This is a genomic window from Streptomyces sp. PTL18, assembly GCF_059510295.1.
The window spans coordinates 1-113398 of sequence record NZ_JCAJZO010000002.1 but is presented as its reverse complement, the minus strand read 5'-3'; the positions used below and the strand labels follow the sequence as shown (position 1 = coordinate 113398).

At 70.3% G+C, this 113398-nt stretch carries 102 protein-coding genes, 1 tRNA gene, 1 other RNA gene and 6 pseudogenes (1 of these 110 cut by a window edge); 67 read left to right on the top strand and 43 right to left on the bottom strand.

Annotated elements, in window-relative coordinates; all coding sequences use genetic code 11:
- On the bottom strand, positions 1–399 hold the beginning of the coding sequence (gene aceE, locus AC5WS8_RS04940) for a pyruvate dehydrogenase (acetyl-transferring), homodimeric type (RefSeq protein WP_496102038.1). The gene continues 2349 nt to the left of window position 1, outside the view; the window shows 399 of its 2748 coding nt (coding positions 1–399); the start codon lies at positions 397–399; its stop codon lies beyond the left edge, outside the window.
- 425 nt (positions 400–824) lie between these two features.
- Between aceE and AC5WS8_RS04935 the strand changes: the two genes are divergently transcribed.
- From AC5WS8_RS04935 to AC5WS8_RS04910, 6 genes are all read left to right on the top strand, one after another.
- Complete coding sequence (locus AC5WS8_RS04935) at positions 825–1262, top strand: DUF3052 domain-containing protein (protein ID WP_181139047.1); 438 nt, start codon at positions 825–827, stop codon at positions 1260–1262.
- A gap of 239 nt (positions 1263–1501) precedes the next feature.
- Complete coding sequence (locus tag AC5WS8_RS04930; protein ID WP_496102037.1) at positions 1502–1960, top strand: peroxiredoxin; 459 nt, start codon at positions 1502–1504, stop codon at positions 1958–1960.
- Between the two features lie 156 nt (positions 1961–2116).
- Positions 2117–2692 (top strand): TerD family protein, encoded by a 576-nt coding sequence (locus AC5WS8_RS04925; RefSeq protein ID WP_388572957.1) that lies wholly within the window; start codon positions 2117–2119, stop codon positions 2690–2692.
- Positions 2693–2968: 276 nt separating this feature from the next.
- Positions 2969–3544 carry a TerD family protein gene (locus tag AC5WS8_RS04920; RefSeq protein WP_496102036.1) on the top strand — a complete coding sequence of 192 codons (576 nt, stop codon included), beginning with the start codon at positions 2969–2971 and terminating at the stop codon, positions 3542–3544.
- 174 nt (positions 3545–3718) lie between these two features.
- Positions 3719–4867, top strand: coding sequence for a DUF475 domain-containing protein (locus tag AC5WS8_RS04915; RefSeq protein ID WP_496102035.1), 1149 nt, complete (start codon positions 3719–3721; stop codon positions 4865–4867).
- Positions 4868–4975: 108 nt separating this feature from the next.
- Entirely contained in the window at positions 4976–5707 is a 732-nt protein-coding gene (locus tag AC5WS8_RS04910) for a TerD family protein (RefSeq protein ID WP_496102034.1), read from the top strand.
- A gap of 33 nt (positions 5708–5740) precedes the next feature.
- Here the strand turns inward: AC5WS8_RS04910 and AC5WS8_RS04905 are convergent, their stop codons facing one another.
- Positions 5741–6583, bottom strand: coding sequence for a TerD family protein (locus AC5WS8_RS04905; protein WP_496102033.1), 843 nt, complete (start codon positions 6581–6583; stop codon positions 5741–5743).
- A 188-nt stretch (positions 6584–6771) separates the two neighbouring features.
- On the opposite strand from AC5WS8_RS04905, the gene AC5WS8_RS04900 reads away from it, so the two are divergent.
- The 4 genes from AC5WS8_RS04900 (at position 6772) to AC5WS8_RS04885 (ending at position 11930) form a co-directional block, all read left to right on the top strand.
- A complete protein-coding gene (locus AC5WS8_RS04900) occupies positions 6772–7938 on the top strand; it encodes an HpcH/HpaI aldolase/citrate lyase family protein (RefSeq protein ID WP_496102032.1) in 1167 nt (388 codons plus the stop codon).
- A 5-nt stretch (positions 7939–7943) separates the two neighbouring features.
- Complete coding sequence (locus AC5WS8_RS04895; RefSeq protein WP_496102031.1) at positions 7944–10391, top strand: phosphoribosyltransferase; 2448 nt, start codon at positions 7944–7946, stop codon at positions 10389–10391.
- The gene (locus AC5WS8_RS04890; RefSeq protein WP_496102030.1) at positions 10388–11200 is read left to right on the top strand and encodes an HAD family hydrolase; all 813 of its coding nucleotides are present in this window, start codon (positions 10388–10390) and stop codon (positions 11198–11200) included. The genes AC5WS8_RS04895 and AC5WS8_RS04890 overlap by 4 nt, the downstream gene beginning before the upstream one ends.
- A gap of 70 nt (positions 11201–11270) precedes the next feature.
- On the top strand, positions 11271–11930 hold the full coding sequence (locus tag AC5WS8_RS04885; RefSeq protein ID WP_496102029.1) for an O-methyltransferase: 660 nt from the start codon (positions 11271–11273) through the stop codon (positions 11928–11930).
- Positions 11931–11966: 36 nt separating this feature from the next.
- Here the strand turns inward: AC5WS8_RS04885 and AC5WS8_RS04880 are convergent, their stop codons facing one another.
- Positions 11967–12191: an FmdB family zinc ribbon protein gene (locus AC5WS8_RS04880; RefSeq protein ID WP_496102028.1), complete on the bottom strand. Its 225-nt coding sequence runs from the start codon at positions 12189–12191 to the stop codon at positions 11967–11969.
- Between the two features lie 769 nt (positions 12192–12960).
- Here AC5WS8_RS04880 and AC5WS8_RS04875 point away from each other — a divergent pair.
- The 3 genes from AC5WS8_RS04875 to AC5WS8_RS04865 all read left to right on the top strand — a co-directional run bounded on the left by AC5WS8_RS04875 (position 12961) and on the right by AC5WS8_RS04865 (position 17735).
- Complete coding sequence (locus AC5WS8_RS04875; RefSeq protein WP_496102411.1) at positions 12961–15090, top strand: transglycosylase domain-containing protein; 2130 nt, start codon at positions 12961–12963, stop codon at positions 15088–15090.
- Positions 15091–15143: 53 nt separating this feature from the next.
- On the top strand, positions 15144–16442 hold the full coding sequence (locus AC5WS8_RS04870) for a polysaccharide deacetylase family protein (protein ID WP_496102027.1): 1299 nt from the start codon (positions 15144–15146) through the stop codon (positions 16440–16442).
- 153 nt (positions 16443–16595) lie between these two features.
- On the top strand, positions 16596–17735 hold the full coding sequence (locus AC5WS8_RS04865; RefSeq protein ID WP_496102410.1) for an amidase domain-containing protein: 1140 nt from the start codon (positions 16596–16598) through the stop codon (positions 17733–17735).
- Between the two features lie 28 nt (positions 17736–17763).
- Here AC5WS8_RS04865 and AC5WS8_RS04860 read toward each other — a convergent pair whose 3' ends face one another.
- Positions 17764–19152: a hypothetical protein gene (locus AC5WS8_RS04860; protein ID WP_496102026.1), complete on the bottom strand. Its 1389-nt coding sequence runs from the start codon at positions 19150–19152 to the stop codon at positions 17764–17766.
- A gap of 64 nt (positions 19153–19216) precedes the next feature.
- Positions 19217–19993, bottom strand: a complete 777-nt coding sequence (locus AC5WS8_RS04855) for a DUF4097 family beta strand repeat-containing protein (protein ID WP_496102025.1) — start codon at positions 19991–19993, stop codon at positions 19217–19219.
- 191 nt (positions 19994–20184) lie between these two features.
- On the opposite strand from AC5WS8_RS04855, the gene AC5WS8_RS04850 reads away from it, so the two are divergent.
- Positions 20185–20256: transfer RNA gene (locus AC5WS8_RS04850), tRNA-Val, on the top strand.
- Positions 20257–20337: 81 nt separating this feature from the next.
- On the opposite strand, the gene AC5WS8_RS04845 is transcribed toward AC5WS8_RS04850, so the two are convergent.
- Entirely contained in the window at positions 20338–22644 is a 2307-nt protein-coding gene (locus AC5WS8_RS04845) for a transglycosylase domain-containing protein (protein ID WP_496102024.1), read from the bottom strand.
- A gap of 738 nt (positions 22645–23382) precedes the next feature.
- Positions 23383–23877, bottom strand: a complete 495-nt coding sequence (locus tag AC5WS8_RS04840) for a DUF1877 family protein (RefSeq protein ID WP_496102023.1) — start codon at positions 23875–23877, stop codon at positions 23383–23385.
- A gap of 599 nt (positions 23878–24476) precedes the next feature.
- Here AC5WS8_RS04840 and AC5WS8_RS04835 point away from each other — a divergent pair.
- Positions 24477–25109 carry an RNA polymerase sigma factor gene (locus tag AC5WS8_RS04835; RefSeq protein ID WP_496102022.1) on the top strand — a complete coding sequence of 211 codons (633 nt, stop codon included), beginning with the start codon at positions 24477–24479 and terminating at the stop codon, positions 25107–25109.
- Between the two features lie 87 nt (positions 25110–25196).
- Positions 25197–26039 (top strand): hypothetical protein, encoded by an 843-nt coding sequence (locus AC5WS8_RS04830; protein ID WP_496102021.1) that lies wholly within the window; start codon positions 25197–25199, stop codon positions 26037–26039.
- A 209-nt stretch (positions 26040–26248) separates the two neighbouring features.
- Here the strand turns inward: AC5WS8_RS04830 and AC5WS8_RS04825 are convergent.
- Both AC5WS8_RS04825 and AC5WS8_RS04820 read right to left on the bottom strand, forming a co-directional pair.
- Positions 26249–26413: pseudogene (locus tag AC5WS8_RS04825) on the bottom strand (oxidoreductase); the annotation flags it as partial.
- A gap of 40 nt (positions 26414–26453) precedes the next feature.
- Positions 26454–26822, bottom strand: a complete 369-nt coding sequence (locus AC5WS8_RS04820) for a DUF8825 domain-containing protein (RefSeq protein WP_496102020.1) — start codon at positions 26820–26822, stop codon at positions 26454–26456.
- 183 nt (positions 26823–27005) lie between these two features.
- Here AC5WS8_RS04820 and AC5WS8_RS04815 point away from each other — a divergent pair, with 183 nt between their 5' ends.
- The 3 genes from AC5WS8_RS04815 (at position 27006) to AC5WS8_RS04805 (ending at position 28404) form a co-directional block, all read left to right on the top strand.
- Positions 27006–27455: a MarR family transcriptional regulator gene (locus tag AC5WS8_RS04815; RefSeq protein WP_496102019.1), complete on the top strand. Its 450-nt coding sequence runs from the start codon at positions 27006–27008 to the stop codon at positions 27453–27455.
- Positions 27456–27522: 67 nt separating this feature from the next.
- Complete coding sequence (locus tag AC5WS8_RS04810; protein ID WP_496102018.1) at positions 27523–28110, top strand: hydrolase; 588 nt, start codon at positions 27523–27525, stop codon at positions 28108–28110.
- 57 nt (positions 28111–28167) lie between these two features.
- Positions 28168–28404 carry a DUF2277 domain-containing protein gene (locus AC5WS8_RS04805; protein ID WP_496102017.1) on the top strand — a complete coding sequence of 79 codons (237 nt, stop codon included), beginning with the start codon at positions 28168–28170 and terminating at the stop codon, positions 28402–28404.
- A 25-nt stretch (positions 28405–28429) separates the two neighbouring features.
- On the opposite strand, the gene AC5WS8_RS04800 is transcribed toward AC5WS8_RS04805, so the two are convergent.
- Positions 28430–29029, bottom strand: coding sequence for a DedA family protein (locus tag AC5WS8_RS04800; RefSeq protein ID WP_496102016.1), 600 nt, complete (start codon positions 29027–29029; stop codon positions 28430–28432).
- Between the two features lie 482 nt (positions 29030–29511).
- Here AC5WS8_RS04800 and AC5WS8_RS04795 point away from each other — a divergent pair, with 482 nt between their 5' ends.
- Together AC5WS8_RS04795 and AC5WS8_RS04790 are read left to right on the top strand one after the other, a co-directional pair.
- Entirely contained in the window at positions 29512–30093 is a 582-nt protein-coding gene (locus AC5WS8_RS04795) for a TMEM165/GDT1 family protein (protein ID WP_496102015.1), read from the top strand.
- A 205-nt stretch (positions 30094–30298) separates the two neighbouring features.
- A complete protein-coding gene (locus AC5WS8_RS04790) occupies positions 30299–30958 on the top strand; it encodes an HAD-IA family hydrolase (RefSeq protein ID WP_496102014.1) in 660 nt (219 codons plus the stop codon).
- A gap of 116 nt (positions 30959–31074) precedes the next feature.
- Here the strand turns inward: AC5WS8_RS04790 and AC5WS8_RS04785 are convergent, their stop codons facing one another.
- Entirely contained in the window at positions 31075–32112 is a 1038-nt protein-coding gene (locus tag AC5WS8_RS04785) for a peptidoglycan-binding domain-containing protein (protein ID WP_496102013.1), read from the bottom strand.
- Between the two features lie 206 nt (positions 32113–32318).
- Between AC5WS8_RS04785 and AC5WS8_RS04780 the strand changes: the two genes are divergently transcribed.
- Positions 32319–34454 (top strand): DHA2 family efflux MFS transporter permease subunit, encoded by a 2136-nt coding sequence (locus tag AC5WS8_RS04780; protein ID WP_496102012.1) that lies wholly within the window; start codon positions 32319–32321, stop codon positions 34452–34454.
- 48 nt (positions 34455–34502) lie between these two features.
- On the opposite strand, the gene AC5WS8_RS04775 is transcribed toward AC5WS8_RS04780, so the two are convergent.
- Positions 34503–34643 carry a hypothetical protein gene (locus AC5WS8_RS04775; RefSeq protein WP_496102011.1) on the bottom strand — a complete coding sequence of 47 codons (141 nt, stop codon included), beginning with the start codon at positions 34641–34643 and terminating at the stop codon, positions 34503–34505.
- Between the two features lie 165 nt (positions 34644–34808).
- Between AC5WS8_RS04775 and AC5WS8_RS04770 the strand changes: the two genes are divergently transcribed.
- Both AC5WS8_RS04770 and AC5WS8_RS04765 read left to right on the top strand, forming a co-directional pair.
- On the top strand, positions 34809–35480 hold the full coding sequence (locus AC5WS8_RS04770) for a hypothetical protein (protein ID WP_496102010.1): 672 nt from the start codon (positions 34809–34811) through the stop codon (positions 35478–35480).
- Positions 35481–35485: 5 nt separating this feature from the next.
- Positions 35486–36067, top strand: coding sequence for a hypothetical protein (locus AC5WS8_RS04765; protein ID WP_496102009.1), 582 nt, complete (start codon positions 35486–35488; stop codon positions 36065–36067).
- Positions 36068–36227: 160 nt separating this feature from the next.
- Here the strand turns inward: AC5WS8_RS04765 and AC5WS8_RS04760 are convergent, their stop codons facing one another.
- Positions 36228–36647 (bottom strand): DnaJ family domain-containing protein, encoded by a 420-nt coding sequence (locus tag AC5WS8_RS04760; protein ID WP_496102008.1) that lies wholly within the window; start codon positions 36645–36647, stop codon positions 36228–36230.
- 134 nt (positions 36648–36781) lie between these two features.
- Between AC5WS8_RS04760 and AC5WS8_RS04755 the strand changes: the two genes are divergently transcribed.
- Complete coding sequence (locus tag AC5WS8_RS04755) at positions 36782–37177, top strand: hypothetical protein (RefSeq protein WP_496102007.1); 396 nt, start codon at positions 36782–36784, stop codon at positions 37175–37177.
- A gap of 12 nt (positions 37178–37189) precedes the next feature.
- Here the strand turns inward: AC5WS8_RS04755 and AC5WS8_RS04750 are convergent, their stop codons facing one another.
- Together AC5WS8_RS04750 and AC5WS8_RS04745 are read right to left on the bottom strand one after the other, a co-directional pair.
- Positions 37190–37864: an O-methyltransferase gene (locus AC5WS8_RS04750; protein ID WP_496102006.1), complete on the bottom strand. Its 675-nt coding sequence runs from the start codon at positions 37862–37864 to the stop codon at positions 37190–37192.
- A gap of 153 nt (positions 37865–38017) precedes the next feature.
- A pseudogene (locus tag AC5WS8_RS04745) lies at positions 38018–38956 on the bottom strand (MFS transporter); the annotation flags it as partial.
- 210 nt (positions 38957–39166) lie between these two features.
- On the opposite strand from AC5WS8_RS04745, the gene AC5WS8_RS04740 reads away from it, so the two are divergent.
- The 3 genes from AC5WS8_RS04740 (at position 39167) to AC5WS8_RS04730 (ending at position 41354) form a co-directional block, all read left to right on the top strand.
- Positions 39167–40060 (top strand): glycerophosphodiester phosphodiesterase, encoded by an 894-nt coding sequence (locus tag AC5WS8_RS04740; protein WP_496102005.1) that lies wholly within the window; start codon positions 39167–39169, stop codon positions 40058–40060.
- 647 nt (positions 40061–40707) lie between these two features.
- Positions 40708–41157 (top strand): hypothetical protein, encoded by a 450-nt coding sequence (locus AC5WS8_RS04735; protein WP_496102004.1) that lies wholly within the window; start codon positions 40708–40710, stop codon positions 41155–41157.
- Between the two features lie 44 nt (positions 41158–41201).
- Entirely contained in the window at positions 41202–41354 is a 153-nt protein-coding gene (locus AC5WS8_RS04730) for a DUF397 domain-containing protein (RefSeq protein ID WP_496102003.1), read from the top strand.
- Here AC5WS8_RS04730 and AC5WS8_RS04725 read toward each other — a convergent pair.
- The gene (locus AC5WS8_RS04725; RefSeq protein ID WP_496102002.1) at positions 41338–42507 is read right to left on the bottom strand and encodes a steroid 3-ketoacyl-CoA thiolase; all 1170 of its coding nucleotides are present in this window, start codon (positions 42505–42507) and stop codon (positions 41338–41340) included. The genes AC5WS8_RS04730 and AC5WS8_RS04725 overlap by 17 nt on opposite strands.
- A 264-nt stretch (positions 42508–42771) precedes the next feature.
- On the opposite strand from AC5WS8_RS04725, the gene AC5WS8_RS04720 reads away from it, so the two are divergent.
- A complete protein-coding gene (locus AC5WS8_RS04720; protein WP_496102001.1) occupies positions 42772–44007 on the top strand; it encodes a cytochrome P450 in 1236 nt (411 codons plus the stop codon).
- Between the two features lie 222 nt (positions 44008–44229).
- Here AC5WS8_RS04720 and AC5WS8_RS04715 read toward each other — a convergent pair whose 3' ends face one another.
- From AC5WS8_RS04715 to AC5WS8_RS04705, 3 genes are all read right to left on the bottom strand, one after another.
- Positions 44230–44658: an aggregation-promoting factor C-terminal-like domain-containing protein gene (locus tag AC5WS8_RS04715; RefSeq protein WP_496102000.1), complete on the bottom strand. Its 429-nt coding sequence runs from the start codon at positions 44656–44658 to the stop codon at positions 44230–44232.
- A gap of 473 nt (positions 44659–45131) precedes the next feature.
- Positions 45132–46160 carry a Strvi_7410 family MBL fold metallo-hydrolase gene (locus AC5WS8_RS04710; protein ID WP_496102409.1) on the bottom strand — a complete coding sequence of 343 codons (1029 nt, stop codon included), beginning with the start codon at positions 46158–46160 and terminating at the stop codon, positions 45132–45134.
- Between the two features lie 118 nt (positions 46161–46278).
- The gene (locus AC5WS8_RS04705) at positions 46279–46974 is read right to left on the bottom strand and encodes a glycerophosphodiester phosphodiesterase (protein ID WP_496101999.1); all 696 of its coding nucleotides are present in this window, start codon (positions 46972–46974) and stop codon (positions 46279–46281) included.
- A gap of 308 nt (positions 46975–47282) precedes the next feature.
- Between AC5WS8_RS04705 and AC5WS8_RS04700 the strand changes: the two genes are divergently transcribed.
- The gene (locus AC5WS8_RS04700; protein ID WP_496101998.1) at positions 47283–48743 is read left to right on the top strand and encodes an aldehyde dehydrogenase; all 1461 of its coding nucleotides are present in this window, start codon (positions 47283–47285) and stop codon (positions 48741–48743) included.
- 4 nt (positions 48744–48747) lie between these two features.
- A complete protein-coding gene (locus AC5WS8_RS04695) occupies positions 48748–48981 on the top strand; it encodes a ferredoxin (RefSeq protein ID WP_496101997.1) in 234 nt (77 codons plus the stop codon).
- A gap of 277 nt (positions 48982–49258) precedes the next feature.
- On the opposite strand, the gene AC5WS8_RS04690 is transcribed toward AC5WS8_RS04695, so the two are convergent.
- Positions 49259–49903, bottom strand: coding sequence for a TetR family transcriptional regulator (locus tag AC5WS8_RS04690; protein ID WP_496102408.1), 645 nt, complete (start codon positions 49901–49903; stop codon positions 49259–49261).
- Positions 49904–50131: 228 nt separating this feature from the next.
- On the opposite strand from AC5WS8_RS04690, the gene AC5WS8_RS04685 reads away from it, so the two are divergent.
- The 3 genes from AC5WS8_RS04685 to AC5WS8_RS04675 are packed head-to-tail and all read left to right on the top strand — an operon-like array spanning position 50132 to position 53366.
- Positions 50132–51562: a glycosyltransferase family 4 protein gene (locus AC5WS8_RS04685; RefSeq protein WP_496101996.1), complete on the top strand. Its 1431-nt coding sequence runs from the start codon at positions 50132–50134 to the stop codon at positions 51560–51562.
- Positions 51556–52299 (top strand): class I SAM-dependent methyltransferase, encoded by a 744-nt coding sequence (locus AC5WS8_RS04680; RefSeq protein WP_496101995.1) that lies wholly within the window; start codon positions 51556–51558, stop codon positions 52297–52299. The genes AC5WS8_RS04685 and AC5WS8_RS04680 overlap by 7 nt, the downstream gene beginning before the upstream one ends.
- Positions 52296–53366 (top strand): prenyltransferase/squalene oxidase repeat-containing protein, encoded by a 1071-nt coding sequence (locus AC5WS8_RS04675; RefSeq protein WP_496101994.1) that lies wholly within the window; start codon positions 52296–52298, stop codon positions 53364–53366. The genes AC5WS8_RS04680 and AC5WS8_RS04675 overlap by 4 nt, the downstream gene beginning before the upstream one ends.
- 336 nt (positions 53367–53702) lie before the next feature.
- Here the strand turns inward: AC5WS8_RS04675 and AC5WS8_RS04670 are convergent, their stop codons facing one another.
- Positions 53703–53996 carry a hypothetical protein gene (locus AC5WS8_RS04670; RefSeq protein ID WP_496101993.1) on the bottom strand — a complete coding sequence of 98 codons (294 nt, stop codon included), beginning with the start codon at positions 53994–53996 and terminating at the stop codon, positions 53703–53705.
- A 159-nt stretch (positions 53997–54155) separates the two neighbouring features.
- On the opposite strand from AC5WS8_RS04670, the gene AC5WS8_RS04665 reads away from it, so the two are divergent.
- Complete coding sequence (locus AC5WS8_RS04665; protein ID WP_496101992.1) at positions 54156–54740, top strand: hypothetical protein; 585 nt, start codon at positions 54156–54158, stop codon at positions 54738–54740.
- 44 nt (positions 54741–54784) lie between these two features.
- Here AC5WS8_RS04665 and AC5WS8_RS04660 read toward each other — a convergent pair whose 3' ends face one another.
- The 5 genes from AC5WS8_RS04660 to AC5WS8_RS04640 form a co-directional block, all read right to left on the bottom strand.
- The gene (locus tag AC5WS8_RS04660; protein ID WP_496101991.1) at positions 54785–55795 is read right to left on the bottom strand and encodes an LLM class F420-dependent oxidoreductase; all 1011 of its coding nucleotides are present in this window, start codon (positions 55793–55795) and stop codon (positions 54785–54787) included.
- 120 nt (positions 55796–55915) lie between these two features.
- A complete protein-coding gene (locus AC5WS8_RS04655; RefSeq protein WP_496101990.1) occupies positions 55916–56746 on the bottom strand; it encodes a hypothetical protein in 831 nt (276 codons plus the stop codon).
- 157 nt (positions 56747–56903) lie between these two features.
- Entirely contained in the window at positions 56904–57860 is a 957-nt protein-coding gene (locus AC5WS8_RS04650; RefSeq protein WP_496101989.1) for an N-acetylmuramoyl-L-alanine amidase, read from the bottom strand.
- Between the two features lie 170 nt (positions 57861–58030).
- Complete coding sequence (locus tag AC5WS8_RS04645; protein WP_496101988.1) at positions 58031–58693, bottom strand: class I SAM-dependent methyltransferase; 663 nt, start codon at positions 58691–58693, stop codon at positions 58031–58033.
- Between the two features lie 103 nt (positions 58694–58796).
- Entirely contained in the window at positions 58797–60545 is a 1749-nt protein-coding gene (locus tag AC5WS8_RS04640; protein WP_496101987.1) for an MFS transporter, read from the bottom strand.
- A 265-nt stretch (positions 60546–60810) separates the two neighbouring features.
- Between AC5WS8_RS04640 and AC5WS8_RS04635 the strand changes: the two are divergent.
- Positions 60811–61946 (top strand): annotated as a pseudogene (locus AC5WS8_RS04635) (MFS transporter).
- A 5-nt stretch (positions 61947–61951) separates the two neighbouring features.
- Here the strand turns inward: AC5WS8_RS04635 and AC5WS8_RS04630 are convergent.
- Complete coding sequence (locus tag AC5WS8_RS04630) at positions 61952–62584, bottom strand: response regulator (RefSeq protein WP_496102407.1); 633 nt, start codon at positions 62582–62584, stop codon at positions 61952–61954.
- A gap of 305 nt (positions 62585–62889) precedes the next feature.
- Here AC5WS8_RS04630 and AC5WS8_RS04625 point away from each other — a divergent pair, with 305 nt between their 5' ends.
- A complete protein-coding gene (locus tag AC5WS8_RS04625; protein WP_496101986.1) occupies positions 62890–64479 on the top strand; it encodes an alpha-L-arabinofuranosidase B in 1590 nt (529 codons plus the stop codon).
- Here the strand turns inward: AC5WS8_RS04625 and AC5WS8_RS04620 are convergent.
- From AC5WS8_RS04620 to AC5WS8_RS04610, 3 genes are all read right to left on the bottom strand, one after another.
- The gene (locus tag AC5WS8_RS04620) at positions 64457–65041 is read right to left on the bottom strand and encodes a sensor histidine kinase (protein ID WP_496102406.1); all 585 of its coding nucleotides are present in this window, start codon (positions 65039–65041) and stop codon (positions 64457–64459) included. The two genes, AC5WS8_RS04625 and AC5WS8_RS04620, sit on opposite strands and share 23 nt — an antisense overlap.
- Before the next feature lie 718 nt (positions 65042–65759).
- A complete protein-coding gene (locus tag AC5WS8_RS04615; protein WP_496101985.1) occupies positions 65760–66476 on the bottom strand; it encodes an ABC transporter permease in 717 nt (238 codons plus the stop codon).
- Positions 66476–67387, bottom strand: a complete 912-nt coding sequence (locus tag AC5WS8_RS04610; protein ID WP_496101984.1) for an ABC transporter ATP-binding protein — start codon at positions 67385–67387, stop codon at positions 66476–66478. The genes AC5WS8_RS04615 and AC5WS8_RS04610 overlap by 1 nt, the downstream gene beginning before the upstream one ends.
- Positions 67388–67644: 257 nt before the next feature.
- On the opposite strand from AC5WS8_RS04610, the gene AC5WS8_RS04605 reads away from it, so the two are divergent.
- From AC5WS8_RS04605 to AC5WS8_RS04595, 3 genes are all read left to right on the top strand, one after another.
- Positions 67645–68544 (top strand): MaoC/PaaZ C-terminal domain-containing protein, encoded by a 900-nt coding sequence (locus tag AC5WS8_RS04605; protein ID WP_496101983.1) that lies wholly within the window; start codon positions 67645–67647, stop codon positions 68542–68544.
- A gap of 46 nt (positions 68545–68590) precedes the next feature.
- Positions 68591–69667 (top strand): Zn-dependent alcohol dehydrogenase, encoded by a 1077-nt coding sequence (locus AC5WS8_RS04600; RefSeq protein ID WP_496101982.1) that lies wholly within the window; start codon positions 68591–68593, stop codon positions 69665–69667.
- 67 nt (positions 69668–69734) lie between these two features.
- A complete protein-coding gene (locus AC5WS8_RS04595; RefSeq protein WP_496101981.1) occupies positions 69735–70676 on the top strand; it encodes a 3-oxoacyl-ACP reductase in 942 nt (313 codons plus the stop codon).
- Between the two features lie 132 nt (positions 70677–70808).
- On the opposite strand, the gene AC5WS8_RS04590 is transcribed toward AC5WS8_RS04595, so the two are convergent.
- Positions 70809–70973 (bottom strand): hypothetical protein, encoded by a 165-nt coding sequence (locus tag AC5WS8_RS04590; RefSeq protein ID WP_496101980.1) that lies wholly within the window; start codon positions 70971–70973, stop codon positions 70809–70811.
- A 50-nt stretch (positions 70974–71023) separates the two neighbouring features.
- Positions 71024–72337 carry a hypothetical protein gene (locus AC5WS8_RS04585; RefSeq protein ID WP_496101979.1) on the bottom strand — a complete coding sequence of 438 codons (1314 nt, stop codon included), beginning with the start codon at positions 72335–72337 and terminating at the stop codon, positions 71024–71026.
- A 266-nt stretch (positions 72338–72603) separates the two neighbouring features.
- On the opposite strand from AC5WS8_RS04585, the gene AC5WS8_RS04580 reads away from it, so the two are divergent.
- The 3 genes from AC5WS8_RS04580 (at position 72604) to AC5WS8_RS04570 (ending at position 75415) form a co-directional block, all read left to right on the top strand.
- Entirely contained in the window at positions 72604–73455 is an 852-nt protein-coding gene (locus AC5WS8_RS04580; RefSeq protein ID WP_496101978.1) for a Nif3-like dinuclear metal center hexameric protein, read from the top strand.
- 13 nt (positions 73456–73468) lie between these two features.
- Positions 73469–74212: a zinc ribbon domain-containing protein gene (locus tag AC5WS8_RS04575; protein ID WP_496102405.1), complete on the top strand. Its 744-nt coding sequence runs from the start codon at positions 73469–73471 to the stop codon at positions 74210–74212.
- Between the two features lie 78 nt (positions 74213–74290).
- Positions 74291–75415 (top strand): bifunctional RNase H/acid phosphatase, encoded by a 1125-nt coding sequence (locus AC5WS8_RS04570; protein WP_496102404.1) that lies wholly within the window; start codon positions 74291–74293, stop codon positions 75413–75415.
- A 116-nt stretch (positions 75416–75531) separates the two neighbouring features.
- Here the strand turns inward: AC5WS8_RS04570 and AC5WS8_RS04565 are convergent.
- Positions 75532–75681: pseudogene (locus AC5WS8_RS04565) on the bottom strand (keto-deoxy-phosphogluconate aldolase); the annotation flags it as partial.
- 96 nt (positions 75682–75777) lie between these two features.
- Positions 75778–76578, bottom strand: coding sequence for a peroxide stress protein YaaA (gene yaaA / locus AC5WS8_RS04560; protein WP_496101977.1), 801 nt, complete (start codon positions 76576–76578; stop codon positions 75778–75780).
- 93 nt (positions 76579–76671) lie between these two features.
- Between yaaA and AC5WS8_RS04555 the strand changes: the two are divergent.
- From AC5WS8_RS04555 to gltX, 10 genes and pseudogenes are all read left to right on the top strand, one after another.
- Positions 76672–76827, top strand: a pseudogene (locus AC5WS8_RS04555) (hypothetical protein); the annotation flags it as partial.
- A gap of 284 nt (positions 76828–77111) precedes the next feature.
- An RNA gene (gene rnpB / locus AC5WS8_RS04550) (RNase P RNA component class A) lies at positions 77112–77517 on the top strand.
- A 286-nt stretch (positions 77518–77803) separates the two neighbouring features.
- Positions 77804–77980, top strand: a complete 177-nt coding sequence (locus tag AC5WS8_RS04545; protein WP_450470374.1) for a hypothetical protein — start codon at positions 77804–77806, stop codon at positions 77978–77980.
- Positions 77981–78846: 866 nt separating this feature from the next.
- Positions 78847–80358 (top strand): TIGR02677 family protein, encoded by a 1512-nt coding sequence (locus AC5WS8_RS04540; protein WP_496101976.1) that lies wholly within the window; start codon positions 78847–78849, stop codon positions 80356–80358.
- Complete coding sequence (locus AC5WS8_RS04535; protein WP_496101975.1) at positions 80358–81794, top strand: DUF2398 family protein; 1437 nt, start codon at positions 80358–80360, stop codon at positions 81792–81794. The genes AC5WS8_RS04540 and AC5WS8_RS04535 overlap by 1 nt, the downstream gene beginning before the upstream one ends.
- On the top strand, positions 81794–86104 hold the full coding sequence (locus AC5WS8_RS04530; protein WP_496101974.1) for a TIGR02680 family protein: 4311 nt from the start codon (positions 81794–81796) through the stop codon (positions 86102–86104). Before AC5WS8_RS04535 ends, AC5WS8_RS04530 begins: the two co-directional genes overlap by 1 nt.
- Positions 86101–87369 carry a TIGR02679 family protein gene (locus tag AC5WS8_RS04525; RefSeq protein ID WP_496101973.1) on the top strand — a complete coding sequence of 423 codons (1269 nt, stop codon included), beginning with the start codon at positions 86101–86103 and terminating at the stop codon, positions 87367–87369. The genes AC5WS8_RS04530 and AC5WS8_RS04525 overlap by 4 nt, the downstream gene beginning before the upstream one ends.
- Before the next feature lie 321 nt (positions 87370–87690).
- Positions 87691–88251: an ATP-binding protein gene (locus AC5WS8_RS04520; RefSeq protein WP_496101972.1), complete on the top strand. Its 561-nt coding sequence runs from the start codon at positions 87691–87693 to the stop codon at positions 88249–88251.
- Positions 88252–88455: 204 nt separating this feature from the next.
- Positions 88456–89172 (top strand): hypothetical protein, encoded by a 717-nt coding sequence (locus AC5WS8_RS04515; protein WP_496101971.1) that lies wholly within the window; start codon positions 88456–88458, stop codon positions 89170–89172.
- 99 nt (positions 89173–89271) lie between these two features.
- The gene (gene gltX, locus AC5WS8_RS04510; protein ID WP_496102403.1) at positions 89272–90639 is read left to right on the top strand and encodes a glutamate--tRNA ligase; all 1368 of its coding nucleotides are present in this window, start codon (positions 89272–89274) and stop codon (positions 90637–90639) included.
- Between the two features lie 11 nt (positions 90640–90650).
- On the opposite strand, the gene AC5WS8_RS04505 is transcribed toward gltX, so the two are convergent.
- From AC5WS8_RS04505 to AC5WS8_RS04470, 8 genes are read right to left on the bottom strand one after another with little or no spacing between them, the layout of a single operon-like run.
- Positions 90651–91643, bottom strand: coding sequence for a glycosyltransferase (locus tag AC5WS8_RS04505; RefSeq protein ID WP_496101970.1), 993 nt, complete (start codon positions 91641–91643; stop codon positions 90651–90653).
- Positions 91640–92245 (bottom strand): HD domain-containing protein, encoded by a 606-nt coding sequence (locus AC5WS8_RS04500; RefSeq protein WP_496101969.1) that lies wholly within the window; start codon positions 92243–92245, stop codon positions 91640–91642. Before AC5WS8_RS04500 ends, AC5WS8_RS04505 begins: the two co-directional genes overlap by 4 nt.
- Positions 92242–93969: a carbamoyltransferase C-terminal domain-containing protein gene (locus AC5WS8_RS04495; protein ID WP_496101968.1), complete on the bottom strand. Its 1728-nt coding sequence runs from the start codon at positions 93967–93969 to the stop codon at positions 92242–92244. The genes AC5WS8_RS04500 and AC5WS8_RS04495 overlap by 4 nt, the downstream gene beginning before the upstream one ends.
- Before the next feature lie 23 nt (positions 93970–93992).
- The gene (locus AC5WS8_RS04490) at positions 93993–94805 is read right to left on the bottom strand and encodes a radical SAM protein (protein ID WP_496101967.1); all 813 of its coding nucleotides are present in this window, start codon (positions 94803–94805) and stop codon (positions 93993–93995) included.
- Positions 94806–94820: 15 nt separating this feature from the next.
- Positions 94821–95921: a hypothetical protein gene (locus AC5WS8_RS04485; protein ID WP_496101966.1), complete on the bottom strand. Its 1101-nt coding sequence runs from the start codon at positions 95919–95921 to the stop codon at positions 94821–94823.
- Complete coding sequence (locus AC5WS8_RS04480; RefSeq protein WP_496101965.1) at positions 95918–97039, bottom strand: radical SAM protein; 1122 nt, start codon at positions 97037–97039, stop codon at positions 95918–95920. The genes AC5WS8_RS04485 and AC5WS8_RS04480 overlap by 4 nt, the downstream gene beginning before the upstream one ends.
- Positions 97036–98019 (bottom strand): D-2-hydroxyacid dehydrogenase, encoded by a 984-nt coding sequence (locus tag AC5WS8_RS04475; protein WP_496101964.1) that lies wholly within the window; start codon positions 98017–98019, stop codon positions 97036–97038. Before AC5WS8_RS04475 ends, AC5WS8_RS04480 begins: the two co-directional genes overlap by 4 nt.
- The gene (locus AC5WS8_RS04470) at positions 98016–98939 is read right to left on the bottom strand and encodes a glycosyltransferase family 4 protein (protein WP_496101963.1); all 924 of its coding nucleotides are present in this window, start codon (positions 98937–98939) and stop codon (positions 98016–98018) included. Before AC5WS8_RS04470 ends, AC5WS8_RS04475 begins: the two co-directional genes overlap by 4 nt.
- Before the next feature lie 850 nt (positions 98940–99789).
- Here AC5WS8_RS04470 and AC5WS8_RS04465 point away from each other — a divergent pair.
- The 14 genes from AC5WS8_RS04465 to AC5WS8_RS04400 all read left to right on the top strand — a co-directional run bounded on the left by AC5WS8_RS04465 (position 99790) and on the right by AC5WS8_RS04400 (position 112236).
- A complete protein-coding gene (locus AC5WS8_RS04465; protein WP_496101962.1) occupies positions 99790–100080 on the top strand; it encodes a helix-turn-helix domain-containing protein in 291 nt (96 codons plus the stop codon).
- Positions 100081–100091: 11 nt separating this feature from the next.
- Positions 100092–100784, top strand: coding sequence for a hypothetical protein (locus tag AC5WS8_RS04460; protein WP_311699075.1), 693 nt, complete (start codon positions 100092–100094; stop codon positions 100782–100784).
- Positions 100781–101083 (top strand): hypothetical protein, encoded by a 303-nt coding sequence (locus AC5WS8_RS04455; RefSeq protein WP_496101961.1) that lies wholly within the window; start codon positions 100781–100783, stop codon positions 101081–101083. Before AC5WS8_RS04460 ends, AC5WS8_RS04455 begins: the two co-directional genes overlap by 4 nt.
- A 465-nt stretch (positions 101084–101548) precedes the next feature.
- On the top strand, positions 101549–102190 hold the full coding sequence (locus AC5WS8_RS04450) for a DUF6886 family protein (RefSeq protein ID WP_496101960.1): 642 nt from the start codon (positions 101549–101551) through the stop codon (positions 102188–102190).
- A gap of 1 nt (position 102191) precedes the next feature.
- Positions 102192–102791 (top strand): hypothetical protein, encoded by a 600-nt coding sequence (locus AC5WS8_RS04445; RefSeq protein WP_496101959.1) that lies wholly within the window; start codon positions 102192–102194, stop codon positions 102789–102791.
- A gap of 542 nt (positions 102792–103333) precedes the next feature.
- The gene (locus AC5WS8_RS04440) at positions 103334–104572 is read left to right on the top strand and encodes a helix-turn-helix domain-containing protein (protein WP_496101958.1); all 1239 of its coding nucleotides are present in this window, start codon (positions 103334–103336) and stop codon (positions 104570–104572) included.
- Between the two features lie 549 nt (positions 104573–105121).
- A complete protein-coding gene (locus AC5WS8_RS04435; protein ID WP_263233533.1) occupies positions 105122–105316 on the top strand; it encodes a hypothetical protein in 195 nt (64 codons plus the stop codon).
- A gap of 210 nt (positions 105317–105526) precedes the next feature.
- Entirely contained in the window at positions 105527–106531 is a 1005-nt protein-coding gene (locus tag AC5WS8_RS04430) for a hypothetical protein (protein ID WP_496101957.1), read from the top strand.
- Between the two features lie 79 nt (positions 106532–106610).
- Positions 106611–108143: an amino acid permease gene (locus tag AC5WS8_RS04425; RefSeq protein ID WP_263233535.1), complete on the top strand. Its 1533-nt coding sequence runs from the start codon at positions 106611–106613 to the stop codon at positions 108141–108143.
- Complete coding sequence (locus AC5WS8_RS04420; protein ID WP_263233536.1) at positions 108143–109567, top strand: glutamine synthetase family protein; 1425 nt, start codon at positions 108143–108145, stop codon at positions 109565–109567. Before AC5WS8_RS04425 ends, AC5WS8_RS04420 begins: the two co-directional genes overlap by 1 nt.
- 34 nt (positions 109568–109601) lie before the next feature.
- A complete protein-coding gene (locus AC5WS8_RS04415; protein WP_496101956.1) occupies positions 109602–110102 on the top strand; it encodes a LuxR C-terminal-related transcriptional regulator in 501 nt (166 codons plus the stop codon).
- Positions 110103–110238: 136 nt separating this feature from the next.
- The gene (locus AC5WS8_RS04410; RefSeq protein ID WP_496102402.1) at positions 110239–111126 is read left to right on the top strand and encodes a phosphotransferase; all 888 of its coding nucleotides are present in this window, start codon (positions 110239–110241) and stop codon (positions 111124–111126) included.
- Positions 111123–111965: a class I SAM-dependent methyltransferase gene (locus tag AC5WS8_RS04405; protein WP_496101955.1), complete on the top strand. Its 843-nt coding sequence runs from the start codon at positions 111123–111125 to the stop codon at positions 111963–111965. The genes AC5WS8_RS04410 and AC5WS8_RS04405 overlap by 4 nt, the downstream gene beginning before the upstream one ends.
- On the top strand, positions 111955–112236 hold the full coding sequence (locus tag AC5WS8_RS04400) for a hypothetical protein (protein ID WP_496101954.1): 282 nt from the start codon (positions 111955–111957) through the stop codon (positions 112234–112236). Before AC5WS8_RS04405 ends, AC5WS8_RS04400 begins: the two co-directional genes overlap by 11 nt.
- Here AC5WS8_RS04400 and AC5WS8_RS04395 read toward each other — a convergent pair.
- Positions 112217–113398: pseudogene (locus AC5WS8_RS04395) on the bottom strand (N-6 DNA methylase); the annotation flags it as partial. The gene AC5WS8_RS04400 and the pseudogene AC5WS8_RS04395 sit on opposite strands and share 20 nt — an antisense overlap.

Sequence of the window (113398 nt, the reverse complement as noted above, 5' to 3'; positions counted from 1 at the left end):
GCCCACGTCGTACAGCGAGGCGGAGGAGGCGAAGGTGGCGATGTGGCCGCCGACGCCGATGCCCGGGCGCTGGGCGCGGGAGACCATGACGGCGGCGTTCCACCGGGTGGCGTTGAGGACCTTGCGTTCGATCTCCTCGTTGCCGGGGAAGAACGGTTCGTCCTTGGTCGCGATGGTGTTGACGTAGTCCGTGCTGCGCATCTCGGGCACGGCCACGCGCCGCTCACGGGCCCGCTCGATCAGACGGAGCATCAGGTAGCGGGCCCGCTCACGGCCGCGCTCGTCCACGGCGGCGTCGAGGGAGTCGAGCCACTCCTGGGTTTCCTCGGGGTCGAAGTCAGGAACCTGACTCGGAAGGCCGCCAATGATGATCGGATTGCGATCGGATCCGGAAGCCACGCTGTTCCTTACCTGTCAGAGGGCCACTTTTTCCTGTGCCTGCACCGGTCCCCATCGTGTACCTCGGGGAAGCGAAACGTCATCTCTACCGCGAGGTAACCACGGCGGCGGCCGGATGGTTCAGGGGCGGGCCCGATCAAAACGCAACGATACGCCCAGGCCGCGACGCGCCCGCAAAGTCATTCGGGACTCGTACCCGCGGATGATTCCGGAATGCGCAAACCGGGCAGAACGGTGTGGTGTAGGTCACCTCGCGGCGCGGTACCGTGCCTGGAGTTGCGGCGACACGGCCAGGATCGTCACCGTTTCGGCGGTCTGAACCGCCGGGTACTTGCGCGATCCGCCCCGCCCGTGTGGACTACGGCCAATGCTTCGCGTACGCGCGTGGCTGAGATACTCACCAAGACATGATCAGGAGGCAACCCGTGAGCGCGACCGCGGACCACGCGGAGGAGCGGACGAACCCTGCCGTCAGGCTGGGGTTCCAGCCCGAGCAGGTGGTCCAGGAGATCGGCTACGACGACGATGTCGACCAGGAGCTTCGCGAGGCCATCGAGGAGGTCATCGGCAGCGAGCTCGTGGACGAGGACTACGACGATGTTGCCGATGCCGTGGTGCTGTGGTTCCGCGACGAGGACGGCGACCTGACGGATGCGCTGGTGGACGCCACCACGTACGTCGAAGAGGGCGGTTCGATCCTGCTCCTCACGCCGAAGACCGGCCGAACGGGCTACGTGGAGCCCAGCGACATCTCGGAAGCCGCGACGACGGCGGGTCTGTCGGCGTCGAAGAGCGTCAGTGTGGGCAAGGACTGGAGCGGCTCGCGTCTGGTGACGCCGAAGGCCGCCAAGTCCAAGCGGTGACGCTCCGCCGAGCAGTGCGGTCGGCCGGGGTGACCCTCCCGGGTGCTGCGCACCCAGGTTCCCCATCGGCCTGACGGCCTCGTCCTCGCCCGAGCTCTTCGCGCAGGGGTCCCAGGACGGGTTGATCGGTGCCGGGCCGGGCTGAGACATCAGCTCGGCCCGGCCTCTCTCACCGCGTGCTCCGGTCGCTGCGTAGGGTGGTCCTGCCCCAACAGTCCCGTCGAAAGGGAAGCAGGACCATGGCGATCCAGGTCGGCGACAAGGCCCCCGACTTCGAGCTCAAGGACAACCACGGCGCGACCGTGCAGCTCTCCGACTTCCGCGGTCGGAAGAACGTGGTGCTGCTCTTCTACCCGTTCGCCTTCACCGGCGTGTGCACCGGCGAGCTGTGCGCGCTGCGCGACAACCTGCCGACGTTCGTCAACGACGACACCCAGCTGCTCGCCGTCTCCAACGACTCCATCCACACCCTGCGGGTCTTCGCCGAGCAGGAGGGCCTGGAGTACCCGCTGCTGTCCGACTTCTGGCCGCACGGCAACATTTCGCGCGCGTACGGCGTCTTCGACGAGGACAAGGGTTGCGCGGTGCGCGGGACCTTCATCATCGACAAGGAGGGCGTGGTGCGGTGGACCGTCGTCAACGGCCTGCCGGACGCGCGTGACCTGAACGAGTACGTGAAGGCGCTCGACACCCTGTGATGCCGTGCCGAAGGGTGCGTCCGAGGGGGCGCGCCCCTTCGGCTTACTTCGGTTCCAAGGCCTGTGGAGCGCGGGAACCCGTCATTAGGATCGACTCGTTGATCCGGTACATCGCACGACGGGGCTCCCCGCCCCTGGACACCAATGGAGGGACTCGTGGGAGTCAGCCTGAGCAAGGGCGGCAACGTATCGCTGACCAAGGAGGCCCCCGGTCTGACCGCGGTCCTCGTCGGACTCGGCTGGGACGTCCGCACCACCACCGGCACCGACTTCGACCTGGACGCCAGCGCTCTGCTGCTGAACTCGTCGGGCAAGGTGGTCAGCGACCAGCACTTCGTGTTCTTCAACAACCTCAAGAGCCCCGACGGCTCCGTCGAGCACACCGGAGACAACCTCACGGGTGAGGGCGAGGGCGACGACGAGGCGATCAAGGTCAACCTCGCGGCGGTGCCGGCGGATGTCGACAAGATCGTCTTCCCGGTGTCGATCTACGACGCCGAGAACCGCCAGCAGTCCTTCGGCCAGGTGCGCAACGCGTTCATCCGCGTGGTGAACCAGGCCAACCAGCAGGAGATCGCGCGGTACGACCTGAGCGAGGACGCCTCCACGGAGACCGCCATGGTGTTCGGCGAGCTGTACCGCCATGGCGCCGAGTGGAAGTTCCGCGCCATCGGCCAGGGCTACGCCTCGGGCCTGCGCGGCATCGCCCAGGACTTCGGCGTCAACGTCTGACGTCGGCGCGGCTGCCCACGGGCTCCGCGCCGCACGGCGCGGAGCCCGCGCGGGTGCCCCCTGCTCGGATGGCTCGGGGGAGGTTCGCACCGCCGAACGGCGGAGCCCACCCCCCGGGCACCGGAAGCCCCCGGGTACGTCAGCGGGCCTCCCGGCGGCCGCGCCGGCGCCGGCCCCGGCCGCCAGGGGTTTCCCTCGAACCGCCGGGGGAGAAACCACGACCACCGGGGGTCTCCGCTCCCGGGACGAAAAAGTACTCGGGGAGGAACAAGCACCATGGGCGTCACGCTCGCCAAGGGAGGCAACGTCTCCCTCTCCAAAGCCGCACCGAACCTCACGCACGTGATGATCGGGCTCGGCTGGGACGCGCGCTCCACCACCGGAGCCCCCTTCGACCTCGATGCCAGCGCACTGCTGTGCAGCGGCGGACGGGTCCTCGGTGACGACTGGTTCGTCTTCTACAACCAGCTCAAGAGCCCCGACGGCTCCGTCGAGCACACCGGCGACAACCTCACGGGTGAGGGCGAGGGCGACGACGAGACCATCCTGGTGGACCTCGCCAAGGTCCCGCCCCAGTGCGACAAGATCGTCTTCCCGGTCTCCATCCACCTCGCCGACGAACGCGGCCAGACGTTCGGGCAGGTCAGCAACGCCTTCATCCGCGTCGTCAACCAGGCCGACGGCCAGGAGCTCGCTCGCTACGACCTCAGCGAGGACGCCTCCACCGAAACGGCCATGATCTTCGGCGAGGTGTACCGCTACGGCGGCGAATGGAAGTTCCGCGCCGTGGGTCAGGGGTACGCGTCCGGCCTGCGCGGCATCGCTCTGGACTTCGGAGTGAACGTTTCGTAAAGGAGCCGTCCACTGCGTGCACCCCCGGTCTTACCCTCCCCGACCTGCGGTGTTCCGGTCCGGCTGGACCGCATGTCCCGGCCGGACCGGGATCCCTCTAAACTCTGTGGTCAACGTTGGGCAAAGCCGGGTACGGCGACGGGTAGCCCCGTACACATACGGATTGGGTAGCCAGTGCTTCTGAAAACCTTCGGCTGGTCGTTCGTGGTCACCGCGATCGGCTTGGCCCTGGCGGTCCTCTATGGGGGGTGGACCGCCTTCGGCATCGTGGCGATCCTCTCCATCCTCGAGATCTCGCTGTCCTTCGACAACGCGGTGGTCAACGCCGGAATCCTGAAGAAGATGAACGCCTTCTGGCAGAAGATCTTCCTCACGGTCGGCGTACTGATCGCGGTCTTCGGCATGCGACTGGTCTTCCCCGTCGTCATCGTCGCCGTCACCGCGAAGAAGAGCCCCATAGACGCCGTCAATCTCGCATTGACCGACAAGGACCAGTACCAGCAGCTCGTCACCGACGCCCACCCGGCGATCGCGGCGTTCGGCGGTATGTTCCTGCTGATGATCTTCCTCGACTTCATCTTCGAGGACCGGGACATCCAGTGGCTGCGCTGGATCGAGCGCCCGCTCGCCAAGCTGGGCAAGGTCGACATGCTGTCGGTCTGCATCTCGCTGATCGTCCTGCTGATCACCTCGATGACCTTCGCCGTCCACGCCCACCAGCACGGTGGCGCGCACGTCGACAAGGCGCAGACGGTGCTCGTCTCCGGCATCGCCGGCCTGATCACCTACATGATCGTGGGCGGTCTGTCCGGCTTCTTCGAGGACCGCCTGGAGGAAGAGGAGGAGCGGGAGCACGAGGAGGAGGAAGAGGCCGCCCGCAGCGGCAGGCCGCGCTCCGCGGTGATGCTGGCCGGCAAGGCCGCGTTCTTCATGTTCCTCTACCTGGAGGTGCTGGACGCGTCCTTCTCCTTCGACGGCGTGATCGGCGCGTTCGCCATCACCAACGACATCGTCCTGATGGCGCTCGGCCTCGGCATCGGCGCGATGTACGTGCGGTCGCTGACGGTCTACCTGGTCCGCCAGGGCACCCTCGACGACTACGTCTACCTGGAGCACGGCGCCCACTACGCGATCGGCGCGCTCGCCGTGATCCTCATGGTCACCATCCGGTACGAGATCAACGAGGTGGTCACCGGCCTCGTCGGCGTCGTCCTGATCGCCGCGTCCTTCTGGTCCTCCGTGCGCCGCAACCGCGCGCTCGCCGCGGCCGGGGGAAAAGCGACGGCCTCGGACGAGAAGACTGAGGTCTCGTCCGGGGTGTGAGGGCACGCGGGGAGAGGAACGCTCTGGGCGGGGCGGTCGCGGGGAGGCGTCCTCGGCGGCCGCTCCGCGGCTGTGGGACCTGTGGAACGTGTGGGTGAGGGGGCGGGCATGGGCTTCTGGGACGGTGTGTGGCGCGGACGGGCTACGGACTTCGACTCGGGCAGCGCGGCGACCAACGCGATCGAACTGACCAAGCGGCACCACCGGGTCTCGCTCACCAGGCAGGGCGCGGCGACCGGCAACCTGCGCATCAACCTGTCATGGCGGATGCGGACGTCCGACATCGGCGGCCCGGAGCGCGGCGGCCTGCTCCGCAACCCGCTGCGCTTCTTCACCCCCGATGTGGTGCAGGCGCACACCCAGAGCATGGTCAACGTCGACCTCGACCTGGGGTGCATGTACGAGCTGAGCGACGGCACGAAGGGCGTGGTGCAGCCGCTGGGCGGCTTCTTCGGGGAGCTCAACGACCCGCCGTACATCAAGCTCAGCGGCGACGACCGGTTCGGGTCCGGTTCCGGTGAGACGATCTTCGTCAACCTCGACCACCGGGACGACTTCAAGCGTCTGCTGATCTTCGTCTACATCTACGACCAGACGCCGGCGTTCGACCGTACGCACGCCCACGTCACGCTCTATCCCAGCAGCGGCCCCCGCATCGAGATCGGACTCGACGAACGCCATCCCCAGGCCCGCTCCTGCGCGGTCGTCCTCATCGAGAACGTCAAGGGCGAGCTCGTCGTCCGCCGAGAGGTGCGGTTCGTCTACGGCTTCCAGGCAGAACTGGACCGCCTGTACGGCTGGGGCCTGCAGTGGGGCCGGGGCTACAAGACCAAGGCGTGACCCGGCCGCGGGCGGTCGTGCCTCCGGTGCCTCCTACCCCTGGCGTCCGATGAACTGCGGCCCCTGCGGCGGCAGCCGGAAGTCGGGGTCCGGCACCGGCACAGCCGTCTGCGGATACCCGTACGCGGGCACCGGCGCCGTCTGCGGATACCCGTAGGCCGGCTGTGGATACCCGTAAGCGGGCTGCGCGGGCGCGGTCGCGGGCGCGGCCGCAGTGGCCGCCTCCGCCGGATACCCGTACGCCGCAGACGCCCCCACCGGCCGCTCCGGCGGCACCGGCGCCTCCGGTGCGGAAGCAGGCACCTCCGGCGCGGCGGGCGACGCCGCCTCCTCCGAGTCGTCCACCGAGATGCCGAAGTCGTTCGCGAGGCCCTTCAGCCCGTTGCTGTACCCCTCACCCAGCGCCCGGAACTTCCAGCTCTCCCCCCGCCGGTACAGCTCACCGCAGATCAGCGCCGTCTCCGCGCCCGTCTCCGGCTTGATGTCGAAGTGCGCCAGCGGCTCCCCTTCCAGCACCCCCGCGTCGTACAGCAGGATCCGCAGCCCCCGCACCCGGTCGAAGGGCACCTCGTCCGCCGAGGCGACCAGCAGGATCCGCCCCACTCCGGGCTCGACGCCCGCCAGATCCGTCTGGATCGTGTCGGTGAGCCCGTCCGACTCCCGCTTCTTCCCGAGCAGCCGTACCTTTCCGGACGGATGCCGGGGCTGGTTGTAGAAGACGAAGTCCTCGTCGGACCGCACGCGACCGTCGGAACCCAGCAACAGCGCCGAGGCGTCGACCTCGGGGACGCCCTGGCCCGGCGCCCAGCGCAGCACCGCCCGTACCGCTGTGGCCTCCAGCAGTACGTTCGACCCCTTCACCATCGCGTGCGTCATGCCGTCATCCTGCCCTCTCCGTCCTGGTCACGACAATGCGGGGGCCATCCCTCCGTATGCTGTCCGCGGTGCCGTCGCCACAGCCGGGTTACCTGAACTTCATGCCCGGGGGGAACTCATGACATGGAGTTCTACGTACTATTACCGGCCACGTCTTTTCGGGCAGTCCTGCAGCACGGGGGAGTCATATGCGTCATTTCGGGCACATCGCCCCTGAGGAGCGGCAGCGCCTGTTCCACCGTGAGCCGGCCGTCTTCACCGCCGACTCGCCCGCCCCGGTTCTCGCGGCGGCCCTCGGCGCCACCCTCTACAGCCCGGCGACCCGCCCCCACCTGGCCGACGACGTGATCAGGCAGGCGGGCCGCGGTGTCGTCTCCATGGTGCTGTGCCTGGAGGACTCCATCGACGACGCGGACGTCGTGCCCGCGGAGGAGAACCTGGTCCGGCAGTTCACCGACCTCGCCTCGCGGGGCGACGCCGAACTGCCGCTGCTGTTCATCCGCGTCCGCTTCCCCGAGCAGGTCCCCGACCTGGTCGCCCGGCTCGGCCCGGCCGTCCGGCTGCTGTCCGGATTCGTGCTGCCGAAGTTCACCGAGGAACGCGGCGTCCCCTTCCTGGAGGCGCTCACCGCGGCCGAGGCCGCCAGCGGGCGCCGCCTGTTCGCGATGCCCGTCCTGGAGTCGCCCGACCTGCTCTACCTGGAGTCGCGCCGGGAGACCCTGGAGGGGATCTTCCGCACGGTCGACAAGTGGCGCGACCGCGTCCTCGCGCTGCGCCTCGGCGTCACCGACTTCTGCTCCTCCTACGGCCTGCGCCGGGCACCCGACATGACCGCCTACGACGTCCAGATCGTCGCCTCGGTGATCGCCGACGTGGTCAACGTCCTCGGCCGCGCCGACGGCACCGGCTTCACGGTGACCGGACCGGTGTGGGAGTACTTCCGGGTCCAGGAGCGCATGTTCAAGCCGCAGCTGCGCCGCAGCCCCTTCCTGGAGGGGCATGTCGAGGAGCTGCGTGAATCGCTGATCGAGCACGACATGGACGGGCTGCTGCGCGAGATCGCCCTCGACCGCGCCAACGGCCTGCTCGGCAAGACCTGCATCCATCCCTCCCACGTGATGCCGGTGCACGCGCTGTCGGTCGTCAGCCATGAGGAGTACAGCGACGCCCAGGACATCCTGCGGCCCGAGCGCCTCGGCGGCGGTGTGCTGCGCTCGGCGTACACCAACAAGATGAACGAGGTGAAGCCGCACCGCGCCTGGGCCGAGCGCACCCTGCAGCGCGCCGAGGTCTTCGGCGTCGGCAACGAGAACGTGGGCTTCGTGGAACTGCTGGCCGCCGGGCTGCCGCAGTGACAGGTGTGAGGGAACCGAGGGAGAACGTGGTCTGGTCCGGGAGCTGGGTCGCCGAGCGGCTCGGGGTCGAACTCCTCGGAGACGAGCGGCTGAAGGAGCTGCTGGGGCTCGCGCTGCGCCGCAACCCCAAGCGGTCGCACCTGCTCGTCTCCAACGTGCTGGGCAAGCACGTCCCGCAGTCCCCGTCCGCCGTCCACGGCCACGGGATGGCGCTCGGCCGCCGGGTGCGGGACCTGCTGGGCGAGGCCGAGGCCGACCGCGCGGTCGTCCTCGGGTACGCGGAGACGGCCACCGGACTCGGCCACTCGGTCGCGGACGGCCTCGGCGCCGTGCCCTGTCTGCACTCCACCCGCCGCCCCGTCGCGGGCGTCACCCGCGCCGGCGGCTTCGAGGAGTCCCACTCCCACGCCACCTCGCATCTGCTGCTCCCCGAGGACCCGGCGCTGCTGGCGGGCGACGGCCCGCTCGTCCTGGTCGACGACGAGTTCTCCACCGGCAACACCGTGATGAACACGATCCGCGACCTGCACGAGCGGTATCCGCGTACGCGGTACGTCGTCGTCGCCCTGGTCGACCTGCGCTCGCCCGCCGATCTCGGCCGGCTCGAGGACTTCGCCCGGGAGATCGGCGCCCGTGTGGACCTGGTGGCCACCGCCTCGGGCACGGTGAAGCTGCCGGAGGGGGTCCTGGAGAAGGGGCAGGCGCTGGTCGCCCGGCACGAGACGCCCGTGCGGCACGAAGGGGCCCACGGGACGATCACCCGCGTCGACCTCGGCTGGCCCCGCGGGCTGCCCGACGGCGGACGGCACGGTTTCACCCCCGAGCACCGCTCGCGTCTGGAGCGCGCACTGCCCGCGATGGCGGCGCGGATCGCACGGGCACTTCCCCCGGAGGCCCGCCGTGTCCTCGTCCTCGGCTTCGAGGAGCTGATGTACGCGCCGCTCCGGCTCGCCCGCGAGCTGGAGGACGTCCTGGACGCCGCCGAGGTCCGCTACTCCACCACCACCCGTTCCCCCGTCCTCGCGGTCGACGACCCCGGCTACGCGATACGCACCCGCATCGTGTTCCCCGCGCACGACGGCCCGGCCGACGGCCCCGGCGAGCGCTACGCCTACAACGTCGCGGACGCCGGCTTCGACGCCGTCGTCACGGTCGTCGACTCCGTGGCCGACACGCCGGAACTGCACGCCCCCGGCGGCCTCCTGGACCGGCTCGCCGCGCACACCCCGCACGTCCTGCTCGCGGTGGTGCCGTCGTACGTCCCCGCGCCCCAGCACGTCCCCGAAAGGCCAGCCATGCTGCCCGAGCCCCTCCGCGGCCCCGCCTTCTCCTCGTACGCGCACGACGAGGTGGGCTGGCTGCTCCAGGACCTCTCGGACGTCACCCTGGAGGCGCCGACCGAGGAGCGCGAGGAGGCCATCCAGAGCGGCGGCGCGCACTACGCGGAGTCGCTGCCGCTGGAGTACCAGCCGAGCCGGCAGTACCAGGAGCTGTTCCACGCGGCCCTCGAGGCCTCGGCCGCCCGCCTCGCCCAGGCCGTCGGCGTGGTCACCGAGACGGTCCTCGCCGAACGGTCGCCCCGTCCCGTCCTGGTCTCCCTCGCCCGCGCCGGCACCCCCGTCGGGGTCCTCATGCGCCGCTGGGCGCAGCACCGGCACGGCCTGGACCTGCCGCACTACGCGGTGTCCATCGTGCGCGGCCGCGGCATCGACGCCAACGCCCTGCGCTACCTCGCCGACCGGTACGACCCCAGCGACGTCGTCTTCGTCGACGGCTGGACCGGAAAGGGCGCCATCACCCGTGAACTCGCCGCAGCGATCAGGGAGTTCGAGGCGTCCGACGGCGTCACCGGCTTCGACCCGGAGGTCGCGGTGCTCGCCGACCCGGGCTCGTGCGTACGGACCTACGGCACCCGGGAGGACTTCCTCATCCCGTCCGCCTGTCTCAACTCGACGGTCTCCGGCCTGATCTCGCGCACGGTGCTGCGCGCCGACCTGGTCGGGCCGCACGACTACCACGGTGCGAAGTTCTACCGCGAGCTGGCGGAAGCCGATGTCTCGGTGGCCTTCCTCGACGCCGTCTCGGCCCGCTTCACCGAGGTGGAGGAGGTGGTCGATCTGCAGGCCAAGGAGCTGCTCGGCGGTGACCGCACACCGACCTGGGAGGGCTGGGCGGCCGTGGAGCGCATCAGCGAGGAGTACGGCATCCACGACGTGAACCTGGTCAAGCCGGGCGTCGGCGAGACCACGCGGGTGCTGCTGCGCCGGGTGCCGTGGAAGATCCTGGCCCGGGCCGGCGCCGGTGCGGACCTCGACCATGTGCGGCTGCTCGCCGTGCAGCGGGGCGTGCCGGTGGAGGAGGTCGAGGGGCTGCCGTACACCTGCGTGGGACTGATCCACCCCGAGTACACGCGGGGCGCGACCGGCGCCGACGGCAGGAAGGTGGCCGGATGAGCCCCGTCCTGGTCGCCAGCGACCTCGACCGCACCCTGATCTACTCCTCCGCGGCGCTCGCACTGACCATGCCGGACGCCCGCGCGCCCCGGCTGCTGTGTGTGGAGGTGCACGAGAGCAGGCCGCTGTCGTACATGACCGAGACCGCCGCCGGTCTGCTCACCGACCTCGGCGACCGCGCGGTGTTCGTACCCACCACGACCCGTACCCGCAAGCAGTACCAGCGCATCAACCTGCCGGGCCCCACCCCGGCGTACGCGATCTGCGCGAACGGCGGGCACCTGCTCGTCGACGGCGTCACCGACCTCGACTGGCACGCCGCGGTGCTGGCCCGGCTGGCGGACGAGTGCGCGCCGCTGGCCGAGGTGCGGGACCATCTGACGACCACCGCCGACCCGGTCTGGGTACGCAAGCACCGGGTCGCCGAGGACCTGTTCGCCTACCTCGTCGTCGAGCGGGAGCTGCTGCCCGAGGAGTGGGTGAAGGAACTCGCCGTCTGGGCGGAGAACCGCGGCTGGACGGTGTCGCTGCAGGGCCGCAAGATCTACGCCGTTCCCCAGCCGCTCACCAAGAGCGCGGCCGTGCGGGAGATCGCCCGTCGCACCGGGGCCGCGCTGACGCTGGCGGCCGGGGACTCACTGCTGGACGCCGACCTGCTGCTCGCCGCGGACCGCGGCTGGCGCCCGGGCCACGGCGAACTGGCCGACACCGGCTGGACGGCCCCCGGGATCGGCGCGCTGCCGGAGCGGGGCGTGGTGGCCGGGGAACGGATCCTGCGGGAGTTCCTGAAGGCGGCCGAGGAGGCGTGACCGGCGGTCCTCGAAGCTACGGTGGAGTGGAGCGTGCAGCGCGCTCACACGCCGGGTTCGAGGAGGGCCGGTGGCCAAGGAGAACGGGACGCCGCTGACGGACGAGCTGTACGCGTACATGCTCGGCCACAACCCGCCGCTGGATCCGGTGCAGCGGATGCTCGTCGACGTCACGCACACCCGGTTGCCGCTGGTGACCGGCAAGCAGGTCGCCGAGGAGCAGGGGTCGCTTCTGGCCTTTCTGGTGCGGCTGACCGGGGCCCGCCGGATCGTGGGGGTCGGGACCTTCACGGGGCTGTCGGCGCTGTCCATGGCGCAGGCACTACCGCCCGGCGGGACGCTGCTGACCTGCGACGTCTCCGAGGAGTGGACGCGGCATGCGCGGGCGGCGTGGCAGCAGGCGGGCGTGGCGGACCGGATCGAGCCGCGGACCGCCCCCGCGCTCGACACGCTGCGGGGGCTGCCGGCCGAGCCGCATATCGACATGGCGTTCATCGACGCGGACAAGGACAACTACCTCGCCTACTGGGACGAACTGGTGCCCCGGATGCGGCCCGGCGGCCTGCTGGTGGTCGACGACGTCCTCCACCACGGCGGTGTGGCGGACCCGGACGCGACCGGGTCCGCCGGGGCGATCCGGGACTTCAACGCCCGTGTGCAGGCGGATGACCGGGTGGACAGCGTGCTGCTGTCCATCGCGGACGGCCTGATCCTGGCCCGCCGCCGCTGACGGCGTCTCACCCGCAGCGACCGAAGCCGGGCCGTCTCACCCGCAGCAGCCCCCGCCGCAGCAGCCGCCGCCTCCGCCGCCGCCCGCCCGCGGTGCCGGTGCCGGAGCGGAGGCCGTGCCGCCCACCGCCACCGTGGACAGCAGCTTCACCGTGTCGCCGTGGCCCTGCGGGCAGTTCGCGGGGGCGGAGGAGTCCGCCATCGGACGGCTCAGTTCGAACGTGTCGCCGCAGGTACGGCAGCGGTACTCATAGCGTGGCATGTGCACAGGCTAACGGGCGCCCACCGGCGATCACAGGACTTCCGATCACCCACGTTGCTTCGTGAATGCCGCGCGATCTCCTCAAGATCTCCTTAATATTCTCTCCGCGACCACCCACTGGCCGGTTCTCGATCGAGGGCATGACAAGGGTCGCTGATAATTTGAGGAAGCCGCGATGAGCCGCAAGGTGTCGGGGAGGGGGGCTCGTTGTCGTATGTCCGGCCGCTGCATCTACCCGCGCGTGCAATTCCGAGTGCGGAGGGAGACGCAGTCGTGACCGAGGCATGGCTTGGAATGGATGGCAGGCCTTACCGGGGCCGTCCGCACACCGGGAGGTGCCGTGGCTAGCCGGGACGGCGGCCGTCCGGACCGTCGTACGGAGCGCCGCACCGGGGCCGGCGACCGATCGGAGGCGCCCTTCGACCCTGACGTCACCATGCAGTTGAAGGCCGGGGCGTCGTTCGACCCGGAGTTCACCATGGAGCTGAAGGCCGGGACGCCTTCGGTGCCGGACGGGAGGGCACGGTCGGAGGCCGACAGGTCCTCCGCGCCGGACGGGGCGGCGCAGTCGAAGGGCGGGAGGCCTTCGGTGCCGGACGCGGTGGCGCAGTCGGCCGGAAGGCCTTCAGAGCCGGACGCGGTGGCGCAGTCGGAGGGCGTCAGGCCCCCGGCGCCGGACGAGACCGTGCAGTTGAAGGCCGTCGCGCCTCCGGCGCCCGACGAGACCGTGCAGTTGAAGGTCGTCGCACCCCCGGCGCCGGACGAGACCATGCAACTCCGGATGCCGCGCCCGCCGGAGGCACCCCGCACCCGGAGCGCGCGGCGCAAGGCCGCACGCCCCCCCGCCCTCACTCGTGTCACCTCGTCCCTGATGCGGTACACCCGCACACTGGCCCCGTACGCCCGGCGGTTGGCCCCGTATGCCCGGCGGTTGGCCCCGTACGCCCGGCGGTTGGCCCCGTACGCCCGCAAACTCAGGCCCGTCTACCCGCGACCGGGCCGCGTCGGCTGGCGCCGCTGGGTGCCCTCCTGGCGGCAGTGGCTCGGTGCCGTGCTCACCTCGTTCGGTCTGAGCGGTGTGTTCCTGGTCGTCGCCTACGCCGTCACGGATATACCGGACAATCTCAACTCGTACGCCACCCAGCAGGACAACGTCTACTTCTGGTCCGACGGCACTCCCATGGCCCGTACCGGCTGGGTGCAGCGACAGGACATGCCGCTGAAGGACATACCCCAGGACGTCCGCTGGGCCGTGCTCGCCGCGGAGAACGAGACCTTCTACTCGGACCCCGGCATATCCCTGCGGGGCATCACCCGCGCCCTGTGGCAGACCGTGGGCGAGGGGTACACCGCGGGCGGTTCCACGATCACCCAGCAGTATGTGAAGAACGTCTACCTGACGCAGAACCAGACCATCGGCCGCAAATTCACCGAGGCGATGATCGCCCTCAAGCTCGACAACAGGATGAGCAAGGACGACATCCTCGAGGGATACCTCAACACCAGCTGGTTCGGCCGCGGAACCTACGGCATCCAGCGCGCCTCCCAGGCCTACTACGGCAAGGACGTGACCCAGCTCAACGCCAGCCAGGCCGCCTTCCTCGCCTCCCTCCTCAAGGGTGCCGGCCTCTACGACCCCACCCTCGGCAAGGCCAACCACCACCGGGCCGTCGAGCGCTGGAAGTGGATCCTCGACCGGATGGTCAAGATCGGCAAACTGTCGAAGGCCGAGCGGGCCAAGTACACGACCTTCCCCGAGCCGCTCAGGCAGAACCCGCTCTACGACACCGGTCAGCAGAGCGACTACCTGGTGGAGTTGGCGTCGAGTTACGCCAAGAAGGCCGCGCACATCTCCGACCAGCAGTTCGACCTGGGCGGCTATCAGATCTACACCACCTTCGACCGCAGGCGGGAGACCACGCTCACCGACGCCGTCAGCAAAGCCCGCAAGCAGGCGCGGAAGGACCACCCGGACGCGGTACGGACCGCCCACTTCGGCGCCGCCTCGGTGGCCACCGACGGCCGGATCCTGGCCGTCTACGGCGGCCCCGACCACCGCACCCAGGGCTACAACGAGTCCAACGCGGCCACCGTCCCGGCCGGTTCGGCGTTCCTGCCGTTCGTCTACGCCGCCGGCCTGGAACACGGCGTCCGCAAGACGCGCGGCGGGCCGGCGACCCCGGTCACCCCGGACTCGGTCTACGACGGCCGCGACAACATCCCGGTCACCACCCCCGAGGGGCCGTACTGGGACCGCAGCGGCAAGGTGGTCTCCGCGCACAACGACGGAAACAGGTCCTACGGGCGCATCACCCTGCGCCGGGCCCTGGCCCAGTCCGTGAACACGCCGTTCATGCAACTCGGCATGGACACCGGCCTGGACAAGGTGCGCCAGACGGCGGAGGCGGCCGGGCTGCTGTCCGACAGCATCGGCGCACAGATCCCCGCGCTGTCCCTGGGCAGCTCCACGCCGAGCGCGATCCGGATGGCGAGCGGATACACCACGTTCGCCGCGGGCGGCACGCACACCGAGCCCTACTCGGTGCGGCGCATCACCCGCAACGGCGCCACCGTGCCCCTGACCGCGCCCGAAACCCGCCGTGCGGTGGGCGCGCAGGTGGCCGGAGAGGTCACCGACGCGCTCACGGACTCCTTCCGTGCCGCCCACCCGGGCGCGGCGCCCGCCTCCGCCCAGGTAGCGGGCAAGGCCGGAACCACCCGGGACGACAGGGCCTCCTGGTATGTCGGCACGGCCCGGTCCGTGTCCACCGCGGTGGTCGTCTACCGCATGGACCTGTCCAAGAGCCTCGAACCACTGCCGCTGGAGGGAGTCGCCGGCACGCCGAACGACGGCGCCCCCTACGGCATCTGGTCCGCGGCCATGAGACCGCTCGGCTGACGCCAACGGCCGAGCACCGCCCCCCACCTTCCTCCTCGGAGAACGAGCCGCCCATGAACACGAGAAACGGCCGGCGCCGCCGCCCCCGCTCGTCCCGCATCGCCCAGTGGAAGAGCCGCCCGAACTTCATGACACTGGCGGCGCTCCTCGCCGTCGCGTCCGTGACGGTCACCTTCCTGGCCGTGTCCCGGCCGGACAGCACCGCGGCGACCGCGTCGGCGGACGTCGGCAGGAGCATCCGCAGAGGCTTCACTCCCCGTCCCACCGCCGAGCCCAAGTGGGACGGCAAACCGAAGACCATCGGTGACGGCTCCACCTCGTACACCGGCCCCCAGAAAGGCCAGTTGAAGCCACAACCGCTCAAACCGGGCGAGAAACCGCCGCAGTTCGTCGTCTTCTCCTGGGACGGCGCACTCGAGGGCGGCGACCACCTCTTCTCCCACTACCGGCAGATGGCCGAGCAGTACAAAGCCCACATGACCTTCTTCCTCACGGGCATCTACCTGCTGCCCAAGAGCAAGAAGGCCATGTACCACGGCCCGATGCACTCGCCCGGCGACGCCGCGATCGACTACGCCACCGACGAGCACATACGCGACACCCTCCAGCAACTGCGCCTGGCCTACGAGCAGGGCAACGAGATCGGCACCCACTTCAACGGCCACTTCTGCGGCGCCAAGGGCGGCGGCGACTGGAGCGTCGAGCAGTGGAAGAGCGAGATCGACCAGTTCTACTCCTTCGTGGAGAACTGGAAGACCAACACCGGAGCCAGGAACATCCCCGCCCTGCCCTTCGACTTCCAGCGGGAGGTCACCGGGGGCCGTGCACCCTGCCTGGAGGGCCAGCCGAACCTGCTGAAGGCCATCAAGAGCTACGGCTGGCGCTACGACGCCAGCTCCCCGGGCGACTTCCAGATATGGCCGACCAAGAAGAACGGCATCTGGGACTTCCCGCTGCAGATGCTCCCCTACGAGGGCGGCAAGTACCAGGGCCTGTCGATGGACTTCAACTTCCTCTACAACCAGTCGAAGGGCGAGACCCACGGCGATCCCGCGAAGTACAACCAGTGGGAACAGCAGACCGTCGACTCCTACATGGCCGGCTTCAACCGCGTCTACTACGGCAGCCGGGCGCCCCTGTTCGTCGGCAACCACTTCGAGAACTGGAACGGCGGCATCTACATGAAGGCCATCGACCAGGTGGTCAAGAACGTCTGCACCAAAAAGGGCGTCAAGTGTGTGTCGTTCAAGGAGCTGACCGACTGGCTGGACGCGCAGAAGCCCGCCACCCTTCAACGTCTGCGCACCCTCGACCCGGGGCAGTCGCCCGACTGGTCGACCGTGGTGCAGTGACAACCGGCCGTCCCACCAAGCCTTTTGAGCCACCCTCTTCACACAAGCCACACATGGCATGCGAAGATGCGGCCCCCGGTATCCGAGTACCGGTGGTAGAGGGGAACATCATTGAAATCAAGAAGATTGAGCCGTAAGCGGCGACGCGCGACCATGGTCACCGCGGCCGCCGCCTCGGTCGTCGCCGGTGCCGCGCTGCTGCCCAACTGGGGCGCGAGCGCGGCCGACGTCGCCGAACCCACGGTGGACCCGGGGACCAGGGCCACCTTCCAGCGGCTGGCGGACGCGGTCTTCACCGACCGTACGGACGCCCTGGTCGACCAGGGCGACAGTGGACGGGGCAAGCCGCTGGCGTCGCGCTTCTCCGGCGGCGTACGCCTGTCGTCCACGCTCTCGCACCAGGAGGACTCGGCCCTGTCCACGCTGCGCGGACGCAAGTCCCGCCTCGCGGCGCTCGGCGAGAAGTACAGCAAGTCCGACACCACGGTCTCCCTGGACCGGACGCGCGTGAAGGGCCGGCACGCCACGGTCGACGTCACCGAGACCACCACCCTGACGTACGAGAAGACCAAGGCCAACGGGCCGCGGACCACCGGCTTCCAGGCGCACCACCGGCTGACCTTCCAGGCGGACCGGCAGGGCGCCTGGCAGCTGACCGGCATCCGCGACACCGACGACGGCTACCTCGCGGTGAACCAGGTCGCCAAGCCGGCCGCCGCCGCGCCCCAGACCGCCGCCGACGCCGGCCCGCCGGACGCGCCCCGCGCGTCCACCTCGCGGAGGGCGCCCGCGAACCCGAAGAACTTCTCCGCCACCGGCTACAACTACAAGGCCATGGCGGCGTACGCGCAGAAGTACTGGAAGAACTACAACCCGGCCTACCCCGACTTCAACGGGGAGGCCGACGGCGGGGACTGCACCAACTTCGTCAGCCAGGTCCTCAAGGCGGGCGGCTGGAAGCACGTCCCCGGCGACGGGACGGACTACCACAAGTGGTTCGGCAACTCGGAGATCCAGTCCGACTCCTTCGTCGGCGTCAACGAGTTCTCCTGGTTCGCCCTGTCCTCCAAGCGGGTCACCAGCCTCGCCAACGTCTACCAGCTGGACGTCGGTGACGTGCTGCAGATGGACTTCAACCGGGACGGGTCCAAGGACCACTCCATGATCGTCACCTACCGCAGCCCGCGGGGCGTGCCCTACGTGACGTACCACTCCACCAACACCTACAACAGGTCGGTGGCGAGCATCATCGCGTCGTACCCGAACGCGTACTACTACGCCTACCGCACCTGACGGTGGCCTCCCGGGGCGGGGACCGGGCTCAGTGACCGGCTCCCCGCTCCTCCCGGATCCGCGCCACCACCTCGGCCACCGTCTGCCGTACAGCCTCGGTCTCCGTCAGGAAGTGCCAGTAGTCCGGGTGACGGCCCTCCAGCGTCGCGATCGCACGCTCCAGCCGCGCCACGGAGTCGTCGAGCGGGCGGGCGTGCCGCGGATCGGGCGTCGTACGGCCCGCCATCGCCAGCCGCTGCGCGTCGCGGATCGCGAACCGGGTGCGCTGGATCTCCTGTTCCGGGTCCTTCTGCACGGCGTTGAGCCGCTGCAACCGCTCCCCGGCGGCGGACACGGCCTCGTCGGTCGTGCTCAGCAGCGCCCGTACGGTCGACAGCAGCGAGGTGGCGTCCGCCCAGCGCTGCTCGTCACGTGCCGCCTGCGCCTGCCGGAGCTTCAGCCCGGCCTGCCGCACGTTCTCGGCGGCCTGCTCCGGCACACGCTGGAGATCCTGCCAGCAGGCGGCCGCGAACCGGCGCCGCAGCTCGCTCAGCACCGGCTCCACCTGCCCGGCCCGCGTGGTCAGCGCCTCGGCCCGGGTGCGTAGCGTGACCAGCCGGCGTCCGATCTCGGCGGCCTTCTCCGGCAGCCGCTCGGTCTCCGCCCGGATGGCCGCCGCCTCCCGCGTGACCCGCTCGGCGCGCTCCAGGGTCTGCTGCACCCCGTGCTGCCCCGCACCCTGGTTGAGCTTGGTCAGCTCCGGGCCGAGGGCGGCCAGCCGGGCGGCGAGGTCATCGGCCTTCAGCCCGGACGCCCGTACGCCGTCCAGGGCGTTGCCGGCGGCGAGCAGCGCCTGCCGGGCGCGCTCCACCGCCGGGGCCAGGCGGGCCAGTTGGGTCTCGGCCTTGCCGAGCAGCGGCCCGAGACCCTGCGCGAATCGATCCAGCTCCTGCTTGACCCGGAGGAGGTCGTCCCTGGCGGCGGTGAGATCGGCGCGGGCCCGCGAGGCGGCGGAGGCCTCCAGATCCACCCGGTCCAGATCATGCGCGTCCACGGCCTGGATGTACCGGTGGCTGACCTCGTCGATCCGCCGTCCGAGCGCCTCGAAGTCGGCGAGGGCGCGGCGGGCGGCGGGGGAGTCATCGACGGCGGTGATGGTCTCGACGGAGATCCGCAGATCCCGCTGAGCGGTGTCCAGCTCGTAGAACGCTTCCGCCGCGGCGTCCTTGGCGCCCTGCGCCTCGGCCCGCTGGGCCTCACCCCGCCCCCCGAACCAGCGCCGGGTACCGCCCGAGGCGAACGCGGCGGGAAGGACCAGGGCGACGAGGAGTGGGAGAAGGAGGGCTCCGGAGGCGGGCCCAGCGATGCGGTCGGACTCCTGTCGTGGTGTCGCCGTCACATCCCTCTCCCGTACCGTGATCCGCCTGCCCGGTGTCATTCTCCCACCGGTTGAGGACGAACACACGGGCCGGTCGGTTCGCGGTGCGCCGACTCCAGGCGGCTCAGCCCGCCGTCCGTACGCTGACCGACCCGTCCCGGGTCCGGGCGTCGATCACGTGGGAGCTCTGCGCGTCCCTGGGGACGGACACGTGGACCGAGCCGTCGGCGGAGTCCGTCGTCACGCGGTACGTGCCGTCCGGCAGGGCGATGGCGACCGACCCGTCGTGACTGCTCGACTCCACCCGGTCCGGCACGTCACGGAACTCCAGGCCCACCGACCCGTTCCTCGTGGTCGCTCGTACACGCCGCGACCGTACGCCGGTCGCGCGCACCGACCCGTCGTCGCTGGCGAGTGCCAGCGGCCCGGTGGAATCGCTCACCTGCACCGATCCGTCCCGCGTCCGGATGTCCAGCGCCGTGGTGAAGCCCTCCGCCCGTACGCTCCCGTCACCGTCGTCCACGGTGACCGCTACCCCGCGCGGCACCTCGATCCGGTGCCGGGCGGAACAGTCCGCGACGATCCCCGAGCACTTCAGCCGCAGCACGAGCCGGTCACCCTTCACGGCCCAGGTCACGCGCGGATCCCCACCCACCACGACCGTCCCCCGGAACCACCGGGTGACCTGCACCTTGTCCACATCGGCCGGAACGATCTCCAACGCCGAGTCGTCGGAGTCGACCGTGAGCGTACGGCCGTGCAGCGCGAAGGCCGTGTGGTCCGGGTGCGGGTCGTCGCGGGCGTCGTTCCCGCAGGCGGCGACGGTACCGAGGAGCAGGGCGGCGATCCCCGCGACGGCGACCCCCCGGGTGCGCTGTGCCGGCACCGTCGTACGAGCCATGATGTTCCCCCTGAGAGCCGAAGAGCCGAAGAGCCGGAGGGCGGGAAGCCCTCGACGCCGAAGTACTCCGACGGTAGGGAGCCGCGGCTCGCGGGGGGATCCGGCGGGCTCCCGGATCGCAGGTGGGGATATCCCCCGGATACGCGTTTGCGAGGCATGCCCTCCGGCAATGTAGGCTGTCGACTCGTCTTGGGTGCGTAGCTCAGGGGTAGAGCGCCTGCCTTACAAGCAGGATGTCGGCGGTTCGAAACCGTCCGCGCCCACCGGATGATCACGGGAGAGCCCCGGAGACGCCTGTTCACGGCACCTCCGGGGCTCTCTCTCGTGCAGTCGCAGCGCGCAGCTCAGCGGCACTTGCGGCCATGGCATGCGGGGCGCGGTGTCGGGGCGCCCGACGTGCGGGTGCCCGGGGTGGTCGTCTTCTTGCCGTTCTTGGCCCCCTGCTTCGTGGGCAGAGGGGAGGGGGAGGGGGCGCCGGTCTCGTCGGTGCCGTGGCCGAGGGAGGCGGGCGCGGGGAACGGGGCGTCGGGCAGGCCGGCCAGGGCTTCGCGCATGTACCGGGTCCAGATCTCGGTGGGGATGTCGCCGCCGAACACCTTCTGCAGGCCTCCCACACCGATCAGCGACTGCAGCTGCGGGTGGTTCGGGTCCTCCCGGAAGAGGACGACCGAGGTGGCGAGTTGCGGGGTGTATCCGATGAACCAGGCCGACCGGTAGTCGTCGGTGGTGCCGGTCTTGCCTGCCGCGGGCCTGCCGAGCGCCTGTGCCCTGGTGCCGGTGCCCCGGGCGATGACGCCCCGGAGCACGTCGGTCACGTTGTCGGCGACCGCCGTCGGCACGGCCCGTACGGGGGTGGGGGCGGCGAGGCCGGCCAGTGCGGTGCCGTTGTGCGTCACTCTCGTCACCGAGTACGGGGTGGCGCGCATCCCTTCCGCGGCGAAGGTCGCGTAGGCGCCCGCCATCCGGATGGCGCTCGGTGTCGAGGTGCCGATGTAGAAGCCGGCGCTGGGGGCGGCGAGGCTGCCGGAGCGCAGGCCGAGGGCTTCCGCCGTCCTCGCCACGCTCCCGTAGCCGACATCCTCTCCGAGCTGCACGTACGGCGTGTTGACCGACTGCTCCATCGCCTTGCGCAGAGAGATGTAGCCCCAGCGCTGGTCGGTGTCGTTGTGCTGGTGGAGGAGCCCGGTGGGGTCCTTGGTGTCGGTGACGTAGTTGCCCTGCTGGTCCTTGATCTGGATGCCGTCGTCACCGTTGAACCTGCTGTCCGGGGTGATCGGCTGCGGGGGCTTGCCGGGCTGCAGGACGGCTCCGTTCTGCAGCGCGGCGGCGAGGACGATCGGTTTGAAGGTGGAGCCCACCGGGACGCCGGAGGTGTCGGCGTTGTCCGAGTAGTGGGCCCGGTCGAAGCCGGAGCCGCCGTACACGGCCAGGATCCTGCCGGTCGCGGGATCCACCGAGGCGCCTCCGACCTGGACGTCCCGGTCGACCGACCGGTGAGCGGGGTCGAGGCGTTGCCTGCGCACCGTCGCCACGGCCCGGGCCAGCTCCGCCGTCTTCTTCCTGTCGAAGGTGGTGTGGATCTGGTAACCGCCCCGGCTCAGGCTGCTGTCGGTGATGTCCGGGTCGTGCGCCTGGATGTACGACCTGGCCAGTTGGACCAGGTAGCCGACCTGGCCCGTGAACCCCGAGCCGGGAGCCCACTTCCTGGGCGTCGGGAAGCCGGCGGCCGCGTACCGGGCCCGCTGCGCCGGTGTCAGCCTGCCGGTCGCGACCATCCGGTCGAGCACCCAGGACCAGCGTGACTCGGCCTGCGCCCGCGCCGCGGGGTCGGAGTCGGCGTACTGGAAGAGACTCGGCTCGTTGACCGCTGCGGCGAGAAACGCTCCCCGGCTCACGTCGAGCTTCTCCACCGGGAGGCCGTAGTACATGCGGGCGGCGGCCTGGATGCCGTTGGCCTGACGCCCGAAGAAGCAGGTGTTCAGATATCCCTGGAGGATCTGCTGCTTGCTCATGACGGCGCCGATCTTCGACGAGATCAGCAGTTCCCGGAACTTGCGTGAGATCGTCTGCGACTGGTCGAGATAAGTGTTCTTGACGAACTGCTGGGTGATCGTCGAGCCGGACTGGACGGAGCCGCCCTCGGCCATGTGGACGACGGCACGCAGGATTCCCTGCGGGTCGATGCCCGGGTCGGTGTAGAAGGACGAGTTCTCCGCCGCGATGAAGTCCCACTGCACGTCCGCGGGCACCTGCGCGAGGGTCACGTTCTGCCGGTTGACGCTGCCGTCGGTCGCCATGACGGTGCCGTCGGACCAGTAGTAGACGTTGTTCTGCAGCAGCGTCGCGGGATTGGGGTCCGGGATGGTGACCGTGGCATAGGCGTAACCGACGGCCGCGGCCGTGCCGCCGAAGCAGAGCAGGAACAGGGCCAGCAGTTGGCGCAGCGACGGCAGCCACCGGCGCGGGCCCGTCCGGCTTCGGCGCGGATAGTCGATCAACCGCTTCTTCTGCGGCGCCGCTCTCCGGGCGCGGCGTGCAGCGCGCGGCCCGGAGACCTGGTGCCGCGAGGCCCGGCGGCCCGTGGCGCCGTCACCCGCGCCACTGATGCCGGCGATGGTGCGCTGCGGCGGTCGGCGCCGGTGTCCACTCATGTGCTCGGGTCCCTGTCCTTTCAGTACCACTGCGTTTCAGTACCACTGCGTTGTTGCGTACGGTGCGGGCTGCCGGAAGCCGTCGTACGGTGCCGGCCGCTCAAGGGGCTCGTACGGTGCCGGCTGCGGAAGGCCGGTTCGGGCGGAGTGATGGCGCTTTGGCGAGCCCGAGCGTCTGCCGGGGTCCGGAGGCGGCCGTACCGCTCCACTGCCGTACCGCCCCATGCGCTGTCACCGCAGCCGTGAGCCCGACACGGCGGTGAAGACCGACTGGATCACCACCGGCGACGGGGACGGTGGCGGCTGCGGGGAGCCGCTTTGCGGCGTCGGCGATCGGTCACGTCAGAGCCTTGGTCACTTCACCTGCTTGTGGGACGAGCCGAGGGCGCGCGCCCTCCGGCCCGGCCCCGGCAGAGGGCGTTCCGGTGACCCGGGGTTCCGGGCCCGTCGCGTGGGGTGACCCGCGGGGTGCGTCCACTGCGCGTGTTGCACCGGGTCCCAGGACGGGCCGGCCGTGTCGGTGGTGGTGCCGTCGGCGACCCGGTGACCGAGGTCATGCGCGTACCCGGCGCCGCCGTACGGCTGCTCGCCGTACGCTCTGCCGCTTCCGTCCGTCCGCTGCACGTGTCGCGCCCCCAGTCCTGGCCGACCGACCTGGTCGCCCGCATGGAAAGAGCGCAGTCGGCCGAAACTGTTACACCTCGGCACTGCGATACGGATAAATCCGATGGAAACGCCTCAGGCCGCCAGCCACTTCACCACCGCGTCGCCCCACTCGGCCGTCCGCGTGTAGAACGCCCTCAACTCCTGGTGCGCCGCGGCGAACGCACCCCATGTCTCGAGCTCCGCGGTCACGCCGCCGTAGCGCGGCAGCAGTTCGTCCCGGGCGGAATCCCACAGCGCGTCGAAGTCGGCCGTCGCGAGGAACCCGGCCACCCCACGGGCCTGGGCCGCCGTCAGCACCAGCAGCGGCGGCCTGCACGGGTCGGCACGGAAGACGGGCCGGCCGCCCAGCACCACCCGGGCCTGGGGCCGGTCCCCGGGGCCGTGCGGCGGAGCACCGGCGTAGATGCGCTCCTGGTCCGGATAACGCCTGTCCAGCACCTGCTCGCGGTGTCGGGCGACCCGGTGCCGGAGGGTCTCCGAGTCGCCCTCGAAAAGCCGTTCCAGCCAGGTCGAGCTGTTGCGCAGTGCCGGGGACGGCACCGCCCGCAGACGGAGGTTCGCATTCATGCCAGAAGGAGCGCACGAGGACACCGAAGCATCACGCGCCGGACGCGGCCGGTTGACGGATCGGCCGCTGACCTCGCCTGTCCTGCCACGGTGCGACGGCGGGCGGGTCCGCGGCGGGCGGGTCCGGGACCGGGTGTCGACGGGCGCGGTGAGGGCCGTGCTCCACGCCCGGCCGGCCGCGACCGGTCCGATGCGCGCACGGCGGCCGGGACCCCCTGCAGTGGTCGGGGCCCCGGCCGCCCATCCCTCTCCCTGCCGCTCACGGGGGGAGATATGAACGGCACGGAGAGAGGTCGAAGCGGGCCGCGGTGCCGGCGGCAGAGAGCGGTCGCTCTGGGCCTGCGCGGTACCGAACCCGGTACTCACCCAGCGCACGGTGTCCGTGAAACGTCACCCGGCCGGGACTGCCGGTCGCGCTCAGCGGGACGAACACCGAACCCGGCGGCTGGGCGGCGGGACACCGGTGGTCACACGAGGGACGCCTGGTGCGTTGTGACACTTCTGTGACGACGGACGCTGGTCACCATGGGGCCGTCGGTGCGACCGGAGCACGGCGGGCTGCAAGGAAGCGCTATGAACCGTTGTGAACGAGGACCATCTTGGGCCAGGTACGGCAATCCCGAAGCGTCCATGCGTACGACGGGGAACTGGGCGCGGCGGTCGCGCGGGCCCAGGACGGCGACGAGGCCGCCTTCGCGGTCGCGTACCGGATCGTGCAGCCGGGCCTGCTCGGCTACCTGCACGGCCTCGTCGGTGACGACGCCGAGGACGTGGCGTCCGACGCCTGGCTGGAGATAGCGCGCGACCTCGGACGGTTCAAGGGCGACGGCGCCGGCTTCCGCGGCTGGACCGCGACCATCGCCCGGCACCGGGCGATGGACCATCTGCGTCGCCGGCGCGTGCGGCCCCGATCGGGAGGGACCGAACAGGACCTGCTGGACCTGGTCGGCCCGCACAACACCCATGACCAGGCCCTGGAGTCCCTCTCCACCGAGCGGGCCCTGGAACTGGTCCGCGGGCTGCCGCGGGACCAGGCCGAGGCCGTGCTCCTGCGGGTCGTCGTCGGCCTGGACGGTCCCGCCGCCGCGCGCGTCCTCGGCAAACGCCCGGGAGCGGTGCGCACAGCCGCCCACCGGGGCCTGAAACGCCTCGCACGCCAGCTCGGCATCGGGAGCGAGCCGGACACGGGTGTGACAGATGAGACTTCCCGGACGCTGGGGGAGTCGAAGTGACCGACGACGGCGACAGCAGCCGGCGGACAGGCAGCGGCGTCGGTGCACCGAACGAAGCGAACGGGTCGGACAGGAACGGAAGCGGACATGCGTGAACGGCTGAGCGGCGACGGAGTTCCGGGCCGTCGACGTGTGCAGCCTGGTGGCGCCCCGTCCGGCCCCGGGGGCGTCGATGACGCCGCCGCGCTGGAAAGGGGCCTGGCCGCCGCCATACGCGCGGGCCATCTCGACCCCCGGGCCGAGCAGCGGGCCGTGGCCGCCTTCCGGGCCGCCCGCGCCGCGGGCGTGCCCCGAACACGGACCCGGCGCCGGGACGACTGGCGGTCACCGGCCCAGCGGCGCGCCCGACGCGCCGTCAGGATGACGTTGGGCGTGGTGTTCGCCAGCACCCTGGGCGGTGTGGCGGTCGCGGCCATCGGTTCCGTCGGATCCACCGGAGAGGGTGCCGGCACCGACCGGAACACCGCGCACCCGTCGGTGGTCGCCCCGGACCGGCCGGGCAGTGCCGTCTCCTCGGCGTCCCCCGCCGGTTCCCGGCCGACGGACGGAGCGACTCCCTCGCAGGTCACGGTGGCCCACTGCCGTGCCTACGAGCAGATCCGGGACCGCGGCAAGGCGCTCGACGCGAAGGTCTGGCAGGAGCTCGTCGCGGCCGCCGGCGGCAGGGACGAGGTCGCCGCGTACTGTTCCGAGCAGCTGGGACGGGCGACGGCCGCGCCGGGCAGGCCGACCGCCACGGTTGGGTCCGGCGAAGGTGCGGCAGCCTCCGGCAACGGCACGGCGGGCAACACCGGCGCGGCCGGCAACGGCACGACGGGGAGCGGCGGCGCCTCCGGCAACGGCACGTCCGGCAACAATTCCGGGAGCACGGACAACGCGGCCGGGAGCGGTCAGGCGAGCGGCGGCCAGGGCGGCGGGAAGCACAAGTAGTCTCCGCCGTGTCCGAGCCGGCCGAACGGCGGCCCCGCCTGGCGCGGGCCGGTGGACGGCCTGGGCCGCCGGGCCCCCGAGCCCGCCTCCGGACCGACCGCCGGAGACGACCGGCCCCAAGGTCGCCGATGCTCGCACACCATCGGGCGCCCCCCGTCGAGGTCGCCGATGGTGTGCGGGTCAGGCCTGCTCCTTGACCGCCGAGGTTGCCGGGCCGGCTCCGGTACGACGTGGCGGCGGAGGTTCGGCACCCCGAGCGTCGGCCTGGCGACGCCCCAGGCCGCGCCCTCGCGGACCGGCTCCTTGTGGACGGCGGCGAGCCGTCCCGTCAGGGCCGCCCGGACGGCGCCGTCGTCGGCGGTGACGTACTGGACGCGGACATCCCGGGCTGCTTCCGGCCCGCGGTGTCCGTCTTCACTCGCGCCCCTTGTCGTTCCCCTCGTCCTCGTCCTCGTCCTCGTCCTCGTGCACGTGCTTCAGCCGTGTCCGTGCGTCCATCCTGCCCTCGGCCGCCACCTCGTCCCAGAAGCGGTGGCAGGAGACGAACACCGCGAGTTCCCGCTCCCGCCGGCGGAGTTTTTCCACCTCCGCCTGTTCGTCCTCGGTCCAGCCCGGGGAGGCGGGGCGCTCCACCTTGCGCCAGCCGGTGTCGTCGCTGAATCCGTCCAGCGGTTCCACCGACCACGGCAGCCGCTTCAGCAGGGCCAGGAGCTCGGCCCGGACCTGATGCAACTCCTCCTGGCCGGCCAGGAGGTCACTCGGAAACTCATAGCTCGCAGCCACAGGGCAATGCTACGCCTGTTCGATTTTCGGGTGCGACCCCCTTCCCTCGGTTCACTCGAACGGACGTCCGTCCCGTGAGTCGTCGAGTGACCCGGTGAACCCGTCATGACAGCTCGCCAATATTCAGGCAAGCCTGCGCAGGTTGAACTGGACAGGCATGCCTGTCGGATCTAGCGTGAAGGCATGGACCTCGACCCCGAAGGCGTCTCCGAGTCCGCCGCCCGTGCGGCGCGTGACCTGCGGGTGGTCGTCAGCCGGCTGCGGCGCCGCATCCGTGAGGTCGCCGGCGACGACGAACTCACGCCCTCCCAGGTGTCCGCGCTCACCCTGGTCGGCAAGGGCGGTGCCGCCACCGCCAGCACCCTGGCGTCCGCCGAGGGCGTGCGCCCGCAGTCCATGGCCGCCACCCTCGCCGTCCTCGAACAACACGGCTTGATCCGGCGCAGCCCCGACCCCGACGACGGCCGCCGCCAGCTGGTCACCCTCACCGACGCCGGCCGGGACCGTGTCGAGGGCGACCGGCAGGCCCGGCAGGAGTGGCTCGCCCGCGCGCTGCAGGACCGCTACAGCGAGGACGAACGGCAGACCGTCCTCGCGGCACTCGCCCTGCTGGAGCGGCTCACCCGGCCGTGAGCCGCGACGCCCTCACGCCCTTCCCTTCGCCCCCCGTCCACCCCACACCACCGGAAAAGGCCCGACCATGGCTCTGACGACGCTCGACCCGCGCACCGCCCTCGTCGTGATCGACCTGCAGAACGGCATCGTGGGCATGCCCACCCAGCCCCACACCGGCCCGGAGGTGGTCGCCCGCACCGGTGAACTCGCGGATGCCTTCCGGGCCCGGCACCTCCCGGTGGTCCTGGTCCGGGTCTCCTTCGCCGCCGACGGCTCCGACGCCGTTCCCGGGCGCACCGAGCAGCAGCGCGGCGCCCGCTCCTTCCCCGAGGGCTGGGACCGCGTCGTCGACGCACTCTCCGGTCACCCCGGCGACATCCATGTCACCAAGCACAACTGGGGCGCCTTCCACGGCACGGACCTCGACGTCCAGCTGCGCCGCCGCGGTGTCACCCAGATCCTGCTGACCGGCATCGCCACGAGCATCGGCGTCGAGTCCACCGCGCGGGCCGCGTACGAGCACGGCTACCACGTCACGCTCGCCACCGACGCGATGGCCGACGCCGACCCCGGAGCGCACCGGAACAGCGTCGAGCGCATCTTCCCGCGCCTCGGTGAGTCCGGTACCACGGCCGAGGTGCTGGAACTGCTGGCCAGGACCCACGCTCTCTGAGTGGGGCAGAGGGGGAATCCCTCCTCGCGGTGCCGGCCGAGAGGTCACACTGGAGTCATGTGCCGCAGCATCAAGACGCTTCGCCCTCCCGCCCTGCCCGACGAGGCCACGGAGGAGGAGATCCGCGCTGCCGCCCTCCAGTTCGTGCGCAAGGTCTCCGGGTTCCGCGCCCCGGCCGCCCACAACCGCGAGGTGTTCGAACGCGCGGTGGACGCGGTCGCCGCGGCCACCGCGGAGCTGCTCGCCGGTCTGGAGGTGCGCGGCGGGCGGGCCGGGGAGGCGGCCACTCCCTGACGGGCGCACATCGACTGCGGGGGCGCTACTTCCGCGGTGCCGGACGGCGCATGAGACGGGCCGCGCCCGCGCCCGCTCCGAACAGGGCCGTGACCGAGACGGCGGTCGCCAGCCAGCTCGCGCCCAGCCACTGGGCGCCCAGGTAGCCGAGGGCCACGCTGTACACGGCCCAGGTGATGCCCGCCAGTGCCGACCAGGGCAGGAACTCGCGGGCCCGGCGGTGTGCCGCCCCCGCGCCGAGCGAGACGAGTGAGCGGCCCGCGGGCGCGAACCGGGCGACGACCACCAACGCACCGCCGCCGCGCGCGAGTGCCGCGCCGAGACGTTGCTGCGCGTGCGTCAGACGGCGGGAGCGGGCGATCGCTCGGTCCAGGCGCTCACCGCCGCGCCAGGCCAGGCGGTACGCCACCAGGTCCCCGAGGACCGAGGCCGTGGCCGCGCACAGGGTGAGCCCGACGATGTCCGGTGTCCGCGCGACGCCGGATCCGGCGGCTGCCGCCGTCGCCGCAGTGATCACCAGCACGCCGCTCGGGAGCACTGGCAGGAAGACGTCCAGCAGGACCGACACGGCCACCACGGGGTAGATCCAGGGGCCCCCGGCCAGCGACCCCACACTCTCCAGCACCGGAACTCCCCGTACGACTCCCCAAGAGGCAACCACGTGCCGCGATGTCGCGGGGGAGCGGCAGGAGCGGCCTTCGACAGCCGTACAGCGTACGCGGCCGGTGTGGCAAAGGGTGCGGCGGGGGCTGCTGAGACGGTCACCCACAATACTTGCAACTTCAACATCTTGCGCGGGTCGGGACATGACATGGGCGGTCGGCCGAAGTCGGCCGTGCGGCCGGTGTCCTTTGGCGGGGGCGGTGCCGTCCCGTACGATGGGCGGCGCAGAAGGGGAGTAGCCCTTCGCCGGACCGTCGACACACTGCTCAGCTTCGGCTGAGCCGGCGCCCGGAGGCGGACCTCGGTCAGGGGTCGGCCGGCGAGACCTTCGGCAAGCAGTGCACGCCCGTGCCCACGGCGGCGGGCGATCCGTGTGCTGCCCTGCCGAGGTGTCGCAGCGTTCCCAGCACTCTCGGCGGGGCGGCCCCGACCGATTGAGGAACCTTGATCAGCATCACCGTCCTGGCGCTCGTCTTCGGCGTCATCTTCCTGGCCGAACTGCCGGACAAGACGGCCCTCGCCGGACTCGTCCTCGGCGCCCGGTACCGCGCCTCGTACGTCTTCGTCGGCGTCGCCGCCGCGTTCCTGCTGCATGTCGTGCTCGCCGTCGCGGCGGGCAGCGCGCTGACCCTGCTGCCCCAGCGGCTCGTCCACGCGCTGACGGGTGTGCTGTTCCTGGGCGGTGCGGCGATGCTGCTGCTGCACAAGGGGGACGACGACGAGGAGATCCGAAAGCCGGAGGACCAGTCGTTCTGGAAGGTGGCCGGGACCGGCTTCACGCTCATCCTGGTCGCGGAGTTCGGTGATCTGACGCAGATCATGACGGCGAACCTCGCGGCTCGTTACGACGACCCGCTGTCCGTCGGCCTCGGCGCGGTGCTCGGGCTCTGGGCCGTCGCGGGGCTCGGCATCGTGGGCGGCAAGGCGCTGATGAAGCGGGTGCCGCTGGGGCTGATCACGAAGATCGCGGCACTGGTGATGGTGGCGCTCGGGGTGTGGACCCTGTACGAGGCCGTAACCGGGTGACGCCGGGGAGTCCTGGGCTCCGGGGGTGGCCGGGCGGCGAACGCCTCGTGACGTTTTGGCGGGACCGCTGGCGGGATCCGGTCCTCTTTTGTACCGTGGAGAAACAAAGTGGCTCCCGTCCGCTCACCCTGACCGGCGGACGGGGCCGCCTTGTCCCCCACGGGGCCCGCACACATGCCCCCTCCGCCCTGTCCTGGAGCTGCCGATGACGGCCACCACCGTGCTCACCGCCCGCGCCCTCCTGCTGGACATGGACGGCACCCTCGTCAACTCCGACGCCGTCGTGGAGCGGATCTGGCGCCGCTGGGCCGACCGGCACGGACTGGACGGCGACGAAGTGATGAAGGTGGTGCACGGTCGGCAGGGCCATGCGTCGATGGCGCTGCTGCTGCCCGGGCGGCCCACGGAGCAGAACCTGGCGGACAACACCCGGATGCTCGCCGAGGAGACCTCGGACACGGAGGGGGTCGTGGCGATCCCCGGCGCGCGGGCGTTCCTCCACTCGCTGCGGGGGCTGCCGCACGCGCTCGTGACCTCGGCCGACGTGGCCCTGTCGACCACGCGGATGGCGGCGGCGGGTCTGGAGCCGCCGGCGGTGCGGATCACCGCCGAGTCGGTCGGCGCGAGCAAGCCCGACCCCGAGGGCTTCCTGAAGGGCGCCGCGGAACTGGGTCTCGCGCCGGAGGACTGCGTGGTGTTCGAGGACTCGGGCGCGGGCATCGCGGCGGGGCGCGCCGCGCGGATGCGCGTGGTCGGGGTCGGCCCCCGCGCCGGGGTGCACGGGCCGGACGTGCTGGTGCCGGACCTGACCGGGGTGCGGGTGGAGGCGGCCGGCGACGGCACGATACGGCTCCACATCGCCTGACGCTTTCCCCCGCGTGGGTGGGCCGCGGCCGGGCGGGGGCGTAGCTGCGAGGGCGCGGGCCCGGATCCGGGCCGCCGGCCGAGACCCGGGCCGCTTCCCGCGGCACAAACCGTGCGCTACGGCCGGGTCGTCTCCGCTTCCAGCTTCGTTCGCGTCGCCGTCCCGTACACCCCCGGCTCGTCCTGGGTGATGCCCCGGCCGACCTGGTAGTTGCGGACCGCGTTCTCCACCTCGGTGTCGTAGGTGCCGTTCGCCGGGCCCAGGTACAGGGCCAGTTGACGCAGGCGGAGCTGCAGTTCCTCCACCTCCGGGCCCTCGTCACCGGTGCGCAGCACATCGGGGCCGCGGTGGGGCTGGGTGCCCGAGGTGGGGGATGCCGTGGGGGTGGCCGGCGTGGTCGTCGCTCCGACGCCCGGTGTCGGTGACGTGGGCGGCGTGCGGGTGGGGGACGCGCTCGACGGCGAGGGGCTCCCGCTCGGTGAGGGGTCTCCGCTCGGCGAGGGGCTCCCGCTCGGCGACGTTCTCCCGCCCGGTGCAGGCGCCGCCACGGACACCGTGGCGGCCGGTGCCGACGTACCGTCCGGCGACGAGGGCTCCGGCGCGCTCGCCCGTATCTCCTGCGGCAGCGCGCCGTCCCGCCGCGGAGGGTCGTAGGAGAACAGTCCGCTCGCGTAGCCTGCCGCCGCCACGACCGCGACCAGTGCCCCCGCGGCGACCGGCACGGTGGTGCGCCGCAGGCGCCGGGGCCGCGGCTCGCCGCCCGAGGGCACGGCACCGACCCGTTCCCCCGCGTCGGACACCGCCGGCAGGGCCACCGTCCCGTCCGGCACGGCAGCCGGCCGCACCGTCCCCTCCGGCTCTCCCGGTACGGCCCCCAACCGCACCGTCGCCTCCGCCTCGTCCGGCACGGTCCGCTGCCGCACCGTCGCCGCCGGCTCCTCCGCCGGTACGGCACCCAGCCGTACCGTCTCGTCCCCCAGCTCCACATACGGTCTGATCCGCAGCGGATCGAAGTCCTCCGCCGCTGCCGCCTCCGCCGTCCGCGCCTCCCGGAGTGCCTCGGCCGCCCGTCGCGTGCACCCGCACGACGGCGTACCGTCCCCTCGTCGCGGTGCCGCGCACTCCGGGCAGGCCTGTCCGTTCGGTCCGTTCACGCGTGGGCCCCCTCCCCGCCGAATTCCAGGAATTATGCAGATCTCCCTCACGGAATCTTCCGGCAGCCCCCGGAACTCCTCCTTCCCATCAGGACTCAACAGGCCATAACAGGTCACACCGACCACGATGAGAGTGCACGATGGACGACAGCGCACGGTGGGACGACAACGCACGGAGGTCGTACGACCGTCGACGGGAGGCCTTCATGACCGATGACACCCAGGGCAGGGCGGCGAGGGAGGACACACCGCCGGCGGAGCCCGCCATACCCGGCGCCGCCACCGGTGCGGGCACCGGCGACTCCACCGCCGCACGGGGCGCGCTCGGCGACGCCGGGGTGCGCGGTGGTGTCCTCGTCTCCATCGGCGCACTGCTGCTCGGCATGCTGCTGGCCGCTCTGGACCAGACGATCGTCTCCACCGCGCTGCCCACCATCGTCAGCGACCTCGGCGGTCTGGAGCATCTGTCCTGGGTGGTCACCGCCTATCTGCTCGCCTCCACCGCGGCCACCCCCCTGTGGGGCAAGCTGGGTGACCAGTACGGGCGCAAGAAGCTGTTCCAGGCCGCGATCGTGCTCTTCCTGATCGGCTCGGCACTGTGCGGCATGGCCCGCAACATGCCCGAGCTGATCGGCTTCCGCGCTCTGCAGGGCCTGGGCGGCGGCGGGCTCATCGTGCTGTCGATGGCCATCGTCGGCGACATCGTCCCGCCCCGTGAGCGGGGCCGCTACCAGGGCCTCTTCGGCGCCGTCTTCGGTGCCACGAGCGTCCTCGGCCCGCTGCTCGGGGGGCTGTTCACCCAGCACCTCAGCTGGCGGTGGGTCTTCTACGTCAACCTGCCCGTCGGCGTGATCGCCCTCGCCGTCATCGCCACGGCGCTGCACATCCCCCGGAAGGCCGAACGGCACGTCATCGACTACCTCGGCACCCTCCTCATCGCCTCCGTCGCCACCTGCCTGGTCCTCGTCGCCTCACTCGGCGGCACCACCTGGGCCTGGGGCTCGCCGCAGATCGCCGGCCTGGCCGCCCTCGGCGCCGTCCTGCTGGTGGCCTTCCTCCTCGTCGAACGCCGTGCCGTCGAACCGGTCCTGCCGTTGAAGCTGTTCCGCGTCCGCACCTTCACGCTCTCCGCCGTCATCAGCTTCATCGTCGGCTTCGCGATGTTCGGCGCGATGACGTACCTGCCGACGTTCCTGCAGATCGTCCACGGCATCAGCCCCACCCTGTCCGGTGTGCACATGCTGCCGATGGTGGCCGGCATGCTGCTGTCCTCCACCGCCTCCGGCCAGATCGTCAGCCGCACCGGCCGCTGGAAGGCGTTCCCGATCGCGGGCACCGCCGTCACCACCATCGGCCTGCTCCTGCTGCACCGGCTCACCGAGCACAGCGGCACCGCCGAGATGAGCGGCTCCTTCTTCGTCTTCGGCCTCGGCCTCGGCCTCGTCATGCAGGTCCTGGTGCTGATCGTGCAGAACGCCGTCGCCTACGAGGAGCTGGGGGTCGCCACCTCCGGCGCCACCTTCTTCCGCTCCATCGGCGCCTCGTTCGGCGTGGCCGTCTTCGGCACCGTCTTCGCCAACCGCCTCGCCGACAAGCTCGTGGCCGCGCTCGCCGGGCATCCGCTGCCGCCGGGCGTCACCCCGGCCGCCCTGAAGGCCGACCCACGCGGTCTCGCGGCCCTGCCGCCCGCCGTACGGCCCTCGGTGCTGCACGCGTTCGCCTCCTCCATCACCGATGTCTTCCTCTACGCCGCCCCGGTCGCTCTGCTCGGCTTCGTCCTGGCCTGGTTCCTGCGCGAGGACCCGCTGCGCGGCTCGGTCACGGCGCCGGACGTCTCGGAGACCCTGGCGAGCAACCCGGTGCACCGCTCGTCGTACGAGGAGGCCGGCCGCGCACTGTCCCTGCTCGGCTCCCGGGAGGGGCGCCGGGAGATCTACGAGAAGATCACCCGGCGGGCCGGGTACGACCTGCTGCCCGCGACGAGCTGGCTGCTGCTGCGGATCAAGAAGTACGGCTGGACGGAGCCAGCGCTGCTCGCCGAGCGCAGCTCCGTTCCGCTGCCCGTCATCATCGCCGCCGCACGGCAGGCGGAGGAGCGGCGCCTGGGCGTGCGCGAAGGGCTCGACCTGGTCCTGACCGAAGAGGGCCGCGAGGTCGCCGACCGCCTCGCCGAGGCGCGTGAGGAGTCCCTGGCCGAACTGCTCGGCGACTGGTGGGGCCCCGACCGCCCGACCGACCTGAGCAAGCTGGTCCAGGAACTGAACGCGGAGCTGTGCGGCTCGGACGCGGAACGCCCGCACAACGGCTCGACGACCCCACGACAGCTCGGCCGGGCCGTGTAGTCCTGCGACCGGACCGGTCGTCCGGTTCTGCGACCGGCCGCCCGGTGCTCAGCCCAGCTGCTTGGCGAACCAGCGCTCGGCGTAGTCGTTGTCGTTGTACGGCGCGGTGTACGGCGCGGTCTCCTCGTACCCCGGGCGTGTGTACAGGGCGCGGGCCTCCACCAGGTCGTTCCGGGTGTCGAGGACCATTCTCCCGGCGCCCGGCGTAGGGGCGCGCAAACGAATTACGCACGCCCTCCCGGTCTGTCGGCGGGGCGGAAGCCGGGGGTTCGTTTGGGGGCCTCCGTCCGGGCAACCCGGGCGGGAGACGGCCCGCCGGGCCGTAAGACCTGAAGGCAACCCCGGAAGGCACCCATGTCCACAGGCTGGATCATCGCTCTGATCGTGATCGTGATCGTGGCGGCCGCCCTCGCGGGCGCGGCCGCCGTTTCCCCACGGGCCCGGGGCGCGGGCGGCGGGCGGGGCCTGACGCGCCGCTTCGGACCCGAGTACGAGCGGACCGTGGCCCGGCACGACGGCGACACCAAGGCCGCGGAGCGGGAACTGACCGAGCGGCTGAACAAGTACGGCGCGTTGAACGAGCACCCGCTGGAGCCGGCCGAGCGCGAACGGTACGCCGCGCGCTGGGCGGCCGCACAGAAGCGCTTCGTCGACTCCCCGGGTGAGGCGGTGGCCGAGGCGGACCGGCTGCTCGCCGAGCTGGCGGGCGTACGGGGCTTCCCGGACGGCACCCGCTACGAGGAGCAGCTCGACGCACTGTCCGTGCACCACGCCCACCACGTCCACGGCTACCGCCGGCTGCACCGGGCCGCCCACGCCCCGGACACCGGCACTTCCGGAAGCGCGAGCACCGAGGAGATGCGCGAGGCCATGCTGGAAGCGCGTGCCCTCTTCGAGGACCTGGTGGCACCCCCGCGCCGGCAGTCGGCCGGCCCCACGGACAAGACGCCCCGGCACGCCGCCGGCAGCGCCGGGCAGTCCCGTCTGCCGTGGGCTTTCCACAGGCAGCATGTGAAGGGGAGTTGAGGGTGATGACGGAATGGACACCGGGCGGCGCCGCCGAACGCCCGGAAGCGACGGGGCGCCGGCTCGACACCGGAGAGCCCCGGTCGGCGGCGGAGTTCCGGCCCGAGACGGGTGAGTCCCGGTCGGGTGCGGAGTTCCGGCCCGAGACGGGTGAGTCCCGGCCGGGTGCGGAGTTCCGGCCGGAGGCAGGGGAGGCCGGGGGCGGGGGCGCCCACCTGCCCGGGACGGGCGAGCCCCGGTCGGCGGCGGAGTTCCGGCCCGAGACCGGAGAGCCCCGGCCGGCCGTGGCGGGCTCCCCGCGGGAGCCCCGGCTGCTGCCGCGGGACGAGTGCGACCAGTTCGAGCTGCGGTTGCAGCACGCGGTCGGCAGGTTCGTCGACCGGCCCAAGGAGGCCGTGGAGGAGGCGGACCAGGTGGTCCAGGAGGTCGCCTCGCGCCTCGCGGAGGCCGTGTCCTCCCGGCGCCGCACCCTGAAGGCGTCCTGGCAGGAGACGGGCGACGCCAGCCACCCGACGGCCGACACGGAACAGCTGCGGCTGGCACTGCGGGACTACCGGGCGACGGCGGAGCGGCTGCTGAGCATGTGAGACATGTGAGCGGCCCTGGGCCCTGTCGTCAGGGCCCAGGCGGGTGGGGTCGGCCAGGAGTACGTCTCCGGGTCGGCCCCGCCCGTTCTGCCATGGCGCCGGCCCGACGGCCGGTGTGGTCGGCCTGCAGCCTTCCCCGCACGCGCCCGCTTCCGGGCGCTCAGTCTGCTTCCGGGCGCCCCCCGTGGCGTTCGCGCCACTCCCGGGCGACCGCCTCCACGTCGTACGGCTTCAGGCCCAGCGGCGGGCCCGGGGGCGGCTTGAACATCATGTCGCGGATCTTCACGTTCAGCTGCTCGACCAGTCGCCGCGCCACCCGCTCCGACGGTGCCTGAGCGGCCGCCGCCAGCGTGTCCTCCGCCTCCTTGCGCAGGGCCAGCGTGGGCGGCAGGACCGAGATCCCCTCGCGGGCCATCTTCCGCTTGATCCACCACAGCTCGTCGTACGCCGTGTCGCTGACGGCAGGTGAGGGCTCGCCCGCGCCGGGGAGGTTCGCGAACTCTCCCCGCGCCTGGGCGTCCCGGATCTGTTTGTCGGCGAACGACTCGAAGCTGACGCCGGGTGGCTTGCGCTCGGTCATGGGTTCATTGTGCGGGACGTGACCCGACGGGGCGATCGGGCGAATTATCATTCCGGCGCGGCACGCCAACCGGGACGGACCGCAGCACACTTGTACGCCCGCACCTGAACCGCCCGCACCCAGAAGGAGCGCACGTGCTCGAACTCACCATGGCCTCGGTCTCCGCGGCGGACGTCGGGGCGACGGCCGGCATGCAGATGGCCGACGCGCCCAGCGACCCGGGCACCGTGCTGCGGGTGGGCCGGGACAGGTCCGTGTGCCGGCTGGCGACCCCGGACGACTGGCTGTTCGTCTCCCGTGTCCATCTGGAGTTCCAGTGCGGCCGCGACGGCGTCTGGCAGGTCACCTGGGTGCGCGGCTCCCAGCCCGATCCCTCCTCCGAGGTCGTGCTCGCACTCGCCGGACACCCCGCCCAGCCCCTGGCCTACGGTGGGACGGCCCAGCTCCCGCAGGGCGCCTCCGGTGAGCTCGTCATACAGGACCGCACCGCCCCCCGCAGCGTCAACGTGGGCTTCTACCACGAGGCCTGAGCGGCCCCCTTGTCAGCCCACCACCCGGGCCAGCGCGAACCCGTCGTGCCCCTTGCTGCCGACCGTCTGTACCGCCGTCGCGCTCAACTTCGGGTTCGAGGCCATCAGTTCCAGCGCGGCCCGGGTCCCCCGCACGCTCGGATCCTCGCTGCCCGCGTCGGTGACCTGGCCGCCGCGGACCACGTTGTCGAGAACGATCAGGCTGCCGGGGCGGGTCAGCTTCAGCGCCCACTCGACGTAGTGGGCGTTGTTGACCTTGTCCGCGTCGATGAACACCAGGTCGAACGGCTCGGGCTGCTCCTCGGCCAGCTTGGGCAGCGACTCGAGCGCCGGGCCGACGCGCACCTCCGCGCGTCCGGCCAGGCCCGCCCGTTCGAGGTTGCGCCGGGCGACCTCGGCGTGCTTGACCTGGTACTCCAGTGTGATCAGCCGGCCGTCCGCGGGCAGGGCGCGGCCCAGCCAGATCGTGCTGTATCCGCCGAGAGTGCCGATCTCCAGGATGTGGCGCGCGCCCTGGATCCGGGCCAGGAGCTGGAGCAGCTTGCCCTGGTTCGGCGCCACGTTGATGTGCGGCAGGCCCGCCGCGTCGCTGTCCCGCAGGGCCGCCGTGAGCGCCTCGTCCTCGGGGGCGAGCAGGTCCGTGAAGTACGCGTCCACGTCGTCCCAGAGCTGTTGCGCTGTACTCATGCACCATGCCTTTCGTGTGGCTGGTTAGATCGCCTAACTAGACTCTCTAACGAATATAGCCAGGGCAGGGTGCCGTGTCAGCGGATTTCCACCGCTCGGGTGACGCACCGCCCGGTCGAGCGGCGCGTCACCGGACCGGCCGGATGGGAGGGATCAGCGCTCCGCGCGCTCCAGCGACGCCGCCGAACCCGGCAGCGGACGGCCCGCCGACTCCGTCATGAACCACACCGCGGCACCGCCGATCACGGCCGCCGCCATCATGTAGTACGCGGGCACCATCATGTTCCCGGTGGCGCCGATCAGCGCCGTGACCACCAGCGGGGTCGTGCCGCCGAACAGCGACACCGAGACGTTGAAGCCGATCGACAGCGAGCCGTAGCGGACCCGGGTCGGGAAGAGGGCCGGCAGCGTGGACGGCATGGCCGCCGTGAAGCAGACCAGCAGCAGGCCCAGCGCGCCCGTGCCGAGCGCGACCGCGAGCAGGCTGCCCTGGCGGATCGGCAGGAGGGCCGGCACGGACAGGAACAGGAACCCGGCACAGCCCGCCGCGATCACCGGGCGGCGGCCGACCCGGTCGGACAGGGCGCCCAGGAAGGGCTGCACGATCATCATGAGCGCCATCACGGCGAGCACGACCAGCAGCCCGTGCGTCTCGTCGTACTTCAGCTCACTGGTCAGGTAGCTCGGCATGTACGACAGCAGCATGTAGTCGGTGACGTTGAAGACGAGCACCAGCCCGATGCAGAGCAGCAGCGCCCTCCACCGGCCGGCGATCATCTCGTGCAGCGGCACCTTGGGCCGCTCGGCCTCGGCCTTGTCCACCTCGGCCGCGAACGCCGGGGTCTCCTCCAGGCGCAGCCGCAGGTAGAGCCCGATGGCGCCCATCGGGCCGGCGATCAGGAACGGGATCCGCCAGCCCCAGGACACCAGGTCGTCGGAGGACAGCAGCGCCGTCATCAGGGTGACCAGGCCCGCGCCGCCGACGTACCCGGCGAGCGTGCCGAACTCCAGCCAGCTCCCGAGGAAGCCGCGCCTCTCGTCCGGCGCGTACTCGGCGATGAACGTGGACGCGCCCGCGTACTCGCCGCCGGTCATTCTGTGATCCATCTCGCGTCCCGTACCGGAACCGAACCGGTCGCGTGCCTCGTCGCCGGCCCCGGGCGACGGAGCGTCAAAAGCCGTCCAGCCGAGTAGGGAAGTTGACTGCGAGTCCGATGTGGACCCTGTGAACCGTCCAGTAGGATCGCCGGGTTCACGGCTTCACTCAACGTTCATCCACGGGGCATACGGGGGATTGCGTACATGGCACGGCGTGGTACGCCCGGTTCGGCCCGTCCGAAACCGCGTGGCAGACGTGCGCTGCCCATCGGGCTGACGTCCGCGGCGGTCGTGACCTTGTGCGTCGCCGCACTGACCGGCCGGACGTCGGGAACGCCGACGGCTCACGAGCCGACGCGGAGCCCCGTCGCCGACTGCTCCGGCACCCGTGTCATCGGGCACCGCGGCTCTCCCCGGCGCGCCCCGGAGAACACGATCGCCTCCTTCCAGGCGGCAGCGGCTCACGGAGCCGACTACGTGGAAACCGATGTGCAGGTCACCGAGGACGGCGAGCCGGTCATCATGCACGACGCCACCGTGGACCGGACGACCGACGGAACCGGCCGCATCGACCGGCTCACCGCGCAGCAGGTGTCCGCGCTGACGGTGAGGGGCGGCGGGCGCGTCCCGACCCTGCGTCAGGCGCTGGCCGCCGTCAAGGCGTTGCCGGTCCGGTTCCTCCTGGAGATCAAGGGGCCACAGACGCCCGCGGCGGTCGACCACATCCTGCGCATGGTCTCCGAGACCGGAATGACCGAGCGCACCGTCGTCCAGTCCTTCGACGAGACCATCGTGCGGCACGCGGCGGCCTCCCCGTACCGGATCAAACTGGCCCTGCTCCGGGACAGGCTCGACGGGGATCCCGTGGCCACGGCGCGGAAGTTCTCCCTCGCCGCGTACGCGGTGAACTTCAACAGCCTCTCGGTGCACCCCGACGCGGTGCGCCGGCTCCACGCGGCCGGTGTCCAGACGTTCGTGTGGACCGTCGACGGCGACAGCAAATGGCGGACCGCGACGTCGTGGGGTGTCGACGGCGTCATCACCAACACCGCTGACCGGTTCTTCCAGTGGCGGAAAGACCACTGCGGTCGAAGGTGACGGGCAGGAAAAACCTGGCTCTGCGCTCCAGATGCTGAGCTGACGTCGAGCAGCGGAGTGCGCGGAAGGTAGTCGATCGCGGTGGTTCACGCACGGTCTCGTTGCTGCTTCCGCGCCCGGGAGCGTCGATACGCACGCAGGCTGGGACGCTGCCGCTGAAACAGTTCACGGTGGTGCGGATTCTCTGTTCGTCTCGGTCCAGCAGGCGGCCGGTGGCCCTGTGACCGTCCAATGCGTGCGGGGACCTCACCGGCCGACTGGAAAGCTCCTTGTGTGTTCCGGGGAACCGACGCTCCCAATGCTCCAGCAGGAGATCGTCACGCGCCCTGGTCATGAGGCTGCCCCAGGTGTACCGAGAGTTCGTCACGACCGGGGGAGGCGGCGCTCCCGGCTGCAGCGAGGACACTTCACGAGGATCGCGCTACGAACTCTTGTGCGTGCGATGTACGTAGTTCCACCGATGACCCGTGGCCGCGACTCTGGCAAGCTCATCAGCGACGTATCGGCTCATCACTGCGTGGTCGCGGAGGTGTGACGAGGCAACGCGACCGTGCGACGGCCGGCATGGATGACGGTCCCGCCTGTGTGGGGAGCGGGTGAGCCGCTACTCGGCCACCTGCGAAGAGTCGTCAGGAGGGAGTCGCAGGTTGAGCAGCATGTGGCGTGCGGTGGTGTGGCTTTGGCTCGCGCCGACGGCGTTGTTGACGGGATCCGCCCTACTGCTGTGGACGCGTGCCCGCAGTGTGCGTCCCTCCCTGACGATGACCACTGGCGTGACGGCCGGGTGGCAAGATGCCTGGGAGTCCGACGAATCGGGCCTCATCCACGTGGGTTACAGGACGACGGTCGAATTCGTCACTGAGTCAGGTCAGTCGGTGCGTGCCACGTCGAAGGCGAAACCGCTCGACGCACCACCGGAGTTGGGGCAGCAGGTGCCCGTGCTCTATCGGCGCGACCGCCCCGGCTGGTGCTTCGTCGGCACCTTGGACGACTACGACCGGGAAGCGCACGACGATTTGTTGTCGCTGGGCGTGTGCGGTCCCATAGCTTTCGGCTTTCTTGCGGGGATAATCATCCTGATCGCGACGCTGTGGTGAGAGGGCCGGGCGGGGTGCTGCGTGATCGGGTGACAGCGGGGTTCATGCAGCCACAGCTGCGGGTGGAGTCGATCGCCGAAACCCCTTGCGCCACTGTAGCCCTACGCGACTCCAAGACCCCCGTCGGTCCGGTACTCGCCCTCGCGCCCGCCACCTTCCCGGCGTTCGTCTCCTGGGCGGTCACAACCGCTGAATGATCGTCCCGGTGGCCAGTCCGCCTCCGGCGCACATCGTCACCAGCGCGAACTCCTTGTCCGCGCGCTCCAGTTCGTGCAGGGCCGTCGTGATGAGCCGGGCTCCGGTGGCTCCCACCGGGTGGCCCAGTGCGATCGCGCCCCCGTTGACGTTCACCTTCTCCAGGTCCTGGTCGAAGACCTGGGCCCAGCTCAGGACCACCGACGCGAACGCCTCGTTGATCTCCACCAGGTCGATGTCCTTCAGGGACATCCCGGCCTTCCCCAGTACCGCCCTGGTCGCGTCGATCGGGCCGTCCAGGTGGAAGTGCGGGTCCGCGCCCACCAGGGACTGGGCCACGATCCGGGCCCGCGGGCGCAGCTTCAGCGCGCGTGCCATCCGCTTCGACGCCCACATGATCGCCGCCGAGCCGTCCGAGATCTGCGAGGAGTTGCCCGCGGTGTGCACCGCCGTCGGCATGATCGGCTTCAGGCGGGACAGCGCCTCCAGCGACGTGTCGCGCAGGCCCTCGTCCCGGTCGACCAGCCGCCACATGCCCTGGCCGGCCCGCTGCTCCTCCTCCGTCGTCGGCACCTGCACGGCGAACGTCTCGCGTTTGAACCGCTCCTCCGACCAGGCGATCGCCGCCCGCTCCTGGGAGATGAGGCCGAGCGCGTCCACGTTCTCGCGGGTGAGGCCGCGGTGGCGGGCGATCCGCTCGGCCGCCTCGAACTGGTTCGGCAGGTCCACGTTCCACTCGTCCGGGAAGGGCTTGCCCGGACCGTGCTTGGAGCCCGAGCCCAGCGGCACGCGGGACATGGATTCGACACCGCATGAGATGCCGACGTCGATCACTCCGGCCGCGACCATGTTGGCCACCATGTGCGACGCCTGCTGGGACGAGCCGCACTGGCAGTCGACCGTCGTCGCGGCCGTCTCGTAGGGCAGGCCCATCGTCAGCCACGCCGTGCGCGCCGGGTTCATCGACTGCTCGCCGGCGTGGGTCACCGTGCCGCCGACCACCTGTTCGACGCAGTCGGCGGGGATGCCGGTGCGGCCCAGGAGTTCGCGGTAGGTCTCGCCCAGGAGGTAGGCGGGGTGCAGCTGGGCGAGCGCGCCGCCGCGCCTGCCGATGGGGGTGCGCACGGCTTCGACGATCACGGGTTCCGCGGCCATGGGGGGCTCGTCCTCTCCTCGGTCACCCGCGCGGCGCGGGCGTCCCGGCCCGCCCGCCACGCAGAACTAGTACGCGTTCTAGTTCTGTGTGCAGTGTGCTGACAGGGAGTCCAAGGCCGCAAGGGTCGTGCAGCCTCCGGAGTCGTGATCTGCACGAGTCTCGCACGCGATCGGGGCGCCGCGCCCCTTGCGGCTTGTAGAACCCGTTACTACCTTCACGGCAACCTGATAGGCCGTCAGACAGAAGAATGGTGGGGGTCGCCCATGCCCTGTCCCGCGCTGCCCGACGGGTTCGACTTCACCGATCCCGATCTGCTGCACCACCGCGTGCCCCTGCCGGAGTTCGCCGCACTGCGCCGGGCGGAGCCGGTGCGCTGGATACCCCAGCCGGCCGGGCTCGCGGGCTTCCAGGACGAGGGGTACTGGGCGGTCACCCGGCACGCCGACGTCAGGTACGTCTCCACGCACCCGGAGATCTTCTCCTCGTCCCTCAACACCGCGATCATCCGCTTCAACGAGCACATCGAGCGCGACGCGATCGACGCACAGCGGCTGATCATGCTGAACATGGACCCGCCCGAGCACACCAGGGTCCGCCAGATCGTGCAGCGCGGCTTCACCCCGCGCGCCATCCGGGCCCTGGAGGACAGGCTCCGGGCCCGCGCACGCGCCATAGTCCGGGGCGCGCTCGCCCACGACGGCCCCTTCGACTTCGTCACCCAGGTCGCCTGTGAACTGCCGCTGCAGGCCATCGCCGAACTGATCGGCATCCCCCAGGAAGACCGGGTCAAGATCTTCGACTGGTCCAACAAGATGATCGCGTACGACGACCCCGAGTACGCCATCACCGAGGAGGTCGGCGTCCGGTCGGCCGGCGAGATCATCGCCTACGCCATGAACATGGCCGCGGACCGCAAGCAGTGCCCGGCGAAGGACATCGTGACGACGCTGGTGGCCGCCGAGGACGAGGGGAACCTCAGCTCCGACGAGTTCGGGTTCTTCGTGCTGATGCTGGCCGTCGCCGGCAACGAGACCACCCGCAACGCCATCACGCACGGCATGCACGCCTTCCTCACCCACCCCGGCCAGTGGGACCTCTACAAGCGGGAGCGGCCCCGGACCACCGCGGAGGAGGTCGTCCGCTGGGCGACCCCGGTCAACGTCTTCCAGCGCACCGCCACCCAGGACACCGAACTCGGCGGCAAACAGATCCGCAAGGGCGACCGGGTGGGACTCTTCTACTCCTCCGCCAACCACGACCCCGAGGTCTTCGACCAGCCGGACGTCTTCGACATCACCCGCGACCCCAACCCGCACCTGGGCTTCGGCGGCGGAGGCCCGCACTACTGCCTCGGCAAGTCCCTGGCCGTGCTGGAGATCGACCTCATCTTCGACGCGATCGCCGACGCCATGCCGGGCATCGAACCGGCCGGGGACCCACGCCGCCTGCGCTCCGCCTGGATCAACGGAGTGAAGGAACTCCGCGTCACCGTGGGCTGACCGACGGACCCGGGCCGCACGCCTCCCGGCGCCGCCGGCCCGTCCCGAGGGAGGCAGGGGCATCCCCACGCCTCGCCCCTGCCTCCCCCGAGGCCGCGCAGGTCACTCCCGCCCCGACGCCATCAGCGCCGGCACGGCCGTCGCCACGGCCGTGAGCAGCGCCGAAGGCGGCGGCCCCGGATCCGGGGCCGCCGCCTTCGCGGTCGGGTGTGATCGGCTCGATCAGTACCAGTGGTGGGTGGACCAGAAGTTCCACGCCGCAACCGGGCTGCCGTAGCGGGAGTTCATGTAGTTCAGGCCCCACTTGATCTGGGTCGCCGGGTTGGTCTTCCAGTCGGAGCCGGCGGACGCCATCTTCGACGCGGGCAGCGCCTGGACCAGGCCGTAGGCGCCGGAGGAGGTGTTGGTGGCGTGGATGTTCCAGCCGCTCTCATGCGAGACGATCTTGTTGAACGCTGCGTACTGCGCCGGGTCCGGGATCATCTGGTGCGCGGTCGCCTGGACGGAAGAGGGCGAGGCGGAGGCCGTCGTCGGGGTGGCGGCCTGGGCGGGCGCGGAGGCGAGCAGCGCGCCGGCGGCGGCAGCGGCCACGGTGGTGGCGGCGACGGCCCTCTTCGGGGAGGCGATGCGGCGGATGAAGGAGACGGTCACAGGAAACCTTTTCGTCGGGGACTCGGGGGCCGCCCGCATGCCGGAACCGCGGGAGGCGGTGGGGCATGCGTCGGCGCCGCGACCCGGGTGGGCTCGTCGGCGCCTGGCGACGTCATCCAGAGAAGCAGGCCGAGGGGGTGTCCGCAATGACCCCTTTTACTAGTTGTGGCCGCATCCGTCGGAAACGCTCGGTGTGTGACCTGGCTCTCAATCCGCAGGTCGGGCGGGCAATTGGCGCATGCATGCCATGCCGTTGGATCTACGGCCCGACGTCGTAGGTGACGGTGGTCACGTGGGGCGTGTCACGGGGTGGGTCACGCACTGCCCAGAAGGGATATACGGAAGGGAACCGAACGGTGTGACCCCTGTCGCACGACCTGCGGTCGGAATGTGACCGGGGTCGCAGGCGCAGAGCCCGGAGATCCGGCCGGATCTCCCATCGGGTCTCGTGGAACGTGCGGTGCCGGCGTTTTTCACACCGCCGCGTACGCCACCGGATCGCTCCCCGCCACCGCCTCCGCCCGCCCCAGCTTCACCAGCCGGCGCACATGGGCCTCGGCCTCGGCGACGGCGATGTGCCGTGAGCCGTACGGGATGTGCTCCCAGGGGCGGTTCCACTCCATGCGCTCGGCGAGCTGCCACGGGGTGAGCGGGACGGACAACAGGGCCAGCAGCCCGGTCAGCCGCTCCCCGTGGTGGGCCAGCAACTCCCGTACGCGGCCCGGCGCGTCGGTGAACGGGTGCTGGTGTGCGGGCAGCACCTCGGCGGCCCCCAGGCGCCCGACGCGTTCGAGCGAGTCGAGGTAGTCGCCGAGGGGGTCGGTCACGGTGGTGTCGTCCGGGTCCTCGTACAGACCGATGTGCGGGGTGATCTCCGGGAGCAGATGGTCCCCCGAGAACAGGCGCCCGTGGCCGTGGAGTCCGGCGGGATGCTCCTCCTCCAGGTGGAGGCAGACATGGCCGGGTGTGTGCCCCGGCGTCCAGATTCCGCGCAGGCGGCGGCCGGGGAGGTCGAGCAGTTCCCCGGGGACGATCTCCCGGTCGGGCAGCGCGGGCGCGAGGCCCGGCAGGTCCCGGCGGCCGTGCGCGGCGCGCAGCGGGGCCAGGTGCTCCTCGGGGGCGCCGGCCGCGGCCAGTTTGTCGGCCATGTACGTGTACCAGCGCTCGGGGCGGGTGCCGCGGGTCCGCCGTACGACCGCGGTGTCCGCCGCGTGCATCGCGACCCACGCCCCCGACGCCTCGCGGACCCTGCCCGACAGGCCGTGGTGGTCGGGGTGGTGGTGGGTGATGACGACGCCGAAGACCTCCGCGGGCGAGGTCCCGCACTCCGCCAGCCCCGCCGAGAGCGCGTCCCAGGAGTCCGGGTCGTCCCAGCCGGTGTCGATCAGCACCGGGCCGCGGTCGGTGTCGAGGACGTGGACGAGCGTGTGGCCGAGGGGGTTGTCCGGGATGGGGACCCGGAAGGACCGTACGCCCCCGCCGTGGTCGCGCGCCTGCGTCATCGGCTCCCCGCCCCGGCTCGTGGTCATCCCGCCTCCGCCCGCCCGTGGCCCCCGCCCACTATAACTAGAACTGGTTCCACGTCGGAGTGTCCTGCGGGAGCTCCGTTCGGGCCCTGGGTCAGGCCGTGGCCTCGACCAGTCGCTTCATGTCGGGCTGGTCGGTCACGCAGCCCACCAGGCCCAGCGCCCGGGCCAGCGCCAGGTCGCGCTCGTCGTTGACGGTCCAGGCCATCACGTCGATGCCGGCGGCGCCGCACTTCTCCACGATGGCCCGGTTCAGCTGGCGCAGCTCCACGCTGACCAGGGTGCAACCGACCTTCTGGGCGCGGCCGACGAAGGTGTCGCGGTGCGCGCTGGGGCCTGCCACCAGCACGGTGCGGGCCTGCGGCAGCAGGTTGTGGATCTCGATCAGCGCCACGTCGTGGAACGACAGCACCGAGACCCGGTCCAGCAGGTCGCGGTCGGTGAGAACCTTGGCCAGCGACCGGGCGGCGGCCACGTCCTTGATCTCCGCCTGGATCGGCAGCGTCGGCCCAACGGCGTCCAGCACCTCGGCGAACGTGGGGATGCGCTCGCCGAGGCCGGCGTCGAGCTTCTTGAGCCTCCGCAGCTTCTGGTCGGCGATCGGACCGGAGCCGTTCGTCGTGCGGTCCAGCGTGTCGTCGTGCATGACGACCAGCTCGCCGTCCCTGCTCAGGTGCAGGTCCAGTTCGATGCCGTCCAGTCCCTCGCGTTCGGCCCGCAGGAAGGAGCGCAGGGTGTTCTCCGGCTCGGCGGCCATGACGCCGCGGTGGCCGATGGTGAAGAAAGACACTCGGTTGCCGTCCTTGGATGTGGTGGTGCGGGTAGCCGCACGAGTGCCGTACCCTCCCGCCGGGCGGCGGGCGGCGGCCCGTCGGAGTGCCCAAGCCTAACGGGCCCGCTCGGCCGCACGTTCGGGCCGCCTGGGCCGGGGACGGCGGCCCACGGGCGGCCCAGGTGCCATGGCGGCCGCTCACCGGCGGCAAAACCGCTGGTGGGGGCCCATCCGACCGCGACCCTGGCTTAGTTGCACCAGAACTGGTATCAGTTCTGACATGCCGTCAGGAACGGTACCGCCGGCTCCCGCAGGAGGCAGTCGCCATGACCGAGCTCGTGGAACACGGACAGCTGTTCATCGGCGGGGAGTTGACCGATCCCCTGGGCGAGGACGTCATCGAGGTGGTCTCCCCGCACACGGAGGAGGTCATCGGCCGGGTGCCGCACGCCTCACGGGAGGACGTCGACCGGGCCGTCGCCGTGGCCCGCCGCGCCTTCGACGAGGGTCCCTGGCCGCGCATGACGCTCGACGAGCGGATCGGGGTCGTGACGAGGATCAAGGACGCGATCGCGGTACGGCACGAGGAGATCGCACGCGTGATCTCCTGCGAGAACGGCTCCCCTTACTCCTGGAGCGTCCTCGCGCAGGCGCTCGGCGCGATGATGGTGTGGGACGCGGCGATCACGGTCGCGCGGACCTTCGAGTACGAGGAGCGGCGCGACGGTGTTCTCGGGAAGATCCTGGTGCGGCGCGAGCCGGTCGGGGTCGTGGCGGCCGTCGTGCCGTGGAACGTGCCGCAGTTCGTGGCCGCCGCCAAGCTCGCGCCCGCGCTGCTGACCGGCTGCACGGTCGTGCTCAAGCCGTCGCCCGAGTCCCCGCTGGACGCCTACCTCCTCGGGGAGATCACCCGTGAGGCCGGGCTGCCTGAGGGTGTGCTGTCGATCCTGCCCGCCGACCGCGAGATCAGCGAGTATCTGGTGGGGCACCCCGGGGTCGACAAGGTGTCCTTCACCGGCTCGGTCGCGGCCGGCAAGCGGGTCATGGAGGTCGCCGCGCGGAACCTGACGCGCGTGACCCTGGAACTGGGCGGCAAGTCGGCGGCCGTGGTGCTGCCGGACGCGGACGTCGAGACGACCGTGGCGGGGGTCGTTCCGGCCGCGTGGATGAACAACGGCCAGGCGTGTGTCGCCCAGACCCGCATCCTGGTGCCGCGCTCGCGCTACGACGAGTTCGCCGACGCCTTCGCCGCCGCGGCGAGCGCCCTCGTGGTCGGCGACCCGATGGACCCCGCGACGCAGGTCGGCCCGCTGGTGGCACGACGGCAGCAGCGGCGCAACCTCGACTACATCCGCATCGGCCAGGAGGAGGGCGCCAAGATCCTCACCGGCGGTGGGCGGCCCGCGCACCTGGAGCGTGGCTGGTACGTGGAGCCGACCCTGTTCGGCGGCGTCGACAACTCCATGCGGATCGCCCGCGAGGAGATCTTCGGGCCGGTCATCTGCCTGTTGCCGTACGGCGACGAGAGCGAGGCCGTGAGGATCGCGAACGACTCCGACTACGGGCTGAGCGGCAGCGTGTGGACGGCGGACGTGGAGCGCGGCGTCGAGGTCGCCCGGCAGGTCCGTACCGGGACGTACTCGGTGAACACCTTCAGCCTCGACATGCTCGGCCCCTTCGGCGGCTACAAGAACTCCGGGCTCGGACGGGAGTTCGGCCCCGAGGGCCACGGCGAGTACCTGGAGCACAAGATGATCCACCTGCCGGCCGGGTACGGGGAGGCGTAGCCGCATGGGAGACCGCTGGCACATCGAGGTCGACCGCTCGGTCTGCATCGGCTCGGCGCAGTGCGTGCACCGGGCGGCCGGCGCCTTCCGCCTCGACGCGGGCCGGCAGTCCCACCCGGTCGAGGAGGACCCCGACGCGGGTGAGGAGATCCTTCAGGCGGCGGAGAACTGCCCGGTGGAGGCCATCGTGATCACGCTGGCGGGGAGCGGGGAGCCGGTGTTCCCGCCCGAGGAATAGACCCGAGGAATGGATCTGCGGCGAACTGTCCGAAAAAACCTAAAAAATCATGGTCTGAGGCCTTCCATCCGAGTCTGGAAGTTCTATTCTGGAAAGTGCCTACGGGACGAGTGAAGGAACTCAACCGGAGATGCCGACTGGGGCGTGAAGCTTCGGCTTCCGCTGTGGCCGACGTCGACGGTCGACAGGCCGGAAGGTCGAAGGACCTGAAGGTCGACCGGAACCCGTCTCGTAGGTCTTTCTGTGCGCCTGCCCCTCGGTGTGCCGATCCCTCGTGCTACTTCTGCCTGCGCGGGTCCGTGAGGTCGATCAGCCGGCACACCGTCTCGATGTCGATCCGAACCTGGGCGATGGAGGCGCGGCCGGACAGCCAGGTGATCAGCGCCGAGTGCCAGGTGTGCTCGATCACGCGGACGGCGGAGAGCTGCTCGGGGGTCGGGTCCTCCAGGCCCATCGCGTCCAGGATGATCGCGGTGGTCTGACGCGAGACCTGGTCCACCTCGGGGCTCACGCTGCGGTCCGCGAAGGTCAGGGCGCGGACCATGGCGTCGGCCAGGTGCGGCTCGCGCTGCAGCGCGCGGAAGGCGCGCATCAGTGTCTCCGCCACCCGTTCGGCCGAGGTCCGTCCCGTCGGCGGCTTCTTCCGCAGGGTGCCGTGCATGCGCTCCAGCTGGTCCTGCATGGTCGCGACCAGCAGGTGCACCTTCGACGGGAAGTAGCGGTACAGCGTGCCCAGCGCCACCTGCGAGGACTCCGCCACCTCCCGCATCTGCACCGCGTCGAACCCGCCCCGGCTCGCCAGCTGCGCGCTCGCGTGCAGGATCCTGCGGCGGCGCGCCTCCTGCCGCTCGGTGAGCGGAGGTGAGGCCGGCTCCGCCGCCGGTCGCGCGGTACTGGCTGGCACCTTGGCTTCCGCAGGCATGGGTCCCGTTCCGTGACAGTCGGTGAGGGTGGTGATCAGGTCGGTGAGGGGGTGGGTGATCGGGCGGGGCGGCAGGGCGGCCGTGGCGCGAATCACCCGATCCGCCGCTCACGGTGGCGCTACCTGCCGGTAGATTCAGAGGCTCTTGAACGATCAAGTCTGTAACTTGTTCTAGATTACCGTCCCGGCGTAGTCTCGCGGGAAGCTGCAGGGAAGAAGGGGCCGAGAGTGACCGCTGAGGCCAGGGAGGCGGGTCCCGAGGGGGGTTCCGCCACCGATGGCGAGCGCCCGCTGCGCATCGCGCTCCTGACGTACAAGGGGAACCCGTTCTGCGGCGGTCAGGGCGTGTACGTACGGCACCTGTCCCGTGAGCTGGTCCGGCTCGGCCACCGGGTGGAGGTCATCGGCGCGCAGCCCTACCCCGTGCTCGACGAGGGCGAGGGCCTTCAGGGTCTCTCCCTCACCGAACTGCCCAGCCTCGACCTGTACCGCCAGCCCGACCCCTTCCGCACCCCGAAGCGCGAGGAGTACCGGGACTGGATCGACGCCCTCGAGGTCGGCACGATGTGGACCGGCGGGTTCCCCGAACCGCTGACGTTCTCCCTGCGCGCCCGCCGCCATCTGCGCGCCCGGCGCGGCGACTTCGACGTCGTGCACGACAACCAGACCCTCGGTTACGGCCTGCTGGGCGATGTGGGCGCACCGCTGGTGACCACCGTCCACCACCCCATCACCGTGGACCGGCAGCTGGAGCTGGACGCGGCCGAGGGCTGGAAGAGGCGGCTGTCGGTGCGGCGCTGGTACGCGTTCACCCGCATGCAGAAGCGGGTCGCGCGCCGGCTGCCGTCGGTGCTCACCGTCTCCGGCACCTCCCGCCAGGAGATCGTGGACCACCTGGGCGTCGACCGGGACCGCGTCCACGTCGTGCACATCGGCGCCGACACCGACCTGTTCTCGCCGGATGCGTCGGTGCCGCAGGTGCCGGGCCGGATCGTCACCACCTCCAGCGCGGACGTGCCGCTCAAGGGCCTCGTCTTCCTCATCGAGGCGCTCGCCAAGGTGCGGACCGAGCACCCCGGGGCGCACCTCGTGGTGGTCGGCAAGCGCGCCGAGGACGGGCCCGTCGCGCACGCCATCGAACGCTGCGGACTCGAGGGCGCCGTCGAGTTCGTCAAGGGCATCTCCGACACGGAGCTGGTCGGCCTGGTGCGGTCGGCCCAGGTGGCGTGCGTGCCGTCGCTGTACGAGGGGTTCTCGTTGCCCGCGGCCGAGGCGATGGCGACCGGTACGCCGCTGGTGGCCACCACGGGCGGTGCCATACCGGAGGTCACGGGCCGCGACGGGGAGACCTGCCTGGCGGTCCAGCCCGGTGACGCGGGCGCGCTGGCCGCCGCGCTGAGCCGGCTGCTGGCGGACCCCGAGCTGCGGGCACGCCTCGGCGCCGCGGGGCGCGAACGGGTGCTGCGGCACTTCACCTGGGCGAAGGCGGCGGAGGGGACGGTGACCCGGTACCGCGAGGCCATCGCCCGCACCCGCTCCCGGCTGCCCTCACGCGGGGGCGCCCCCGTCGGAACAGCCGCCGCTTCCGCGGTCGCCGCCTCCTCCGTGGCCGCCGAAGACATCGTCGTACCCAACCGCGAAAGCAGGGCCACGTGCTGACCGTCGACTTCTCCCGGTTCCCGCTCGCTCCCGGCGACCGTGTGCTGGACCTCGGCTGCGGTGCCGGACGGCACGCGTTCGAGTGCTACCGGCGTGGTGCGCGGGTCGTGGCGCTGGACCGCAGCAGCGAGGAGATCCGCGAGGTCGCCAAGTGGTTCGCGGCGATGAAGGAGGCGGGTGAGGCTCCGGCCGGCGCCACCGCCACGGCGATGGAGGGTGACGCGCTCGCGCTGCCCTTCCCCGACGAGTCCTTCGACGTCGTGATCATCTCCGAGGTCATGGAGCACATCCCGGACGACAAGGGCGTCCTCGCCGAGATGGTCCGGGTCCTCAAGCCGGGCGGCCGTATCGCCGTCACCGTGCCGCGCTACGGCCCCGAGAAGGTCTGCTGGGCCCTGTCCGACGCCTACCACGAGGTCGAGGGCGGCCACATCCGTATCTACAAGGCGGACGAACTGCTGACGAAGATACGGGAGGCGGGCCTGAAGCCGTACGGCACGCACCACGCGCACGCGCTGCACTCCCCGTACTGGTGGCTGAAGTGCGCGTTCGGCGTCGACAACGACAAGGCGCTGCCGGTGCGCGCGTACCACAAGCTGCTGGTCTGGGACATCATGAAGAAGCCGCTCGCCACCCGGGTCGCCGAGCAGGCGCTGAACCCGCTGATCGGCAAGAGCTTCGTGGCGTACGCGACCAAGCCGCATCTGCCCCGCCTGTCCGAGGCGGACGCCACGTGACGACCCCCCGGACAGAACACCTCGTCCTGCCCGGGGTCCTCACCGCCGAGCAGGCCGCCGCGACCGTCGCCGGGATCCTCGGCGTGCAGCGGGAGGACGGCGCCATACCGTGGTTCCGCGGGCACCACCTCGACCCGTGGGACCACGTCGAGGCGGCGATGGCGCTGGACGCGGCGGGGGAGCACACGGCGGCCGAGCGGGCCTACGACTGGCTGGCACGCCATCAGAACGAGGACGGCTCCTGGTACGCGGCCTACACCGACGGCGACCCCGAGCAGGTCACCGACCGCGGCCGGGAGACCAACTTCGTCGCGTACGTGGCCGTGGGCGTCTGGCACCACTACCTGGCGACCGGCGACGACACCTTCCTGGACCGCATGTGGCCGACGGTGTACGCGGCGGTCGAGTTCGTGCTGCGGTTGCAGCAGCCGGGCGGCCAGATCGGCTGGAAGCGGCACGACGACGGCACGGACGTGGCGGACGCGCTGCTGACCGGGTGCTCGTCCATCCACCACGCGCTGCGCTGTGCGCTGGCGATCGCCGAGCAACGCGAAGAGCCCCAGCCCGACTGGGAGCTGGCGGTGGGCGCGCTCAGGCACGCGATTCGCCGGCACCCGGAGCGGTTCCTGGACAAGGACCGCTATTCGATGGACTGGTACTACCCGGTGCTCGGGGGCGCGCTGACGGGCGCGGAGGCCAAGGAACGCATCGACGCGGACTGGGACCGTTTCGTCGTGCCCGGTCTCGGTGTGCGCTGCGTCGTGCCCAACCCATGGGTGACCGGTGGCGAGTCCGCCGAACTCGCCCTGACGCTGTGGGCGATGGGCGAGTCCGACCGGGCCCTGGAGATCCTCCAGTCGATCCAGCACCTGCGCGATGAGAAGACGGGCCTGTACTGGACGGGCTACGTCTTTCAGGACGGGGCGATCTGGCCCGAGGAACTGACCACCTGGACGGCGGGTTCCCTGCTGCTCGCCGTGGCCGCCCTGGGCGGCGACGAACCGACCTGCACGGTCTTCGGCGGCGAGCAGCTGCCTCTGGGCCTGGACACCGACTGCTGCGCATAGCTCCGTGGCCTGCCCGGTGCCGTCGGGGCTGCCCCTGGGGCTGTTGCCCTCAGCCACAGCGCTCGGGGCAGTGCTCGGTGGTGGTGCTCGGTGGCGGTGTATGCGGTTGGCGACGGCGTGGCCCACGAAGAGGTGGACCACCGCGGCGAGGCCGTAGCCCGCGACCACCCGCGCCCACGCCTCGTGGAACGTGCTGTGTCTTGTGGGGGATACCCCCCACACCCCCGGATCGTGCGCCCGGCCTGTGGGGGCGGTCGGGAGGCGTGGGCGGCCTCCCACACCGTCCGGGGGTCCGAGGCGGTTGTTGCGCTCGGGGGCAGTGCTCGGTGGTGGTGCTCAGTGGCGGTGTATGCGGTTGGCGACGGCGTGGCCCACGAAGAGGTAGACCACCGCGGCGAGGCCGTAGCCCGCGACCACCCGCGCCCACGCCTCGTGGAACGTGAACAGATCGTGCGACCAGCCCGCCAGCCATGCCGCCGCGTCGTGGACGAACCGCACCAGGTCGTTGGCGGGGTTCGCGTTCAGCAGGTACATCAGGATCCACAGGCCCAGGATGACGGCCATGATGTCCGCGATCACGGCGATCACCGTACCGGCCTGATTCGCACCGTTGCGATATCGAGGGGACATGCACTCCGGGTTGCCCGGCGTCTACGGGTCAAACCCGTGGAGCTCCGGAGCGGATCGTGCGCAGCCGGGTCACCCGTTCGGCACGCCCGGGCGGCAAGACCGGGCGGTGTGGGTGAAGCTGGCGGTGGATCAGTCGGCTTCCCGGTCCCGGAGGCTCCCGTGCCCGCACCGATACGCTCCCCCAAGCTCCGCGAGCAGGGGGCACCCCCACTCGCCGTGGCGCTCGCCGTCTGCTCCGTGCTGTTCGCCGGTGCCGCCGCCTGCGGTGGCGGGAGCGTCGCACAGCAGGCCGCCGCCTACATAGCGGTCCCCACGCCCACCCCGACGACCGCCGCCGAGCGGCAGACGTTCGCCAGGGCCCGGTTCGTGGCGAACGCGGGGCTCGCGGCAGGGGCGGTCCACGAGTGGATCGTGAAGCCGTGGAACGCCGGTACGTTCAAGAAGGGTGCCAGGGGGCGCAGGACCGCCCTGGCCAAGGCCGGGCTCGCCGGCACCTTCGCCCACAACCGGCTCACGGCCGCCGTCCGCAACGCGCAGGGCGATCCGGCGCTCGCCAGGGCCCTCGCCCCGCTCGTGCCCGGCATCGACGGGCTGAGGGATCTGTCGTCCCGTCTGAGCAAGGGAGAGGAGTCGGCCGCGGCGTCCTACGCCGCGCTCGTCGACAAGATGAAGGCCACGGCCAAGAAAGCGGGCGTCCCCGTCCGCAACAAGCTCCCGTCCGCCGCGCAGCTCGCACGCGGCTGACGGGGCCAACGGGGCACCGCCGTGCAGCGCTCCGCGGCGGTGCCCTACCTGTTCAGTTCGGCCAGCACCCGCAGCGTGTGCGGGTCCGGTGCCAGCGCCAGCAGGTCCGTCACCGGGCCCTTGCGCCACAACTCCAGCCGCTCCGCGATCCGTCCGCGCGGCCCGACGAGCGAGATCTCGTCGGCGAAGGCATCCGGCACCGCCAGCACCGCCTCCTCCCGCCGGCCTTCCAGGAACAGCCGCTGGATGCGGCGCGCCTCCTCCTCGTAGCCCATGCGCGCCATCAGCTCGGCGTGGAAGTTCCGGGCCGCGTGCCCCATACCGCCGATGTAGAAGCCGAGCATCGCCTTCACCGGCAGCAGCCCTTCGGCGACGTCGTCGCAGACCTTCACGCGGGCCATCGGGGCGACGACGAATCCCTCACGCAGGTCCTCCGACGCCGCCCCGTACACCTCCGGGCGGGTCGGCGACCAGTACAGCGGTAGCCAGCCGTCCGCGATCCGCAGCGTCTGCGCCACGTTCTTCGGGCCCTCGGCGCCCAGCAGGACGGGCAGATCGGCGCGCAGGGGGTGCGTGATCGGCTTCAGGGGTTTGCCGAGGCCGGTGCCGTCCGGGCCGGGGTAGGGCAGGGGGTGGAAGCGGCCGTCCAGCTCCACCGGCGCCTCGCGGCGCAGCACGTGCCGTACGACCTCGACGTACTCCCGGGTCGCCGTGAGCGGTGAGCTCGGGAACGGGCGCCCGTACCAGCCCTCCACCACCTGCGGACCCGACAGGCCGAGGCCCAGCATCACGCGCCCGCCCGAGAGATGGTCCAGGGTGAGCGCGTGCATCGCGGTCGTGGTGGGGGAGCGGGCCGCCATCTGGGCGACCGCCGTGCCCAGTTTGATCCTGGACGTCGCCGCGGCGATCCAGGTGAGCGGTGTGAACGCGTCCGACCCCCAGGACTCGGCGGTCCACACCGAGTCGTAGCCGAGCCGTTCCGCCTCCCGCGCCAGCGCGACATGCTCCGTCGCGGGGCCGCGGCCCCAGTAGCCGAGCGCGAGTCCGAGCCGCATCCCGCCACCTTTCTGACGAGTCATCAGATTCCAGGCGGTTGCGACTGTACGGCAACGACCCCCCGCCCGGAAGGGCGAGGGGCCGTGCGGGCGCGGGGCCGTTGCCGTCGAGGGCCGGGCTCAGCCGCGCTGGATGCCGCTCGTGTCCTGCAGCACACCCCGGCGGCCGTCCTGCGTCTGCGCCACCAGGGCCGGACCGCGCTGCTCGACGGCCAGGTACCAGGTGCCCGGAGCCAGTTCGGCGATCGGCGTGGGCGAGCCGTCCTCCGGGAACAGCGGGCGCGGTACCGGCACCGCGAACCAGAACGGCGAGAAGTCCGCGACGGGAGCCGCCTGCTGCTGCGGCTGGTGCGGCTGCTGCGGCTGGTGCGGCTGCTGCGCGCCGAAGGGCTGCCCCTGCTGCGGCTGACCGCCGTACGGCGACTGCTGCGTCCCCGGGTAGCCGTACCCGCCCTGCGGCTGAGCGCCGTAGGGCTGCGGGGCGGCGGGCTTGGGGGCCGGGACGAGGCCGGCCTGCAGGGCCGGGACCAGCGGCGTGGCGATGGCCGCAGCGGCCATGACAAGAGTGGCGACGAGGCCGAGGACCAGACCGGTGCCGGCGCTGACGCTGCCGCCACCACCGAGGTTGTCGACACCGCCGACCGGGTCGAAGACGTTGCCGAGCGCGCTCCAGGCGGCGAAGACCGTGAACGCGACCCCGAACTGGCCGAGGTCCAGACCGGCGACCTTGGGCACCTGCGGCAGACCGCGGGCGACGACGACCAGCGCGGCGCCGATGATGCCCGCCAGGAAGACGCTCAGCAGGAGCGGTCCGCTGGCCCAGGCGCTGGGGATGTCCGCGCCGCTGGGGGCTCCGTCGATCGAGTAGATGTCGAGGAACGACGCGATGAACAGCAATACCGCTGCTCCGATCACCACGCCGTCACCTCTCGAGAGGGAGCGGATATTCACTTCGGGTCCTTCGTCTGTCGTCTCGTCGTCGGTGGAGGCGTCGCTGTCACCATGTCGACCTCGGGCCGCGGTGTGAAGCGCGGGGATGACCCCTCATCGTAGGAGGACCCTATCGTCAGCCCGGCCCGGGTGTCCGCCGGGTCCGAACCGGTGATCGCTACCCGCGCAGGAAACTCACGATTCCCTCAGAGATTCCCTGCGCCGCCTTCTGCCGCCACGAGCCGCTGGTCAGCAGTGCCGCGTCCGAGGTGTCGCGCATGTTGCCGCACTCGATGAACACCTTGGGAACGGTTGACAGATTGAGACCGCCCAGATCGCTCCGTACGACGAGACCGGTCCCGTCGCCCACGTAGTTGGAGGGAGCGCTTCCGGTGACGCGGACGAAGTCGTCCGCGACGCGCCGGCCGAGGTCCCGGGAGGGGCCGACGATGGTGCGGGTGTCCGCGGCGCCCTTGTGCACCGAGGCCGGCAGGATGACGTGGAAGCCGCGGTCGCCCTGGGCCGCGCCGTCCGCGTGGATGGAGATCGCCGCGTCCGCGTGCGCCTTGTTGCCGATCCGCGCACGCTCGTCCACGCACGGCCCCCACGGCCGGTCGCCGTCCTGGGTGAACCTCACCGTGGCACCCTGCTGCTCCAGCAGGGTGCGCAGCCGCCGCGCCACGTCCAGTGTGAACTGGGCCTCGGTGTAACCCGAGTTGGTGGACGTGCCGGTCGTGTCGCACTCCTTGGAGTTGGTGCCGATGTCGACCTTGCGGTTGATCTCGGCCGTGTGGTGGACGTTTCCGGGGTTGTGCCCGGGGTCGACGACGACGACCTTGCCCGCGAGGGGGCCGGAACCGGACCGTGCGGTGGACGACGCGTCAGGCTGCTCGCCGTGGTCCCCACCGCCGGCCGGAGAGGCCGGGGAGCCCGGGGCGGCGGCGGACGGTGCGCCCCCGGCGGACCCGGCCGCGGCCGTACCGCCGGCCGATCCGCCACCGCTGTCGGCCACCGCCTCGTACACCAGCCACCCGAGCAGCGCCGCCGGCACCAGCGCGGCCACCGCGACCGTCAACGGCCCACGCCGACGGCGGCGGGGCTCGGGGGCATGGAAGTCCGGTCCCACGTACGACATGCCTGCCACCTTAGGGCCCGGCCGCGTGCTCCGCAGGCCACCGAGCCGTCCGTGTCCGCCCGGCGAGCGGGTCATGGACCGCCCGCTCCTCCATGGCGGACCGGGCGGAACGGATGCCCCGCCGGGCCGGCTCGACGCGTCGACCGCGCCCGTCCGCACCGCATGGCGGCCTAAAGCGCCGGTTCGTTCCCCGCGCGTGTGCGCCGCAGCACGCGCAGCGAGTCCGTCGCCGAGACCTCCGTGAACTCGCCCGATTCCAGGGCCCTGAGGTAGACGCGGTACGGCGCCTGGCCGGTGAACTCGTCCTTCGGGTGCGGGAACACGTCGTGGATGACGAGGAGGCCGTCCACGGCAACATGGGGAGCCCAGCCGTCGTAGTCGGCGTTCGCGTGTGCGTCGGTGTGGCCGCCGTCGATGAAGACCAGGCCGAGCGGGGTGTTCCAGACCTTCGCCACCTGTGGCGAACGGCCCACGAGCGCGATCACATGGTCCTCCAGGCCCGCCCTGTGCAGGGTGCGCCGGAAGGTGGGCAGCGTGTCCATCAGTCCGACCTCGGGGTCGACCGTCTCCGGGTCGTGGTAGTCCCAGCCGGGCTGCTGCTCCTCGCTGCCGCGGTGGTGGTCGACGGTGAGCGCCGGTACCCCGGCGGCGCGGGCCGCGTCGGCGAGCAGGACCGTGGAGCGGCCGCAGTACGTGCCGACCTCCAGCAGCGGCAGCCCGAGCCGCCCCGCCTCGGCGGCGGCCTCGTACAGCGCGAGCCCCTCGTGCCGGGGCATGAACCCCTTCGCGGCCTCGAACGCGGCCAGGATGTCGGGCTTGGGCGCCGCGGGCATGGGGCGTCCTTTCGGTCGTACGAGGGTGCGGACGCCCCACATGCTGCCGCACCCCCCGGCGGCGTGGCGACAGGGGGTGCGGGTGGTCCGGACGGCGGGCCGGTCAGGCCTCCGCCACCGGGACCGGCTCGCCGGGAAGGGACAGGTCGAGGTCGACCGGGCGGTCGTCGCCCGCGTGGGTGGCCGACGAGGCGACCGGTGCGTGGCCCGCGGCCCGGGCGGCAAGGACGTACGGGCCATCGGCCGGCACCGCCAGCGTGTAGCTGCCGTCCTCCTCGGTCAGCGTGGCGCCCGCCTGGCGGCCCCGGCGGTCGATCAGTGTGACCTTGGCGCGGGCCACCGGGGTGCCGTCGGCGTCCAGGACCCGGCCGCGGAAGCCCCGCAGGGTTTCCCTTGCGCGCTCCAGGTTCTCGTCCTCCTCGCTGCTCGCGCGCAGCCGGGGCCGGGCCGCGGGGCGGCGGCCCGGCAGGAAGAGGGCGAGCAGCAGGCCGAGGGCGACCGCGGCCGTCGCGATCAGGAAGGAGACGCGGAAGCCGTGCATCGTCGGGACGGCCAGACCGTTCACATGGTTCGCCGTGTTCGCCAGCACCATGCCGATCACCGCGCTCGACACCGACGTGCCGATGGACCGCATCAGGGTGTTCAGGCCGTTGGCGGCGCCCGTCTCCGAGGCCGGGACAGCGCCGACGATCAGGGCGGGCAGGGAGGAGTAGGCGAGACCGATGCCCGCGCCGAGGACCACCGAGGTGACGACGGTCTGCCAGGCCGCGTCCATCAGGCCGAGGCCGCCGCCGTAGCCGAGGGCGATGACCAGCAGGCCGATGATCAGGGTGACCTTGGGGCCGTAGCGGGCGGACAGGCGGGCGTAGACCGGCGCGGTGAACATCATCGTCAGGCCCAGCGGAGCCACGCAGAGGCCCGCGACGACCATCGACCGGCCGAGGCCGTAGCCGGTCGCGGTGGGCAGCTGGAGCAGCTGCGGCAGGACGAGTGAGACGACGTAGAAGCTGACGCCGACCATGATCGAGGCGAGGTTGGTGAGCAGCACCTCGCGGCGGGCCGTGGTGCGCAGGTCCACCAGGGGCGCGCTGATGCGCAGTTCCAGGACGCCCCACAGGAGCAGGACCACGACGGACGCGGCGAACATGCCGAGCGTCGTGCCGGAGGACCAGCCCCAGTCGCCGCCCTTGGTGATCGGCAGCAGGAGCAGCACCAGACCGGCGGACAGGCCGAGCGCGCCCAGCAGGTCGAAGGAGCCCCTCGCGCGCATCGGGGACTCGGGCACGGCGAGGAGGGTGAGGGCGATGGAGAGGGCTCCGAGTCCGGCGGAGCCGTAGAACAGGGCGTGCCAGTCGGTGTGCTGGGCGACCAGGGCGGCGGCGGGCAGCGCGAGGCCGCCGCCGACTCCGATCGAGGAGCTCATCAGGGCCATCGCCGAGCCGAGCCGCTCGCGGGGCAGCATGTCCCGCATCAGACCGATGCCGAGCGGTATGGCGCCCATCGCGAAGCCCTGGAGCGTACGGCCGACGATCATCGGCAGCAGGGTGCCGGTGGCCGCGCTGACCAGCGCGCCGACCACCATCACGGCCAGGCTCGTGAGCAGCATGCGCCGCTTGCCGTACAGGTCGCCGAGGCGGCCCATGATCGGGGTGGCGACGGCGCCGGAGAGGAGGGTGGAGGTCAGGACCCAGGTGGCGTTGCTGGGCGCGGTGTGCAGCAGTTGGGGCAGATCCTTGATGACCGGGACGAGCAGGGTCTGCATCACCGCGACCACGATGCCCGCGAAGGCGAGCACCGGCACGATCGCGCCGGACGGCCCCGGTGCGGGCTGGTCGGTCGTTGGGTGCGTCATGGATCGGGGCCTCCGGGCCTGGTCGGTGAGATGCGGAAGAAGCCCGCTCGGGAGAGCGGGGGAACCGGTAAGTGCTGGATAAAGCACGTATGCACAGGCAACTATTCCGATGCTTCGGCGTACTAACGAATCCTTGACCGATCCATGGGTTTCTGATCTCCCGTCAGGCACATGGGCGTTGCGCACGGTGCGGGTCGCACCGCCGAGGCCGGACGGGGCGAAATCCCGATGCGGAGGTCGGGGCGGGGTGGGGAGCGTGGCGCGCATGCTGCGAGCCGCCCGAGACACCGTGCCGACCCGTCCTGCCGCGCCGCCCACCTGGGTGGTCGTCGCCCTGGCGTGCGCGGGGCAGTTCCTCGTCGTCCTGGACGTGTCCGTCGTCAACGTGGCGCTGCCGTCGATGCGGGCCGACCTCGGACTGAGCGCACCGGGGCTCCAGTGGGTCGTGAACGCCTACGCCATCGCCTTCGCGGGGTTCATGCCGCTCGGCGGGAGGGCCGGGGACCTGTACGGGCGCAAGCGGATGTTCCTCGTGGGGCTCGCCCTGTTCACGCTGGCCTCCCTCGCGGGCGGGCTGGCCCGGCAGGACTGGGAGCTGCTGGCCGGCCGGGCCGTCCAGGGGCTCGGGGCGGCGGTGCTCGCGCCCTCGACGCTGACGCTGCTCACCGCGGCGGTCCCGGAGGGCGCCGCACGGGCCCGCGCGACAGGGACCTGGACCGCGGTGGGCGCCGGTGGCGGCGCGGCGGGCGGGCTCGTCGGCGGACTGCTGGTGGACGGGCTGTCGTGGCGCTGGGTGCTGCTGATCAACGTACCGGTCGGCGCACGTGGACGCACGCTTCCTGGCCGGGGCCGCACGGTGGCTGGTGGAGAGCCGCGCGGGCGACGGGCGGCGCCTCGACCTGCCCGGCGCCCTGCTGGTGACGGCGGGACTCGGCACGCTCGCCTACGGCATCGTGCAGACGGAGGCGGAGGGCTGGACGGCTGCGGCGACGCTGCTGCCGCTCGCCGCCGGACTCGTGCTCATCGGCCTGTTCCTCGCCGTGGAGGCGCGGTCGAAGGCGCCCCTGATGCCGCTGGAGCTGCTGCGGGTGAGGTCGGTGTCCTCGGCCAACGCGGCCATGTTCGTCTCGGGCTCCGCGATGTTCTGCATGTGGTCCGGGGCGGCACCCGGTGACGCCGGACTGGTGTCCGGGCTCATCAACACCTCGCGCACCATGGGCGGTTCGCTCGGCCTCGCGGTGATGTCCACCGTCGCGGCGACGCGCACCGGGGGACGCGCCACGGCCGACGCCCTCACGCAGGGGTACGCGGAGGCCTTCCGGACGAGCGGCTCTCTGCTGCTGGTGGGGGGCCGTACTGATGCTGGCGTGGCTGCCGCGGACGCGGACCCACCGGGGCTGACCGAATCAGAGCCACCCCTGCCGCCGGGCCTCCCGCATCGCCTCCATGCGGTTGCGGGTGCCCGTCTTGCCGATGGCGGAGGAGAGGTAGTTGCGGACCGTCGACTCCGAGAGGTGGAGCCCGGCGGCGATGTCGGCGACCGTCGCTCCGTCCGCGGAGGCCTTCAGCACGTCGCACTCGCGGGCGGTCAGCGGACTGGGGCCGGCGCTCAACGCCGCGGCGGCCAGGGCCGGGTCGACGACCGTCTCGCCGGTGAGCACCCGCCGGATCGCCGCCGCGAGCTCCTCCACCGGCCCGTCCTTGACCAGGAACCCTGCGGCGCCCGCCTCCAGGGCGCGGCGCAGATAGCCGGGGCGGCCGAAGGTGGTGAGGATCAGCACCCGGCAGCCCGGAGCCTCCTCGCGCAGCTCGGCCGCCGCGTCCAGGCCGCTCTTCCCGGGCAGTTCGATGTCCAGCAGCGCCACGTCCGGGCGATGGGCCAGCACGGCGTCCACGATCGCGTCACCCGCCGCGACCTGCGCGACGACCTCGATGTCCTCCTCCATGCCGAGCAGCAGCGCGAGGGCGCCGCGCATCATGCCCTGGTCCTCGGCGAGCAGTACCCGAATGCATCGCGTCGGCCGGTGACTTCGCGGCATCTCGTTCACGAGCCCAGGGTACGGGCAGCCGGCCCGGCCCGGCGTACCGCCGATCGCGCGGCCAACTCGGCGACCCGGTCCGGCAATCAAGGACTCCCCATGTTCCGACCGCGAGTCTTGACGGATTCTGACCATGGACAAACAATCGGCTCGGCATTCGGATAACTCCTTGCCAATTCCTGTGTCATGTCTACTCCCCAGATGTTCGGAATTTCGACAGCAGGCAGGTTCGGCATTTCGATCGAACGTTGTTCGGTATATCGAATATAGCCCGCACGGCCCTGCCGCAACGGAAGAGGTGCACCGTGACCCCCGCTCCCACACCCCCGCCCCCACGCCCGCAGCGCCTCAGAAGCACGGTCCTGTCCGCGCTGGCCGCGTTCGTGACCGTGGTCGCGCTCGCCCTCGGTCTCTCGATCGGCGCCGCCGCGCCCCAGGCCGCCGCGGCGGGCTCGCTCCCGTGTGACGTCTACGCCGCCGGCACCCCCTGTGTCGCCGCGCACAGCCTCGTCAGGGCCCTCTACTCCTCGTACAACGGCCCGCTCTACCAGGTGAAACGCGCCTCGGACGGCGCGACGGCGAACATCGGCCTGCTGACGGCCGGCGGGTACGCCGACGCGGCCGCCCAGGACTCCTTCTGTTCCGGCACGACCTGCATCATCACCGAGATCTTCGACCAGTCCCCCCGCCACAACGACCTCACCGTCGAGGGCGCCGGCGGGGCAGGTGCGGCCGACGTCGGCGCTCCCGCGGACGCGCTGCCGGTGACCGTCGGCGGGCACCAGGTCTACGGCCTGGAGATCTCCGCCGGCATGGGCTACCGCGACAACTCGACCTCCGGCGTCGCGGTCAACGGCCAGGCCGAGGGGATGTACATGGTCACCTCCGGCACCCACGTCAACGGCCGCTGCTGCTTCGACTACGGCAACGCCGAGACCAACAACCGGGACACCGGCAACGGCCACATGGACGCCATCAACTTCGGCACCGAGTGCTGGTTCTCGCCGTGCTACGGGAAGGGCCCCTGGGTCCAGGCCGACCTGGAGAACGGCCTGTTCCAGTCGGATTCCGGCTACAGCAAGAACACCTCCAACACCGGCACGGGACCGCTTCCCTTCGTCACCGCGCTGCTGAAGAACAACGGGCAGAACCATTTCGCGCTGAAATACGGCAATGCCCAGTCCGGCGGTCTCACCACCACCTATTCCGGCGGCGAACCCACCGTCGGAGGCGGCGGGTACTCGCCGATGCACCAGGAGGGCGCGATCGTCCTCGGTACCGGCGGCGACAACAGCAACGGCTCCATCGGGTCCTTCTTCGAGGGCGTGATGACCTCCGGCATCCCGACCGACGCGGCCGACGACGCGGTGCAGTCGAACATCGTGTCCGCCGGCTACGGCGGATCGACCGGCTCCGCCGGCTCCCTCACGCCCGGTTCGGAAATCTCGCTGCGCGCCACCACCTCCTGCTGCACCGGTGACTACATCCGCCACCAGAACGGCGACGCGGTCATCTCGTCGATCACCTCGAGCAGTTCCAGCCTCGACAAGAACGACGCCACCTGGATCGTGCGCCGGGGCCTCGCCGACAGCTCCTGCGTCTCCTTCGAGTCCAGGAACTATCCGGGTGACTTCCTGCGGCACTACAACTACCGGCTCTACCGCCGGCCCATGGACGGCACCGCGCAGTTCAGAGCCGACGCCACGTTCTGCCCGCAGGCCGGCAGGAGCGGCACCGGGACGTCGTTCGCCTCGTACAACTATCCGAGCAAATACCTCCGCCACTACAACTACAACGTCTACATAGCGAGCAACGGCGGCTCGAACGCCTGGGACAGCTCCACGTCATGGACGAACGACGTGAGCTGGGCGGTCAGCCAGCCCTGGGCGCCGTAGCCGCCCGGGACAGCGGCTGAGGGGACGGCTCCACGGACGGTGCGGACTCCACCGGGAGTTCGGCGGTGACCGTGAAGCCGCCCCGCGGCGACGGACCGGCCCGCAGGGATCCGCCCGCCGCCGCCAGCCGCTCCGTCAGCCCCTTCAGGCCGGTCCCGCCGACACCTGCCGGGGCCGGCTCGGCGGGCGCGCCGCCCCCGTTGTCGGCGACCGTCAGCCGCACCCGCTCGGAAGCCCCGTCGACACTGATCTCGCAGCGGGTCGCGCCGCTGTACCGCACGGCGTTGGTGACCGCCTCGCGCACCACCCAGCCCAGCAGGGCCTCGGTCTGCGGGACCAGGGGAGGACCGGAGCGGCGTACCACGGGCGCGATGCCGGCGGCGGTCAGGGCCGAGCGCGCCCGGTCCAGTTCCGTGGCGAGGCTGCCCTCGCGGTAGCCGGTCACCGCCTCGCGTATCTCGGTGAGCGCCTGCCGGCCGACCGACTCGATGTCCGTCACCTGCGCCAGCGCCGCGTCCATGTCACGCGGCGCGAGCCGGCGGGCCGCCTCCGACTTCACCACGATCACCGACAGGGTGTGGCCGAGCAGGTCGTGCAGGTCGCGCGAGAACCGCAGCCGCTCCTGTTCCACCGCGCGGCGCGCCAGCTCCTCGCGGGCGGCGCGCAGTTCCCGCACGGCCTCGGAGAGGGACAGGATCGCGGCGGTCACCATCGTCGACAGAAACGTGCCGTAGGCGACGTTCAGTCCGTCCCAGCCCTCGCGCAGACAGGAGACGGTCCCCGCGGCCGCGGTGAGGGCCAGGCCCGTCCTGCCGAGCCACGGCCCGCGCACGACGGCTCCCGTCGCGAGGCCCAGCAGCGGGAAGAACAGCAGCCAGCTGCCGCCGTACCCGATCGCCAGGCCGAAGGTCACCAGGCCCATCACGACCAGCGCCACCCGCGTGGACCGGGCCTTGCGTGTCTGCTTGTGCATGGCCCGGAACACCACGTAGATGTAGCAGGAGTTGAAGAGGAAGAGGCCCAGACCGCCGATCCACGGGTCGGGGGTCCTGCCCTGGAAGAGGTTGGAGAAGGCGCCCATCCCCATCAGCAGCCACGGCAGCAGGGTGAATCCGGTGGGCGGCGGCCCCGGGTTCTCCGGCATCCTCCCGGTCTTGCGGGCGGCCTTCTGCCCGGCCCTGAACCGCTCCTTGTCCTCTTTCCACGTCCGCCGCGCCCGCTGCCAGGCGTCGAGGCGGCACGAGACGCTTCGCATCCAGGACATCTCCCCGTTCCCCCGATCAGGTGTTCCCCGTGGTCCTGCGATAGGACAGCACAGCGTAGGAACCGAACGCCAGCAGCCAGCCCGTCAGGACGAGGACCGCGCCGAGCGCCGGGGCGTGACCGTCGGTGACGGACGTGGCGAGCTCGGCGAGGCGGTGGGTCGGGGTGTACGCGGAGAGGGAGCGCAGCCAGCCCGGGAACAGGGACACCGGGAACCACAGACCGCCGAGGACCGCGAGCCCCAGGTTGCAGATCATGTTCGCCACGCCGGTGGTCTGCGCGGTCAGCCGGTAGCCGTTGCCCAGGCCGAGCAGGGTGAACGGGAGCGATCCGAGCCACAGCAGCAGCGCGGTCGCCGCCCACTGCCAGGCCGCCAGCCGTACGCCGTTGACCAGTCCGCCGGCCGCGAGGACCGCGGCGATCGCGGGCAGCACCGTCACCGTACCGGTCAGCGCCCGGCCGGCGACGACCTGGCGAGGTGTCATCGGCGTCACCCTCAGCTGCCGCAGCCAGCCGATCGCCCGGTCCTCGGCCACCCCGCCACCGGTGTTCAACGCCGAGCCGACCGCGCCGTAGGCGGCCATCCCCATCATGGACGCGGTCCTCCAGCCACCGTCGTTCTCACCGATGTTGGTGAACAGCAGGTACATCATCACCGGCATCGCGATCCCGCCGATCACAAAACCCACGTCACGCAGGGTCCGGCGTACTTCGAGCCGCAGGTAGTCCCCCATCACACCGTCTCCTTGTCGCGTGACGTCAGGGTGAGGAACGCGTCGTCGAGCGACGCCGGGGCGACCTCCAGGCCCCGTATCGCATCCAGTCGGGCCAGGGCGACCACGGTCGCGTCGGAGTCGTCCGTGCGCAGCAGCGCCCGGTCCCCGCGCACCTCCACCGACCGCACCCCGGGCAGCAGTTCCAGGCCCGCCGTCCCGCGCCCCGCCAGGTCGAAGGAGACCAGGTTGCCGCCCGCGGCCCGCCGCACCTGCTCGCCCGTGCCGTCCGCGACGACCCGGCCCCGGTCGATGACGACGATCCGGTCGGCGTGCGCGTCCGCCTCCTGAAGGTAGTGCGTGGAGAACAGGACGGTGCGACCGCTGCGGGCGTAGGCCCGCATCGAGTCCCAGAAGGCGTGCCGCGCCTCCACGTCCAGCGCGGCGGTCGGCTCGTCCAGCACGAGCAGCGAGGGGTTTCCGGCGAGCGCCACCGCGAACCGCACCCGCTGGGTCTGGCCGCCCGAGAGCCGGTCCACGCGCCGCCCGGCCAGGTCCGCGATCCCGGCCAGCTCCAGGGCCCGGGCGGCGGGCAGCGGGTCGGGGTAGCGGCCGGCCACGAAGGAGACCAGCTCGCGGACGGTCACCCGGGGGACCGCCCGCGCCTCCTGGAGCATGGCGCCCACCCGGCCCGCCCGCACGGCGCGCTCCGGGGGCGCGCCGAAGAGCTCCACCACTCCCTCGTCCGGCTCGTTCAGGCCGAGCAGCAGTGAGATCGTCGTCGACTTCCCGGCGCCGTTGCGGCCGAGCAGCGCGACCGTCTCGCCGTGTTCCAACCGCAGGTCGACGCCGTCCACGGCCCGCACGGCACCGTAGGTCTTGACCGCCCCCGTGAAGGACACCGCCGGTGGTGTCCCAGTCGTCGTCATCATGCGACCGACGCTATGCGGGGCGCGGTACGGTCCGGCAGATGCGTTTGTCGGCGATCCGGCAGGACAAATGTCCCGGTCCTGTCCCGCCGCTGCTCCGCCCCTGTTCCCGCGACGGAACTGACACGACGTCAGGAGCCTTCACAACGCGGGACCGCTGGGCTATACAGGGGTCCGCCGGACTGGAACGCGTTCCAGTTCTGCCCATGACGACCTCGGTGCGGACGGCCGCACCGAGGTCTCCAACCGTCAGGAGCCCCATGCCCATCGACGAAACCCTGGCCCTCGCGGCCGAACCCCGGACCGGCGAGATCACCTGGACCTCCAAGGACGTGCAGCTCTACCACCTCGGCATCGGCGCCGGCATCCCCGCCACCGACCCCGACGAGCTGCGCTACACCCTGGAGTCCCGGCTGCACGTCCTGCCCAGCTTCGCCACCGTCGCCGGCGCCGGCTCGCCGGGCGTGATCAGCGGTCTGTCCATGCCCGGCGTGGACGTCGACCTCGCCCGCGTCCTGCACGGCGGCCAGTCGCTGACGATCCACCGCCCGATCCCGGTCGAGGGCCGGGCCACGTCGACCTCCCGCATCGCCGCCGTGTACGACAAGGGCAAGGCCGCCGTCCTCGTCCTGCGTACCGAGGCCGCCGACGCCCACGGCCCGCTGTGGACCAACGACGCGCAGATCTTCCTACGGGGAGAGGGCGGCTGGGGCGGCGACCGAGGCCCCTCCGCTCGCCTCGACGCGCCCACGGGCCGGCCCGCGAAGGTCGTCGAACGGCCGATCCGCGAGGACCAGGCCCTGCTCTACCGCCTCTCCGGCGACTGGAACCCCCTGCACGCCGACCCGGAGTTCGCCAAGCTCGCCGGGTTCGAACGGCCCATCCTGCACGGCCTGTGCACCTACGGGATGACGCTCAAGGCCGTCGTCGACACGCTGCTCGGCGGTGACGTGACCCGTGTGCGCTCCTACGCCACGCGGTTCGCCGGGGTGGTGTACCCGGGCGAGACCCTGCGCATCAGCATGTGGCGCGAGGAGGCGCAGGGGGATCACGGGCACCACGGGGCGCTGGGGGCGCAGCGGGTGGTGCGGGTGACCGTGGGCGCGGTCGAGCGGGACGACGCGCCGGTGCTCGCCGACACGGTCGTCGAACACTCCTGAGCCAGTACGTCACCCACGGGCCGGCACTTTCGAGGGGAGCCGCACCATGCGCGCAGCAGTACTGCACGAGATCGGTCAGGACAAGCTGGAGGTCCTCGACGACGTCGAGGCGACGGGCTTCGGCCCCGGGAAGGTCAGGATCCGGGTGCGCGCCACCGGGCTGTGCCACTCGGACCTGTCCGCGATGAGCGGGGTACTGCCGCAGCCGGGGCCGTTCGTGCCCGGCCACGAGGGCGCGGGAGAGGTCCTCGAGGTGGGGGAGGGGGTCACCCACGTGCAGGCCGGTGACCGGGTCGTGGTCTGCTGGCTGCCCGCCTGCGGCGCCTGTCCCGCCTGCCGGCGCGGCCAGACGGAGCTGTGCCTGGCCGGGTTCATGAACGCGGGCACCCCCAACTTCCGGCGCCCCGGCGGTGACGTCTTCGGCTTCGCGGGCACCGGCACCTTCGCCGAGGAGGTCGTCGTCGACGCGCGCTGTGCCGTCCCGATCCCCGACGACGTGCCGTTCGACATCGCCGCGCTCATCGGGTGCGGGGTGACGACCGGGCTGGGCGCGGCGCTCAACACCGCCGGCCTCCAGGCCGGTTCGTCGGTCGCCGTGATCGGCTGCGGCGGTGTGGGCGTCGCCGCGATCCAGGGCGCGCGGCTCGAGGGCGCCGCCGAGATCGTGGCCGTCGACCCGGTGGCCTCGCGCCGTGCGGCGGCGCTGAGGTTCGGCGCCACCAGGGCCGTGTCACCGGAGGAGCTGCCCGACGCCAAGCAGCAGGTCACCGGCGGCGAAGGCTTCGACTACGTCTTCGAGGTGGTCGGGAAGTCGGCCACGGCCCGGACGGCGTACGAGAACACCCGGCGCGGCGGCACGCTCGTGGTGGTCGGCGCCGGGGCCGTGGACGACTTCCTCCAGCTCAACATGTTCGAGCTGTTCTTCGACGAGAAGCGGATCCTGCCGTCCCTGTACGGCGGCGGTGACGTCCGGCGTTCCTACGAGCGGGCCATCGCGCTGTGGCGTGCCGGGCGCATCGACCTGGCGGGCCTGATCACGCACCGGGTACCGCTCGCCGAGATCAACGAGGCGCTGGACCAGATGCGGACGGGGACGGCACTGCGCACGTGCGTCGAGATCTGAGCCCCGGAAGCTCTGCACCTCAAAACCTCGCACCTCATCAGAACCTCCCTGCGGCGAGAGGACGTTCATGGCACTGCCACTTCGGGGACGCACCGCCGTCGTGACGGGCGCCGGCCGGGGACTCGGCCGGGCCGAGGCGCTGGAACTCGCCCGGCTCGGCGCGGCCGTCGTCGTCAACGACTACGGGCAGCCGGGGAGGGACGGATCCGGCGAGGCCTCGACGGCCCCCGCCGAGACGGTCGCCGCCGAGATCCGTGCGGCGGGCGGCCTGGCCGTCGCCCACACCGGGGACGTGTCCGACTTCGAACAGGCCCGTGAGCTGGTCGAGTCGGCCGTCCGGGAGTTCGGCACGCTCGACATCCTCGTCAACAACGCCGGCATCCTGCGCGACCGCATGGTCTTCTCGATGTCCGAGGCGGAGTGGGACGCGGTGATCCGGGTCCACCTCAAAGGCCACTTCAACACCACGCGCTTCGCCGCCGCGCACTGGCGGTCCCGTTCCAAGTCGGCGGGAGGGCCGGTGTACGGGCGGATCGTGAACACGTCCTCGGAGGCCTTCCTGGCGGGTTCGGCCGGGCAGCCCAACTATGCGGCGGCCAAGGGCGGAATCGTCGGGCTGACCACGTCGACGGCGTCGGCCCTCGCCAAGTACGGCGTCACAGCCAACGTGATCTGCCCGCGCGCCCGGACCCGTATGACCGAGGACGTCTTCGCCGGCTCGGAACCCCCGGACGACGGCCTCGACCCACTCGCGCCCGAGCATGTCGCCCCCCTCGTGGGCTATCTCGCCTCACCCGCCGCCGCACAGGTCAACGGGCAGCTCCTCGTCGTGCACGGAGGCATGGTGGCGATCGTCGAACGGCCGCGGGTGCGGGCGAAGTTCGACACCAAGCAGGACGCCTTCACGTACGACGAACTCGACGCACTGCTCACCCCGCACTACGCCGGGCGGCCGCCGGGTGAGACGTTCGCGGCGGCGGAGGTGCTGGGGTTGCGGCACGAGGACTGAAGGGGTCGACCGGGGGCTCCTGTGCGACGGCCCCGCCCGTCGTGGGACGGGCGGGGCCGGAGAGACGCATCAGCCGACCGCGTGCGGTCGGCTGACACACCGTTCCGTGGTGCGGCCGGAACCGGAGCGGGTTCAGGCCGCGGTGCCGGTCTGTTCCTGCCGGCCGGACGGCTTGCGGTGCCGGCCGTGCGGAGCAGCCTCGTGGTCCTCCGCGGATACCGGACCGCGGTGCTTGCCGTGCCCGGGGATCTCCTGGACCTCGGCAGACAGAGGCTGTGTGGTGCTGGTGTCGCTCATCGGAAGTGTTCACCCCGTCAAAACATGATCCTTCGTACAGCCGGGCGAGTCTAACGGGCGGCGACGACAGCCGTGCCGGGGGCCGGTGGAGTCGTGCCGCGGCTGCCGCCCTGGCCCTGCGTATGCCCGGGAGGCCCGCTCCTACTCCCCACCGGTTCCTGTCTCCTGCGGATCCACACCAGGGGCGTCGGTGCCGCATCCGCACGCCGCGGCGACAGCGCCTGCTGCAAGGGGACGGGTCGCGTCACCGACGGCTCCTCGGGCCGCGGAACCGGCCGCTGCCCCGTCTCCCGGGTCGGCCGTTCAGCCGTCTCGCTGCCCGGCGCGGCGACCGCCGCCCCGGGTACCTCCAGCCGAGCCACCCCGCACCGCACCGCGCCCGCCGCGTACGGCAGCCGCAGCACACCGTCCCGCGTCCACAGCCCGGCCCCCGCCAACCAGCCGGTGGGCGGCGCCAGTTGGTGCACCCTGCGGTCTGCTGGGCGCCACACCCCGACCCAGCTGCCGGCCGGCCCGTCGATGCGCAGCGCCACCGCGCAGCTCTCCGGCGTCAGCGCCTGCCCCGGCTGGACGGCGAACGGGGTCGCGGGGCGGTCCAGGCGCAGGCACTCGGGGAAACGCACCGGCAGCGTGCTCCCCAGCACTCCCCAGCCGAGCCGCTCCCGGCCCGGTGAGGGCGCGTCCGAGCGGATCAGCAGCAGGCCGCTGTCCGGGTCGGCGAGCAGCAGCCGGTCGTTGCTGCCCTCCGCGATCTGCAGCAGCGGCGACACCTCGCCGCCCCGCTCCAGATCCACCACCACCGTCTTGGTGGGACCTCCGTCCGGCGGCGTGCGGTCCACGGCCAGCAGCCGGCCCGTGCGGTCCAGCCACACCCCGCCCGAGCACCGGCCCGGCACCAGGGCCACCCGCTCCGGACCCCTGGCGCCGCCCGCCACCAGCCACACCGCGGTCGCCGTCCGATCGACCTCCAGGGCGAAGGCGCGGTCCCCCGTCGGCGCGGGTGGCAGCAGCCGCAGCCGGGTCCTCTCCGTGGTGCGCTCCACCGCGCCCAGCAGCCGCTCCCCGGTGCCCGGCCCCGTCGGATACAGCAGCGAGAACGTGTGCCGCCCGGCCGCGGCGCGGTGGATCAGCACCCGCCCGTCGGCCAGCGGCTGCACCTCGGTGCCGGGCTCCTCGGGCTGGTTCACGGGCAGCGGCACGGCGTACGGTTCCGGGCCGTCCAGGGTCCAGCGCTCCGGGTACCAGGACGCGCCGTCCAGAGCCAGACGCGCCGCGTAGGAACCGTCCGCGGTGATCACGCATCCGGGCGCGGGCGCCCCTTCGGGGCCGTTCGCCGTGGCGGATGTGAAGACACAGGCCGTCATCGTTCGGTCACCTCCCGCGACGAAAGCTAGTTTTCGTACGCACAGGCGTGGAATCCCCGGGCCGTCGCTTCACACGTAAGGGTGTCGGTGCCGGGATTCCTGTGAATAAACGGGGGCGACTGTGCTGCGCGGGGGGCGCGCGGACGGTCAACTCACCACCTCGGCACCGCCTGACGACGAGCGGGCCCGTATCCGTACCTCCCGCCGACCGGTCGAACGACCCGGGACCGGTGGGTCACCGCCCCGGGGCAGGTAGCCTTTTCCCCGTGCCCCGTCTGTCTGAAGTCATCGCCGCGCTGGAGACCCTGTGGCCCGCCGAGCGGGCCGAGTCCTGGGACGCGGTCGGCACGGTCGCCGGCGAACCCGACCAGGAGATCTCCCGGGTCCTCCTCGCCGTCGACCCGGTCCAGGAGATCGTCGACGAGGCGGTGAAGCTGGGCGCCGACCTGCTGGTCACCCACCACCCGCTCTATCTGCGCGGTACGACGACGGTGGCGGCCTCCAGCTTCAAGGGCCGGGTCGTGCACACCCTGATCAAGAACGACATCGCGCTGCACGTCGCCCACACCAACGCCGACACCGCCGACCCGGGCGTCAGCGACGCGCTGGCCGGCGCGCTGGACCTCAGGGTCGTGCGCCCCCTGGTGCCGGACCCCACCGACCCGGAGGGCCGCCGGGGCCTCGGCCGCGTCTGCGAGCTGGACCACCCGCTGACCGTCCGTGAGCTCGCCGCCCGCGCCGCCGAGCGGCTGCCCGCCACCGCGCAGGGCATCCGCGTCGCCGGCGACCCCGAGGCCCTCGTCCGGACGGTCGCCGTCAGCGGCGGCTCCGGCGACAGCCTCTTCGACGCGGTCCGCGCGGCCGGTGTCGACGCCTTCCTCACCGCGGACCTGCGCCACCATCCGGCCTCGGAGTTCGTCGCGGACCGCGCCCACAGTCCTCTCGCGCTGCTCGACGCGGCGCACTGGGCCACCGAGTGGCCCTGGTGCGAGCTGGCCGCCGCCCAGCTCGACGAGATCTCCGACCGGCACGGATGGGACCTGCGCGTCCACGTCTCCAAGACGGTCACCGACCCCTGGACCGCCCACGCGGCGTCCTCCGCCACCACTAGCAGCTAATGGGAGCCCCCAACTGAACGCCGCGCCCGCCGACCAGATCCGACTCCTCGACGTCCAGGCCCTCGACGTCCGCCTGCAGCAGCTCGCACACCGGCGGAGGTCCCTGCCGGAACACGCCGAGATCGAGTCCCTGTCCAAGGACCACACCCAGCTGCGCGACCTGCTGGTGGCCGCGCAGACCGAGGAGAGCGACTGCGCCCGCGAGCAGACCAAGGCGGAGCAGGACGTGGACCAGGTGCGCCAGCGTGCCGCCCGCGACCAGCAGCGCCTCGACTCCGGCGCGGTCACCTCGCCGAAGGACCTGGAGAACCTCCAGCACGAGATCGCCTCGCTCGCCAAGCGGCAGGGCGACCTGGAGGACATCGTCCTGGAGGTCATGGAGCGCCGGGAGGCCACACAGGAGCGGGTCGCGGAGCTGACCGAGCGTGTCGCCTCCGTCCAGTCCAGGATCGACGACGCCACGGCGCGCCGGGACGCGGCCTTCGAGGAGATCGACGGCGAGGCCGCGTCGGTTTCCAAGGAGCGCGAGGTCGTCGCCGCCTCGGTGCCGGCGGACCTGCTGAAGCTCTACGACAAGCTGCGCGAGCAGCAGGGCGGCATCGGCGCGGCCAAGCTGTACCAGCGAACCTGCCAGGGCTGCCGGCAGGAGCTGGCGATCACCGAACTGAGCGAGATCCGCTCGGCCGCGCCCGACACGGTGGTGCGCTGCGAGAACTGCCGCCGGATCCTGGTGCGCACGGCCGAGTCGGGCCTGTAGGAAGGACGGGAAGCCCCGCGGGCAAGAGGCGTACCAAGAGGCGACGAGAGTCGGCAAGGGCGGCAAGTGGCGTACGGCGTGCATGAGTTCATCGTCGAGGCGGACGGCGGTTCCCGGGGCAACCCGGGGCCCGCGGGCTACGGCTCCGTGGTGCTCGACGCGGTAAGCGGCGAGACGCTCGTGGAACGGGCCGAGTTCATCGGCACCGCCACGAACAACGTCGCCGAGTACCGGGGCCTGCTCGCCGGGCTGCGCGCGGCCCACGCGCTGGACCCGCACGCACGGGTGCGGGTGCGGATGGACTCCAAGCTGGTCGTGGAGCAGATGTCGGGCCGCTGGAAGATCAAGCACCCGGCGATGAGACCCCTGGCGACGGAGGCGGCCGCGGTCTTCCCGCCCGGGCAGGTCACCTACGAGTGGATCCCGCGCGAGCAGAACAAGCACGCGGACCGGCTCGCCAACGAGGCGATGGACGCGGGAGGCCGGGGGGAGCGGTGGGAACCGGCCCGGTCGACGGCGGAGCGGGACGCGGCCGATGTGCGGGCCGCTCGCAACGTTGCCTCCGCGCCGCCCGACCTCGGCGCTCCCACCACCTTCGTCCTGCTGCGCCACGGCGAGACCCCGTTGACCCCGCAGAAGCGGTTCTCCGGCAGCGGAGGCAGCGACCCGGGTCTCTCCGAGGCCGGCCGGCGGCAGGCCGAGCTGGTCGCCGGGGTGCTGGCCGCGCGGGGCACCGTGCAGGCCGTCGTCTCCTCGCCCCTCGCCCGCTGTCGCGAGACGGCCGGTGCCGTCGCAGCCCGCCTCGGGCTGGAGGCCGGTATCGAGGACGGTCTGCGCGAGACCGACTTCGGCGCCTGGGAGGGCCTCACCTTCGGCGAGGTCCGCGAGCGCCACCCGGACGACATGAACGCCTGGCTGACCGACCCGGAGGCCGCACCCACCGGCGGCGGCGAGAGCTTCGCGGCCGTCGCCCGCCGGGTCGCCGTCGCGCGGGACAGGCTGCTCGCCTCTCATGCGGGCCGTACCGTCCTGGTCGTCTCCCACGTGACGCCCATCAAGACCCTCGTCCGGCTCGCCCTCGGCGCACCCACCGAGTCCCTGTTCCGCATGGAGCTGTCCGCCGCGTCCCTGTCCGCGGTGGCCTACTACGCCGACGGCAACGCGAGCCTCCGCCTCCTCAACGACACCTCGCACCTGCGCTGACCGGGCGCCGCAGCCCCGCCGCCTCCCGGGCGAGACCCTCGATCCGTGCCCGGTCCCGCCCGGCGACCGCGGCCTCGGGAACCATCCACGTACCGCCGGCGCAACCCACGTCGGGCCTCGATCGCGGGCAGCCCACCGGCCACCAGCGCCCGCGCCGGAGGCACGGCGTCGGCGGCGTCCTCGACGACGACCACGGGGACGACGGGCGCGAGATCGAGCACCGGGTGGGCGGAGGCCGCGGGCGGGAAGGGCGGCGGCGGGGCCATGGGGGGCACCCTGCCCGCGCGTGGCAGCACGCGCAAAGGTCACTGCACACGTTGCCACACCACGGTCGACGTCCGGTCGGGCGGATCAGTGGGTCATCAGTGGATGTCCGTCACCACCACATCCAACGACCACGCTCTCCCCGTCCGCCCCGGCGCCTCGGCCTCCACCGTGTACCCCAGATCCCGCAGCGCCTCCGCCAGCTCCGCGGGGTCCTTCGGCGCGGCCCCCGCCACCAGCAGGGCACGCACGATCCGCCCCTTGGTCGCCTTGTTGAAGTGGCTCACGACCGACCGCTTCTCCACCCCGTCCACGACCTGGGAGTGCAGTACCCGCACGGTCGCCGTGCGCCCCGCGACCTCTCCCTTCGGCTTCCAGGCCGCCGCGTACGCGGAGGACCGCAGGTCGAGCACCAGGTCGTCGCCGGCCGCCTCGGGCAGGACGGAGGCCATCGGCGTGCGCCAGTACGCGCCGAGCGCCCCGAGCCCGGGCAGCTTCACGCCCATCGAGCACCGGTAGGAGGGGATCCGGTCCGTGACGCGGACGGCGCCCCACAACCCGGAGAACACGAGCAGCGACCTGGCCGCGCGCCGCTTGGCGGCGGCGTCCAGGGAGGCCAGATCCAGGGCGTCGTACAGCACGCCGGTGTAGATCTCCCCGGCGGGCCGCGCCCCCGCGCTCCGCAACCCGGCGTTCTTCGCGACCTCGCCGCTCAGCCCCTCGCTCAGCCCGAGCGCCTCGCGCGCCTTGGCCTCGTCCCCCGAGCACAGCTCGACCAGCTCGGCCAGCACGGCCTCCCGCGCGGCGGTGAGCCCCCGCAGGGACAACGACTCCGGCTTCAGCGGGGTACCGCGCCCGGAGGGGGCCTTGCCTTCGGAGGGCGGCAGCAGGACGAGCACGGGTTTCTCCTCGGGGCCGGTGGTGGTGCTCGCGCCAGGTTACGGGGAGGGGGCGTCCACCCCGGACGGCGCCCTTGACGCCGGTCCACCTGGGCCTTCGCACACGGCATGGTGATCCTGGAGATCCACGGACGGTTTCCCGAGGACGCGGACCTGGAGGCGGCCTGGAAACGCGGCCTTGAGGCACTGCACCGCACCGAGGCCGCGGCAGGGTCGAGCGAGCGGCCCGGCGCCCGGCGACCGTCGTGAGCGTGTGCCCGTTCGAGGGAACGGTTCCCGATCTCACGGCCAGGTGATCAGCCGATGTCCCATTCCGGCGGGCGACCGGAGGAGGGGAGTGCCTTGACCGCCATGGCCCATGAGCCGCTCACGCAGGAAGAGGGCCTGCCGGAGGGCTTTCCCGCCCTGTGGCGGCAGGCACCCTGCTCCCCTTCGCTCTCGTCCTGGCCGGCTCGGTGCCGGCGACGGCGGACCCGGCCGTGGCCACGGACCGGAGCGGCTGCCGCGCCCGGTACCATGGTCCACACGGCAGACGAGCCGGGCGGACGGCCGCGTGGAGCCCCTAACGGGGAGCTCCCCGAGGAACGTCCGGGCTCCACAGGGCAGGGTGGTGGCTAACGGCCACCCGGGGTGACCCGCGGGACAGTGCCACAGAAAGCAAACCGCCCGACGCCCAGGCGTCGGGTAAGGGTGAAACGGCGGTGTAAGAGACCACCAGTGCCCAGGGCGACCTGGGCAGCTAGGTAAACCCCACCCGGAGCAAGGTCAAAAGGAGCGCTGTGAAAAGCGCTCTGCGCGGACGCTCGAGGGCTGCCCGCCCGAGTCCGCGGGTAGACCGCACGAGACCGGCGGCAACGCCGGTCCTAGATGGATGGCCGTCGCTCCAGGGCCCGCGAGGACCCTGGAGAACAGAACCCGGCGTACAGCCCGACTCGTCTGCCGCCATCTGCGGCTTTGCCTGGGAAAGGGCCTCTGACCTGCGTCGGAGGCCCTTTCCGGTCTTTCAGGGGCTTGCCGCGTTACGCGGCGGAAAGTCCCTCGGAAGTCCCTCAGACAGGGCCGAAAGTCCCTGAAAAGTCCCTGGCGCAGAGGCGCGGGGGACGCCTCTGACCTGGGCCAGATCATAGTTCCGTCGATCTTGGTGTGGGTCGAAGGCGGCGGTTGCAGGCTCCCAGTTCCGGGTGAACGCCAGCAGCGTCTTGCCGTGCCCAGTAGCCTCGGGCCCATGACCGAAGAGACGATCACCGCGCTGAAGAACTACGACTGGCTCGTTCGGAACAAGGGCTTGGACGAGGTTGAGTTGCACTGGGACAGCGACTCGCTCATCTCGGGCGAAGGCGGCTACGAGATCTCGCTGTTGACCGATCCTGGGTTCACGCCGGCGACGCGGCAGGGATCCTGAAAAGCGATTTCGTTTGGCGTGATCTTGCGATGAGCTGGCTTGGTGGTCACGCTTGACTGCTTCTGGCTCGTACGCTCAACGGCTTGTCCACCAGGCTGCCCCGGCTCCCGTGGCTGTGGTGACAGTTGTGACGAGCCACGTGGGTATCCGTCGTATGACCAAGTGCAGTCCGCCGCAGCGGAGTTGGAACTGCGGCGGCGTGCTGGTCATACTCCTCACCGGCGTCATGCATTCAGTGGAGTGCGAAGGGACGGCGGACAGTGGATCGTTTTCTCGGAGATGTTGCGAGCTTCCTGTCATGCGCGTAGCAAAACATCCTTCTGACACGCCGCGTTGATCTTGGTGGATAACTCGGGGGTTGTGGATAACCCGTACTGAACACCTTCCGCTTGCCGCGCGGGGCCCAGTGCGACGGCCATGACGACACCTCGTTCTTCGGGTCCTGACGACCGACTGTCGGGGGTGTGCATGTGAAACGTCGGCTTCAGCGGCGACAACGGCGAATCTTGGCCGTCAAGCGTTCGGCGTTCTCGCGGCACGCCACCAGGCCGCCACAGCCAGCACCTCCGAGGTGCCCGACGAGCGACGGCTATACGCGCTGTCGAACATCCTCGAGTTCGATGTGCGACGGCCGATGGCCTGGAGCCCGAGTGGCGTCACGCCGCAGAAGGCCGTCCGAAGCGGTTTGTGCTGCTCCGTTGAGGGCGAGTATCTGTCCGCCCGCTGTCGTAGGGGCGTGTCACAGTTGAAGTCGATGGTCGCCGGGCGCGCGGCTTGAGGGAGGGACGCAGTTGCCGCAGTTAGATGGTTCCGGCACGCTTGGGTCATTCGATCTTGATGGCCTGGTAGTGGGTGATCGTCTGAGGTTGTTCAACTTCACCCAGCGTGACGATTGGGCGTCGTATCTGTGGGTCTTGCGGGCGATGAACCAACTGCGGACGGTTCACCAGGTGCAGGTGCACACCAGCGACGTGGCGGCAGTGCTGGGGGAGCTGGCTGCCAACCACGCTGACGTTCCTGCCATTGCGGATCTCAACTTGCGGGCGATGCTGGATGTCCTGTCCGGGGATCGGGACCGCGAGCGGGAGGGTGCCCGGGTGCTGTGCCGGGTGGAGGATGCCGCTCGGGCGGGAAGCCTGGCCGCGTATCGAAACCGACAGTCTGTTTATCAGTTCACTGAGATCGGCTACCGGGCCTATATGGCGGTGGAGGATGTGCTCGGCGCGCGGGTGGAGGACGCGAATCTGTCCCGGCTGGTGTTCGCTGACATCCTGTCCGATCTCAAGGCCCTGGCCGCGGCGAACCTCAGCGCCGACCGGGAGGAGATCTACCGCAAGCTCTCACGGCTGGACAGCGTTCTGGATGACATGGCCCGCAGGGCCGCACGGTTCTATCTGACGTTGAACGATGTAACGCGAACCACGGACATCTCGCCGGAGACGTTCCTGCGGCACAAGCATGCCCTGCTGGCGCACATGAGCGATTTCTCCGCTGAGCTCGAGCGGTACGCACCCCGCCTGGCTGATGCGGTTCGCCTGGTGGAAGACAGCGGCATCGAGACGCTGTTGGAGCGGGCCGCGGAGGCGGACGAGCGGCCGATGATGAGGCCGGAGGCCCGTCGGGAGGATTGGCGTCGGCGCTGGGTGGGGCTTCGCCAGTGGTTCCTCGCGAGCGAAGTGGCGGATTCGAAAGCCGACCAGTTGCAGGGGGCGACGCGTACGGCGATCTCGGGTGTGATCGCGTTGCTGCGGCAGGTCACTGAGTCGCGGCGAAGCGGGGTGAGCCGCACGACGCAGTTGCGGCACTTGGCAGCCTGGGTTGCGGGGGCGCCGGATGAGCAAGCGGCGAACGCGCTGATCGCCGCGGCGTTCGACCTGCGTTCAGCCCGGCACCTGGGCGGGGCCCATGACGACGGTGAGCAGATCTCTTCCCGCTCGACGTGGTGGGATGCTCCCGGCATCGAGGTGAGCGTCAGCTTGTTCCGGCATGGCAAACGGCCCTCGCCCGGGGGTCCGCAGCCGATCCGTACCGAGCGCGGGGCGCGCGCCCGGCTGCGGGAGAAGCAGCGGGCGGTGCGGGCGGCTGAGCGGGTGGCGGCCGAACGGCTACTGGAGCACGGTCCCCATGAACGGGTGCTGGACGAGTCCGAGCTTCGGGCGGTGCTGAAGCTGCTCACCCGGGCGTTGGAAGCACGGACCGTGGTCGCGGGCCGGTTGCGGTCGGCCACCGGGGCAAGTGATGTAATGACGTTGCGGCTCATCCCCAGCCAGACCGGCAGTCGGCTGCGCACCGTGCACGGCACGCTGGTGCTGCCCGGCTTCACACTGGAGCTTTCTCCCGCAGGACCGATCCTGCGGGGAACGGCGGAGGTGAGCTGATGGCCGCCGCGCATCGCGTTGCTGCGAGGGTGGAGCCGGCGCAGCTGGGTTCGTATCAGGAGGCCGCCCGGCTGGTGCTATTGCACAGTGTGATCAGTGAGAGCCACCCCCGCCCAGGTGCGCTGGCGGTGGTGCTGCGCTGGGCGGACGAGCTGGCCGAGGACTTCCGCTCGCTCTTCGGTTACACCCTCCACACCACTGCCCGGCACGCGAGGCTGATTCGGCGCCTGGACGTGTTCGACGGCAGCCAGGCGATCCTCGCGGCCAACAGCGGTCGTAGGCCGTTCGACCGACGACGGTTGGCGTACCTGTGTCTCGTGCTGGCGTGCCTGCACGGCTCCCGGGTCGAGATCGCCCTCGCTGACCTGGTGAAGGATTTCAGCCCGCACGCCAACGCTATCGATCATCTCGGCTTTAACCCGACTGCTCCGGGGCACAAAGACGCCATCGTGGACGTCATGGACTGGCTGGTGCAGTACGGGGCCCTGCACGTCTCGGACGGTTCGACCCAAGCCTGGGCCCGCGACCCGGACCGCGGGGACGCCTTGTTCGACATCGACCACGAGCTATGCAACGCCCTGTTCCGTCCCGGCAAGCCCCTGCAGCACCTGACGAGCGCCGCCGGATTGCTGGAGGCACCGCCGAGCGGCGTCGGCCGCGATGCCCGACGCCGACATGGGGCGCAGCGGGCGCGCCGCGCCGTTATCGAAAACCCAGTGGTGTACTTCGCCGACGCCGATCCCGAAACTGCCGCCGCACTACGCCAGCCCACATTGGCGGAGGATTTGGTGCGCCTGACGGGGCTGCAGATCGAGCGCCGGGCTGAGGGCATCATGCTTGTCGACACCACTGGTCACTTCACCGACCGGCGCTTCCCTGGCCGCGGCGGCGCGGTTAACCGCACGGCCGGTCTGCTCCTGGCCAAGATCGCCGACCTGCAAGAAGACCCCGAACGATCGCGTGAGCTGAAGCGCATGCAGCCACCGGATCCCGCGGAAGAACACGCCGACCTGCTCGCCCGTATCGACTTGGCGCTGCCGCACGTCGGAACGCTGGCCGCTCTTGCGCTAGACGCCCCCGCAGTCGACGGCACCAATTCACCCGAACAGGCGGAAGTCGAAGACGAGCTAAGCGAGCCGGTCCGGACCCCGGAGCTGCCCCTGGTTGAAGACGCCCGCTTGGTAGAGATGATCAACGAGCTCTATGAGGATTTCGGACCGGCCTCGTTCACCAGCAAGTGGCAGGCGGACCCGCGTGGCCTGTTGGCCGAGGCCCTCGTCCTCCTCGCCGATCTGCGCTTGGTGCATCCGGTGCCCGGTGGCGTATTGGTTCGCCCGGCGGCGGGCCGCTACCGCAACATCACCGCCGTCCTGCCTCATCCGCAGAGCGACGGGCAGTTCGCATTCGACTTCTCCGCCGCGGAGGACCCCTCCTGATGATGATGCTCCCTGAGCCGAGCCGGTCTGACGACGTTCCGACCGTCCGCTTCAAGCCCACACGCGCCGGGATCATCGGCCTGTGGGACTACCGGGACGAGGAGTTCGTCTTCGCTGACGGCCGTCTCGTCCTGCGCGGCCACAACGGGTCGGGCAAGACCAAGGCGCTGGAGGTCCTCTTCCCGCTGGTCCTCGACGGCAGCATCGACCCGCGCCGACTGGATCCGTTCAGCGGCGAGGAACGCACGATGAAGTCCAACCTGCTCTACCGGGGCCAGGAATCGGCGTATGGGTACGTGTGGATGGAGTTTACCCGCACCACCGCCGACGGCGAACTGCTGGAGGCCGTGACCGTCGGCATCGGCCTACTGGCTCAGAAGAGCAAGGAACGCCCGGGCCGCTTCTTCTTCGTCACCGACGGCCGGATCGGCGTGGACTTCGGCCTGCTCAGCGCCGACTCTCGGCCACTGCGCAAGAAAGAGCTCGAGAAGCTCCTCGGCACCGACGCGCTCTACAAGACCGCCACCGAGTACCGGGAAGCCATCGATGACCGCCTGTTCGGCCTGGGCCGTCAGCGCTATGCCCAGTTGATCAACCTGCTGCTCCAGTTGCGCCGCCCGCTGCTGGCCAAGGACCTCGACCCGGACAAACTCTCCGACACCCTCACAGCCGGCCTTCGCCCGGTCGATGACGACCTGATTACCCAAGCTGCTCGGGACTTCGAGAACCTTGCCGAGATCCAGGCCGTCTTGGACTCCCTGACCAAGGCCGACGGGGCCGTCCAGGACTTCCTGCGGGACTACACCGCCTACCTGCGCGCGCACGCCCGGGACCGCGTCGAGCGGATCAACGCACGCTTCGAGGCCACCACCGGTCACTGCGACAAGATCGCCAAAGCGGCGCAGGACCGCCGTGCGGCGGAGGCCGCCCTCAAGACCGCCAATACAGCCAGGGGCGAAGCCGCGACGAACCGCAAGAAGCTCGGAGCCCGCTTGGAAGGGCTGCGCAACCACGACGCTCTGAAGAAAGAGGTCGGCCTGCGAGAGCTCCGTGACCGCGTCCGAAGCGAGGGAAAGGACATCGCCGACACGGAGAGCCGCCTGGAGAAGGTGCGGCAGCGCGTGGCGCGTCTGACAGCTGAGGCCGACGGGGTCGAGAAGCGGCTTGGTCAGCTGCACGGCGCTGCCGACCGGCACATGCAGGCCCTGCTGTTGGCAGGGCAGTCCGCCAGCTTGGTCACCGAGGACGACCCGCTGAACCTCACCGATGACCTTATGACCCAGGTCGGGAGCCGGGCTGCGGTACGCCGTCATGACATCGGTGAGGTGCGCGGATACCTGGACGCGGCCGAAATCGCTGCCCAGGACCAGCGTCGCGAACAGACCCGGTTCGACGTCGCAGACACGGAGGTCAAGGACTACACCGCCGCCTGCACCCAGGCCGCCGACGCCCTCGCCGCCGCCCGATCCGATGCCGTCGCCGAGCTGCAAAAGATGATCGACCGTTGGACGGGCACGGCCCCGACCGCCGTTCTCTTCCCCGCTGACGCGCCGACTCTCACCGACGCGCTGGAAGCCGTCGGCGAGCCGGATGCGCCCGCACTGACCGAGGTCTTCCATTCGCTCACCGACGAACGCCGTACCAGCGCTCTTGCCCAGCAGGAATCGCTCAAGCGCCGCCATACCGAGACACACGAACAACTCGCCAAGGTGCGCGCCGAACGAGCGAAGGTTGCCGCTGAACAAGATGATGCTCCTCCGCCAAACGACCTGCGACCGGCAGACCGCAGCGGCCGTGCCGGCGCCCCACTGTGGCGGCTGATCCGCTTCACCGACGACGTGCCGCACGAGCAGGCCGCGGCGGTGGAAGGCGCCCTGTATGGGGCGGGGCTGCTCACAGCCTGGGTTCACCCGCACGTCGACGCCACCGTGCAGGCATTCGCCGACAATGAGCCCGACGGCTACCTGCTCCCACTGCCGGCTGCCCAACGTCCCACCGGCCGGACCCTGGCCGACGTCCTCGTCCCTGACGAGGAACAGTCTCAGGTCCCGGCCGAAGCCGTCGCCGCGGTCTTGGCCTCGGTACGCCTTACCGACGACCTCACCCCTGACACCGGTTGCTCTCCCGCGGTGAGCACTCGCGCACAGTTCACACTGGGGATCCAGCTCGGCGCCCACCCGAAGACCCAGCCCGAGTACATCGGTGCCACCGCCCGCGCCGCCCGACGCCGCGAACGCCTGCACGCCCTGGACCAGACGATCAACGCGCTGGAAGACCAGCTCGCTGACCTGGCCACCGCGCAGCAGGCCGCCGCCGAGGCCGTGGCGGACTTCGACACTGCCCGCCGTCGGCTGCCGCCCACCGCACCGATCGCCGCAGCCGTCCGTGACGTCGAGGTCACCGCCGTCCAGCTCGCCGACGCCCGAGGACGGCGGGATGCCGCACACCGGGCCCTCGATCTGGCCATCGCCAATACCCACGACAAAGAGCGCCAGCTGCGTCGTGCGGCTGCCGCTGCCCGCCTACCCGGACAGCGCGACGCACTCGTTGACGTCGAACGCGCGGTCAACGATTTCGTCAGAGCCGGCAATGACCTTCACACCACGCGATCCACCATCCACGACACCGAGAACGATCTCGCCGACCGCCGCGAGAGCATCAAAGAGCAGAGCCAGGACTACGCCGAACAGACCGAGGCACTGAACACTCGCACGGCCGACTACGAGGCCTTGGCGGAACGCCTGCGTACCGAGGAAGCGCTGCTGGACGCTCCCTTGCGCGACCTCCAAAGGCAGCTTGAGGAAACCCAGACCGCCTTGGACGAAGCCAATACGTCCTACGACCAGGCCGACGCAGAAGCCCAGGCGCAGCAAACCCGCCTCACCACCGCCGAGAACGCCCTGGAACACATCAGCGAAGCCCTCACCACGGCCCTGGACGAACAACTGCGCACCACCGCTGGCCTCGAGCCCTACTCCCGCCCCGACCTGCTCCGCCTGCTGAACGCCCCCGCGGCCACCCCATGGACACCCGTCAGCGTCTGGCCCACCGCCGAACAAGCCGCTAGTGACGTGATCGCCCAGCTCACCGCCAACCCGCCGCAGGTGTCCCCGGATGACGCCGCCCGCAGCGCCCTGCCGTCCACCACGGTCACGCTCCTGGACGCCATCGATACCGCCACCCGCGGCCGTCGGGCTACCGATAACGTTCTCAAGACCACCACCACGAAGATCTCCACCGCCCTGACCGACCTGGAAAACGCGCTCGCGGAATCCGATCAGGGCTACCACCTGGAGTGGGAACCGGACGGCGACATCATCCTCGCCCGAGTCTCCGACGCCGAAGGCCCCGCCCCGGTCGCCGAGTTCGGCCTCCGACTGGCCGAGCAAGTCGCCGACCAGCGCATCCTGCTGGAAGACCGCGAACGCACCGTCCTGGAAGACGCCCTGCTGACCGGACTGGCCCAGCAGATCCACTCCCGCACCATCGACGCCCGCAACCTGGTCAAGGCCATGGACGCCGACACCCGCGCCAAACCCATGTCCTCCGGCACCACCGTCGGCATCCGCTGGGTGCAGTCCGACGCCCTGACCGACGAACAGCGCGCCGTCAACCAGCTACTGAAGAAGGACGCAACGGCCCTGGGCCCGTCTGGACTGGCCGAACTACGCTCCCTGCTGCGAGCCCAGATCCGCACCGGCAAAGCACGCGACCGCCGCAAGACCTACCAGCAGATCATCGCCGACGTCCTGGACTACCGCTCCTGGCGCACCTTCGAACTGCTGCTGTCGCGGCCCGGCGAGAAAGAAGAGAAACTCACCCGCTCCAAGCACAGCGAGATGTCCGGCGGCGAGAAATCCGCTTCCATCCACCTCCCGCTGTTCGCCGCAGCCCACGCCCAGTACAGCTCCGCCCGCCCCACCTGCCCCCGCCTGATCGCCCTGGACGAAGCCTTCGCCGGCATCGACGAGCAGTACCGCCCCGATCTGCTCGCCCTGACCGTCAAATTCGACCTAGACCTGTTCATGACCGGTCACGACCTGTGGATCACCTACCCCACCGTCCCCCGCATTGCCCACTACGACATGAACTACGACAAGGCCAGCCACACCGTCTCCGCCATGCTCATGCTCTGGGACGGACAGCAGATCCTCGACGATCTCGGCTACCCCGGATCCGACGAGTTGGCCGCCGATCTCCTCGGCTTCACCCCAAGTCGGCACGCGCGCGCCGCCGACGGCCTGCTCGCCGGCCCGGATGACCACGACATCCCTGACGACCAGCAGGACGAAGGAGCGGATGAAGCGTGACCACCACTCCTGCGACAACCCACGAGCGCTACCTGCAGCCGGAATACACGCGCCTGCTGGCAGCCGCACGCCGCTCACTGGAACGCACCGGAGGACGCCTCGACGGCACCATCAGCGTCAGCGCACCCACCGACGCCGAACGCGAGGCCATCATCGGCCTGACCGGCACCTACCGCCCACCCGGCACAGCGAAGATCACCATCCGGCTCGCCGACCTCGACGCTGCCATCCGTACTGCCACTGGGTCCCCGCTTGCAGAAGTCCTCACACGAGCCGGCGGACCATTGCGTAATCGCCCTGCCGAGAAGGCCGCTCTCCAGTACGCCCGCACACAACTCCTTGCACAAGCGGAATCCAGCCCGCTCCACTCCACACGTCCCTGGTACCGGGTCTGGTTGAGCAACCTCGCCACCGACGGCACGCTGACCACTTTGATCAACAAAGGCGACACATCAGCGCTCGCCCACGCCGTGCGGGTCCTGGAACACCTCGACGCCCGGGCTGCTGGTACCCCACCGCTCATGCTGCCCGCCCTCGCCGAAATCGCCACCGGTGACACCAAATCCCTCAATCCCGGACGCGGTCCGCTGCCCAACCTTGTCCTACGCGCCCTGGCTCACGCCCACAGCGCCTCCGTGCCGTCCACTGCCGAAGAGCGCCGTGAGCTGTGGGACGCTTTCGACGTCATCGTCGACGACCTTGCCAGCCGCGTCCTCGTCCTCAACCTCCCCGCTCACGGACAGGGGCTGGGCGAGTGGCTCACCGGTGCGGCCAGCTACGGCACTCCCTTCCACATCACCCTCCACCAACTGGTCACCCTGCCCATCACGGTCAGCCTCCCGACCGTCTACGTCTGCGAGAACCCGGCTGTCCTGCGCCGCGCCGCACAAGAACTCGGCCCAGAAAGCCCGCCGCTGATCTGCGCCGAAGGCCGCCCCTCCACCGCCTTCCATCGGCTTGCTCGCACCATCACGCACGGGGGTGGGACCCTGCACTACCACGGTGACTTCGACTGGCCCGGTATCGACATGACCAGCCAGCTGATCAACCTCTATAGTGCCCGCCCCTGGATGATGACCGCGGCCGACTACAACACCGGAATCGCTCAGGACGACGACCACATCCGGCTCCGGGGTAAGCCGCAGCCCACGCCATGGGACCCGGAACTCGCAGCGGCCATGAAACGGGCCGACCAGGCCCTCTACGAAGAGGCGGTCGCCGATGCCCTGCTCGATGGCCTGACTGTAGGTAAGACTGGAAGATGACCGTCGGCGTTACTGGCTGATTGGCAGGAGACACCGACGCCGGGTCGTAGACGCCTTGGTGCCATCACAGGGACCCCTACTCCGCTTCGTACCTCGTGGTGCCAAAGGGCGCTGGAGGCGCAGGCCTCAGCGGGGAACGGTCTGCTGATCCTGACTGGTCGCGAGAAGTCGGAGACGGCTCGCTGCTCCTCGAATACCACAACTCGCATCAAGCTCAAAACACCTTGCGTGGAATACCTAGGGACAAACTGTCGTCGCACGGTTCTTGTCGGATGGAAGGCTTCCGTTCAGTGAGGCCGCTACCGATGTGAGGTTGTCGTCATGGCACGCAGCAATCCCGAACGTCCCGCGAACGGATTCATGGTTTCGGCTGCCGCAGACGCAGTCCCGCCCGCGCGTCGCCAAGTTGTAGCACTGGCCCGGGCCTTGGACGCCTCCTTGCAAGATGAAGCGCTGGAGACCGTTGAGCTGCTGGCGAGTGAGGTCATAGCCAACGCCGTCCTACATTCAGCCAGCCCGTGCGAGGTCGTTGTGACGCGCACCGCCAAACGGCTTCGTGTGGAGGTCACGGACACTGAGCCTACGATGCCGAGCGCCGTCGCAGCCGGGCCGAACGACGAGAGCGGCCGAGGTCTCCTGCTCGTCGGCGCTTTGGCGGATGCCTGGGGCATGCAACCGAAACCTGACGGCAAGACGACGTGGTTCGAGATTGGGCTGGAGTCGCCGCACGAAAGGATTGGCGACGGCTCCACGGAGGCCCCGTCCTCCCCTCATGTATCTGCCGTGCGACGAGATGATCATCTGGGCTGCCTGGCGCCGCCGGTAAAATCGCGGACGTCGTCGGTCCCGGCGGTTGTCGGGGAGGGGCATCAAGCTGCCTGAGCTGAACGCGGCGATGCCATTGGAACGGTCAGTGCATGCTGGTGAGGAACGGTGTGGTCCTTGGATTCGGTCGTGTCGCTGTAGGTACGACCTGCCGAAGGACGAATCTGGCCTGCCCGGGCTAAGTAGTGGGGGTGTTGAGTGCCGTCGCAAGTCTCGGGACATCCTGATGCCCCAGATCGGGGGTACCTCGGCGGCCGGAGGGTGCTCACCGCCGAGCTGGTGCGCGAGGCGCGGCGGCAGGTGGAGAACGGGGCTTCAGTAGATCGTCTCGCGCGTGCGTTTGGGGTGACCAGCAGGGCGCTGTCCAAGGCGGTCTATGGCGCCACCTGGCGCCAGGTGGACAACCCACCGCCAATCAGCCGGCCTCAGCCCGCTGATCCTGACCAGCCGAGCCCTACCGTTCTGGACGATGACCATGTGCGTCGCTTGAGACGCGAGCATGCAGGTGGCGCGTCGGTGCACTATCTAGCGACGAGAGACGGCCTCACCTACAACACCGTTCATGATGCGATCCGGGGCGTCACCTGGGCGCACGTTGATGAACAGGCGTCTGAGAAGGTCCCCGGGGAAGCGCGCCGCCCAGGCGTACTCCTGACTGCGACGACAGTGGGAGAGATGAGGCTTGCGCATGCCAGTGGTGCCTCCCTTCGATCGCTCGCGGACAAGTTCCATCTGAAGTACGCGACGGTTCGAGCGGCTGTGCAGGGGGCAACCTGGCGCCATCTCACCGATCCGCCCCCTGTACCGGCTTCCGGTCGAGGCGGACGGCATGCACTCACCAGTGCGCAGGAAGCGGATCTCGTACGGATGCGTGAGGAACGTGGCGCCACGTATGCCCAGCTCGGCGCGGCATTCGGCGTCAGCGAGGCCACAGCCTGGCACGTATGCGAACGTAACCGTCGCCCGGCGAAGGACTGAAGAAGCGTGGGTGCGGGCGAGCACCTACTGGGAATCGGTAGGCTTGCCCGCATGTCTACCTCCTCCACGCGCGTGCGTTTCGCCCCGTCTCCGACTGGAATGTTCCACGTTGGCGGGGCCCGGTCGGCTCTCTACAACTGGGCCGTCGCGCGACAGTCGGGGGGCAAGTTCGTCCTGCGGATCGAGGACACCGACGCGGCCCGCAACAAGCCGGAGTGGATCGACGGCATCATCAGCGCGCTCGCGGCCATCGGGATCTCCAAGGACGATCCCGCCTTCGAGGGTCCGTACTTCCAGTCGCAGAACGCCAACCGTCACAGCGAGGCTGCCCAGCAGCTCTATACGCAGGGCCGCGCGTACTACTGCGACTGCACCCGTGAGCAGCTCCAGGAGCGGACCGGTTCGCAGCACCTCGGCTACGACGGGTTCTGCCGGGACCGGGGTCTGGAGTACGTGGAGGGCCGGGCGCTGCGGTTCCGTACGCCCACCGAGGGCGAGACGGTCGTCGTGGACCTCGTCCGGGGTGAGCCGTCCTTCCCGAACTCGGCGATCGAGGACTTCGTCATCGCCCGCGGTGACGGCTCACCGGTCTTCCTGATCGCCAACGTGGTCGACGACCTTGACGAGGGCATCACCCTGGTCATCCGCGGTGACGAGCACCTGTCGAACACGCCGAAGCAGCAACTGCTGTGGGAGGCCCTCGGCGCGAAGCCCCCGGCGTGGGCGCACCTGCCGGTGATCGTGAACGAGAAGCGGCAGAAGCTGTCCAAGCGCCGGGACAAGGTCGCTCTTGAGGACTACCTCGCCGAGGGCTACCTGCCGGAGGCGATGACCAACTACCTGATGCTGCTCGGCTGGGGCCCCGGGGACGATGTCGAGCTCCGCCCGTACGAGGAACTGGAGGAGAAGTTCCGCGTCGAGGACGTGAACACCTCGCCGGCCTTCTTCGACATCAAGAAGCTGACCGCCTTCAACGGCGAGTACATCCGCGCCCTGCCGCTGGAGAGGTTCGTCGAGGCCTGCCAGCCGTGGCTGCGCGCCCCGTACGCCAACTGGGCGCCCGAGGACTTCGACCAGGCCGCATGGGAGGCGATCGCCCCCCATGCCCAGACCCGCGTGGCCGTCCTCTCGGACATCACGGCCAACGTCGACTTCCTGTTCCTGAAGGAGCCGGTGGAGGACGAGGCGTCCTGGGACAAGGCGATGAAGGGCGACCCGGTGGCTCTCCTGACCACGGCCCGCACCAAGCTGGAGACGGCCGACTGGACCAGCACCGAGTCCCTCAAGGAAGCGGTCCTGGCCGCCGGCGAGGAGCACGGCCTGAAGCTGGGCAAGGCCCAGGCCCCGGTGCGCGTCGCGGTCACGGGCCGCACGGTGGGTCTGCCCCTCTTCGAGTCCCTCGAGGTCCTCGGCAAGGACCGGACACTCGCCCGGATCGACGCGGCGCTGGCTAAGCTCGCCAGCTGATCACTTCCTGATCACGGTCCCGCCGCCTGTGCGAGGAGGCGGGACCAGGCGTCGCGGAAGTACGTCGTGTCGAAGCGGGCCAGCGTCTCGTACACGGCCTTCGACTCGTCGGGCGCCGCGTCCGCCCGCTCCCGTATCTGCCGGGCCAGCCGGCGTGGATCCGGGGGCGGCTGCTCGGCCAGACGCGCAAGGTCACCGAGTCCGGCGATCGGCTGGATGAGGCAGGGCATGCCGAGAAGCAGGGCCTCTGCGGCACACCGGCTCCACCCTTCCCGCATGCGCGGAGTGAAGACACCGACGTCGCAGGCCCGCAGGAGTTCGAGGTACCGGGGGCGGGGCAGGTCGAAGTGGTGGCCCGGGGAGCCGATGGTGTTGCTTCCGGTGGTCACGAGACGGAGCCCGGGTTCGCCCTTGATGGCCTTAGCGACCGTCTCGACGCCTTTCCAGTGCACGGCTTTGCCCGCGTACACGGTGATCTCGTCCTGGGGAAGACCGAGGCGGGCCTTGCATTCGGCCGGGTCCATGCCGCGGACTCTGTCGATCTCGGCGAGGTCGAAGGCGTTGTAGATCGCCTGGACGTTGTTCACCCCGCGTTCCTGGAGGAACGCCGCCCAGGACGGGGCGACGCACACGACCGCGCGGCACTGGGGAAGAACCGCGAAGAGCCTGCGCCACAGGAGCGGTTCGAGAGGCCAGGAGTCGAACTGGAGCGGTTCGTAGTGGTGGAAGACGAAGACGGTCCGGGCCCGCATCTCCGGGGTGAAGAACAGGATGCTGAGGTCGTCCCAGAGGAACGTGCCCGGCTCGTTTCTGAGTGCGCGGATGTGAGGTGCGAGGCGGGCGAGGTGTCGCACCTTTCGTCCTCGGCGGACGGTGTAGGCGCGTTTGTAGTCCGGCACCGTGCGCCATTCGATCGAATCGGCTGTGACGTCGTGGATCATGCGGAGGTAGACGCGGCCTCCGGTGCGGCCCCGCGGCGACATGGAGTGGACGACCGGGGTCACCTGTCTGCCTCCGTCTGCTGCTGGTACTCGGTGTGGAGCACCTCGTACGCGGCTCGCAGTGGTGCGCTCGCGACGCGGGACTCCTCGGCGAGCGGCAGGTAGGTGCTGGTCAGGCTGTTGAGGAAGTGCGTCCGGCGGTCCGGGTCCGGCGAGTGCCGCAGGTCGCGCAGGTTGTCGATTCGGTCGGCGAGACGGATGAGGAGTTCCTCCGGGCCGAGACTCCTGATCTTGCTGTGCCAGACGTCCGAGTCCTGCGGCTGCTTGGGGCGCTGCTCCAGCCTGTGGTCGGGGGTCATGGAGCGCAGCCGTTGTGTGAGGGCTGAGCCCAGGCGGGACGCTATGAGGGGCTCCGCCGACGGCGAGATCTCCAGCGCGTCGTGCAGCAGGCCGAGGATGAGCAGTTCGGGATCGGTGACGCCGAGCTCGTTCTTCAGGATGGTCACGACGCGCACCGGGTGGTTGATGTAGGGAGTGCCCTGGTCACGGACGTGACCGGCGTAGATCGTCGTGGCGAGGGTTGCGGCGAGTCGCCCGCGCTCTCGTTCCGGCTCCGGCCAGTCCTGGAAGCCGAGTTGGTCCTTCACGGCGGGGGTGCTGGTCATGCGCGGTCCGTTCCGTAGGAGGCCGACACGGCTGTGTCGATGCGCACGTGTGGGGCGAGGACCAGCGTGTCCTCGACGACCAAGGCGTCGAGACCGAGCTCGACCGCGGCGGCGACGGCCTGTTCGGCGGTGCGGAGAATGGGCGTTCCCTTGAAGTTCAGGGAGGTGTTCAAAAGGACGGGCACGCCTGTGAGCCGGTGGAACTCCTCCAGGAGCGGGCGGACGCCGGAGTGCCCTCGGCTCACGGTCTGGAGACGGGCGGTTCCGTCGTGATGGACAACTGCGGGCATCCGGTCGGACTTGCAGTGCCGGGCGCGTACGACGCGGTTCATGAACGGGTCGCCGTCCCCGAGGAACCACGCGTCGGCTTCCTCGGCCAGTGCCAGGGGCGCCAACGGGCGGTATTCGGCTCGCTGTTTGAGGGTGTTCAGGCGGGTCTTGGTCTCCGCCTTGCCGGGGTGGGCGAGGATCGAGCGGTGACCGAGGGCCCTGGGCCCGAACTCCATGCCGCCGCGTACCCAGCCGACGACGTGGTGGCCCGCGAGGAGCGCGGCGACGGTTGGGATCAGCCGTTCACCGAGGCCGGAGACGCTGCGGTAGCCGTCCGCGAGCGCTCCGTCGGGGAGGGGGCCGGGGAGCGGGCCCCAGTCAGCGTCCTCGGGTGTCGGCAGGAGGGGTTGTCCGAGAACGTAGTTCCAGGCGTAAAGGGCGGCGCCGACCGCGGTGCCGGCGTCGTGCGGCGCTGGGGCGACGAACAGGTTCTCGAAGCCGGACTCCTCGGCGAGGGTGCCGTTGAGATGGGAGTTCAGGGCGCAGCCGCCGGAGAAGACCAGTGTGCGGGCGGCTGTGAGACGGCGCAGGTGACGGGCCACGTGGATGACCGCCTCGGCGAAGACGCGCTGTGCTGCCGCGGCCAGGTCGGCGCGGGCGTCCAGCGGCTTCGAGTCGGCAGACTGCGCGGTCCAGATGGCGCCTTCGATCCCGAGCGGAGTGTCGGCGTCGTACGAGCCCCATGGCACCGCGACGTGTACGTGCCCGTGCTCGCCGAGATGGACGAGGTCGCTGAGTTCCTTGTAGTAGTGGTCCGGGTCCCCGAACGCGGCCAGGGCCATCATGCTGCCTTCGACTTCGTTGCCCGGCGGAATCACTCGCAGCGCCAGGTTGCGGTAGAAGTGGCCGAGCGACGGGTGGGTGCGCACGGGCCCGGATGGGCCGGGGGCGATGGCTGGTGCGACCTGGTGGATCCGGTCGATGCTGTCAGGCCTCAGGTCGTAGCCGGTAATCCGTTCGCGTCCCGACGCGATGTCCGTGCCGAGGGGGGACCCGCCCGCGTCGATGACCAGTCCGGCGGCGTGTTCCTCGCCGGAGAGCAGATAGCCGGCCAGGACGTGCGCGGTGTGGTGGGAGATGAGCTTCAACCGTTGCCCGAGCGCCCGGGGGAGCAGGGCGGCGAGCTCGGCCTGTTCCGTGGACGCCCACGATCCGTGCCGTGGGCTGGGCCGCATGGACGGGGTCCACACGTGGTCGATGTCGTCGGCGGTGATGCCGGCGGACCGCAGGCACCAGTCGAGGGCATGGGTGGGAGCGGTGAGGATGCCCTTGCGTGTTGTGCGGTTGTGTTTGACGCCGCTCCATCGTTCCTCCTCGGCTGCGTAGATGCGGCCGTCGACGACGAGGCAGGCAGAGGTGTCGTGGTGGAAGTTCAGACCGAGCACTGCGGGCATGGGTACCTCCGGGAAGAGGGTGGTCAGACGGAAGCCGTGCGGCGGGCGAGGGCGGGGACGACCTGAAGACCCGAGTCCCTGTACTCGTGGCACTTCAGGCAGAAGTCGTAGTGCTTGCCGCGCGGCGCGAAGACCTTGGCGGCGAAGTCGTCGTCCCACACCGTGAATTCGCTGTCGTTCTTGGCCATGGCGTTGAAGCACCGGTAGCAGTCGCCGTCGACCTCGATCATGAGGTGCTGGTCGACGTTGCGGTCGCAGAGCCCACCGAGATCGTTGGCAGGCTGGCCGACATCGATGTGGTGGACATGGTTGGTGACGTGGATGGCTCCGTACTCATCACACATCGACGCCAGCTGCCGCAGGCGGTCCGGGGCTATGGCCTCCAGCACGCTGTTGATCACGACAGTCTTTCCGGCCTCCCGGAGTACCGGGATGACGGCGCTGACCTCGTCGTAGTTGTCGTGCTCCTCGTCGCAGCCGATCAGGACCTGGTCGTAGTGCGCGAGGGTCGCCTGGAGGAGGCGCTCGTTGCGGGCCAGGGTGATCGCGTTGGAGCCGAGCACCATGACCTGGCCCGGGAAACGGTCACGAGCCAGGCCGCTCAGCTCGCTGAAGTCGCGATGGACGGTGGGTTCTCCGCCGTTGATGTGCAGCTGCCGGAACGGGATCTGTCCAAGGCGGTCGAGGACCTGCTTGAACGTGTCCAGCGGCATGTTCTCGCCTTGACCGCCTTCGGCGAAGATGCAGAAGTCGCAGTGGCGGTTGCACTTGGTCGTGATCTTGATCTTCGCGGTCTTGAGGGTCCTTTGGGCGCCGGTCAGCACGGAGGACGTCATGGAGAGCCCCTTTGGTCATGCGGAGTTGGCGGAGAGAAAGTCGTCGACGATGGAGCGGTGACGCCCCCACAGGGCGAGGAGGTCGTGAAGGGTGCTCGCCGTGGTCGGGCCTGGTGGCAGCAGCTCCGTCATAGCCTTCACGAGCAGCGCGTTGTCACCGGAGGTGAGGTCGGCGAGGCGGGTCAGGGTGTTCCGGGCGGAACGGAGTTCCTTCTGCTCACGAGCGATCAGGTAGCCGGTCACGGTCTCCGGCGGGGGATTCAGGTAGTAGATCCAGCGGGCGACGCGTACGCGGAGCATGCCGGCGGCCGTGGTCCAGGCCGCTGACTTCGCATCCACCGCCTCCGGCAGCGGCCTGGGGGGCGGTGTGCGGCGCAGTACGGCCTCCACGGTGATGTGGGCCGTGCGCAGTAGCTGCGTGGGAGAGAGGCCCGGATCCGAGGTGGTGGCGGAGAGGCGAAGGAACCTCTCGGCATGGGATTCGAGTTCGCCGGGGTGCCACTGGGTGAGGGCCGCCGTCTTCCCGGGGCAGCGGGTGCGCGTGGCGAGGGCCGCAGACGCGAACCAGCACGGCGCCACGTAGTGCCAGGCCACGCAGTGCCTTCGGTAGCCGTCGAGGTCGTGGTGGACGTTGTCGGTGCTGTCCTTGTCGAGTTGGTAGCGGCCTCCGATCCGTGCGTCGAGGATCCCGCGGTAGAACCTCTCGTCCGCGCGGCTCCATGGCAGCATCTGCGCACTGGATTGCCACCGCCGGAGAGTGGCCGCGTTGCCCGTGACCAGGCTCCAGGTGGAGATCTCGGCTGGTGACACCTGGTTCCGGTCGAGCTCGTCGGCGGTGAACGCGAACCCGGGCGGATGTTCGAGCAGTCGGCTGTGGGCCGGGTCCATGGCCACCGCCCGGTGGTGGGCGGCGGCCAGCCGCTCGTTCCACTCCCACCACGAGTCGGGGGTCTGGTCGAGGATGACGCGGATGTCGATGTCCGAGTGCGGCGCGATGAGGTCGCCGACCTGCCACTTGTGCGTGAGCATGCTCGCAGTGACGCCCTGGGCGGCCAACTGCTCGGCGTAGACGACGCCGAGCTGCGCGTACGACGAGGTGGGGCGGACCGTGGTCACTCGGACTCACCTCCGGGCCGACGAAGCGAGCAGCTCCCACCCGTACCGCTGGCCACGGGCAGCAGGGGAAGCACGGGCACGCCCTGCGGTCGCTCCATGCGGTCCCAGCGCAGGTCGTAGTCGACGTAGTGGAAGCCCTGCCAGGCCTCGTTGCTGTCACGCTCGAGCATGGCGCGGAAGAGGTGGGCGTAGGCGTCGGGCATGCTGCCGTTCGCGAGGTGCGGCTTCAGGGGGATGTCGCGGTTGTGGAGGATGCAGGGCCGGGCGATACCGGTCGGCGTGATCTTGATGCGGTTGGCGTCGGAGCAGGTGGCGCAGGAGGAGTTGGAGATGAATCCGACGGAGCCCGCCCAGCCGGGCGGCTGCAGGTACCGCCCCGGGCTTCGCACTCCCAGCTCGGTACGGGAGATCTCGCCGGCCTCCTCGAACCAGGCGTGCAGGCGTTCGCGGACCTCCGCCTCGGGCACGAACTCGGTGGGGAACAGGGCCTCCGCCGGACCGATGCGCTGCAACTCGATCAGCCGTACGGCGACGGGCAGTTGCCTGGCGAGCTCGGCGACACCGAAGGCGTCGTCCAGGTACGACCGCTGGAGCACGCAATTGATCTTGACCTTGAGGTCGAGTTCGAGTGCCCGGTCGATCGTGGCACGAGATACACGCGGATCGCCGCCACCCATGATCTCGGTGGACCGTTCCGGATCAAGGCTGTGCAGGCTGACGTTCAGGTACGTGAGCCCGGCATCGTGCAGCGCGTCCACGGTCAGGCCGCGGCGCAGGTTGCCGTGGCTGGTCATGCCGATGGTCGCCTCGTCGCCGAGACCGGCGGAGAGCGCTCCGATGATGTCGAGGATGTCGGCACGCAGCGTCGGCTCCCCACCCGAGCAGTGCGCCTTGCGGATGCCCCAGAGCCCGGCCTCGTTCGCGATGCCCGCGTAGTCGGAGACCGTGAGCGTCTTGTCCTTGTGCCCGTAGTCGGGCATGCACCGTGGCTTGCAGAAGACGCAGTCGAGGTTGCAGATGGAGTTCAGCGTGAAGGCCAGGTAGGGATGGTTCCGACCCGACTCGGCGAACTGCCGCAACAGGTCGGTCCTGGGGAGCTGCTGTTCAGTGTGGGTCATGAGGCCCTCCGTGGGTTGGGAGTGACAGCACCGTTGAGGGGCTGACTGGCGAGGAAAAGCCGGAGGTTGTCGGCAAAGAAGGCGACCGCCTGGTCCATGTAGGCGTGGCTGAAGACAGCGCTCTTCGGCGTGAGCACGATCCGCGGGTGGTGGCGGAGCGGATCGTCGAGCGCGGGCGGCTTGCGCGGCTGTACGTCGAGGGCGGCGCCGGCCAGCGGGCCCTGGTCGAGGGCGCCGAGGAGCGCGTGGTGGTCGACGGTGCTGGCCCGCCCGAGGTTGATGAAGACCGTCCCCGGACGGCACACCTTGAAGGTGCTCTCGTCGAAGAACCCGTGCGTCTCGTCGTTCGCGGGAAGCAGGTTGACGACGGCACGCGAACGCGGGAGGGCTTCACGAACACGGTGTGCCGGCACCCATTCGATCCCGCCTGGTTCGGAGTGAGGGGGGTTGCGCCGTACGCCTATGACGTGCATTCCGAAGGCATGTGCCACCTCGGCGAGGCGGATGCCGACAGAGCCGCAGCCGACGATCGTAAGCGTCTCGCCATACAGGTCGAAGAAGCTGTCGGCGAGGTCGTCCTTCCACCAGACGGACCGGGTCTGAAGCCGTGTACTCGTGAACAGGCCCCGCGAGAAGCCGAGAAGCAGGCCGATCGCGTGCTCGGCCATCGGCCTCCCGTGGTAGCCGTACCCGCGGGTGAGCGTGATGCCGGCGACATCGAGCGCGGTGACCGGCCAGTGATCGATGCCTGCGGATGGGGTGGCCGCCCAGCGGAGCCGTGGGGAGGCCTTGAGCCACTCCGCGTCGAAGGTCCAGCCGAAATAGACGTCAGCGGTACTGATCTCGACGGGGACGTCATGCTCCTGGGCGAGCAGAAAGCGGACGCCCGGGAATGCGGACCGTAATCGTCCGGCGTGCCGGTCGGATAACTGCCAGAAAGGATAGGGAGAGTTGAGGGAGACCAGCGCAGTGGTTGTCACGCTCCACCCCTCAAGGGGGCGCTGAGCGCCATCGCCCACGGGGTGTGCCGGCGCAGGTAGGAGCGGATCGTGGCCTCGTAGTCGTGGCGCGCCAGGAGCAGCGTCCTTCCACGTGCACGCATCTGGTCACGCTCGCGGGCGCCGATGTGAAGCGCCCGCCCGATCGCGTGGGCGAGGTCCATGGGGTCACGGGCTTCGGCCGTGAACCCGGTCACCCCGTCGACGACCGTCTCTGTGAGCCCGCCCGCCCGCGTCGCGACCACCGGCGCGGCCTCCGAGGCGAAGGCTTCGAGGGGGATCCTCCCGAACGGTTCGGCTCGGGAGGGCACCACCACCCCGCGGAGGGCCGGGCTCCTGAGCCACGAGCGGTATATCGGGGAAAAGCGCGGCAGAAACGTCGCGTCGATCGCGTAGTCGTGGACCATCGCTTGGAGCTGCCGCTGGTAGCCGGTCAGTGTCTCTGTGTGCGTTGTGGGTGCGAGCAGGAGGTGCGGCACCTGTTCGCCCTGCGTGCTGAGGATGTAGAGGGCTTCCAGCAGGTCCTCGAAGCCCTTGCTCTCCACCGCCCGGCCCATGGCCAGCAGGAACCCCGCTTCGGCTTGTGGAGGCAGCGGAGCCGGGGCCACGTCCGTGCGGTCGCCCGGGAGCAGGCCGTTGGGGAGATCGACCACCGCGTGTCGCGGAATGCCGTAGACCTGCTCGAGATGGCCGCGCATGTGGTGCGAGATGGCGGCGATGCGTGCACCGCCGCGCACCGCCGCTGTCAGGCCGTTGTGCTCCCAGCGGATGCGTCGTCGGTCCTTCGGTGAGGCGAGCTCGCTCGTTGACCGAGGCAGGAGAAGGAGGCTGAACGGATCGTCGGAACGTCGATGTGGCCCGAGCCCGAGGAAGGGGATGTCCAGACCGATCAGTTGTGCCATGGGCGCATCGGCAAGGCGCTTCCGGGCAGTTTCCGTGACTCGCTCGCATAATGCTTCGCAGCCCGCGAGGGCGACGGTCGCCGCTCGACCACCCGGAACCGGAACGACCTCGGCCCCGGCTTGCCGCAGCATGCCCTCCGTCTCGGCCGCCCATGCCGGGTCGTAACTGGGATCGGAGCGTGAAATGTGAACAGGCATGACCAGGAGGCGTCCGCGAGGCAGTGTCCGCGTGAGTACCTCAAGGAAGGCCCTGTTGCTGAAGCCCGTGCCCGATGTGCACCCGTAGTAGCCGTCATGCAGCGCGACGGCGATCTTCGGCGAGATCGTGGCTGTGGTCGGCCCGACGGTTCCTTCTGCACCTCTCTGACTCTGAAGGGGTACTGCTTTGCCGGTCGGCACAGGGGCCATGCCCTCTGAACTGCGCGTACGGGCTGCCATGGGAACACTCCTCCAGTGCGGGGTAGGCGGGGCAGAACGGTGGCTCGGCCGGAGACACACCTGGGTTGCGCATGGGTGGTGGAGTCCGTCGGGGATTCGTGCAACGGAGCGTGCAGAGACGATTCCACTACGCGAGTGCGGCGAGCGGACAAAGTGTCCGCAGGAATTTTCCGTCAACCCCTTGACGACAACAGGTGTTGCATGCATGGGCGTTGACATTTTCGGGTGTCGGGGATGGCTGGTTCACGCCTCGCCGACAGGAAACCGCCAGCAAACCTGCTCTGTGATCTCCGCACCCTTCGTGTGACGTTGTTCGGTCTCTTCAGGTGATCTTCTTCGGCGTGTCGAGTTGGCCTGTGAGTGCCGTGGAGAGCCTGCGTGAGCCATGAGTTCGCGCGGGAGGAGGACGTAGATGCTCACGCTCTGCATCGCCGGTGATGAGGGTGAGGCGCAACGGGCGACGGCCGAGGACAAGGGTCGGCGCGGTGACTGGAATTCTCTCCGTGCTGTGCGCACGGCTAGGGGCATGGCCCTTCGGACTGTCGCACAACGCTCCGGGCTCGACCCAGGGCACCTGTCCAAGGTCGAACGAGGAGAGAAGCAGCTCTCCACCGACTCCCTCTACCGCCTCGCGGTGGTGCTGGCGCTCCGCGAACTTCCCCAACTCCTCAAGCCATACATCCCAGAACGGGAGTCGGCGTGACGGTCCCAGCCATGTCAATCGCCGAGATCCTCGACCAGCCGGCCGTCGTGCCCCTGTGGCCGATCGTCGGCCGGCCGCTGCTTCTCGCCGAATCCACCACGTACCAGCTGGCGGCCGAGAACAGGCTGCCCGTCGAGGTCATCCGCCTCAAGCGTCGACGGGTCGCCCGAACAGTCGACCTCCACCGCTTCCTCGGCCTCCTGCCCGAGGAGAACGGTGCCGCTCCGACGTACCAGGCCGGAGCGTCTGCCGGAAACGACGAAGGCGGGCCGGGTACCGGCCGGACCGCCTCTGTTGAGCAAATCCGCACCTACCGCGAAGTAAGAGATCGGAACAGCTCTATGCACCGCATCGCACAGACCTCAACGTCGACCGCGACCCAACGGCTCGACCGAGAGTCCGTCCACGCGGCGGAGACGCCCGCCGCCCGGGACGCCCGCATCGAGGATGCGGTCGACCGCATCCTCGCCGAACTCGCCAAGCCCACCCCCACCGAGCAGCTGCACGCCGTCCTCTCCGAGCACGGCATCCAGCTCATCGAGTGGGACCCCAGCGGCCTCCCCGAAGACCTCCGTGACGGCTTCTACGCCTTCTACATCGAGACCGCTGGCCGGAAGACCATCGTCGTCCCCACAGGTCAGGCCCCCGCCCACCGGCTCGCCGCCGTCCGCGTCCTGCTCACCCACCAGGGGGTGCTGGCGTGAAGACCACCGACACCATCGTATGCGTGTACGACGGCAGCCCCGCCATCGAGCAGGCCGTCGCCGACAACGGCAGCAGCTTCGGTCTTTGTGCCGACTGCGGACCCGCGCACGCTAAGGGCGTCGCCGTCGAGAAGGCCCTCGCCGAGATCGAGGGCTACAAGTCCGGCGCTGACGCGAACGTGACGGAGCTCTGGAACATCATCGCGGGCGCGATCAAGCGGTGCGGTGACCCGGGCGCCGTCATGGACCAGGTCCTCGACCTCATCGAGCGTCACCGGCTCGGCGGAGTGTTCCTGTGATCGCCCCGACCAACACGCCGACGGCTGGGGATGTTCGTGGCATCCCCGGCCGCCCGGCTCTCAGCGAAGCCGAACAACAGGCCTGAAGCGCCGCCCGGCCCGTCCGCGATCCTGCCCCGGGACGGAACGCTGCCTACTGGGTGCGGATCGACGCCTGTGTGGACGCGGCCCCTCCCTTGAACGACGCGCAACGAGCCGTGATCAGGACGGCCTTCCACGGAGTCCGCAAGGAGGCGGCCACATGAACTCCAACCTCTGCCCCGCCTGGTGCCGCACGCATGAACCGGTCGGCGACAACGGCATGGCGGCGTCCGACCCGCAGTTGTTGAGGCGGATCCCAGTATGGCTCCCCTGACGCTCGGCGCTTCCCGCACCGGCCACCTTGTGGCTCGTTCCGGTGCCCCGCAGTGGCGTGCCTGGAAATGCGGAAGACACGAACTGTGCATGTGGACTTACGATGCCCCGATGCGGCCAGAACCTGGACAGGTATTGCACTTCTCCGAGGATCCGACGATCACCCGCTTCGTCCCGCGCGTTTCCCCGACGTCGAAGGACCAGGGGGCCTTCGTCTGGGCCGTCGACGCAGTCCGCGCCCCCGATTACTGGTTTCCCAGACAGTGTCCCAGGGCGATGGCATGGGTGACGCCCGACACGTCCCCGTCAGACCGCGAGCGGATCATCGGCCCAGGCGGGGGCGATCGAGTACACGCGATCGAGTACGACTGGTTGGAGGAGATCCGAAGCGTTCGCCTCTACGCCTACCGGTTCGACTCCACTCCCTTCCGCCCCATTGGTGAGCCCGTCCCGCACGCCTACGTCGCGGAAGAGCCCGTCGAGCCGCTGGGGCCGCCCGAATCCGTCGGTGACCTCCTTGCCCTGCATGCCGAGGCCGGCATCCAGCTGCGGGTCCTGGACGTCCTGTGGCCGTATTGGGAGACCATCATTTCCAGCACCTGCGGTTTTAGCGGCATTCGGCTGCGCAACTCGCTCGGGCACCCCGCACAGCGGCCCGAGGCCCGACCGCGAAACCTCCTCGGCCAAGCGGGCTCCGGTGGGGCCTCCGTGGAACGGCAACGAGGGGAGAGCGCAGGCCAACGTGGCGAGTAGCTTGATTACGACAGTCATCGCAATCTGCGGGACCCTGCTCGGCAGTGGTCTGACGGCGTTCGTGACCGCTCAGACCGAGCGGCGCCGAAACGAAGCCCTGGAACAACAGCAGATACGTGAAGAGGCTGCGCGGGATCGCACTCAACGTCGCGAACTGCGCGTCGAGCACCGGAAATGGCGCAGGGACCGCAGGCAAGCTGCCTACCAGGGCCTGCTGGACGCTGCTCACGAGGCTCAAGGGGCCATTTGGCAGCTGGGCCGACTGACGGTGGAACCGTTTGACCAACACCGCTATGACATCAGGCGGGGTGCAGCCATCGACGCCGTGCGTGCGACTCGCCGCGCAGCCGACGCAGTCCAGCTGGAAGGGCCAGCCGATGTCGCGCAGGCCGCCGACGAGTATGCGAAAGCTATAGATCTGAATATCGAGCCGTCAATCGAGTCCCTGATGCTGTTGAGCAAGGATCCATTGAGCGAGGAGCAGCAGGAGCGTTATCGCTCCAGTGCTGCCGAGAGGAACGCCCTCGTAGAGAGCTGCCAGCAACGTTTTGTTCCCTTGGCTCGCCAGGCGTTGGATGAGTTGATGAACGATGTCGAGTAGCTCATCCGCATTCTCGTCGAGCCGACCACGGATCGACTCGGGCGCGACCTGCGGCCGCTCGGACCGCCCTACAGGTTTCTGTCACAGGAAGTCGCCGTCCGTCTCAACGAACCGTGTCCACTCGTCTCACCCAATCCAGTCCACACAGCTCAGCGGCAGGTGTACGACTGACTTTTGCGACAGGACAGCCCTCATCTCGCCGTAAGTACCTCGTTACTGTCTGCGCCGGATGGGGAGCGCGGGTTTCCGGCACGTGGAGGATTCACGCGGACAAACTGTCCGTAGCTATTTCGACGCCCACCTCTTGACTGGAGGGTCGTAACTGTACTCATTTCGTGTCCGCTTCATCACGACATGCCCTACTTCGGTCGTGCGACCGGAGGCCCAGGAGGGATGAGCGACGTGTCTCTGGTCCGTGCCGCAGATCCACCCCGTGGGCACTCGGCCGTCGGCTCTGTTAACAGTTGGCGACCAGGGGCGCAGGCTTGGACATTATCCGTACTCTGATCGAAGTGCTTCATCGCGAAGGGACAGCTCTACCGATGAGTGAAAACCTGACACTGGGAGACCGTCTCCGCGTCGCTCGCAGGACACGGAAGCTGTCCGCCGCCCAACTAGCGCAGAAGGTTGCGGTATCCCCGAGCTACGTGCAGAAGTTGGAGTCGGGCGCGCGTAAGGCCTCACCCTCCCTAGTGCTGGCTCTCGCCAAGGCGCTGCGCTTCGGCCCCGAGGTCCTGACCGGCCAGCCGTACTACGGTGAGCCGGAGGCCGAGGACGGCGTCCACGCCGTCATACCCGAGCTCCGCCGCCTCCTGCTCTGCTACGACAGCCCCGACGACCTGGAGATCTCCCCGCGGGCGCTTCCTGTGCTCGCGTCGGAGGTCGACCAGGTGGCGGCCCTGCGTCGCGACGCCCGGTACGCGCCGATGGGCCCCCTGCTGCCGCCGATCATCACCGAACTGACGCACGTGGCTCTCGGCGGTGGCAACGGCGACCGGAGCAAGGCCTTCTGGCACCTGGCTCGCGCCTACCGCGCCGTGAACTCCCTTGCCCACAAGATGGGCCACCACGACCTGTCGAACACGGCGCTGGAGCGTGTCCGTTGGGCGGCCGACCGCTCCGGCGACCCTCTGATGCAGTTCACGGCCGGCTACCTCGTCGCCGGGGCGATGCTTCGCCAGGGCGCGTACTCGCCGGCGCGCCGCAAGCTCCTTGCGTTGCGGACCGAGCTGGAGCGGCTCCAGCCGGAACGCTCGTTCACGGAGGACGCGCTCGCCGTCGACGGCGCGCTGCTGCTGAAGCTGGCCGTCCTCGAAGCCCGGGAGAACAACGCCGACCGCGCCGACTCGTACCTGCGGGAGGCGGAGCAGGTCGCACGCATGGCGGGAAACCGGGACTCCCTGGCGTACGAGATGTCGTTCGGGCCGACGAACATCCGCATCCACGAGGTGCACGCGATGATCGACATGGGAGACACGGAGCAGGCTCTCGCCCGCCTCACCGAATGGTCTCCGGTTTCCGGCGGCGAGTGGGTTCCGCCCACCACGACCGTCGGCGAGCGGTCGAGCCACCACTTCATCGACGTGGCCTCCGCGAAGCTCGCCACGGGCGACCGGGAGGGCGCGTTCGCGGACCTCAAGCGTGCACGGAAGGTCGCGCCAAACCACACGCGGTTCCACCCGTCCGTTCGCGAGACAACCGCGGCGTTGCTCAGGATGGACGCCCATCCGTCCAACGAGCTATCAGCCTTTGGTAGTTGGACGGGCATTAGCACAACCTGAGTCTGTGTCAAGGGCTTTGGCGCGCGAAGCCCACGGACAGACTGTCCGCGCAGGGTAGCTTGCTGAATGGAATGGTCTCTTCACACCCAGTGGTGAGGAGGCCTTTTCCATGTCCGACGACAATCCCGCAGCTCGCGCGACCCCACCGCGCTGGATGCCAATCGGGGAGGAGCCCGAGTTGTGCTCGGCGGGGGAGTGGTGGGACGCCGTACGAGCCGTGGAGGCTGTAGGCCGACGCGCTATCGAGATCCTCCACGAGGGGGACGAGCCGGTCGGCCCGGTGATTCTTGACCACGGAGGTCCGGAGCCTCGACTGTACTTCCTGGTTCCCGTGGGCACCGCGGCCCGGTGGGAGGAGCCGGGGACCGTCGCTCTGGGGCAGAAGTGCCACGTCGTCGTGCCGTCCGCGGAGAGCACGACGCCGCCGGGAATGCACTGGCATGTCTTCCCCCGAGGTCCGCGTGCGCTGACGCGGCCAGACGCCCTGCGGCGCGCGTTAAGCCAGGCTCGGCGGGAGCGGCGAGGGCCCGCAGAGGAGGCGGCCTCCTGATGGCGCTCAGCATCTCCTTCGTGCTGGTGCTTGGCATCCTCGTGGTCGTTCTCATCCGCAGCAAGTCCGTGAAAGCCGGTCCTGCGGTCGTCTGCGTGCTCTTCGGGTTCTTCCTGGCGAGTACGTCCATGGCCCCGACCATCAACCGGTTCCTGACGGGCGTCGCCGACATGATCGGACAGATCCGCTTCTAGCGAGCCGGGGCCGGTGCGCGAGTCCCTTCTCTCCGCTCGGTCGACGGCTCACCTCCATCCATTTTCCGGCCCTCCCCCAACCTGCCCGAGGCCCCCGATGACTTTCGCGTCCAGCGCGCAGAGCACGTCAACCCCCACAGTCCGCCTGCATCGGAGGAACTGCCCCGATCCGGCTCGCCAGCGGCGCACGATTCCCTCCGAGGGACTCTGATGCGTCTCGTCTACCACCCCGCCGGCCACGACGACGATCTCCGTGTGGCCTTGGTCGAACTACAGGCGGGGCGCTGGAGGCAGGCGCGGGAGCTGCTCTGGCAGACGGGTACGCACTGGGCGCTGCGAACGACACGCACCCAGCTGCTGGCCGTGGCAGCCGCCCGTTCGGACGTCGTCGACGTATGGCTCGCCGAGGAGCCCGACAGTTATGACGCGCAGCTGATGGCTGTTCGCGTCGCCGTCGAGAGGGCATTGCGTGCCCACCGCCAACACCACCCGCAGACCCTGGACTTCGAGATGCGAGCGCGGCGTGCGGCGCTGCTTGCAGCCCGTCGCGCACCGCACGATCCCGTGCCGTGGGTGTGTCTTGTCGCCTTGGCCCAGGTCGACGCCCGCCAGCTGCGGCCGGAACACCGCATGAGGTCCGTCGAACCGATGCTGCCGAGCGGTCCGTGGGGACTGCTCTACGAGGTCAACCAGCGTGATCCCTACAACCGCGAGGCCTACCACCGTGTGGTGCAGTTCTTGCTCGCCCTTGAGGGGCCGTCGGGCGCTTCCTTGGCCACGGTCTTCGACTTCGGCCGATCCGTGGCCTCGCAGCGGCCGGTTGGATCGCCGCTGCTGCTTCTGCCGGCGTACGCACAGGTCGAGCAGCGACGACAGTCGCGTGCCGATCCGCTGTGGCGGCGCCAGTGGGCGCAGGAGTCGATGCTCGACTACACGCTGACCGCCTTCCACGACTGGTTCCACAAGGCGCCCGTCGAGCACCGTTCGGTCGCCGATCTGAATCTCCTCGCCTACGCGTTGTGGGCGGGGCACCGGTACCTGGAGGCCGCCGAGGTGTTCGAGGCGATGGGCTCATATGCGGCCCGTGAGCCATGGGCGTCAGTGCACGACGGGGCCGCAGGGCCGGATCCCGGTGAGGCGCTGCTCCTTCGGGCGCGCGCCGAGTCCCTCTCCTACGCCCGTACCCGGAGACCCCGCGCCGGGCCGCACCCGTAACCGACAGCCGTCACCCCACACAACCCATTGGCATGAACCTGCCCTTTCGCCCGATTCTCCGAGTCTTGGAGGCCGACCCATGTCCCGTCTGAGTCCCAACCGCCACGCGACACCACGGAAGTCCGACGACACGTACCTGCGCGAGCTGGGCTACGAGCCCGTTCTCACCCGACGCATGGGGCCGTTCGGGAACTTCGCGATCTCCTTCAGTGTCATCAGCGTCTTGTCAGGCTGCATGACCTTGTACGGCTTCGGGCTGAACACCGGTGGCCCGTCGGTGATGCTGTGGGGCTGGATCGTCGTCGGTGCCATGGTGATGCTCCTCGGCGCCGCCCTCGCCGAAGTGACCTCCGCCTATCCGACCTCCGGTGCCCTGTACTACCAGGCAGAGCAGCTCGGTGGGCGGAAATGGGGCTGGTACACAGGCTGGTTGAACCTGCTGGGCCTGCTCGGCGCGATCGCCGGCATCGACTACGGGGCCGCGCTGTTTACGGGCGCCCTGTTCAACCTGCAGTGGGGCTTCGAGCCAACGCCGGGAAGGGTCATGGTGATCTTCCTGTGCATCCTGGTCCTGCACGCCACCTTGAACCTGTTCGGGGTCCGGCTGGTCAGCATCCTCAACAGCATCAGCGTCTGGTGGCACCTCGGCGGCGTCGCGGTGATCGTCGGCGCACTGGCGATCGTGCCCTCCCACCACCAGTCCGCCGACTTCGTGTTCGGTGAGTTCGTCAACAACACCGGCTGGTCGAGCCCCCTCTATGTAGCGGTGCTCGGTCTGCTGCTGGCCCAGTACACGTTCAGTGGTTACGACGCCTCCGCGCACCTGTCGGAGGAGACGACCGACGCTCAGGTGTCCGCATCCCGCGGGATCATCCACGCGATCGGCTGGTCGTGGCTGGCCGGGTTCGTCCTGCTGGCCGGGCTCACCTTCGCTATCCAGGACTACGCGGGCACCGTGGGCACGGCGACCGGGGTGCCGCCGGCGCAGATCTTCCTGGATGCGCTGGGCGTGGCGGGGGCGAAGGCGCTGCTCCTCGTGGTGATTATCGCCCAGCTGTGCTGCGGCAACGCCGAGACCGCGGCGGCGTCTCGGATGGTGTTCGCGTTCTCGCGTGATGGGGCGCTGCCGGGCTCGCACCTGTGGCGCCAGGTCGACGGCCGCACTGGTACCCCGCGCATGGCCGTGCTGCTGGCGGTCGCGTGCGCCGCTGTGCTGACCCTGCCGAGCCTGTACAGCCCGGTCGCGTACGCGGCGATCACCAGCATCAACGTGGTCGGCATCACCCCGGCGTACGCGATCCCGATCTACCTGCGTATCAAGAACCGCCACCGGTTCCAGCCCGGACCGTGGAACCTCGGCACCTGGGGCGTGACCGTCGGCACGATCGCGGTCATCTGGGTGGTGTTCGTGACGGTGCTGTTCTGCCTGCCGCAGACGCGCCCCGCCGGCGGCGGCCTGGTGTCCGTGGAGACCTTCAACTACGCGCCGATCGCTTTGCTCGCCGTTCTAGCCTTGGCCTGGGGGTGGTGGCGGAAGCAGGGCAGCTCGTACGAAGTGCCGGCCCAGCACTTCGACCGCTCGGCGGCTACGTACGAAGACGAGGTCATCTGATGACGAGCACCACGAACAGCAGCAGTGCTGTGGCGCGCCTGTCTGCCGCGTCCGTCCACGAGCAGGGCGGGCGTTCCGCGAAGACGTTCTCCTTTTCCGATCTGCGGAATCTCGTCAAGGCGGGTGCGATTGACACGGTGCTGCTCGCCGTCCCCGACCTGCAGGGGAGGCTGAAGGGGAAGCGGTACGACGCGAATCACTTCCTCAAGCGCGTCGCGCATCACGGTGCTGAGGTGTGCGCCTACGTCCTGGCCACCGACGTGGACATGAGCCCGGCGGACGGCTTCGCGCTGAGTTCGTGGGAGACCGGCTACCAGGACCTGTCCGTGCAGCCGGCCCTGTCGACCCTGCGAGTGGTGCCGTGGCTGCCGCGTACCGCCGTCGTGCTCGGCGACGCCGTGGCCCACGACGGAACACCCATCGAGATCGCCCCCCGCCAGGTCCTCCACCAGCAGATGACCCGGCTGTCCAGGCACGGCCTGCACCCCAAGGCGGGGATCGAGACCGAGTTCGTCCTCTACAGGGGCACATACGCGGAAGTGGAGCAGACCGGGTACCAGGGCCTGCAGCCGCTGGCCACGGAGAACCTGGACTACGCCCTCGACCATGATCCGGTCTCCGACCGGTTCTTCCGCCACCTCCAGCGCGCGCTCGCGGGTGCTGGAATGCCTGTGGAAGCGATCAAGACGGAGGCCGGGCCTGGCCAGGTGGAGGTGACCTTCCCGTACGGGCCCGCCCTCACCGCCTGCGACCGGCACCTGCTCTTCAAGCACGCGGTGCGCACCCTCGGCTCGCGTGCCGGACTGGCGCCCACCTTCATGGCAGCCCCGGAAACCGGCCGTACCAACGGTCTGCACCTTCACGTGTCGCTGTGGTCGAAGGCCATCAGCCAGCTCAACGAGCCTGGCGGCGGACTGTCCCAGACCGGGCGGCACGCCATCGCGGGCCTGCTCGTCGGCCTGCCGGAGCTGGCCCCTCTCTACGCCCCGAACACCAACTCCTACAAGCGGTTCACGCCTGGCTCATTCGCGCCAACCACGTTCAGTTGGGGTTACGACAACCGCACCTGTGCCGTCCGCGTTGTCGGCCACGGCGAGGGCCTCCATCTGGAGATCCGCGTGCCGGGGGCGGATGCCAACCCCTACCTGGCCTTGTCCGCGGCCCTGGCGGCCATGGACCACGGCATAGAACAGAAACTCACCCTCGGTCCGGAAGAGACGGGCAACTCCTACCGGGTGGGCGGCACCTCCGTCCCGCCCACCCTCGCCGATGCTCTCGTCGCGTTCGAGAACAGCGCTCTCGCGCAGGAGGCCTTCGGCACCGATGTGGTCGAGCACTACACCCGTCTTGCCCAGCTGGAACTCGACCACGAGCGGAGCTTGGTCACCGATGCCGAGCGGCGTCGGTGGCTGGCTCGCGCCTGACAGCCATTCCTCACCGAAAGGATCAAGAGCTCCCGTGAGTGCCCGACCGGCACGCCCGTTCCAGAAATCGCTCGACCTGACACCCGCGCAGATCCGGATCGTCCAACGGGTCGCGGAGGGCAAGAGCACCGACGCGATCGCCTCTGACCTCACGATCACGGCTGGAACGATCAACGCGCAGTTGAAGCACTGCGGGCAGAAGTTCGGCATACGTGGCCGGGCCGCAGTCGTCCATGCCTGCTTCGTCACCGAGCAGCTCCGGCGCCCCGAGAAGGTCACCTTCCCGGGAGGCTTCGCGGAGGCGGAGATCGAGACGTGGCGGATGGTCGCCATCGGTGCGACGTCAAAGGAGTACGCGGCGCGCACTCGCATCAGCCACGACGAAGCCCTGGAACGGGTACGAGAGTTGCGGAAGCGCGTCGAGGCGGAAAACGACCCACACCTGGTGACGCTCGGCTGGAGGTACGGAGTTCTGGGCGAGTCCCTCCTTGAGATGGCCTCCGGCACCGTGCTTCGTCTCCGGGTACGCAAATGACCAGCTCAGAGCCCATTGTCAGTGGCACTTGGCAAGCTATCCACCCACACCTGAATACCCTACGCGCCCATCTGGTCACACGCTGTGCCTCGGCTGGGCGACACGGCCAGCGGAAGGGCGCAGCGACGTGACCGATATGCCCAGCGCACTCCACCAGTTGGTGGGATCGGTGACCGACACGTACACCGTCGTAGCCGAACATCCTCGGCTCGGCAACATCCGGCCCTCGGTCTGGGAGGTCAACGGACCCGGCGGTGAACGGTGGTTTGCCAAGCAACATGCCGGCAGCAAGCTGCACCGACGTGAAGTCGACGCCTACCAGAAGTGGACGATCTCCCTCGGCGCCGACCGTGCACCCGAGCTGGTCGCTTCCGAGGCGGAGACGCGCGCCGTCCTGGTCACTGCAGTTCCCGGGCGCAGTCTGGACACGCTCCGTCTTCCGGCCGAGCAGGAGCGCAGGGCCTACGAGCAGGCAGGAGAGCTACTTGCCCGGCACCACGCTGCGGCGGCGGACGGGCCGATGACCGCGGACGTGCCCGAGGAGGTGTGGGGCGCGACGGTTGCGAAGCTGCTCGACGGTGCTGCGCAGCACGTGCCGGACCATGAGATCACCTTGGTACGCGCGCTCGTCCAGGAGGCTCCGCCGCGTCTGCCGCAGGTGGCGGCGCACGGCGACTACATGCCCAAGAACTGGATGTGGGACGAGACCGAGCAACGGCTTCGGATCATCGACTTCGAGCGGGCGGAACTCCAGCCCGCTGCCCGCCGGGACTTCAGCCGCCTGCGCTACCGGATCCTTCTGCAGCGCCCCGACCTCCTTGCCGCCTTCCACCACGGATACGGCCGTCGGCTCACCGAAGAGGAGCTGGCGGCATGCTGGGCGTACGCGGCCTTGGACGCGCTCGACTCGCTGTCCTGGGGGATCACGCATCGCGACATCGGGCTCGTCGACGAGGCCCACACCATGCTGGAGAACCTGCGCCAGGAGAACGGCGCGCGCATGTGGGGCGGGTGGGGTTCGTGAACGCCTTTGCCGGAACTGCCTCCTACTACCGGCGCTTCCGCCCCGGCATCCCAGTCGACCTTGCCGTCCTTCTCGCCCGCGAGGCGCCCGCGGCTCCTCCACGGCGTCTGCTGGACATCGGCACCGGCCCAGGGCTCGTTGCCAGCGTGCTCGCCCCGTACTTCGACGAGGTGATCGCGGTCGACTCCGACCAGGCGATGTGCGCCGAAGCTGAGGCCGTGCTCCGCCCCGCGTTCTCCGGCGGTCAGTGGTTGCAGATCCGACACGCGCTGGCGGAGGACTTCGAACCGCCGGCGGGATGGCAGCCGCACCTCGTGACCTGTGGCCGTGTCTTTCACTGGCTTGACCGGCCTCGTTTCCTCGACCGACTGGCCGAGTACGTGGGCCCCGGCGGTGTGCTTGCGGTGTTCAGCGACCGCAGCCTGTGGACCGCCGAGAGTGCCTGGCAGCAAGCCGCGCGCGTCGTCGTCCAGCAGTTCCTCGGTGAACAGCGGCGAGCAGGGGACGGCGTCTTCGGCCCGCCCGGGCCGCCGTATGAGGAAGTGCTGCGCGCTTCGGCCTTCTGCGAGGTCACCACCGCGACCATCTCCGTTCGCCGCGAATGGAGCATCGCCGAAGTCATCGGCTACCTGTACTCGACTTCGTTCGCGGCCTCCCATCTGTTCGGCGACCGCCAGGATGCCTTCGAGACGGCACTCACCGAGGCCCTGGTCCCGTTCGCGGGGGGCGGATTCCTCGTGGAGGACAACACATTCACCGTCCTCACCGCGCGCCGCCCCTCCTCCATGGACCGGGACTGGGATGAACGAGGCAGACTGGGATGCGGCGGTGACAGCTGACGTGCTGGAGGAGCGGTACGGGCTCGTCGTGGACGTGGTCGAGCCGGTGCACATGGGCACCGACACGATCAACCGGCGGGTCCTGACCGACGACGGAATACGGCTGTTCGTCAAGGAGTACCGGTCGAACGCGGACCTGGAGGCGGCCCGCACCGCATGGGACATGTCGGAGTACTGCCGAGCCGCGCGCCTTCCCATCCCCCGCGTCTGGGACGACGAGGACGGCAACCTCATCATCCAATGGCGTCCTGCTAGCCGATTGGCCGCTTGATCTCATGGTCTCTGCCACAGCGCAGGGTCATCAGCCGCTCCTTCTCCTCGATTTTGTGCAGCAGGAACAGCTCGCGCGCGTCACACCCTGTGCACACCTCGACCCTTGCGATGGGCCATAGTTCCAGCGACTCCGCAGATGAAGGGCCCTGTACATAGATACGGTTTGGCTCCACGGTGCCGACGCTCGGGCGCTCGAAGGGCTCCCAGTCTGGGTGGCTTCCCCGCAAACGCCGACCTAGGAGGGTGAACCCCCCGTTGCCGGTGTATGCGCACATGTCCACCAGGTCCCAATGGAGGCCGGACAACCACCCGACTGCTTCCAGAGCTGCCACGACCACGGGCTCCAAAGCGTCGACCTCCCGCTTCAGCTCGTGCTCCGGTTGCACCCTGGTCTTGTGACCGGAGTGGTTTCTCATGGCGAGCAGTTGGCTCAGCGGCCCGTGATCCCCGGTAATGTCGAGCGCGCCTTCCAGCTCAGGGAGTTCGGGGACCGGGCCGGCTTCGGCCAGCGTCGTGATCCGCTTGTGCCACATTCCGAAGGTCGCTCCATCACCCCGTGTGAAGGGATCGCGTAGCTTCCTGGTGAAGTCCCGCTGACGACGGATTAGGACCGCGAGGGCCAGCACACCGACACAGCGCGCCACGCTCTCTCCGAGTTTGAGCAGGGCGTCCTTGCGCTGGGCCAGCGGCGTGGTCGTGCGATATTGCCGGGCCAGTGCCGCCACGTGGTACGGATAGCTCCACTCGGCCCGCCATACCGGGTCCCCCAGCGGGGAGACAAGCTCCCCAATGATGCGCGCCTCGGATGCCGCAGCGCGGGCCGCACGGCGTATTTCGTCGATGCCTGCCCGTGGTTCACGGAATACGTTTGGCAGGATCCGAGACGTAGTGTCCGCTAGAGCCGTCCTGCCCGTATCGAGGTCCGCCAGCAACCCGTTGAACGTGGCGTCCTTGATGAGCACCACTGGCACGAGCGCATGGATGGACAGACGCGGAACCACGTCGCCTTCCTCACTCATTCGGGTGCGCAGCCATTCACACAGGGCGCGCCCGCAGTCTCCGATCGGGCGGAGCACGGTCAGCGATGTCAGTGCGTCCCCGAACTCTTGCGGCAACAGACGCCAATTGCCGAATTGTCCCACCACGTCCCCGCCGGTACA

Bases quoted from the DNA above. Each gene is read 5' to 3' on its own strand.
- AC5WS8_RS04630 (WP_496102407.1), bottom strand. From the start codon at position 62,584: ATGCCGCGAAGTCACCGGCCGACGCGATGCATTCGGGTACTGCTCGCC.
- AC5WS8_RS04815 (WP_496102019.1), top strand. From the start codon at position 27,006: ATGGACCTCGACCCCGAAGGCGTCTCCGAGTCCGCCGCCCGTGCGGCG.
- AC5WS8_RS04545 (WP_450470374.1), top strand. From the start codon at position 77,804: ATGACCGAAGAGACGATCACCGCGCTGAAGAACTACGACTGGCTCGTT.
- AC5WS8_RS04650 (WP_496101989.1), bottom strand. From the start codon at position 57,860: ATGTCGTACGTGGGACCGGACTTCCATGCCCCCGAGCCCCGCCGCCGT.
- AC5WS8_RS04930 (WP_496102037.1), top strand. From the start codon at position 1,502: ATGGCGATCCAGGTCGGCGACAAGGCCCCCGACTTCGAGCTCAAGGAC.
- AC5WS8_RS04470 (WP_496101963.1), bottom strand. From the start codon at position 98,939: ATGGCACAACTGATCGGTCTGGACATCCCCTTCCTCGGGCTCGGGCCA.
- AC5WS8_RS04480 (WP_496101965.1), bottom strand. From the start codon at position 97,039: ATGACCCACACTGAACAGCAGCTCCCCAGGACCGACCTGTTGCGGCAG.
- AC5WS8_RS04750 (WP_496102006.1), bottom strand. From the start codon at position 37,864: ATGAGTACAGCGCAACAGCTCTGGGACGACGTGGACGCGTACTTCACG.
- AC5WS8_RS04920 (WP_496102036.1), top strand. From the start codon at position 2,969: ATGGGCGTCACGCTCGCCAAGGGAGGCAACGTCTCCCTCTCCAAAGCC.
- AC5WS8_RS04775 (WP_496102011.1), bottom strand. From the start codon at position 34,643: ATGGTCCTCGACACCCGGAACGACCTGGTGGAGGCCCGCGCCCTGTAC.
- AC5WS8_RS04730 (WP_496102003.1), top strand. From the start codon at position 41,202: ATGCAGCCACAGCTGCGGGTGGAGTCGATCGCCGAAACCCCTTGCGCC.
- AC5WS8_RS04780 (WP_496102012.1), top strand. From the start codon at position 32,319: ATGACCGATGACACCCAGGGCAGGGCGGCGAGGGAGGACACACCGCCG.
- AC5WS8_RS04810 (WP_496102018.1), top strand. From the start codon at position 27,523: ATGGCTCTGACGACGCTCGACCCGCGCACCGCCCTCGTCGTGATCGAC.
- AC5WS8_RS04440 (WP_496101958.1), top strand. From the start codon at position 103,334: ATGAGTGAAAACCTGACACTGGGAGACCGTCTCCGCGTCGCTCGCAGG.
- AC5WS8_RS04905 (WP_496102033.1), bottom strand. From the start codon at position 6,583: ATGACGCACGCGATGGTGAAGGGGTCGAACGTACTGCTGGAGGCCACA.
- AC5WS8_RS04660 (WP_496101991.1), bottom strand. From the start codon at position 55,795: ATGCGGCTCGGACTCGCGCTCGGCTACTGGGGCCGCGGCCCCGCGACG.
- AC5WS8_RS04855 (WP_496102025.1), bottom strand. From the start codon at position 19,993: ATGGCTCGTACGACGGTGCCGGCACAGCGCACCCGGGGGGTCGCCGTC.
- AC5WS8_RS04740 (WP_496102005.1), top strand. From the start codon at position 39,167: ATGGCACGGCGTGGTACGCCCGGTTCGGCCCGTCCGAAACCGCGTGGC.
- AC5WS8_RS04450 (WP_496101960.1), top strand. From the start codon at position 101,549: ATGCGGCCAGAACCTGGACAGGTATTGCACTTCTCCGAGGATCCGACG.
- AC5WS8_RS04410 (WP_496102402.1), top strand. From the start codon at position 110,239: ATGCCCAGCGCACTCCACCAGTTGGTGGGATCGGTGACCGACACGTAC.
- AC5WS8_RS04605 (WP_496101983.1), top strand. From the start codon at position 67,645: ATGCCCATCGACGAAACCCTGGCCCTCGCGGCCGAACCCCGGACCGGC.
- AC5WS8_RS04880 (WP_496102028.1), bottom strand. From the start codon at position 12,191: ATGCCACGCTATGAGTACCGCTGCCGTACCTGCGGCGACACGTTCGAA.
- AC5WS8_RS04890 (WP_496102030.1), top strand. From the start codon at position 10,388: ATGAGCCCCGTCCTGGTCGCCAGCGACCTCGACCGCACCCTGATCTAC.
- AC5WS8_RS04640 (WP_496101987.1), bottom strand. From the start codon at position 60,545: ATGACGCACCCAACGACCGACCAGCCCGCACCGGGGCCGTCCGGCGCG.
- AC5WS8_RS04760 (WP_496102008.1), bottom strand. From the start codon at position 36,647: ATGACCGAGCGCAAGCCACCCGGCGTCAGCTTCGAGTCGTTCGCCGAC.
- AC5WS8_RS04695 (WP_496101997.1), top strand. From the start codon at position 48,748: ATGGGAGACCGCTGGCACATCGAGGTCGACCGCTCGGTCTGCATCGGC.
- AC5WS8_RS04710 (WP_496102409.1), bottom strand. From the start codon at position 46,160: ATGACGCAGGCGCGCGACCACGGCGGGGGCGTACGGTCCTTCCGGGTC.
- AC5WS8_RS04490 (WP_496101967.1), bottom strand. From the start codon at position 94,805: ATGACGTCCTCCGTGCTGACCGGCGCCCAAAGGACCCTCAAGACCGCG.
- AC5WS8_RS04720 (WP_496102001.1), top strand. From the start codon at position 42,772: ATGCCCTGTCCCGCGCTGCCCGACGGGTTCGACTTCACCGATCCCGAT.
- AC5WS8_RS04495 (WP_496101968.1), bottom strand. From the start codon at position 93,969: ATGCCCGCAGTGCTCGGTCTGAACTTCCACCACGACACCTCTGCCTGC.
- AC5WS8_RS04500 (WP_496101969.1), bottom strand. From the start codon at position 92,245: ATGACCAGCACCCCCGCCGTGAAGGACCAACTCGGCTTCCAGGACTGG.
- AC5WS8_RS04865 (WP_496102410.1), top strand. From the start codon at position 16,596: ATGGTCACCGCGGCCGCCGCCTCGGTCGTCGCCGGTGCCGCGCTGCTG.
- AC5WS8_RS04595 (WP_496101981.1), top strand. From the start codon at position 69,735: ATGGCACTGCCACTTCGGGGACGCACCGCCGTCGTGACGGGCGCCGGC.
- AC5WS8_RS04645 (WP_496101988.1), bottom strand. From the start codon at position 58,693: ATGCCCGCGGCGCCCAAGCCCGACATCCTGGCCGCGTTCGAGGCCGCG.
- AC5WS8_RS04430 (WP_496101957.1), top strand. From the start codon at position 105,527: ATGCGTCTCGTCTACCACCCCGCCGGCCACGACGACGATCTCCGTGTG.
- AC5WS8_RS04585 (WP_496101979.1), bottom strand. From the start codon at position 72,337: ATGACGGCCTGTGTCTTCACATCCGCCACGGCGAACGGCCCCGAAGGG.
- AC5WS8_RS04840 (WP_496102023.1), bottom strand. From the start codon at position 23,877: ATGAATGCGAACCTCCGTCTGCGGGCGGTGCCGTCCCCGGCACTGCGC.
- AC5WS8_RS04830 (WP_496102021.1), top strand. From the start codon at position 25,197: ATGCGTGAACGGCTGAGCGGCGACGGAGTTCCGGGCCGTCGACGTGTG.
- AC5WS8_RS04420 (WP_263233536.1), top strand. From the start codon at position 108,143: ATGACGAGCACCACGAACAGCAGCAGTGCTGTGGCGCGCCTGTCTGCC.
- AC5WS8_RS04460 (WP_311699075.1), top strand. From the start codon at position 100,092: ATGTCAATCGCCGAGATCCTCGACCAGCCGGCCGTCGTGCCCCTGTGG.
- AC5WS8_RS04615 (WP_496101985.1), bottom strand. From the start codon at position 66,476: ATGGGGGACTACCTGCGGCTCGAAGTACGCCGGACCCTGCGTGACGTG.
- AC5WS8_RS04690 (WP_496102408.1), bottom strand. From the start codon at position 49,903: ATGCCTGCGGAAGCCAAGGTGCCAGCCAGTACCGCGCGACCGGCGGCG.
- AC5WS8_RS04860 (WP_496102026.1), bottom strand. From the start codon at position 19,152: ATGACACCGGGCAGGCGGATCACGGTACGGGAGAGGGATGTGACGGCG.
- AC5WS8_RS04805 (WP_496102017.1), top strand. From the start codon at position 28,168: ATGTGCCGCAGCATCAAGACGCTTCGCCCTCCCGCCCTGCCCGACGAG.
- AC5WS8_RS04910 (WP_496102034.1), top strand. From the start codon at position 4,976: ATGGGCTTCTGGGACGGTGTGTGGCGCGGACGGGCTACGGACTTCGAC.
- AC5WS8_RS04530 (WP_496101974.1), top strand. From the start codon at position 81,794: ATGATGATGCTCCCTGAGCCGAGCCGGTCTGACGACGTTCCGACCGTC.
- AC5WS8_RS04765 (WP_496102009.1), top strand. From the start codon at position 35,486: ATGACGGAATGGACACCGGGCGGCGCCGCCGAACGCCCGGAAGCGACG.
- AC5WS8_RS04870 (WP_496102027.1), top strand. From the start codon at position 15,144: ATGAACACGAGAAACGGCCGGCGCCGCCGCCCCCGCTCGTCCCGCATC.
- AC5WS8_RS04875 (WP_496102411.1), top strand. From the start codon at position 12,961: ATGCAACTCCGGATGCCGCGCCCGCCGGAGGCACCCCGCACCCGGAGC.
- AC5WS8_RS04600 (WP_496101982.1), top strand. From the start codon at position 68,591: ATGCGCGCAGCAGTACTGCACGAGATCGGTCAGGACAAGCTGGAGGTC.
- AC5WS8_RS04590 (WP_496101980.1), bottom strand. From the start codon at position 70,973: ATGAGCGACACCAGCACCACACAGCCTCTGTCTGCCGAGGTCCAGGAG.
- gltX (WP_496102403.1), top strand. From the start codon at position 89,272: ATGTTCCACGTTGGCGGGGCCCGGTCGGCTCTCTACAACTGGGCCGTC.
- AC5WS8_RS04520 (WP_496101972.1), top strand. From the start codon at position 87,691: ATGGCACGCAGCAATCCCGAACGTCCCGCGAACGGATTCATGGTTTCG.
- AC5WS8_RS04770 (WP_496102010.1), top strand. From the start codon at position 34,809: ATGTCCACAGGCTGGATCATCGCTCTGATCGTGATCGTGATCGTGGCG.
- AC5WS8_RS04790 (WP_496102014.1), top strand. From the start codon at position 30,299: ATGACGGCCACCACCGTGCTCACCGCCCGCGCCCTCCTGCTGGACATG.
- AC5WS8_RS04670 (WP_496101993.1), bottom strand. From the start codon at position 53,996: ATGTCCCCTCGATATCGCAACGGTGCGAATCAGGCCGGTACGGTGATC.
- AC5WS8_RS04900 (WP_496102032.1), top strand. From the start codon at position 6,772: ATGCGTCATTTCGGGCACATCGCCCCTGAGGAGCGGCAGCGCCTGTTC.
- AC5WS8_RS04700 (WP_496101998.1), top strand. From the start codon at position 47,283: ATGACCGAGCTCGTGGAACACGGACAGCTGTTCATCGGCGGGGAGTTG.
- AC5WS8_RS04610 (WP_496101984.1), bottom strand. From the start codon at position 67,387: ATGATGACGACGACTGGGACACCACCGGCGGTGTCCTTCACGGGGGCG.
- AC5WS8_RS04465 (WP_496101962.1), top strand. From the start codon at position 99,790: ATGCTCACGCTCTGCATCGCCGGTGATGAGGGTGAGGCGCAACGGGCG.
- AC5WS8_RS04435 (WP_263233533.1), top strand. From the start codon at position 105,122: ATGGCGCTCAGCATCTCCTTCGTGCTGGTGCTTGGCATCCTCGTGGTC.
- AC5WS8_RS04725 (WP_496102002.1), bottom strand. From the start codon at position 42,507: ATGGCCGCGGAACCCGTGATCGTCGAAGCCGTGCGCACCCCCATCGGC.
- AC5WS8_RS04425 (WP_263233535.1), top strand. From the start codon at position 106,611: ATGTCCCGTCTGAGTCCCAACCGCCACGCGACACCACGGAAGTCCGAC.
- AC5WS8_RS04845 (WP_496102024.1), bottom strand. From the start codon at position 22,644: ATGAGTGGACACCGGCGCCGACCGCCGCAGCGCACCATCGCCGGCATC.
- AC5WS8_RS04535 (WP_496101975.1), top strand. From the start codon at position 80,358: ATGGCCGCCGCGCATCGCGTTGCTGCGAGGGTGGAGCCGGCGCAGCTG.